General features: G+C 63.0%; 103 protein-coding genes and 2 pseudogenes. 51 read left to right on the top strand and 54 right to left on the bottom strand.

Going from position 1 to position 114,132, the window contains the following annotated elements:
- Nucleotides 1-226 precede the first annotated feature (226 nt).
- The 23 genes from AB4Y44_RS17725 to AB4Y44_RS17615 all read right to left on the bottom strand — a co-directional run bounded on the left by AB4Y44_RS17725 (nt 227) and on the right by AB4Y44_RS17615 (nt 23,489).
- Nucleotides 227-1,093 (bottom strand): alpha/beta fold hydrolase, encoded by an 867-nt coding sequence (locus AB4Y44_RS17725; protein ID WP_342924301.1) that lies wholly within the window; start codon nt 1,091-1,093, stop codon nt 227-229.
- 8 nt (nt 1,094-1,101) lie between these two features.
- Nucleotides 1,102-2,637, bottom strand: coding sequence for a methyl-accepting chemotaxis protein (locus AB4Y44_RS17720; protein ID WP_368700393.1), 1,536 nt, complete (start codon nt 2,635-2,637; stop codon nt 1,102-1,104).
- Between the two features lie 71 nt (nt 2,638-2,708).
- Nucleotides 2,709-3,452, bottom strand: coding sequence for an SDR family NAD(P)-dependent oxidoreductase (locus AB4Y44_RS17715; RefSeq protein ID WP_342924299.1), 744 nt, complete (start codon nt 3,450-3,452; stop codon nt 2,709-2,711).
- A gap of 26 nt (nt 3,453-3,478) precedes the next feature.
- A complete protein-coding gene (locus tag AB4Y44_RS17710) occupies nt 3,479-4,024 on the bottom strand; it encodes a hemerythrin domain-containing protein (RefSeq protein WP_368700392.1) in 546 nt (181 codons plus the stop codon).
- Between the two features lie 27 nt (nt 4,025-4,051).
- A complete protein-coding gene (locus AB4Y44_RS17705) occupies nt 4,052-4,585 on the bottom strand; it encodes a cupin domain-containing protein (RefSeq protein ID WP_342924297.1) in 534 nt (177 codons plus the stop codon).
- Between the two features lie 12 nt (nt 4,586-4,597).
- Nucleotides 4,598-5,731 (bottom strand): zinc-binding dehydrogenase, encoded by a 1,134-nt coding sequence (locus AB4Y44_RS17700; RefSeq protein ID WP_368700391.1) that lies wholly within the window; start codon nt 5,729-5,731, stop codon nt 4,598-4,600.
- A gap of 67 nt (nt 5,732-5,798) precedes the next feature.
- On the bottom strand, nt 5,799-6,872 hold the full coding sequence (locus tag AB4Y44_RS17695; RefSeq protein ID WP_368700390.1) for a porin: 1,074 nt from the start codon (nt 6,870-6,872) through the stop codon (nt 5,799-5,801).
- A gap of 141 nt (nt 6,873-7,013) precedes the next feature.
- Nucleotides 7,014-8,033: a 4-hydroxy-2-oxovalerate aldolase gene (mhpE, locus tag AB4Y44_RS17690; RefSeq protein WP_368700389.1), complete on the bottom strand. Its 1,020-nt coding sequence runs from the start codon at nt 8,031-8,033 to the stop codon at nt 7,014-7,016.
- An 11-nt stretch (nt 8,034-8,044) separates the two neighbouring features.
- Nucleotides 8,045-8,974 carry an acetaldehyde dehydrogenase (acetylating) gene (locus tag AB4Y44_RS17685; RefSeq protein ID WP_368700388.1) on the bottom strand — a complete coding sequence of 310 codons (930 nt, stop codon included), beginning with the start codon at nt 8,972-8,974 and terminating at the stop codon, nt 8,045-8,047.
- A gap of 5 nt (nt 8,975-8,979) precedes the next feature.
- Nucleotides 8,980-9,783, bottom strand: coding sequence for a 2-keto-4-pentenoate hydratase (gene mhpD, locus AB4Y44_RS17680; RefSeq protein ID WP_368700387.1), 804 nt, complete (start codon nt 9,781-9,783; stop codon nt 8,980-8,982).
- Nucleotides 9,780-10,739, bottom strand: coding sequence for a 3-carboxyethylcatechol 2,3-dioxygenase (locus tag AB4Y44_RS17675; RefSeq protein ID WP_368700386.1), 960 nt, complete (start codon nt 10,737-10,739; stop codon nt 9,780-9,782). Before AB4Y44_RS17675 ends, mhpD begins: the two co-directional genes overlap by 4 nt.
- A 9-nt stretch (nt 10,740-10,748) precedes the next feature.
- Nucleotides 10,749-11,177, bottom strand: a complete 429-nt coding sequence (locus tag AB4Y44_RS17670; RefSeq protein WP_342924290.1) for a lipocalin-like domain-containing protein — start codon at nt 11,175-11,177, stop codon at nt 10,749-10,751.
- Complete coding sequence (locus AB4Y44_RS17665; RefSeq protein WP_368700385.1) at nt 11,174-12,019, bottom strand: alpha/beta fold hydrolase; 846 nt, start codon at nt 12,017-12,019, stop codon at nt 11,174-11,176. The genes AB4Y44_RS17670 and AB4Y44_RS17665 overlap by 4 nt, the downstream gene beginning before the upstream one ends.
- Nucleotides 12,019-12,972 (bottom strand): VOC family protein, encoded by a 954-nt coding sequence (locus tag AB4Y44_RS17660; protein WP_342924288.1) that lies wholly within the window; start codon nt 12,970-12,972, stop codon nt 12,019-12,021. Before AB4Y44_RS17660 ends, AB4Y44_RS17665 begins: the two co-directional genes overlap by 1 nt.
- 28 nt (nt 12,973-13,000) lie before the next feature.
- Nucleotides 13,001-14,449, bottom strand: coding sequence for an indoleacetamide hydrolase (iaaH, locus tag AB4Y44_RS17655; protein ID WP_368700384.1), 1,449 nt, complete (start codon nt 14,447-14,449; stop codon nt 13,001-13,003).
- Between the two features lie 32 nt (nt 14,450-14,481).
- Nucleotides 14,482-15,222, bottom strand: a complete 741-nt coding sequence (locus tag AB4Y44_RS17650) for an aspartate/glutamate racemase family protein (RefSeq protein ID WP_368700383.1) — start codon at nt 15,220-15,222, stop codon at nt 14,482-14,484.
- Between the two features lie 49 nt (nt 15,223-15,271).
- The gene (locus AB4Y44_RS17645) at nt 15,272-16,600 is read right to left on the bottom strand and encodes a M20 family metallopeptidase (RefSeq protein ID WP_368700382.1); all 1,329 of its coding nucleotides are present in this window, start codon (nt 16,598-16,600) and stop codon (nt 15,272-15,274) included.
- A gap of 9 nt (nt 16,601-16,609) precedes the next feature.
- Complete coding sequence (locus AB4Y44_RS17640) at nt 16,610-17,635, bottom strand: FAD-binding oxidoreductase (protein WP_368700381.1); 1,026 nt, start codon at nt 17,633-17,635, stop codon at nt 16,610-16,612.
- A gap of 35 nt (nt 17,636-17,670) precedes the next feature.
- Complete coding sequence (locus tag AB4Y44_RS17635; protein WP_368700380.1) at nt 17,671-19,077, bottom strand: amidase; 1,407 nt, start codon at nt 19,075-19,077, stop codon at nt 17,671-17,673.
- 169 nt (nt 19,078-19,246) lie between these two features.
- Complete coding sequence (locus AB4Y44_RS17630) at nt 19,247-20,611, bottom strand: Rieske 2Fe-2S domain-containing protein (protein WP_342924282.1); 1,365 nt, start codon at nt 20,609-20,611, stop codon at nt 19,247-19,249.
- 474 nt (nt 20,612-21,085) lie between these two features.
- On the bottom strand, nt 21,086-22,093 hold the full coding sequence (locus AB4Y44_RS17625) for an AraC family transcriptional regulator (protein WP_368700379.1): 1,008 nt from the start codon (nt 22,091-22,093) through the stop codon (nt 21,086-21,088).
- Between the two features lie 69 nt (nt 22,094-22,162).
- Entirely contained in the window at nt 22,163-22,582 is a 420-nt protein-coding gene (locus tag AB4Y44_RS17620) for a hypothetical protein (protein WP_368700378.1), read from the bottom strand.
- A 328-nt stretch (nt 22,583-22,910) separates the two neighbouring features.
- On the bottom strand, nt 22,911-23,489 hold the full coding sequence (locus AB4Y44_RS17615; protein ID WP_342924924.1) for a helix-turn-helix domain-containing protein: 579 nt from the start codon (nt 23,487-23,489) through the stop codon (nt 22,911-22,913).
- A gap of 129 nt (nt 23,490-23,618) precedes the next feature.
- Between AB4Y44_RS17615 and AB4Y44_RS17610 the strand changes: the two genes are divergently transcribed.
- The gene (locus AB4Y44_RS17610) at nt 23,619-24,353 is read left to right on the top strand and encodes an SDR family oxidoreductase (protein WP_342924929.1); all 735 of its coding nucleotides are present in this window, start codon (nt 23,619-23,621) and stop codon (nt 24,351-24,353) included.
- Between the two features lie 355 nt (nt 24,354-24,708).
- Here AB4Y44_RS17610 and AB4Y44_RS17605 read toward each other — a convergent pair whose 3' ends face one another.
- Entirely contained in the window at nt 24,709-25,176 is a 468-nt protein-coding gene (locus AB4Y44_RS17605) for a CBS domain-containing protein (protein ID WP_368700377.1), read from the bottom strand.
- Between the two features lie 119 nt (nt 25,177-25,295).
- Complete coding sequence (gene argC, locus AB4Y44_RS17600; protein ID WP_368700376.1) at nt 25,296-26,222, bottom strand: N-acetyl-gamma-glutamyl-phosphate reductase; 927 nt, start codon at nt 26,220-26,222, stop codon at nt 25,296-25,298.
- 129 nt (nt 26,223-26,351) lie between these two features.
- On the opposite strand from argC, the gene AB4Y44_RS17595 reads away from it, so the two are divergent.
- Nucleotides 26,352-27,236 carry a LysR family transcriptional regulator gene (locus tag AB4Y44_RS17595; RefSeq protein WP_342924920.1) on the top strand — a complete coding sequence of 295 codons (885 nt, stop codon included), beginning with the start codon at nt 26,352-26,354 and terminating at the stop codon, nt 27,234-27,236.
- A gap of 58 nt (nt 27,237-27,294) precedes the next feature.
- Here AB4Y44_RS17595 and AB4Y44_RS17590 read toward each other — a convergent pair whose 3' ends face one another.
- Nucleotides 27,295-28,194: an alpha/beta hydrolase family protein gene (locus AB4Y44_RS17590; RefSeq protein ID WP_368700375.1), complete on the bottom strand. Its 900-nt coding sequence runs from the start codon at nt 28,192-28,194 to the stop codon at nt 27,295-27,297.
- Between the two features lie 668 nt (nt 28,195-28,862).
- On the opposite strand from AB4Y44_RS17590, the gene AB4Y44_RS17585 reads away from it, so the two are divergent.
- The 5 genes from AB4Y44_RS17585 to AB4Y44_RS17565 all read left to right on the top strand — a co-directional run bounded on the left by AB4Y44_RS17585 (nt 28,863) and on the right by AB4Y44_RS17565 (nt 36,153).
- Nucleotides 28,863-31,673 (top strand): bifunctional YncE family protein/alkaline phosphatase family protein, encoded by a 2,811-nt coding sequence (locus tag AB4Y44_RS17585; RefSeq protein WP_368700374.1) that lies wholly within the window; start codon nt 28,863-28,865, stop codon nt 31,671-31,673.
- 129 nt (nt 31,674-31,802) lie between these two features.
- The gene (locus AB4Y44_RS17580; RefSeq protein ID WP_368700373.1) at nt 31,803-32,618 is read left to right on the top strand and encodes an energy transducer TonB; all 816 of its coding nucleotides are present in this window, start codon (nt 31,803-31,805) and stop codon (nt 32,616-32,618) included.
- Between the two features lie 25 nt (nt 32,619-32,643).
- Nucleotides 32,644-33,375, top strand: a complete 732-nt coding sequence (locus AB4Y44_RS17575; protein WP_342924916.1) for a MotA/TolQ/ExbB proton channel family protein — start codon at nt 32,644-32,646, stop codon at nt 33,373-33,375.
- A 15-nt stretch (nt 33,376-33,390) separates the two neighbouring features.
- The gene (locus AB4Y44_RS17570) at nt 33,391-33,807 is read left to right on the top strand and encodes a biopolymer transporter ExbD (protein WP_342924915.1); all 417 of its coding nucleotides are present in this window, start codon (nt 33,391-33,393) and stop codon (nt 33,805-33,807) included.
- A gap of 348 nt (nt 33,808-34,155) precedes the next feature.
- Nucleotides 34,156-36,153, top strand: a complete 1,998-nt coding sequence (locus tag AB4Y44_RS17565; protein WP_368700372.1) for a TonB-dependent receptor — start codon at nt 34,156-34,158, stop codon at nt 36,151-36,153.
- Between the two features lie 131 nt (nt 36,154-36,284).
- Here the strand turns inward: AB4Y44_RS17565 and AB4Y44_RS17560 are convergent, their stop codons facing one another.
- The 3 genes from AB4Y44_RS17560 to AB4Y44_RS17550 form a co-directional block, all read right to left on the bottom strand.
- Nucleotides 36,285-36,599, bottom strand: a complete 315-nt coding sequence (locus AB4Y44_RS17560; RefSeq protein ID WP_342924913.1) for a DUF4148 domain-containing protein — start codon at nt 36,597-36,599, stop codon at nt 36,285-36,287.
- A 218-nt stretch (nt 36,600-36,817) separates the two neighbouring features.
- Nucleotides 36,818-37,309, bottom strand: coding sequence for an aminoacyl-tRNA deacylase (locus tag AB4Y44_RS17555; protein WP_368700371.1), 492 nt, complete (start codon nt 37,307-37,309; stop codon nt 36,818-36,820).
- Nucleotides 37,310-37,437: 128 nt separating this feature from the next.
- The gene (locus AB4Y44_RS17550; protein WP_342924911.1) at nt 37,438-37,761 is read right to left on the bottom strand and encodes a DUF4148 domain-containing protein; all 324 of its coding nucleotides are present in this window, start codon (nt 37,759-37,761) and stop codon (nt 37,438-37,440) included.
- A 197-nt stretch (nt 37,762-37,958) separates the two neighbouring features.
- Between AB4Y44_RS17550 and AB4Y44_RS17545 the strand changes: the two genes are divergently transcribed.
- From AB4Y44_RS17545 to AB4Y44_RS17515, 7 genes are all read left to right on the top strand, one after another.
- Nucleotides 37,959-38,648: a response regulator transcription factor gene (locus AB4Y44_RS17545; protein ID WP_368700370.1), complete on the top strand. Its 690-nt coding sequence runs from the start codon at nt 37,959-37,961 to the stop codon at nt 38,646-38,648.
- Nucleotides 38,638-39,918 carry a sensor histidine kinase gene (locus AB4Y44_RS17540; protein ID WP_368700408.1) on the top strand — a complete coding sequence of 427 codons (1,281 nt, stop codon included), beginning with the start codon at nt 38,638-38,640 and terminating at the stop codon, nt 39,916-39,918. The genes AB4Y44_RS17545 and AB4Y44_RS17540 overlap by 11 nt, the downstream gene beginning before the upstream one ends.
- Nucleotides 39,919-40,033: 115 nt before the next feature.
- Entirely contained in the window at nt 40,034-41,431 is a 1,398-nt protein-coding gene (locus AB4Y44_RS17535) for a TolC family protein (RefSeq protein WP_368700369.1), read from the top strand.
- The gene (locus AB4Y44_RS17530) at nt 41,428-42,495 is read left to right on the top strand and encodes a metal transporter (protein WP_368700368.1); all 1,068 of its coding nucleotides are present in this window, start codon (nt 41,428-41,430) and stop codon (nt 42,493-42,495) included. Before AB4Y44_RS17535 ends, AB4Y44_RS17530 begins: the two co-directional genes overlap by 4 nt.
- A 41-nt stretch (nt 42,496-42,536) precedes the next feature.
- The gene (locus AB4Y44_RS17525) at nt 42,537-45,650 is read left to right on the top strand and encodes an efflux RND transporter permease subunit (protein WP_368700367.1); all 3,114 of its coding nucleotides are present in this window, start codon (nt 42,537-42,539) and stop codon (nt 45,648-45,650) included.
- A complete protein-coding gene (locus AB4Y44_RS17520; RefSeq protein ID WP_368700366.1) occupies nt 45,643-46,146 on the top strand; it encodes a DUF2127 domain-containing protein in 504 nt (167 codons plus the stop codon). The genes AB4Y44_RS17525 and AB4Y44_RS17520 overlap by 8 nt, the downstream gene beginning before the upstream one ends.
- Before the next feature lie 43 nt (nt 46,147-46,189).
- Entirely contained in the window at nt 46,190-47,341 is a 1,152-nt protein-coding gene (locus tag AB4Y44_RS17515) for an MFS transporter (RefSeq protein ID WP_368700407.1), read from the top strand.
- A 56-nt stretch (nt 47,342-47,397) separates the two neighbouring features.
- Here AB4Y44_RS17515 and ccsB read toward each other — a convergent pair whose 3' ends face one another.
- The 4 genes from ccsB to AB4Y44_RS17495 all read right to left on the bottom strand — a co-directional run bounded on the left by ccsB (nt 47,398) and on the right by AB4Y44_RS17495 (nt 52,546).
- Nucleotides 47,398-48,621: a c-type cytochrome biogenesis protein CcsB gene (gene ccsB / locus AB4Y44_RS17510; protein ID WP_368700365.1), complete on the bottom strand. Its 1,224-nt coding sequence runs from the start codon at nt 48,619-48,621 to the stop codon at nt 47,398-47,400.
- Between the two features lie 55 nt (nt 48,622-48,676).
- Complete coding sequence (locus tag AB4Y44_RS17505) at nt 48,677-49,348, bottom strand: c-type cytochrome (protein WP_342924905.1); 672 nt, start codon at nt 49,346-49,348, stop codon at nt 48,677-48,679.
- Between the two features lie 51 nt (nt 49,349-49,399).
- Nucleotides 49,400-50,788 carry a cytochrome C gene (locus tag AB4Y44_RS17500; protein ID WP_368700364.1) on the bottom strand — a complete coding sequence of 463 codons (1,389 nt, stop codon included), beginning with the start codon at nt 50,786-50,788 and terminating at the stop codon, nt 49,400-49,402.
- A 690-nt stretch (nt 50,789-51,478) separates the two neighbouring features.
- A complete protein-coding gene (locus AB4Y44_RS17495) occupies nt 51,479-52,546 on the bottom strand; it encodes a purine nucleoside permease (protein ID WP_368700363.1) in 1,068 nt (355 codons plus the stop codon).
- Between the two features lie 286 nt (nt 52,547-52,832).
- Here AB4Y44_RS17495 and AB4Y44_RS17490 point away from each other — a divergent pair, with 286 nt between their 5' ends.
- The 3 genes and pseudogenes from AB4Y44_RS17490 to AB4Y44_RS17480 all read left to right on the top strand — a co-directional run.
- On the top strand, nt 52,833-54,194 hold the full coding sequence (locus AB4Y44_RS17490; protein WP_342924902.1) for a metallophosphoesterase: 1,362 nt from the start codon (nt 52,833-52,835) through the stop codon (nt 54,192-54,194).
- 522 nt (nt 54,195-54,716) lie between these two features.
- Complete coding sequence (locus tag AB4Y44_RS17485; RefSeq protein ID WP_368700362.1) at nt 54,717-55,487, top strand: hypothetical protein; 771 nt, start codon at nt 54,717-54,719, stop codon at nt 55,485-55,487.
- A 738-nt stretch (nt 55,488-56,225) separates the two neighbouring features.
- Nucleotides 56,226-56,632, top strand: a pseudogene (locus AB4Y44_RS17480) (DUF4863 family protein); the annotation flags it as partial.
- A gap of 57 nt (nt 56,633-56,689) precedes the next feature.
- Here AB4Y44_RS17480 and AB4Y44_RS17475 read toward each other — a convergent pair.
- Nucleotides 56,690-57,277: a TetR/AcrR family transcriptional regulator gene (locus tag AB4Y44_RS17475; RefSeq protein ID WP_368700361.1), complete on the bottom strand. Its 588-nt coding sequence runs from the start codon at nt 57,275-57,277 to the stop codon at nt 56,690-56,692.
- Between the two features lie 124 nt (nt 57,278-57,401).
- On the opposite strand from AB4Y44_RS17475, the gene AB4Y44_RS17470 reads away from it, so the two are divergent.
- The gene (locus tag AB4Y44_RS17470) at nt 57,402-57,827 is read left to right on the top strand and encodes a 4-oxalocrotonate tautomerase family protein (RefSeq protein ID WP_368700360.1); all 426 of its coding nucleotides are present in this window, start codon (nt 57,402-57,404) and stop codon (nt 57,825-57,827) included.
- 114 nt (nt 57,828-57,941) lie between these two features.
- A complete protein-coding gene (locus AB4Y44_RS17465) occupies nt 57,942-58,250 on the top strand; it encodes a DUF4148 domain-containing protein (RefSeq protein ID WP_342924898.1) in 309 nt (102 codons plus the stop codon).
- Between the two features lie 24 nt (nt 58,251-58,274).
- Here AB4Y44_RS17465 and AB4Y44_RS17460 read toward each other — a convergent pair whose 3' ends face one another.
- Nucleotides 58,275-59,108 (bottom strand): oxidoreductase, encoded by an 834-nt coding sequence (locus AB4Y44_RS17460; RefSeq protein ID WP_368700359.1) that lies wholly within the window; start codon nt 59,106-59,108, stop codon nt 58,275-58,277.
- Nucleotides 59,109-59,202: 94 nt separating this feature from the next.
- Between AB4Y44_RS17460 and AB4Y44_RS17455 the strand changes: the two genes are divergently transcribed.
- From AB4Y44_RS17455 to AB4Y44_RS17395, 13 genes are all read left to right on the top strand, one after another.
- Nucleotides 59,203-60,174 carry an AraC family transcriptional regulator N-terminal domain-containing protein gene (locus AB4Y44_RS17455; protein ID WP_368700358.1) on the top strand — a complete coding sequence of 324 codons (972 nt, stop codon included), beginning with the start codon at nt 59,203-59,205 and terminating at the stop codon, nt 60,172-60,174.
- A gap of 540 nt (nt 60,175-60,714) precedes the next feature.
- A complete protein-coding gene (locus AB4Y44_RS17450) occupies nt 60,715-61,803 on the top strand; it encodes an ABC transporter ATP-binding protein (RefSeq protein ID WP_368700357.1) in 1,089 nt (362 codons plus the stop codon).
- On the top strand, nt 61,793-62,719 hold the full coding sequence (locus tag AB4Y44_RS17445) for a sugar ABC transporter permease (protein ID WP_342924894.1): 927 nt from the start codon (nt 61,793-61,795) through the stop codon (nt 62,717-62,719). Before AB4Y44_RS17450 ends, AB4Y44_RS17445 begins: the two co-directional genes overlap by 11 nt.
- A complete protein-coding gene (locus tag AB4Y44_RS17440) occupies nt 62,716-63,579 on the top strand; it encodes a carbohydrate ABC transporter permease (protein ID WP_342924893.1) in 864 nt (287 codons plus the stop codon). Before AB4Y44_RS17445 ends, AB4Y44_RS17440 begins: the two co-directional genes overlap by 4 nt.
- 114 nt (nt 63,580-63,693) lie before the next feature.
- Nucleotides 63,694-65,025 carry an extracellular solute-binding protein gene (locus AB4Y44_RS17435; protein WP_368700356.1) on the top strand — a complete coding sequence of 444 codons (1,332 nt, stop codon included), beginning with the start codon at nt 63,694-63,696 and terminating at the stop codon, nt 65,023-65,025.
- Between the two features lie 74 nt (nt 65,026-65,099).
- Nucleotides 65,100-66,611 carry an alpha-N-arabinofuranosidase gene (locus AB4Y44_RS17430; RefSeq protein WP_368700355.1) on the top strand — a complete coding sequence of 504 codons (1,512 nt, stop codon included), beginning with the start codon at nt 65,100-65,102 and terminating at the stop codon, nt 66,609-66,611.
- 17 nt (nt 66,612-66,628) lie between these two features.
- Nucleotides 66,629-67,393, top strand: a complete 765-nt coding sequence (locus tag AB4Y44_RS17425) for a FadR/GntR family transcriptional regulator (protein ID WP_342924890.1) — start codon at nt 66,629-66,631, stop codon at nt 67,391-67,393.
- A 306-nt stretch (nt 67,394-67,699) separates the two neighbouring features.
- Nucleotides 67,700-68,833: a branched-chain amino acid ABC transporter substrate-binding protein gene (locus tag AB4Y44_RS17420; RefSeq protein WP_368700354.1), complete on the top strand. Its 1,134-nt coding sequence runs from the start codon at nt 67,700-67,702 to the stop codon at nt 68,831-68,833.
- Between the two features lie 173 nt (nt 68,834-69,006).
- Entirely contained in the window at nt 69,007-69,891 is an 885-nt protein-coding gene (locus tag AB4Y44_RS17415) for a hypothetical protein (protein ID WP_368700353.1), read from the top strand.
- 395 nt (nt 69,892-70,286) lie between these two features.
- On the top strand, nt 70,287-70,472 hold the full coding sequence (locus AB4Y44_RS17410; protein ID WP_342924887.1) for a hypothetical protein: 186 nt from the start codon (nt 70,287-70,289) through the stop codon (nt 70,470-70,472).
- A 59-nt stretch (nt 70,473-70,531) separates the two neighbouring features.
- Complete coding sequence (locus AB4Y44_RS17405) at nt 70,532-70,714, top strand: DUF6726 family protein (protein ID WP_342924886.1); 183 nt, start codon at nt 70,532-70,534, stop codon at nt 70,712-70,714.
- Between the two features lie 14 nt (nt 70,715-70,728).
- The gene (locus AB4Y44_RS17400) at nt 70,729-71,559 is read left to right on the top strand and encodes a hypothetical protein (RefSeq protein WP_342924885.1); all 831 of its coding nucleotides are present in this window, start codon (nt 70,729-70,731) and stop codon (nt 71,557-71,559) included.
- A 165-nt stretch (nt 71,560-71,724) separates the two neighbouring features.
- The gene (locus AB4Y44_RS17395; RefSeq protein ID WP_342924884.1) at nt 71,725-72,375 is read left to right on the top strand and encodes a flagellar basal body L-ring protein FlgH; all 651 of its coding nucleotides are present in this window, start codon (nt 71,725-71,727) and stop codon (nt 72,373-72,375) included.
- 143 nt (nt 72,376-72,518) lie between these two features.
- On the opposite strand, the gene AB4Y44_RS17390 is transcribed toward AB4Y44_RS17395, so the two are convergent.
- Complete coding sequence (locus AB4Y44_RS17390) at nt 72,519-73,337, bottom strand: response regulator (RefSeq protein ID WP_368700352.1); 819 nt, start codon at nt 73,335-73,337, stop codon at nt 72,519-72,521.
- A gap of 85 nt (nt 73,338-73,422) precedes the next feature.
- A complete protein-coding gene (locus AB4Y44_RS17385; RefSeq protein ID WP_342922732.1) occupies nt 73,423-73,974 on the bottom strand; it encodes a hypothetical protein in 552 nt (183 codons plus the stop codon).
- Nucleotides 73,975-74,454: 480 nt separating this feature from the next.
- On the opposite strand from AB4Y44_RS17385, the gene AB4Y44_RS17380 reads away from it, so the two are divergent.
- The 3 genes from AB4Y44_RS17380 (at nt 74,455) to AB4Y44_RS17370 (ending at nt 77,551) form a co-directional block, all read left to right on the top strand.
- Complete coding sequence (locus tag AB4Y44_RS17380; RefSeq protein ID WP_368700351.1) at nt 74,455-75,387, top strand: lysozyme inhibitor LprI family protein; 933 nt, start codon at nt 74,455-74,457, stop codon at nt 75,385-75,387.
- Between the two features lie 78 nt (nt 75,388-75,465).
- On the top strand, nt 75,466-76,233 hold the full coding sequence (locus tag AB4Y44_RS17375) for a response regulator (protein ID WP_342922730.1): 768 nt from the start codon (nt 75,466-75,468) through the stop codon (nt 76,231-76,233).
- Nucleotides 76,234-76,237: 4 nt separating this feature from the next.
- Complete coding sequence (locus AB4Y44_RS17370) at nt 76,238-77,551, top strand: ATP-binding protein (RefSeq protein ID WP_368700350.1); 1,314 nt, start codon at nt 76,238-76,240, stop codon at nt 77,549-77,551.
- 47 nt (nt 77,552-77,598) lie between these two features.
- Here the strand turns inward: AB4Y44_RS17370 and AB4Y44_RS17365 are convergent, their stop codons facing one another.
- Nucleotides 77,599-78,528 (bottom strand): tyrosine-protein phosphatase, encoded by a 930-nt coding sequence (locus AB4Y44_RS17365; RefSeq protein ID WP_368700349.1) that lies wholly within the window; start codon nt 78,526-78,528, stop codon nt 77,599-77,601.
- Nucleotides 78,529-78,958: 430 nt separating this feature from the next.
- On the opposite strand from AB4Y44_RS17365, the gene flhC reads away from it, so the two are divergent.
- Nucleotides 78,959-79,666 carry a flagellar transcriptional regulator FlhC gene (flhC, locus tag AB4Y44_RS17360; protein ID WP_368700348.1) on the top strand — a complete coding sequence of 236 codons (708 nt, stop codon included), beginning with the start codon at nt 78,959-78,961 and terminating at the stop codon, nt 79,664-79,666.
- Between the two features lie 18 nt (nt 79,667-79,684).
- Here the strand turns inward: flhC and AB4Y44_RS17355 are convergent, their stop codons facing one another.
- Nucleotides 79,685-80,089 (bottom strand): hypothetical protein, encoded by a 405-nt coding sequence (locus tag AB4Y44_RS17355; RefSeq protein WP_368700347.1) that lies wholly within the window; start codon nt 80,087-80,089, stop codon nt 79,685-79,687.
- A 170-nt stretch (nt 80,090-80,259) separates the two neighbouring features.
- Between AB4Y44_RS17355 and AB4Y44_RS17350 the strand changes: the two genes are divergently transcribed.
- From AB4Y44_RS17350 to AB4Y44_RS17330, 5 genes are all read left to right on the top strand, one after another.
- A complete protein-coding gene (locus tag AB4Y44_RS17350) occupies nt 80,260-80,724 on the top strand; it encodes a hypothetical protein (protein WP_368700346.1) in 465 nt (154 codons plus the stop codon).
- Between the two features lie 120 nt (nt 80,725-80,844).
- On the top strand, nt 80,845-81,825 hold the full coding sequence (locus tag AB4Y44_RS17345) for an alpha/beta hydrolase (protein ID WP_368700345.1): 981 nt from the start codon (nt 80,845-80,847) through the stop codon (nt 81,823-81,825).
- A 154-nt stretch (nt 81,826-81,979) separates the two neighbouring features.
- On the top strand, nt 81,980-82,960 hold the full coding sequence (locus AB4Y44_RS17340) for a hypothetical protein (RefSeq protein ID WP_368700344.1): 981 nt from the start codon (nt 81,980-81,982) through the stop codon (nt 82,958-82,960).
- Between the two features lie 77 nt (nt 82,961-83,037).
- On the top strand, nt 83,038-83,721 hold the full coding sequence (locus tag AB4Y44_RS17335; RefSeq protein ID WP_368700343.1) for a TetR/AcrR family transcriptional regulator: 684 nt from the start codon (nt 83,038-83,040) through the stop codon (nt 83,719-83,721).
- A complete protein-coding gene (locus tag AB4Y44_RS17330) occupies nt 83,718-84,965 on the top strand; it encodes a glycosyltransferase (RefSeq protein ID WP_368700342.1) in 1,248 nt (415 codons plus the stop codon). Before AB4Y44_RS17335 ends, AB4Y44_RS17330 begins: the two co-directional genes overlap by 4 nt.
- A 2-nt stretch (nt 84,966-84,967) precedes the next feature.
- On the opposite strand, the gene ubiM is transcribed toward AB4Y44_RS17330, so the two are convergent.
- The 3 genes from ubiM to AB4Y44_RS17315 form a co-directional block, all read right to left on the bottom strand.
- Nucleotides 84,968-86,164 (bottom strand): 5-demethoxyubiquinol-8 5-hydroxylase UbiM, encoded by a 1,197-nt coding sequence (ubiM, locus tag AB4Y44_RS17325; protein WP_368700341.1) that lies wholly within the window; start codon nt 86,162-86,164, stop codon nt 84,968-84,970.
- A 23-nt stretch (nt 86,165-86,187) separates the two neighbouring features.
- Nucleotides 86,188-86,628, bottom strand: a complete 441-nt coding sequence (locus tag AB4Y44_RS17320) for a hemerythrin domain-containing protein (protein WP_368700340.1) — start codon at nt 86,626-86,628, stop codon at nt 86,188-86,190.
- 275 nt (nt 86,629-86,903) lie between these two features.
- Nucleotides 86,904-87,113 (bottom strand): hypothetical protein, encoded by a 210-nt coding sequence (locus AB4Y44_RS17315; RefSeq protein ID WP_035514678.1) that lies wholly within the window; start codon nt 87,111-87,113, stop codon nt 86,904-86,906.
- A 220-nt stretch (nt 87,114-87,333) separates the two neighbouring features.
- On the opposite strand from AB4Y44_RS17315, the gene AB4Y44_RS17310 reads away from it, so the two are divergent.
- From AB4Y44_RS17310 to AB4Y44_RS17300, 3 genes are all read left to right on the top strand, one after another.
- On the top strand, nt 87,334-88,377 hold the full coding sequence (locus tag AB4Y44_RS17310) for a D-cysteine desulfhydrase family protein (RefSeq protein ID WP_368700339.1): 1,044 nt from the start codon (nt 87,334-87,336) through the stop codon (nt 88,375-88,377).
- Between the two features lie 54 nt (nt 88,378-88,431).
- Complete coding sequence (locus AB4Y44_RS17305; RefSeq protein WP_342922718.1) at nt 88,432-88,818, top strand: SgcJ/EcaC family oxidoreductase; 387 nt, start codon at nt 88,432-88,434, stop codon at nt 88,816-88,818.
- Nucleotides 88,819-89,064: 246 nt separating this feature from the next.
- Nucleotides 89,065-89,919 carry an alpha/beta fold hydrolase gene (locus AB4Y44_RS17300; RefSeq protein ID WP_368700338.1) on the top strand — a complete coding sequence of 285 codons (855 nt, stop codon included), beginning with the start codon at nt 89,065-89,067 and terminating at the stop codon, nt 89,917-89,919.
- 4 nt (nt 89,920-89,923) lie between these two features.
- Here AB4Y44_RS17300 and AB4Y44_RS17295 read toward each other — a convergent pair whose 3' ends face one another.
- From AB4Y44_RS17295 to AB4Y44_RS17265, 7 genes are all read right to left on the bottom strand, one after another.
- Nucleotides 89,924-91,402 carry a cytochrome P450 gene (locus AB4Y44_RS17295; protein ID WP_368700337.1) on the bottom strand — a complete coding sequence of 493 codons (1,479 nt, stop codon included), beginning with the start codon at nt 91,400-91,402 and terminating at the stop codon, nt 89,924-89,926.
- Nucleotides 91,403-91,426: 24 nt separating this feature from the next.
- Complete coding sequence (locus AB4Y44_RS17290; protein ID WP_368700336.1) at nt 91,427-92,137, bottom strand: YceH family protein; 711 nt, start codon at nt 92,135-92,137, stop codon at nt 91,427-91,429.
- 84 nt (nt 92,138-92,221) lie between these two features.
- The gene (locus tag AB4Y44_RS17285; RefSeq protein ID WP_368700335.1) at nt 92,222-95,017 is read right to left on the bottom strand and encodes an Hsp70 family protein; all 2,796 of its coding nucleotides are present in this window, start codon (nt 95,015-95,017) and stop codon (nt 92,222-92,224) included.
- Between the two features lie 5 nt (nt 95,018-95,022).
- The gene (locus AB4Y44_RS17280) at nt 95,023-96,867 is read right to left on the bottom strand and encodes an Hsp70 family protein (RefSeq protein ID WP_368700334.1); all 1,845 of its coding nucleotides are present in this window, start codon (nt 96,865-96,867) and stop codon (nt 95,023-95,025) included.
- A complete protein-coding gene (locus AB4Y44_RS17275) occupies nt 96,864-97,454 on the bottom strand; it encodes a DUF2760 domain-containing protein (protein ID WP_368700333.1) in 591 nt (196 codons plus the stop codon). The genes AB4Y44_RS17280 and AB4Y44_RS17275 overlap by 4 nt, the downstream gene beginning before the upstream one ends.
- Nucleotides 97,455-97,834: 380 nt before the next feature.
- On the bottom strand, nt 97,835-98,344 hold the full coding sequence (locus AB4Y44_RS17270) for a DUF1269 domain-containing protein (protein ID WP_368700332.1): 510 nt from the start codon (nt 98,342-98,344) through the stop codon (nt 97,835-97,837).
- Between the two features lie 138 nt (nt 98,345-98,482).
- Nucleotides 98,483-100,402 carry a potassium transporter Kup gene (locus AB4Y44_RS17265; RefSeq protein WP_368700331.1) on the bottom strand — a complete coding sequence of 640 codons (1,920 nt, stop codon included), beginning with the start codon at nt 100,400-100,402 and terminating at the stop codon, nt 98,483-98,485.
- 249 nt (nt 100,403-100,651) lie between these two features.
- Here AB4Y44_RS17265 and AB4Y44_RS17260 point away from each other — a divergent pair, with 249 nt between their 5' ends.
- The 5 genes from AB4Y44_RS17260 (at nt 100,652) to AB4Y44_RS17240 (ending at nt 107,081) form a co-directional block, all read left to right on the top strand.
- Nucleotides 100,652-101,761: a purine nucleoside permease gene (locus AB4Y44_RS17260; RefSeq protein WP_368700330.1), complete on the top strand. Its 1,110-nt coding sequence runs from the start codon at nt 100,652-100,654 to the stop codon at nt 101,759-101,761.
- Nucleotides 101,762-102,137: 376 nt separating this feature from the next.
- The gene (locus AB4Y44_RS17255; RefSeq protein WP_368700329.1) at nt 102,138-103,442 is read left to right on the top strand and encodes an NAD(P)/FAD-dependent oxidoreductase; all 1,305 of its coding nucleotides are present in this window, start codon (nt 102,138-102,140) and stop codon (nt 103,440-103,442) included.
- A 338-nt stretch (nt 103,443-103,780) separates the two neighbouring features.
- Nucleotides 103,781-104,953 (top strand): diguanylate cyclase, encoded by a 1,173-nt coding sequence (locus AB4Y44_RS17250; protein WP_368700328.1) that lies wholly within the window; start codon nt 103,781-103,783, stop codon nt 104,951-104,953.
- A gap of 127 nt (nt 104,954-105,080) precedes the next feature.
- Nucleotides 105,081-106,103, top strand: a complete 1,023-nt coding sequence (locus AB4Y44_RS17245; RefSeq protein WP_368700327.1) for an SGNH/GDSL hydrolase family protein — start codon at nt 105,081-105,083, stop codon at nt 106,101-106,103.
- A gap of 315 nt (nt 106,104-106,418) precedes the next feature.
- On the top strand, nt 106,419-107,081 hold the full coding sequence (locus AB4Y44_RS17240; RefSeq protein ID WP_133187502.1) for a gamma-glutamylcyclotransferase: 663 nt from the start codon (nt 106,419-106,421) through the stop codon (nt 107,079-107,081).
- Here the strand turns inward: AB4Y44_RS17240 and AB4Y44_RS17235 are convergent.
- Nucleotides 107,078-107,728, bottom strand: coding sequence for a LysE family transporter (locus AB4Y44_RS17235; RefSeq protein WP_342922704.1), 651 nt, complete (start codon nt 107,726-107,728; stop codon nt 107,078-107,080). The genes AB4Y44_RS17240 and AB4Y44_RS17235 overlap by 4 nt on opposite strands.
- Before the next feature lie 114 nt (nt 107,729-107,842).
- Here AB4Y44_RS17235 and AB4Y44_RS17230 point away from each other — a divergent pair, with 114 nt between their 5' ends.
- The gene (locus AB4Y44_RS17230; protein ID WP_342922703.1) at nt 107,843-108,310 is read left to right on the top strand and encodes an Lrp/AsnC family transcriptional regulator; all 468 of its coding nucleotides are present in this window, start codon (nt 107,843-107,845) and stop codon (nt 108,308-108,310) included.
- 18 nt (nt 108,311-108,328) lie between these two features.
- On the opposite strand, the gene AB4Y44_RS17225 is transcribed toward AB4Y44_RS17230, so the two are convergent.
- Nucleotides 108,329-109,630: an aspartate aminotransferase family protein gene (locus AB4Y44_RS17225; protein ID WP_342922702.1), complete on the bottom strand. Its 1,302-nt coding sequence runs from the start codon at nt 109,628-109,630 to the stop codon at nt 108,329-108,331.
- Nucleotides 109,631-109,716: 86 nt separating this feature from the next.
- On the opposite strand from AB4Y44_RS17225, the gene AB4Y44_RS17220 reads away from it, so the two are divergent.
- A complete protein-coding gene (locus AB4Y44_RS17220; RefSeq protein WP_342922701.1) occupies nt 109,717-110,625 on the top strand; it encodes a LysR family transcriptional regulator in 909 nt (302 codons plus the stop codon).
- A 65-nt stretch (nt 110,626-110,690) separates the two neighbouring features.
- On the opposite strand, the gene AB4Y44_RS17215 is transcribed toward AB4Y44_RS17220, so the two are convergent.
- The 3 genes and pseudogenes from AB4Y44_RS17215 to AB4Y44_RS17205 all read right to left on the bottom strand — a co-directional run.
- Nucleotides 110,691-112,586 carry an FAD-binding monooxygenase gene (locus AB4Y44_RS17215; protein WP_368700326.1) on the bottom strand — a complete coding sequence of 632 codons (1,896 nt, stop codon included), beginning with the start codon at nt 112,584-112,586 and terminating at the stop codon, nt 110,691-110,693.
- A 109-nt stretch (nt 112,587-112,695) separates the two neighbouring features.
- Nucleotides 112,696-113,787 (bottom strand): porin, encoded by a 1,092-nt coding sequence (locus AB4Y44_RS17210; RefSeq protein ID WP_368700325.1) that lies wholly within the window; start codon nt 113,785-113,787, stop codon nt 112,696-112,698.
- 82 nt (nt 113,788-113,869) lie between these two features.
- A pseudogene (locus AB4Y44_RS17205) lies at nt 113,870-114,132 on the bottom strand (4-hydroxy-2-oxovalerate aldolase); the annotation flags it as partial.

Genomic DNA, 114,132 nt, shown 5'->3' with positions numbered 1-114,132 from the left:
TCGTCTCTGCGGCAGGCAACTGAGACCGAGGACTTGTAACCACAATCCGGAGGGCACGCAGGATCATGACCGTTCGTACCTGGCGCCACCGACGGCGGGCCTGGGGCTTCGGTTGCGAAACTGGTGGACGCGCCTCTATCGCATCAAGCGCCACCGCCACAGCTTTAACCTGGGCGCCGACGGCGAACCCCGCTTGCAATCCTGGAGGCCTCTACACAAGCGGCGCTTAGTTGGACAGGAAACCCAGCACCATCCGATTGAACTTGTCCACGTGTTCCCACTGCACCCAGTGACCACAGCGGTTGAACATATGGAATTCGGCATTGGGGAGACCCGCCATCAGACGAAGACCCATGTCGTAGGGAAGGAAGCGATCTTCCCGCCCCCAGACGATCAGTGCAGGCGCCTTGATCTCATGGAGTTGCGTTTGATAGTCCGAGAATTGCTTCGGGTTCGCGGCCATGCTCTTCACCCAGTTATCCAGGTGGTGCTTGCTGGCCTGCATGTTGTCCACCCTCTGTTGCAGCAGATCGTCGGTCAGGGCCGAGGCATCGTAGACAAACACATTCATCATGCGCTTGACATTTTCGAGCGTGGGCTCCCTGTACACGAAGTTCAGGAGCTTGATCCCTTCAGCCGGCTGCGGAACGAACATCGAGGGCCCGGCGGTACCGCCGCCCATATAAACCAGACGGTTGACCCGCTCCGGGTTCTTCAAGGCAAACGCCGTCGCCGAGTGGGCACCCATCGAATTGCCGACCACGCTGACCTTATCGACCTGAATTTGATCCAGAACCGCGCGAACGACCTGACCGTTGAATTCGGAGCGGGAGCCTCGGTCGATGACGACCGGATCGCTCTTGCCGAAGCCCGGCATATTGATCAGTAGCAGGCGGTATCCCGCATCAGCAAACGCGTCAATGTTTCGATAGTAGTTGGCCCAGCCGGTGGCGCCGGGGCCGGAACCGTGGAGCATGACCACCACGGGATCCTCGCTGTCCCCGATGTCGTTGTAATGCACCTTGTACCTGGTGCCGTCGACCTCGACCGCTACCTCATGGCTGGTCTGCACTTCATTGAAAAGCAAGCTCATATTTGTTCTCAAACGTTGAAAATGGCTACTGTCCGTGAAAGTTGAGCCGATTCGTCTCGCAGTTGTTGCGCCGCGGCCGAAGCCTGTTCAACCATTGCCGCGTTACTCTGCACCTGCTGATCCATCTGGGTCACGGCCTGGCTGATCTGCTCGATGCCTTGAGCCTGCTCCTGACTCGCAGAACTGATTTCCCCCATGATGTCCGCTACCCGGGTGATGCTTTGCACCACCTCCTTCATGGTTGTCCCTGCTTCGTCAACCAGCCTCGTACCGGCACCGACTTTGCCAACCGAATCATCGATCAGGTCTTTGATCTCCTTTGCAGCACCCGCCGAACGTTGAGCCAGCGAACGAACCTCACCCGCAACCACGGCAAATCCACGACCTTCTTCGCCAGCTCGTGCAGCCTCGACCGCAGCATTCAGTGCCAGGATATTGGTCTGGAAGGCGATGCCTTCGATCGTCCCGATGATGTCTGAAATCGAATTAGCGCTGCGATTGATGTCCTGCATGGTCTCGACAACACGGGTCACAGCCTGGCCGCCACGGGCCGCAACTTCAGAGGCGCTGCGGGCCAACGTATCGGCCTGGATCGCGTTTTCGGCATTGAGGCGCACCGTCGAACTCAATTGTTCAACCGATGCGGCCGTTTCTTCCAGCGATGCTGCCTGCGACTCGGTACGGGAACTCAACTCCTGATTGCCCTGCGCAATTTGAACCGATGCGTTCCTGATCGAGTTCGAAGAGTTTCGCACGTCGCTCACGATGCGACTCAGGCTCTGGCTCATGTCGGCCAGGGCGCCCAGAACTCGTCCCGTCTCATCCGTAGAATGCGTGTCGATTCGTTGGGTCAGATTCCCGTTCTTCACGTTCTGCGCAACCTGCACCGCCGTATTGAGCGGAGTGGAAATCGCACGAATCATCCAGGCGGAAAATCCGAATGCCATCAGCCCACCGGCAAGCACGCCGACAATACAGAGGACTCGCACGATCTGGTAGTTTTGCTGCGAGCGCTCGTACTCGCGTTTAGCCAGTTCGCCCTCCAGATGCACCAACCGGTCCAGTCCATCCTGCACTGGCTCATAAAGGGCTTCCAACGGCCCTCGGGAGATATCGTCAATCGCTGATATGTCGTGGGCTGCCATAGCTGCCATAGCCGGCTGCACCACTCCGACAACGAACTTGCCGAATACCGGCACGAAAGCGTCAGTCTCCTCTTTTTCTTCAGGAGTCAGGTTCTTCGTGTAATCCGTCCAAGCTTGATCCCCGCTCTTCATATCGCTCTTGAAGCTCTGAAGCTTCGCATCGATATACGCTTGCTTCGTATCCAGCGCCGAGGACGCAATGGTGAATCGCAGACGATTCAGCGCTGTGTTCATTAAATCGATACGTTGAATGGAAACCAGTCTCGCCTCGTAGACTTCGTGTAGCGAATCGTTGACTCTACTTATGCTCCAGAGCCCCATCAGGCCCCCGGCTAGCAGCAGCACACTCAATGCAGTCATGACGGCGATCAGTCGCGCCTTGATCGTGAGGCTCTTCAAAGGTCAATTCCCCGATTAATACAATAGACACAAGCGTCTTTTCGCCGTCTACAAAACCCGGTCCTGCAACGTCAGATCGTCATGCCGCCGTCGACGCTCAGGGTCGTTCCCGTCACGTATCGAGATTGATCCGACAGTAGCCATATCACAGCACTCGCAACCTCGTCCGGCTGACCGATTCGATGCATCGGAATCATTGCATCCAGCAGATGGACATCGCCGCCGGTGCTGCGCATGTAGTTCGGCGTCTCGGTGGCTCCCGGACACACTGCATTCACGCGAATGTTCCGAACCGCGTATTCCTTGGCGACTGCACGTGTCAGTCCCACCACCGCGTGTTTGGCCGCCACATAGTGCGCAATGCCATCCATACCGCGCAATCCAAAGATCGAAGCGTTGTTGACGATGGCGCCCCCACCAGAACGCAGCATCGCTTCGACCTGGTACTTGACACCGTAATAGACGCCCTTGAAGTTCAGATCGATCACCCATTCCGCCTCATCGATTGGCGTTTCGTGAATGGGTTTGAAGTCCCCGTGCCCGCCGGCGTTGTTGAATGCAAAATCGAGGCGACCGAACGTCTTTTCCACGAATTCAACCAGCACTCGATTGTCTTCTCGCTTCGAAACGTCCGCCCGGAAGACTGCCGCCTGACCATCCAGGGCTTCGATTTCTTTCTGGACGGAAACCAGCTTGTCTTCGTCACGACCGGCGAGAACAACCGCGGCCCCTTCCCTGGCGAGTTCCAGTGCTGCCGCCCTGCCCATTCCGGAACCGCCGCCGGTCACCAGACCAGTCTTCCCTTTCATCAACATCTTTGTCTCCGTTTTGTCACAGCGAATTACGCGGCCTCTGCCTGTGATTCGTCAGGCACCCGCTCCTCGTGCACCAGATTGCGCCGCAATACCACAGCCTGGCCGCCGTGCGTTTTACCGTTGATCCACGCGGACAAGGACGAGTCCATATAGTCCGCGTGGCCCGGAAACCAATCCATCAGCGATTGTGCGAGCCTATGCACGGCGCCCAGCCCAATCTGACCGATAGCAGCCAGTTGGTGCACGTGAAACACTGAAGCAAGCACTTCGTCGTGTTGATCTCGATGGCACCTGGAATAGACGTCGGGAAAGCCCGTTTTGTCCATCCACGCATGTTCAAGATCGAAGTGGGCAATCAAATGTTTCTCCACTGCATCGAGAGCAGCCAAAGCGGTGTGCGCCGTACTATTGCGCAATGCAGTGACAACCTGAACAAACTCACGATGTTCATCATCCATAGGGCCATGCCCGAGTAGCAAAGCATCGCTCCATTCCAGCCTTTCGACGCGTTTGGTCTTTCGCTGTGCATGGTGTGCGTGATGGTCATTGTGACTAGTCTGTTGAGCGTTCATTTTTCATTCCCCCACTTCGGCACCTGGTCAGGCCTTCCGCTCGGCTCCAATCAGAATCGAAGCCATCACGGCAGGTGCATTGCTCTTGTTACGCCATGCATGACGCGTACCGTTCTGAACCACGATATCGCCGGTTTTCAGAACACGCGTTTCCCCGTCATCGAGTTCCAGACAGAGTTCGCCGCTGAGGACGATGTCGTAGTCAACCGAGTCGGTGATATGAAAGCCCGAGCCATCGGGTTCGAAGCATTCAGCCAGACCCGGCAGGATCGCCGCATACTCGGCGCCGGCGGCAGCGCCATCGAACGCGGGATCAGCCATCACAGCGTCAGGCGGGAACTGCACGATCATCAGACGTGTTCCGTTCAGCGCTGGCATCACTGTGGCTGCGGCGGCAACGGGGTCCCCTGCCGAATGCGGAAGCACGGTTTCGGGACTCGTTGCCCAAATCTGCGTGGTCCTGAAACCGGAAACGGCTGCGAACGCATGGCCCGGTTCTTCGGAATCGCTCAAGATAACGGACTTGCCATTGATTTGGCCGGTCACAACGCGACGTACCATTTCGTCTATCTCCTAGTCTTGAATCACTACGACGTTGACGAAGCCCGTGACGCGCTTTGCTGCGTCTTCCAGCGCTTCATTTGCTTGATCGAGCGTGTAGGTGTGGTTCTTGAAAGACGACACATCGAGCGTCCCTGCTTCGATCATCGCGACCAGATCCTGGCCTTCGCCGACCGTGAACCAGAGTGAGCCGATCACCGACAACGCCGAACACATCATTTCGTGCATGTTTACCGGCACTTCGTTGATCTGGGCACCGATCTCCACGAGCTTGCCGCCGCGACGCAGAGCACCGAATGCATCTTTGGTGGCTTGCATGTTCGGACCCGGAGCGATAGCGTCCACCACCGAATCGACGCCCACGCCGTCCGTCTGCTCTTTGGCCCATGCAGCCAGGCCCGACGAACCGTTGGCGACCGAGTACGTCAGGATACGGGCCGGGTCGATTGCCTTGACCTGGGCCAGCGTCTGCTCGTTGCGAGCCACGACCAGGATCTTCGTCGCGCCCATGGCACGTGCGATCAGCGTGGCGCACAGGCCCAGCGTGCCCGTTCCGCCGATGATCATCACCGACTTGCCGGCGGCGACTTGTGCCTTGCGCAGACCCGAATAGGCCGTGCCGAGATAGCCCATGCGCGCGCCGATTTCGAACGAAACCTTGTCGCCGAGTTTCACCAGTCCGTCTGCGGGCGCCGTAGCGTATTCGCTGAGGCCACCGTACGGGTACTCTTCATACAGGAACTGCGATTTCGGTCCGAAGCCGAAGTAGCCCTGGAATGCGTAGGCTTCGCAGTTGATGGGCTCGCCTACGCGGCAGGCGTGGCACGAACCGCACGAACGGCCCGGATTGATGTACACGCGGTCGCCGACCTTGAGGCCCGTCACCGCCGGACCGACTTCAGCCACGACACCGGCTGCGTCCAGGCCGTAGATGGCGGGCAGTGCCGCATGCGCCAGATACGGCTTTTCCGAACGGTAGTTGGTGATCACATTGCCCAGATTCGGAACGATGCCGGAAGCTTTTAGCTTGACGACGACGTCGGTCGGGCGCTTGAGCGTCGGATACGGAATCGTATCGATGCTGAACTTGCCCGACGTGTTGTCGTGGAGGCGCGCAGCGCGCATGTATCGGCCTTCATTGCCCATTCGTGTCTCCTTAAAATGTTCCTGACGCACAGTGCGTCAGGAACCGTCTCTATGTGTCCGCTCTGGATCAGAAAGAATGAATCAGACCGAGGCTGAATGTAGTTTGACGGCCGCCCGAAGCCGGACCTGCAGCCATCAGGATCCATGCCGGCCCACCGGACGATTGCTGGAACGCCAGCGTGGAATACAGGCTCGTGCGCTTCGACAGCAGATAGACCAGCGAAAGCGTTTCCTGATTCACGTGCTGCTCGTTCAGCACGTCGTTGCCCTTTTGGTACTGGTACGAGAAGTGAGCGTGCAGCGGAGTGGACAGTTCATACGTCAAATCCCCTTCGTAGACGTCGATGCGTGCGCTATTTTGCGTATTCGCCGTATTGGTATACAGCGCAGCGAATTCAGCAGCGCCCAGGATGTACGAAGCGCCAACGCCGAAGTTGCGAATACCGTCATTACCGTCGTTCAGCGACGGATACTTGATATACGTGTATGCGCCATTCAGCGAGAAGCCACCATTGCGGTAGTTCACACCGAAGCTCTGCGCCGAGTTCGAACCGAAGTTGCCTGCGACGCCGCCGAAGCTGTACAGACCACCGAAAGAGAAGCCGTTATACGTCGGGCTCGTGTACTTGATGGCGTTCGGGATTGCCGAGCCCAGGAGACGGTCGAAGTCGAACGAGCCGTTGCCGGGACCGCCGCGCGGGCTATTGAGCCCCTGGAACGAGCTTTGGCGCAAGTTCATTGCGTTGACAACGGGGAATGCGGGACCCCAGCGCTGTGCAACCAGCGAATCGAACATAAAGTCGATTTGGTTACCGGCGGTCAGCGTCCCCCACTTTTCGTCCTTGAGGCCAACGTATGCCGTATGGCCAAACAGACCGTTGATCATGGCACCGTTGTTCATGTTGAACTGGCCTTCCAGTTTGAAGATCGCCTTGGTGCCGCCGCCAAGATCTTCACCGCCCACCAAACCGAACAGGTCCGGTGCTTGTGTATCCGGGTCGATGGACACCAATTTCTTGCCGCCGACGTTCGACGTGTACATGACACCCGAGTCTATAAGACCGTAGATCTGAACGGATTGAGCATTGGCGTTAGCTGCCGCCATCACACCGATAAGTAGTGCATATTGTTTTATCTTCACTTCAGACTTCTCCTCGCCCGTCAGCACCCGCCTGCTTTGTGGGCACTGTGTTTTGCGCTATGTCCTTGGGGACCGCGATATATGACTCCCTCTGCAATGGAGGGAGCCGCCTCCGTGAGTGACGGCTAACCGTCACTGGTTTTATTTTTGTGCTTTGAGCAGATCCAAAGCCACGTCAACGATCATGTCTTCCTGGCCGCCGACCATACGGCGCTTGCCCAGTTCGACCAGGATGTCCACGGTGTTCAGACCGTACTTGCTGGCCGCGACTTCCGAGTGACGCAGGAACGACGAATACACGCCTGCATAGCCCAGAGCCAGTGTTTCACGGTCCACACGAACCGGGCGATCCTGGAGCGGGCGCACGATGTCATCGGCTGCATCCATCAACGCCATCAGATCCGTCCCGTGATTCCAGCCCATGCGTTCTGCTGCGGCGATGAATACCTCCAACGGTGCATTGCCGGCGCCAGCGCCCATGCCGGCGAGCGATGCATCGATACGGTCACAACCTTCTTCCACGGCAACGATGGAGTTTGCGACACCCAGTGAGAGGTTGTGGTGGGCATGCATGCCAGTCTGCGTTGCGGGATCGAGGACCGCCTTCAGCGCACGGAAGCGATCACGGACGTCTTGCATCGACAGAGCACCGCCCGAGTCCACGACGTAGATCGTGGTGGCGCCGTAGCCTTCCATGAGCTTCGCCTGCCCGGCCAGTGCTTCTGGTGTAGTCATGTGGCTCATCATCAAAAAGCCCACGGTATCCATGCCGAGTTCACGTGCGTATTCGATGTGCTGTTTCGAAACGTCGGCTTCCGTGCAGTGGGTAGCAACACGAACTACGCGCGCACCCGCCTGGTAGGCAGCCTTCAGATCGTGAATGGTGCCGATGCCGGGCAGCAGCAGGGTCGCGATCGTCGAATGCGTCACCACGTCGGCAACCGCCTCGATCCACTCCAGGTCCGAGTGTGCGCCAAAGCCGTAGTTGAAGCTCGAGCCTTGCAGACCATCACCGTGTGCGACTTCGATAGAGTCGACTTTCGCCTTATCCAGTGCACGTGCGATCTCCTGCACGTTCTGGATCGAGTACTGATGGCGAATCGCGTGCGAACCGTCGCGCAGCGTAACGTCCGAGATGTAGAGTTTCTTGCCCTGAGTCATTTGCAGTCCCCTTATGCGCCGATCATGGATTGAGCCATGCGCTCTGCGGTACGCATACCGGCGCTGGTCATGATGTCGAGGTTGCCTGCATAAGCCGGCAGGTAGTGTGCAGCCCCTTCCACTTCGAGGAAGATCGAGGTCTTCAGACCGCTCAACTTGCCGAGTCCGGGGATGTTCAGGTTCCGAACCTCATCGAACTGCACCTTCTGCTTCAGACGATAGCCCGGAACATAAGCGTTCACGGCCTTGGCCATCTCTTCAATGGATGCCTCAACGGCATCACGATCTGCGAGTTCCGACAGGGTGTAAACCGTGTCACGCATGATGACCGGAGGCTCAGCCGGGTTCAGAACAATGATGGCCTTGCCCTTCGATGCCCCACCCACGACTTCGATTGCCTTCGAGGTGGTTTCCGTGAACTCGTCGATGTTGGCCCGGGTGCCTGGACCTGCCGACTTGCTGGAGATCGAGGCGATGATTTCGCCGTAGTGGACCTTTGCCACGCGCGAGACCGCCGCAACCATCGGAATCGTGGCCTGACCACCGCACGTCACCATATTGACGTTGAGTGCATCGACGTTCGCTTCACCGTTCACGACAGGAATGCAGTACGGCCCGATTGCAGCGGGTGTCAGATCGATCATGCGGATGCCGGGCTTCAGCGTGCGAAGGAAGGCGTCGTTCTTCACGTGAGCGCCAGCCGACGTGGCATCGAACACGAAATCGATGTCCTTGAACACGGGCAAGCAGGTCAGGCCTTCAACGCCCTCATGGGTGACCGCGACACCCAGACGCTGCGCACGAGCCAGCCCATCCGATTTCGGATCAATACCGACCATTGCACCCATTTCCAGCACCTGGCTATTGCGCATGATCTTGATCATCAGGTCGGTGCCGATGTTGCCCGACCCGATGATTGCTACTTTGAGTTTCTTCGCCATATTCGTTACTCGATGAAAGTTGCGCGGACCGAGCCCAGTCCTTCGATTACCGCCGTGTAGGTGCCGGGCGTGGTCACGGCAACCATGGGTCCCAGCGCACCGGTAAGAACCACATCGCCCGCACGCAGCGGCGTACCCAGCGCAGCCATACGATCTGCTAGCCATACCGCGGCATTCAGCGGATTACCCAGACACGCAGCGCCGTTGCCTGTGGAGAGCACTTCCCCATTTGATTCAAGCCTCATCGCGCACGCGGTGAGATCGAGTTGCGAGAGCGGGACCGGACGCGAGCCCAAAACGAACGCGGCACTCGATGCGTTGTCGGCAACCGTGTCCACGAACTTGATGTCCCAGTTGCGGATTCGACTGTCCACGACTTCGATGGCCGCCACTGCGTAGTCCGTCGCTCCGATCAGATCGGCGAAGGTATGACGCTCGTGCGTCAGATCGTGCGTCAGCACCAATGCGATTTCGGCCTCGACCTTCGGTTGGATGAGTTTCGAAAGCGGGATCGGCTGACTGTCGCCGTACGCCATGGACGCGAACAGTGCACCGAAGTCCGGTTGATCGACGCCCAATTGCTTCTGTACCGCCAACGAAGTCAGACCGATCTTGCGACCCACGATGCGCTCGCCGCGAGCGACACGCGCCTCGACATTGATCTGCTGCACCGCATAGGCCGTTGCCATATCGTCAAGCGCGATTTCCGGATGAACCGCAGGGACCGTCACTCCCGCCCGTACCGGAGCGATAGTTTGGCGGGTCGCTTCTGCAATCCGCAGTCGTTCCGCGATAGCTTGCTTGCTCATCTGTTCTCTCCTTGCGCCTTGGGTGCCGCATGCATGTAGGCGAACCCGGCGATCCACTCAGGTATGGCCCGATAGAAGTCGATTTCCGCCGCATACTCGCCAAACGCGGAAAGTGCGCCAAACGCTGCGACCCATGCCCGGATCTCGTGCGCGCTCTTGCCCGCGTCACGCGAAACGTCCTCATTGCTCAGACGATCCACCGCAAGCAGATCGCTTTGCATCATCTTCAGGAATGCCATGTCCCATTCTGGGTTCAGCGCACGCATGCCCGGCGCCTCACCTGCTGTGAACGCCTTGGCCGCATGGATAACGCGTTCCTGACGCGCATTCCGATCTTCCGGGCTGAGATTGCGACCCGTGTGGATCAGACGCTCCGAGATCTCGTGCGTGGCATTCTTCAGCTCGGGAATCGGCGGCTCGTGGGAGATTCCGCCTGACCCGAGAATCAACACACGCTTGCCCGTCGATTTCAGGTACTCGCCAATCACCTGGCCCATCATGCGCGAGCGACGCAGCGGCGACATCGGCGGCGCAACCGAGTTGACGAAAACAGGAATGACCGGGTAGTTGTCGAGGCCGCACGTCACTTCTTCGAGAGCTTGTGCCGCACCGTGGTCCACGGACATGCGATACGAAATCGCCATATCGATATCACGGTTCAGCACGTACTCGACCATCGCCCTCGCCTCTTCAGCCGGAACCGGTAGATCCCCGGCCAGGCTCTTATAGTCGCCAATAGCACGGGCTTTGGCCCCGACACAGAAGCTGGGCATCAATTCGTAGAAGAAGCCGTTGTAATGATCGGGCGCGAACACGACCACGAGTTCAGGATCGAACTGGCGAACGCGTTCCCGTGCGGCGGCGCTCATTCTGGCCACTTCGGCAACGACTTCGGGCTTCGGATCGAAATACCCGTGCAGCGGCGTATGGGAAAGGCATTCCAGAATCACTGACATGCAAAGGCCTTAAACGCGTTCGAATGTGAGACGAGCGACCCGGGCTTCCGACGTACCCGCTTCCAGCGTATGCGTGGTCAGCGACAACAGATCGCCCTTCAGCTCCGCATAGCGCTTCTGTTCGCCACCTACCCAGTTCGGGAACAGGCAATGCTTGACCGCGTGCGTGACCACGTTACCTTCGATGCGCCAATCGCCGGCGTAGGTCAGGTAAGTGTTGTATGCCAGGGCCTTCTCTGCGTCCGATGCATTCCACTGACCACCAGTCGTGAACTGTGCGCGATCCTTTTTGGTAATGGCACAGAACATGCCATTCGGCCCGTATTCCATGAACCCTTCGAGCTCCGTACCCATCGGGTAGGTCACTCGACCATCCTCAAATATTTGTTCCCATGCCTGAATTGCCCAGCGGCCTTTGATATCGAGATTTTCCATCATTGTCCCGTTGATTGATTGAGCAGGAAGTCCGAAACAGCGTGCGTGAACTGCGCAGCCTTTTCGATCTGCACCCAGTGTCCGCACTGATCAAACTCTTGCAGCGTCGAGTTCGGGAGCAACGTCTTCATGTGTCGCGACCATTCGACCGGGATCACCTGATCGTTCAGGCCATGGATGAGCAACGTCTCGTGCGCGATCGCCGCCAGATCCGATTCAGCAAGGGCCAGCATTTCCACGCCCTGCTGACGCGGCGCCGGGAACAGGCGAGCAAATCGTTCCTGCACGTCCGCGCGGATCGATGCCTCGTAACGCATACGCACCAGATCGTCGGTGATGATCGAGTGATCGTGGGCGAACACTTCCATGAGCCCCTTCATGGCTTCCAGGCTGGGCGTGTAACCCCATACCTTTTCAAGGCCCTCGCTGATCGGCGCATTGATGCCCGCCGCACCCATCAGTACCAGACGATTCACACGCTCGGGATGTGCCGTGGCGAGTGCCAACGCGATGGCGCCACCAAACGAGTTGCCGACCACCGACACTTTCTCGATCTCCAGCGCGTCGAGCAACGCGATCAACGATTCCACCCAGACAGCGGGAGTCAGCTTGAGTTGCTCGGGGCACCGGGTATATCCAAATCCCAGCATGTCCGGTGCGATGACTCGAGCCTTCTGGCTCAGTACCGGGATAATGCCGCGCCAGTTAGCCCAGGCGGTGACGCCGGGGCCTGAACCGTGAATCAGCAGGATCGGTTCGCCCGCGCCCTCACCAACGTCGTGATAGTTCAGCGTGACGTCACCCAGTGTGAGTGAACTCGCGATTTCGGGACTTGCGTTGCTCATCACTTTGCCTTCTGTGTTTCAGGGATCACAACTGGTGCACGCATGCCTTCGGCCGCCAGTTGCTTGAGAATTTGTCGCGCTTCTTCGCGCTTGTGGTCCGGAAGCCATGTCCGGTCATGCCCCCAGAGGCTCATGCCTTTCAGTTCCTCGACTTCCCAGTCAGGTCCAACCGTGCGTGTCGCCCAACCCAGTTCGAACATCCAGCCATCGGGGTTCTTGAGATAGAACGAGGTCGCGTGGTCGTTGATGTGACGACCCAGCGTCACGCCAATCGAATCGGGATTCAGGAGCGCGGTATCATACGCACGACCGACGTCATCGAAATCGTTGTACTCGAGCATCAGGTGATAGATACCGGCCTTGCCACCCGTATGCGCGATGCCAATCGTATGGTGACGTGGGTTGCAGTGCAGGAATTCGACCTTGAACGGCTTATAGGTGTAGTCCGTGAGGTGCATGCCCAGCACGTTGCGATACAGGTTCGAGAGTCTTTCGAAGTGCCCGGTAATGAGCGCCACGTGACCGAGGCCCATGTTGCCGGTACGGAAACCGCCAATCGGTCGGCCGGGCACGAATTCCGTATTTGCATCGGCCAGACCATAGGCGATCTCCAGACGTACACCATCATCGTCACGGAAATGCACCATGCTCTTGACGCCCCGGAATTCGATTTCCTGAGCCGTACCGGGCGTCGTTTTATAGCCTGCGGCCTCCAATGCCATCGTGCATGCCGTCAGGGTCGGGGCGTCGGGAACTTCGAAGCCCATACCCATCGTGGACTCGCCATCGGTAGCGGTGACGACAAACCGCTGAATCTTTTCGTCCGCGCGAATGCGTATGGTCTTTCCAGCTTCGGTCACTTCGATCTGCATACCGATGTGGTTCGTCACCTGGTCGATCCATTCCTGCATACGGGGGGTCTCGACCACGATGTAGCTCAGCGCATTAATCATCTCTGTTCAATCCTTGCAGAACCAACGGTCAGGGGCGCGCAATTCCGCCCAAAACGCCTTCCAGCAAAATGCAAATGGAGAGCAGTCGACGATCCGAACCTTGCGGACCGTCGAATTCCATGCCAACCGGGAGCCCCGTTCGGGATCCCAGTCCTGCCGGAAGATTCAGGCCCGGAAGCCCGGCGCTCGCCATCGGCTCGGTGTTCTGGATCAGGCGCCGGAAGTTCTCTTCCTCATAAATGCTGTCGTCCGCATTGGGCGCCACGCACGCGGTAGTCGGGAAGATCAGCGCATCCAACTGATGCCGGGCAAACAGTTCCGCATACCTGGCCCGCAACTGATCACGTCCACCGCCGGACTTTTGTGCCTGTTCGTACAGGCGTGTCACATCCATGAGTTCACCTGCGGCATTCGGGAACTTGTTGGGCAGCACCCAGTTTTCATAAATCCACTTCACGTCTGGACTGTCGATCTTCCTGGCCAGTTGCTCGACCGTCATCGAATGACCGTTGCCCTTCAGGTACTGCTCCATACTGGATCTGGACTCGCCAACGACCGCCTGGAAGCCAACTGCATCATTCAGTTCCATCAATCCGGTTTTGCCCAGATCGATGATGGTCACGCCCAACTGTGTGAGACGCGTAACCACAGAGCCCGCGACCTCGCGCGTGTCCGGATCGAGATTCGCCCAAAACTCGGCGGGAAGACCTAGCCGTAGCTTCCTGAGTTCCACGTGGGGCAACGCGTACTCGTCGGAGATCACGCTGTCGAGGAGCGCCACGTCGTGCATGTTCAATGCCATGGGGCCCACGGTATCGCGCGTCCTCGCAATGGGGATCACGCCCAGCCCCGAGTAGCGACCCCACGTCGGACGCAGCGAAGCCACGCCATTGAGTGCGGGGGGAATGCGCATCGAGCCGCCTGTATCGGTTCCCAATGCCCCGAGTGCCATCCGCGCACCCAGCGCAGCGGCCGAGCCCGAGGACGAACCGCCGGCAATCCTGGTCTGGTCGTATGCGTTACGAACCCCACGGCCCGCGCCCGTATTGAAGGCGCCGTTGTAGCCCGTCGCCCCGTAGGCCAGTTCATGCATGTTGGTCTTGCCCAGCACGATGGCCCCTGCATCCCGGAGCTTGCGCAAGGTCGGTGCATCCGTGACCGGCACGAAGTCTGCGAAAGCGGGACTGCCTGCGGTGCAGCGGATGCCCGCGCTATGAATGTTGTCCTTGACCACGATAGGGATGCCTGCCAAAGGCCCCAACGGAATCCCTGTCTGCCGTGCGTGATCAATAGCGGCCGCAGCCTTCAAAGCGCCCTCTGCATCCACGGTAACGAATGCATTCAGGGCTTTTCCTGCGTTGATACGTTCCAGACAGGCCAGTACCAACTGGGTACTCGTCACCGATCCGTCGCGAAACGCCTGAGCGGCGTCGGCCATCGTGAAATCGATGAGCGGTTGATGTTTATCGTGGGTCATATCTAACCTTAACGCAGCCATCCTTGACAGCTTTAGAAGCCGAACGCGGCATCCTTGTTCGTTTCCGGGCTCGGAAACGCGGTCTTGCTGTGGCACAGACCGAGATCGAGCAGCAATTCGCAATACTTGTATGCGACCACGCCCGGATTCAGAACCGGTACGTTCAGGTGCCTGGCCAGGTATTGGTGCGACTGATGCATCGTGGTGGAACCCAGGACCAGCACGTCCGCACCATCTTCTTCGACTGCCTTCCTGCCCGCCTCGACCAGGGCCGCGAATACGATGTCTTCCTTGCCCTGCAGCAGTTCCTGTGTATCGGGGCGAACGCCGATGTCACGAATCGAGGCGAGACGATGCTCCAGGCCGTATTCCTTCGTCGTCTTTTTGTACAGCGCGTGCCACTGCGGCCACATCGTCAGGACGCTGAACTTGTGACCCAGCGAGCACGCGAGGTGGAACGACGTGATAGCGGGGGCCATCACCGGAATCGACAGACGCGAGCGGAGCGCGTAAAGGCCCGAATCCGAAACCGTGTTGATACACACGGCATCGAAGCCCTGCTCCTCAGCTTTGATGCCCGCCTGAATCACAGCCATCTCCATGACTGCCATGTCGAGGTACGAATCCGCGAGCGTCATGACCTGACCGGCGCCTACGAATTCGACTTCGATGTCCGCGCGCTGCATCGAAGGCGGCAGTTGCGATTCCACCAGCGGACGAGTCGCCTCGCTCATCGGCACCGGGAAAATCATCTTGATGCGCTTCTTGCTCATGTCTGCCTCCTTCCTTGCTTTCTGGTTATGGAACTACGACCACAGAAACTCAAAGGCCAAGCTCGCTCCGGTCGCGGGTAAGCGTGTCGATCACCGCGTACAGGATTTTCTCGGCGCAGGGCATCAGGTCCGGAACGTAGGTGGCGCCCATGCCGCCCAGACCCTCGGCGACCGGCACCGGAGCGCCCTGAGCCGGCCACGGCCAACCGATGCGAGCAGTCGGCACACCGTAACGACGCAGCGCCGCACCGTCGGTTTGACCGGCCAGCAAGTCGGGTACGCCATGCGGACGTCCCTCGATGTGCTCCCAGCCGCGCTTCGCCGACTGGATAATCCAGTTCTCCGGATCCGTGGTGCCGCCCGGGACCGAGCCGTACATCTCCCAGTCCATCGTGATTTCCGGATGGCGAGTCTTTACGTCCTCGACAAAGTTCGCGAACTGTGCCTTGACATCAGCGGGGCTCGTCCGGGGATTCACGCGAACGTCGAAGAAAATCTCCGTGACTGCGGACGGGAACGCAGGCCTTTCGATCTGACCGCCACGAACGCCCGCAATCCAGCCATGGGGCTCGATAACGCCCGACGTATTGCGTTTCGTATATTCGGGAAGCCAGGCTTGCAGCGCCTGGATCACCGTGGCAGCGGGAACCACCGACGAACGGAAACCCGGCACGTCGTGCGGGATACCCGCATAGCCCATCGTGCCCTTGACCGTGATCTTGAACCACGCCATACCCGGTTCTTCGTGGTAGACCCAGTTCCACGGCTTCATGATGATTGCGAAATCGGGGTACATGCCACGATTCAGCAAATTGATCACGCCATTCGACATGCCCGAATGACGCTCCTTGATGTCAACGGGCATTCCGCCGTCGGCCATACCGACAAGCAGATTGCCCTTCAGCGGAATACCCGTTTCCAGCACCGCCGTTGCCACTTCAACGTGCGTGGCGATCATGCCCTTCGGATTCGAAGCGCCGAGCCCGAACACCCAGTCTTCGATTTGCCTGGCGTGCGGCTGCAAATCCGCTTCTTGACCGGGGCCCGCAAGTATCTCTTCTTCCTTGGTGCGATCCAGGTGAGTGTCGATAGGCGCATAAAGCAGCAACGACGCGCCGCCACCGGTGCCCCGGTGTTCACCCATAACCGAACGACTGATGGCCGAGTTGTCATGCGTTTTCGTACGCAGCCCGATCAACTCCATATGACGCTGCATATAGTCAGCAGCTTCACGCGTGGAACCCGTAGGACTGTGTATGTCCGTCAGCTCGAACAGCAGTTTTTGAAGACGCTTCGAACTCAGGTTGGCCTTGGCCTTTTCGTACCATTCGGTCTGCTGAGCCGAAAACGGCATTTGCTTCGTAGGATTGAATTGCATGCCCATTCCTCAATTCGATGCAACAAACTGCTCTGCGAAAATCAATTCCGGCTTCATGCCCAACTCGATCAGACGCCTCGTTGCCGCGTCGATCATCGGCTGCGGACCGCACAGATAAGCCACCGTGTTCGGATCCGTCACATCGCCTTCCTTGAGGGCCGAGACCGGCGATCCTTCATGCAGGCCTTCCGTGGCGTGGCGATCCACGCAGATGCGGGTCTTCAACGTCGGCAGCCAGTGCTGACGCAGTTCCATGTCATCCAGCGCAAACAGCGCTTCAGGGACCGCGCAACCAAACGAGAGCAGCATCGGCGGCTTCTTGCCAGACGCCTGCCGGAGGCCGTCGATCATCGACAGGATCGGAGCCAGACCCGTCCCACCGGCAACGAAGATGTGCGGCGCACGACGATGCTCTTCACGCAGGAAGAACGCGCCATAGGGGCCTTTCATCGTCAGAACCTGGTCCACTTGCGCCTCGTTTTCGAGGAACGTGGACATCGCGCCATTGGGTAGCAGTCGGACCAGAAATTCCATCTTCGGCAGAGTCAGCGACGTAGACGACGGGCTGTAGCTGCGGAGAACACCCAGACCCGGTACCGTGATCTGCATGAACTGCCCGGACCTGAATTCGAGCCAGTTGCCTTCGGCCAACTCGACAGTCAAACGCATGACGTTGGGCGCGATACGCTCCACGGAGTCGATGAAGACCTTCACCTCCTGGGCGACCGACGAGCCGACTTCCGAACCGTATGCGACGTTGAATGAACAATCCGATTCGGCATTCGTCACGCAGAGCAGCCGGTTTCCTTCCGCGTATTCCGAAGCCAGGAGCGTCGAACTGGCACCGGGGATCGTCACGGCCTCTCCTTCCGCGAGCTTGCACGTGCACGACGCGCAGGCCCCGGCCTTGCACTGATACAGCACGGGCACTTCGGCCTTGATTGCGGCTTCGAGAATGTTTTCACCCGACCCGGCGGCAAATGTACGGCTCACGCCATCTGCGAAGTGAATGGTTACCTGATGAGCTTGGGTCATGACTTAATCCGCAAAATAAACACTTTCAATATCCATCAAGCCAACCCAGGCGGGACCTGACGATGCCAATCACTATGGCGCTGCAATATCATGCCGACCATACACAGCAGATCGTCTTGATACTTGCGGCCAATGAGTTGCCCACCGACGGGCAATCCTTGGCCGGTAAATCCGATGGGTACCGACAATGCGGGGTGTCCCGAGGCGTTGAACGGCGACGTGAACTGAATCAGGCGCCGGTTAGCCTCAGGATCCGAAGCCAAACCTGCCAACTGTTCATACGTCGGTGCCGCGTAGGGCTGCACCGGAGCCAATACAGCATCCACTTCTGTGAATACCGCATCCATCTCGCGGGTAAACTGCTGGGCATCACGAATGATGCGCTCGTAGTCCACAGCCTTCAGTTCCCGCCCTTGATCGATCAAACGGGCCAGTGCGGGACCGTATTCACCGGCCTTGTCGGGATACGTCGCTTGATGAGCAACAGCCGTTTGAACCCCGCAGTGATGCTCCCAGTTGGAACTGGTCGCCCTTGTATCCGGAACCTTGATGCTCTTGATTTCGCCACCGGCCTCAGCAAGGATGACCTTGACGTGCTGAATCGCGCGCTGAATCACGGGATCGACGCCGTCCGAAATCCACGCTTCGTCCAGGCCGATTCGCAATCCCTTGAAGCCCTTCAGGAAGTTATCGAATCGTTGCTCGTCGATGGTGGCAAGCAGTCGTTGCGTATCGTGACCACCAATGATTGCGAGAAGGAGCAGCACGTCACGGGCAGAGCGAGCCATGGGGCCCACGTGATCCAGCGATGCAGCCAGTTCCATCGTACCCTTACGGCTGATCGTGCCGTATGTGGTTTTCAATCCAGTCAGATTGTTCGCTGCACTGGGGAAACGCACCGAGCCACCCGTATCGGAACCGAGCGTGCCGTAGCACAGACGGGCCGCAGTAGCGACACCGCAACCCGAGGAGCTCGCACCACACCAGTGCGCGGCGCCCCACGGATTAACGGGATCAGGAATCGTCGGATGGTGGATGGCAAAGGCACCTTCCGTCATTTGCAGCTTGCCCAGCATCACCGACCCTGCATCTTGCAGGCGCTGCACGACCGTCGCGTTTTCCGTGGGTACGCGCTGTGCATGGATCGGCATACCACCGGCAGTCACGATGCCCTTGGTATCGAACAAATCTTTGACTGCAAGCGGAATACCGTGCAGGGGACTCCTTACGTCCCCAGCCTGAATCTCCTTCTCTGCTTGCTCAGCCTGCTTCAATGCCAGCTCAGGGGTGACACGGGCATAGCTATGCAATTTCGCGTCCAGTGCTTCCACGCGGGTCAGAATCGCCCTGGTGACTTCTACCGGACTGATCTTGCCGCTGCGAATCTGCAACGACAGGTCGTAGATTTCGAAATCAGGCAGGTCGCGTGGAAGGCTGCTCATGACGGATATGGGTAATAGATTTAGTTAGGTCCATGGCCTGATGGCACACGGAGACGAGAATGGAGACCGAGAGGACAACGAATCGACCTCCCTCCTCGCAACTGGGCATCAGGGTGCTGCAAGGTGCCAAGGGGAACTGACAGGCGCCCTGGCGAGTGCCGATCAAGCTTTAGAACCAGACTTGATCCACAAAGTACGCCGGGCGCTTGCCATCCGCGAGATCCTTGAGGCGCGTGCTATGAGTCTTCACTGCACCGTAGACGCCCTTGCCAGGCTTCGCGATACCCCGGTTGTGGCGCGAAGCGAGCTTGCGCCACGTGACCGGAGAGATGTCGGTCGACACCAGTTGCTCGTCGTCCCAGCCCGTGCCGTCCGCGTAGAAGTGCTGCATACCTTCGCGGGCGTAGAGGTCGCAGTCGTTGAAGCCGTGCAGGCACAGTTCCTTGTATACGCGGTCAAAGCGGTACTTGAACTTCTTGCGATCCTCTTCGGTCGGGCAGATGCGGACCAACACTTCCCAGTACTCGTGCAGATCGTCCGTGATCGGGACGTACCATTCGTACTGGACGACGTGCTCTTCCGGCCAGTTTTCGACCATGAGCACACCCGGGAGGACCACCGACGTGCGATAGAAGCGACCGTTCAGGTTGTCGATCTTGAGGCCCAGTTCCTTGTTTTCCAGCACCGGTTGCCACTTGTCCGTGAACAGCCATTGCATCATGCCCTTCGGACCATTTTCGTCTTCAATGACCTGAATGCAGTCGTCCGAGACCGGCAGAATGCCCAGCGGGAGCACCCAGTCGTTCACGTGAACGATGGAGTTGTCCTTGTGAACCAGGATGTGTGCGTTGTCGAAGCCGTTTTCGCACGCGATACGCCAGTTGCCGAAGCCCGTGCGGTGCATTCCGTGCGCGACTGCGTTGTCGTCCAGGATCGATGGCGTGTCCGGCCACAGCGGGTGCGGGAAGCGCTCGTTGTTTTCCGGGAAGCGGAACGGCAGGTCTTCCGACAGCGGGGGAACGTCTTCGAGCGGGAAGTCGTCTTCACGAACGAACACGAAGATCATGCCCGCGACTTCCTGAACCGGGTACGTCGTGATACCGGTCGTGCCGATCAGCTTGTCCTCGGGATTGGCAACGATGGTCGAGAGCTTGCCGTCGTCCAGATTGAACGTGAAGCCGTGGTACCAGCACGTGATCGTTTCCTTGTTGAAGCACATCGGCTTCTCGGAAAGACGAATGCCACGGTGAACGCACTGATCCTTGACTGCGTAGACCTTGCCGTCGACGCGTCGCAGCACGATGGGCACGCCGGCGATCATGATGCCCTTGATGCCCGTCTGGAGTTCTTCTTCGTTCTCGGTCGTGGTTTCCACCAGTTCCTTGCTGAACATCGCCGGATACCAGTGGTTGATGAAGCCCCAAGCTGCGTCCTTGTAGGGCTGGTATTGCGATTGCGACTTTGCATCGTTGTAGCGCGAATCGCTGATCGAATGTTGCGCTACGCGACGACGAACAACAGTTTGGTCCGACATCTGTCTGTCTCCTCAGAGGGGGCTGGCCCTTGTAAAGGGGGTAATTTTTTTGCGCACCAGGTAAGGCAGTGACCGCAGGACAAATCGTATTACCCGACCGCGTACTCGACACTCCAATGACTACGAGCCCTATCCCGTCTGTGCATTCAATATGCGTTTCGAGGGTTTATCCCTACAAACACAAACGGGGCTCCTGAGAGCCCCGTCTGGGTTAGCGCTTGATTTGATCAGCTATTAAATTCGTAGTCCTTTTCGTCTACGACGTGGCGAAATTCCCACGGTGAAGGACCAGCGGGGTCGCTCCATTCTCAGTTCAGCATTGTCGAAGTAACAAGGGGCAAGCGTTCGGATCATCGAAAGCGTTGGCGAGCCGGCGCACGATTGCCTGATTCTGGCCGCACTCGGTGAAGATCTTCAGTTGCCGCTCAGGCGGAGGGCCAGGTGCGAGTTCGCGACGCTCCCCTGCTTACCGGCTTAACGAGCTAGTGTTTCGCTAGGGGTCTCGCCAAACCAACGTTTGTAATAGGTGGTGAAGTGACCGAGATGGGCAAAACCCCACTGATACGCTACTGCCGTCACCGTTGTATTTCTTGGATCTGACTTCAACAACTGCTCACGCACCCGATTGAGCCGGATGCTCTTCAGCAGATGCATGGGTGATGTATTCCGGTACTTTCTAAAGCCTGTGTATAACGAACTGGTGCTGACCCCTACGTGCTCCGCAATGGTCCCCACCGTAATAGGCTCGTGCGCCCGCTCCTCGATGAAAATCTCTGCTTTCCTGATAAACGCCGGAGTCACGGAGCGCGACCGATCTTCGTTAAGTGCCAGACTATGATTGCTTGCTTGACTGATGAGCAGCAGCGAGCCGATCATGTGCTCGATTTGCGCCGCCAACAGTGGCGATGACGAAGGCGTACCGTCCAGGTAATCGAAGAGCCACTGCATGGTGGAAGCCCACCGTCTGCCGGCAGCGGAATCGAGCGGCATTGCAGTATCGAATTCCACCCGGGTTTGCGCATCATTGCCGAGATGCTGCCCACACAGGCGCTCCACCAAACCGCGATCAATACGGAGAATCAGCTTTTCGGTACCCGTCGTGTGAACGATTTCATGTTGTTGCCCGGCATTAAGAATCGAACCCACCGTAGGCGATGAACTGACGGACTGGTTGCCATTGGTGATATGCTCACCACCACTGAGTGGCACCTGTACTAAATAAAAATCATCAAATGTAGTCGGTCGAATCCTGAGTTCGCCGCCATAACTCATTCGTCCAATGCCGATTGATCCGTACTTTCGATACATTAGACGCGCATCGAGCTCACCACGCACGTCAATATTTCGAAGTTCGTTTTCGCAGAATGTACGCGTGCCCCAATCTCTGGCCTGTTCTATATCCCGGGTCCGAAATAACTCGGCATCGGCTGAGGGACTAGAGTCGTCGTTAGCCTCAGAATGCAACTCCTCTTTTAGTTTCATTGGCTTTATAACTCAGAAGTATTCAGCTACCGGGGATCAGGACTAGATTGCTGGAGAAGTATACATTCCTTAAAACAATCCACCCATACGTGTCTCCCCTACCGGCAACGCGAACTGGCCCTGATCAATTGCGGAGATCGAATTCGGCTGCTTACGCAATGTTAATTTCTGAATTTTCTGTCGAGGAATTGTGTACTTTACAAAGGCGAACCGCCCTGGGAATCTTGATCGAAGCCAGCAGTGAGCGGCCGTGAGCGACGATTTCGTCGGGCATGCGTTCCACGTGGGGTCGGAGTTCAATAAGGGCACAAGGAAACCCACCCCACTTCGGACATCGGCAGAGAACCATCCGCCAGCGACCGCCTCTTCTGGCGCCTTTTTATTCTTGTGGCCATAGACGTTGGACGTGCGAACCTGGAGGTCCACCGGGGTCAGCGGGGTGTAGTTGTTGGCAATGCAACGTTGCAATCCATCTTCATACATGTGCATTCGCACCGTCTCCGTCTACTTTTGACTGCTCTCTTGAATGCCTTGATCGCGCTCAAGATTGTTGCACGCAGACTATTCCAACCCCACCTGGTGAACTATCCAATTCGTGCGCAGACTATCCCGATACTGCAAGAACCGTTGCCCCCGACTGAGTCAACGCTGTGCAAGAAGGGGCAAGGGTGAAGACTTGAATTCACAACTCGACCTATTTCGGCTCGCCGGCGCGATAACGGTCGGCTGCCGGCGCACGAGACGGTGGGCCGGCACTGACGCCGTTAGCCGCAAATCTGCGACGTCTCGGGCCCGCGCATCCGATCGCCGATCCGACTCAACACCTTGCCTTCCTGACATCGTTGCTCGTCCGCTCAGACAGAATGGCGCTCGCGATGACCTGAAAGAGATGATCGGCCCGTGGCGCGAATGAGGGTTGGTCACCGAGCCAGCCGAGCGCCGACATCAGGGCGAACAGGTCGTCGCCATTCACATCGGCACGCGCGGATCCCTCGGCCTGAGCACGGCGCAGCAGCCGCTCGCCCGCTGAGTGCACCGCTGCGCATGAGGCATAAAGCGCGGAGTCCGGGGTCGCGTGGGCGCTCGCCATCAACGCGACAACGCCGCTATAGGTATGAACGAATGCCACCCCTTCGCGAAACCAGGACACGAGCGCTTCATCAGGTGGATTCGACGTTTCGAGTTCAACTGCTTTCTGCGTCAGTGCGTCCAGATTCTCTCGCAGCAACGCTTCGAACAAGGCTTCGCGAGTCGGGAAATGACGAAACAGCGTGGCCAACCCGACGTCGGCCCGGCGGGCGATATCTCGCATGGACGCATCGGCACCATGCTCGGTGACGACGTCCCGCGCGACTGCTAATAGATGGTCGTAATTTTTTCTGGCGTCGGCCCGCATAGTTTTCTTGACAAGTGGATCAGCGATCCGTATCTTCGGAATCGGGATGTGGATCAGTGATCCACAAGATACAGCGGATTTGTGCAAATGGGAACAGAGACGCTGTCCGACACCACGAAAGGAGCGATTATGGGAAAGCTCGAGGGTAAGGTTGCAGTCATCACCGGTGGTTCGAGCGGCATGGCGCTGGCAAGCGCCAAGCGGTTCGTTGAAGAAGGCGCCTATGTTTTCATCACGGGCCGGAGGCAGGAAACGCTGGACGAAGCCGTCAAGTTGATTGGCCGGAACGTCACCGGCGTGCGCGGCGACGCCGCCAATCTCGACGACCTCGACCGCTTGTTCGATACCGTCAAGCGGGAAAAGGGCAAGATCGACGTCCTGTACGCGAGCGCCGGCTGGGGCGAAGCCGTCCCGCTGGGCGAGATTACCGAGCAGCACTTCGATGCGATCTTCGACCTGAACGCGCGCGGCACGCTGTTTACGGTTCAGAAGGCGTTGCCGCTGTTCAATGATGGCGGATCGATCTTCATGACCGGGTCAGTGGCTTCGGTAAAAGGCTTTCCTGGCTACGGCGTGTATGCGGCGAGCAAGGCGGCGTTGCACTCATTCGCGCGCACGTGGCTCAACGAGCTGAAAGGCAGGAATATCCGCGTGAACGTGCTGAGCCCGGGGCCGATAGCCACACCGATGCAGGACCAGGTTCTCGACGAGGCGGCGAAGCGGATGTTCGAATCCGTGATTCCGCGGGGAAAGATGGGGCGTCCCGAGGAAATTGCGACGGTCGCGCTGTTTCTTGCTTCAGACGATTCGAGCTTCGTGAATGGGGTGGAGTTGTCCGTCGACGGCGGCTTGTCGGCCATCTGAAATCGTGCCGTAAAGCCAGGAGTGAGTGATCGAGATTGCGTAGATAAATCTGGATTCCTGATCAATAAGCGGAATTGGATTTGGTGATTGTGCAGCGGCTATTGTCACGCCTGCTTGCGCTGCCGTCGCTGCAAACGGCGGTGAGCGCACCCGGCTCCGCGCGTCTGGTATGGCCCGCGTCGCGCATCGCGCGCAGCGGGCCACCAAACGCGGATAACAGTCCCGCTCCGGATCTCGTCAAGTTCAAATAGCGGCGCGCGTCACGACAAAGTCACATCGACCACGCGCATCGCCAAACGCGTGCTGGTGATCTGACCGGGATTCAGTTGGCGCCTCTCTGGCCGCCCGCGAGTGCTTAATAGGCGCCGCCCGTGTCGATGGTCAGATAAAGCATGTCATGCTCGAGAATGCTGATGAAATGTTCGTCTTCCTGGATCAGTTCCTCGAGGACATCGCTATTCGATAGCACGCCGATTACCTGTCCTGAATCGATGACCGGCAGATGCCGGATCCGCCTCGTATGCATCAACGCCAGGCACTGGTCACAGGTGTGCTCGGGCGTGACGTAAAGCACCTCGGTAGTCATGATCTCGCCGACCTTCGTCTCGGTCGCGTTGCGCCCGACCAGTTCGACCTTGCGCGCGTAGTCGCGCTGAGACAGGATGCCGACAAGATTGCTGCCCTGCAACACCAGCAAGGTGGTGACATCCTTGTCAGCCATCAGACGCAGCGCCGTCAGCACTGCGTCCGCGGGGCCGACCGAGATCACCTCGCGGGGATTCCCGGACAGAATTTGCCGGGCTGTTTTTCTCTCCTTTTTCATGGTCGTCTCCTATAGAAGACTGGCAGTGGCGCGCCGACGCCATCAGTCGGCTCACAACGAAAGGGTACGCTCCTTCGCGGCGCTACAGGAATGTCTGCTGCCGGGAAAACCAGAGACACTCAGCGTCGAAGCATGAGGTTCAGGTTCTGAACCGCCGCTCCGGATGCACCTTTGCCAAGATTATCGAAAACCGCGGACAGCAGGACGTGCCCGTGTTCCTCGTCATGAAATACGCTGAAGTGCATGTCGTTCGTACCGTTCAGCACTTGCGGATCCAGCTGTTTTAAGGCGCTCGATTCGTGCAGCGGCAAGACTCGTACGTGAGTCGCCTCGGCATAGTGGCGTGCGAGGCATGCGTGTAGCGTGGCGCCATCCACGCCGGGTGCCAGCAGCCGCAACGCCAGCGGAACCGTCAGCACGATGCCCTGGCGGAACGCTCCGTACGCAGGGACGAAAATGGGACGCTGCGCAAGCGTGGCGTGCTGCTGGATCTCCGGCGTGTGCTTGTGCGCGAGTTCCAGGCCATAGACCTGGTATGAAGACGCGTTGGCGGCGCCCGCCCCCTCATATTCCTCCACGCCGGCTCGTCCGCGTCCGGAGTAGCCGGATACCGCATGAATGCTGATCGGGTAATCGCCTGGTATGAGTCCGGCCTGCACCAACGGACGCAGCAGGCCGACTGCACCGGTCGGATAGCAACCAGGATTGGTGACCCGACTTGCGTTCGCAATCTGCTCAGCCTGCCCCGGCGTCATTTCTGGAAAACCGTAAGTCCAGTCCGGCTGGGTGCGGTGGGCGGAGCTAGCGTCGATCACCCGGACGTCAGGATTGACAATGACGCCCACTGCCTCACGCGCGGCGGCATCCGGCAAACAGAGGATGGCGATGTCGCAGGCGTTGATGGCTTCTGCGCGACGCCGCGAATCTTTGCGCTCCGCAGCGGCAAGTGTGAACAGTCTGATGTCGGTCCGGTTGCGCAGCCGGTCGTGGATTTGCAGACCGGTGGTGCCTTGGTCGCCGTCGATGAAAACTACGGGAGAGCTCATACGTGGATGACTCCGCTGACTGTGGGTTGGAACAGGAAAAACGAACCCGTATGTTGCGCGGACGGCTAGAATAGAGAAAGTTGAATTTCATAACGTAATAATTCAGTCTTTCTGAATCTGGACGCCGTCATGCGAGAGATCAGTCTGGACCGCTTGCGCACTCTGGTCGCCGTTGCCGACCGAGGTTCATTTGCCGATGCGGCGCGTGCATTGCACCTGGCGCCGCCAACGGTCAGCCTCCACATCGCCGAACTCGAAGACCGCATTGGGGCTCCACTCCTGTTACGCAAGCGCGGGCATGTGGGGCCGACGTCTATCGGCGAGGTGCTGGTGGAGCGCGCGCGCCGACTGCTGGCCGACGCGGAGCAGGCGTTAGACGATATTCAACGCCAGGTAGAGGGGCTCGAAGGGCGTGCGCGTCTCGGCGCGTCCACAGGCGTGATCGCGCACCTGCTGCCCCAAGCGCTCGAAGTCCTGCGCGAGCACCATCCCGCCATCGACATTCAGATTGCAGTGCTGACGTCGCAGGAAACCTTGTCCAGGCTGGTGGATGGAACGCTGGATATCGGGCTGGTCGCGCTGCCCCAGCCCCCGGTGGCCGGACTCGTGATAAAGCCCTGGCGCCGCGACCCTGTGATGGCCTTTGTGCCGGCGCATTGGCGGTCGCCGGCCCGCGTTACCCCTGAATGGCTCGCCGCCCAGCCTCTCATTCTCAATGACGCGACCACGCGTCTCTCGCGTCTGACTACGGAGTGGTTCGCGAACGGCGGGCAGCATCCCGAGTCGCGCATTCAGCTGAACTACAACGACGCGATCAAGAGTCTGGTAGCGGCAGGTTACGGCGCAGCGCTGTTGCCCCATGAGGCCACTACGCCATTACCGGACAGTCGCATAGTCATGCGTCCGCTGCGCCCGGCGTTGTGGCGACGGCTCGGGATTGCACATCGTGCGGGGTACGTCGAGCGTGCCACGCAACACGTACTGGATGTGTTGTGGGATTTGCGATTGGCGTAGGCGTTGCCATTTGTCGCTCAGATTCCTTTTTCGCTGAAAATGCTGCTGAATGTGCGGACTACCTGCCGGCCCATACAACATCACCGTCCACCGAATAAATGCGGCATTCCTCGTGGCCGTTTGCACACTGCACCAAAGCTGCGTTGATCGAATCGATCCCGGACGCCTGCCCCCACCCGCCATCGCGCGCGATCGCAAATGCCCGCGGTCGTGTCGCCGCCAGATAGCTCGCAAAGAGTGCGGTCTTCTGCCGTGCGTTGAGATAGGGAACTGCGCTGAAGTCGTTGATGCTCGCATAGCCGCTGGCCTTCGGCTCAGGACGAGGAAGGTACTCTGGATTGACTTCGTTGCCAGGCATGCCGATGCTCTGCAGGAAGGCCTCGGCCTTCGCGATCCATAGCGGAAGCCCCGCACCTGAGGCCGTCATGGCGTGGGCGTCCTTCTGGAAGTCGGCATAGTCCACCAGTTGCGCGCGGCCGCCAGCGGCCGTGTAGTGGGCATACATGCCTTTCCACGTCGCAGTAGAGAAAGTCTGGTCGTTGTCGCCGTAGAACCAGATCGATGCCAAGCGCGTGCGCGAGCCGAGGTCTCCGGCAGCCGTAATCAGACTTTCGTCGGGCTTGCCGCAATCGCCCTCTTTCACGCCACCAGCGAAATTGAGCAGCCCCTTCACGTCCGCAGGATTCTGTGCGCCGAATACGAGCGTACTCCAGCCCCCCATGCTCTTGCCCGCGACGACGATCTGGCTGGCGTCGATGCCCGGGATGTCCTTCACATCATCGAGCACCTTGCGAATGTCCTTGGCGGCATCGTTGCCGATGGCAAGTACGTCGCAACCGTGCGGTGTCAGATGGCCCCACGAATGGGCGTAGCCGCGTTGCACCGGCATGGCGACGGCGTAGCCGCGCGAGAGGAAGTACCACGTTATGAATTGATCGCCCACGCGCGGCGCGTTCATGGGGAGCGCGAGCGGAAAGGGACCGCCGCCCGCCGAGTGCGCGGGCATATACACCGTCACTTCCAGTGTGACTAGCGGCGACGATTGAACGGGGACACGAACAATTTTCTCGTTGAGCGGCGCCTCGGGTTCAACCGCGCCGTGGTCCGCCGACCACGCGGCCTGCGGCAGCGCGGCAAGCAAAACGAAAGCACTATGAAGAAAGGAAAGCGAAAGCTTTAGCGCATGCAAGCAGACAGCTATCCCATGCATCAAGCATCCGCGCACCTTGCTTGCGAACGCAACGAGATGGTGACGGCCCTTTACAACCTTCACCTATCTGTCATCGAGCCTGGTAAATAACTGACGAAGCAATAAAGAACGATTCGCATTCTGAATATCCACGCTCGAATCATGTCATTCGATTGACATTCGAAACTGACTAAATGTTACCGGGCTGAAAGCGCCGGGATGGCGCCACTGCAATACATCCCACCTGGTCCAATCGCTGGCACGTCTCCGCAATCAGGGGCAACAGACCTGACAAATGATTCCGCTTGAATCGAATTTGGCGTTTCTGTTTTGATTATCTGGAGAGAACCAAAATGAATCGTAACGTCGTTCAATCTGCCTTAGCATTAGGATTACTGACTAGCTGTATTGCATTTGCAGCACCGCCGCAGGGCAACATGGAACTTCTGCCGACGGGCCAGTTCATCTCCCCGAGAGCCATTCCGGGCGCTGTGCAGCAGCTGCTCAACCCGCAACTCGCGGCAAAGCCGACCCAGGTCGTCAGCGGCGCCATCCGGTCGCAACTCAGCCCGGACGGTAACACGCTGGCCGTGATTACGGCGGGCTACAACACCGTCTACACGGGCGCCAGCAACAGCACGCTCGACAAGACCGACTCGACCCAGTACATATTCATCTACGACGTGTCGGGCGCCAACAAGGCCAATCCGAAGTTCGTCCAGGCCATCCACCAGAACAACGCGTTCGATGGCCTCGTCTGGAATGGAAACCAGACCCTGTACGGCACCGGCGGCGCTGATGACGCGGTCTACGTGTACAGCCGCCCGTCGGCACTTCCGTCGGCACAATGGTCACAGACCGCAGCCATCGCCCTGAATCACAGCAAGGGGATCGGCAACGGTGTGAAGCCGAACGCCGGTGGTCTCGCGCTCTCCGGCAATGGCCGGATCCTCGTCGTTGCCAACAACTACAACGACTCGATCACCATCATCGACACGACGACGAACACGGTCACGTCGGAATATGATCTGCGCCCGTTCAACACATCGGGCACGCAAGGCGCCGCAGGTGGCGAATACCCGTGGGCCGTTTCGCTGAAATCCGACGACACCGCGTTCATCTCGTCGGTGCGTGACCGTGAAGTCGTGGTGCTGAACCTGTCGAACCCGGCCGCACCGCAATTCATCACGCGCATCCCGGTGAAAGGCAATGCCTACGGCATGACCCTCTCGCCGGATCAGTCGAAGCTCTACGTCGCGGTGGCGAACACCGACCAGGTAGCGGTCATCAATACCGCCAGCCACCGGGTCGAGAGGACGATCGACATCGCCAGCCAGTCCGGCGACGGCGATGGCGACGATCAGGGCCACGGCAACAACAAGAAGTACAGCGGCCGCGACACGGTGAACGTGACCGTGTCACGCGACGGCAGAACCCTGTATGCGGTCAACAACGGCGACAACTCGATCGCCGTGATCTCGCTCGATGGCGACGAAGGCTACCACGTCACCGGCCTGATCCCGACCGCCTATGCGCCCAAGGACATCACGCTGAGCGCCGACGGGTCGCAGATGTACATCATCAACGGCAAGTCGAACACCGGCCCGAACCCGCTGTACACCTCGGGGACCTCGGCCCAGTACCAGTTCGGTCTCGAGCAGAGCAGCCTCGTGAGCGCGCCGGTCCCGCGGGGCGATGTGCTTGCCCGGCTGACCAGCCAGGTCGCCGAGAACAATCACTACTCGGTGAGAGAGTCGGAAAGCGATCGCCAGACGATGCATTTCCTGCGTAATCACATCAAGCATGTGATCTACGTCGTCAAGGAAAATCGCACCTTCGACCAGATTCTCGGCGACCTCGGCAACGGCTCGAACGGCGATCCCTCGCTGACGATGTACGGCAAGTCCACCACGCCGAACTTCCACAATATCGCCGGCAACTTCGTCACGATCGACAACTTCACCGATCCGGGCGATGGCTCCATGGACGGCTGGTCGTGGGTGCAGCATGCGCACGTCACGCCGACCGAGGAGGTTTCGCAGCAGGAGAACTACGCTGGCGTGAGCCGCGGCATGTCGTATGAGTCCGAAGGCGCCAACCGCGGTCTGCCGGTTGGCCTCGCCACGACTGCCATGCGCGACACCGCCTCGGGCGGCGCCTATTCCACGGTTACGTCGTCGCTGCCGGGCGGCACGGCCAACGCGCTGCCGGGAATCGCCGATATCTCGGTGCCGGATGCCCCGTTCGGCTATCAGAAAGCGAGCATCTACGACGCGGTGCTGCAAGCCGGCGGTACGGTTCGCAACTACGGCGGCATGGTCAACAACACCGGCTCGATCGGCACGATCGCCAGCCCCCTCCTCACCCCGTTTGCCTCCGGCAACATTCAGGTCTACCCGCTCAAGCCGTCGCTCGTCACCCTGACGGACCCGTACTATCGCGGCTTCGATCAGGCCTATCCGGACACGTTCCGCGAACTCGAATGGAACCGCGAGTTCCAGCAGTACGTCGCGAACGGCCATCTCCCGTCGTTTGAATTCGTCCGCATGGGTTCCGATCACACCGGCAGCTACGCGCAGAACGTCGGCCAGATGGGCACCGCTGAGCAGGAGCAGGCGGACAACGACTTCGCGGTGGGCAAGCTGATCGAGACGGTCGCGCACAGCCCGTACGCGAAGAGCACGCTGATCGTGGTGGTCGAGGACGACTCGCAGGCCGGCTCCGATCACGTCGATTCGCACCGTGCTCCGGCCTATGTCGTTGGCGCGTATGTGAAGAAGAACGCCGTGGTCAGCACCGCCTACAGCCAGGTCAACGCGGTCCGTACCATGGAAGACGTGCTCGGCACCCAGCACATCGACCTGAACACGGCGTATGCGCAACCGATGGCCGACGTCTTCGACACCGGCTCGGACGGTTCGTGGACCTACACCGCCGTTGCGTCGACGATCCTGAAGGGCACGAACGTGGGCAACGTGGCGACCGGCCCAACCTCGGGCGGCAACGACGGCAACCAGTATGCACAGGGGCCGGACATTCATCCGCTGCATGACGCGACCTACTGGGCGAACGCGACAAAGGGCTTCGACTTCTCCAGGGAAGATCGCGTTCCGCCGGAGGTGTTCAACCGCGTACTGTGGGCGGGCGTGATGGGCAACAAGCCGTATCCGGAGCCGCACTCGGTCTATACGAAGCCCACGACCGATGGCGCGAAGACGGTCGCTGCCGCTGACGACGATGACGATTGAGCGAATCACGTCGTCCGGACGTTGCGTTGATGGGGTCGTGACGTCCGCTGCGCCAGGCGCGCGGTAGCTGGCATCGATGGGCGGCTGTCCCTGGGGGCAGCCGCCCACTGGCATCGACGCTCTACGCAGATGTTCGATAAAGCGAACCGCTTGAACCGGATCTACCGCATGCAGATTTCGCTTCCTTCTATTGCCGATCGCGAGCCGGCATCGCCCAACAGACTGAATGTCCGCGCAACAAGCGCCATCGTTGTCGTCGCTGCCATTCACGTGGCGCTATTCGCGGTGGTGCGGAGCGCTCGCAACGACCCTGTGCCGCTGGCCGCCAAGCCGCGCACGATCACGGCCGAACTGCTGAGTCCCGCGCCGGTTACGGCATCCGCCGCCGTCCAGTCGCCTCCTTCCCGGATCGAGCACCGTGCGACATCCTCCGACATTGCGAAGCCAAAGGCGCATCCGCAAAATATCAGGAAAACGAATCATGTGACGACGCTGCATGAAACCATGGCCCCATCACCGCGCAGGCTCGCTGCAACCGAACCCGTGGCGGCACAGTCGAGCGCCACCGCCTCCCCGACACCGGCAGCACCTGTGGCCGCCGCACCGGAAGCCGCCGCATCGTCGCCCGATGCCGACTCCGCCCGCCCAACAATCGCACTGGCCGCTCCGCAGGACATCTCGCATCTGCATTGCAGCATCGCACAGCCGCCCTACCCGACGCTCTCGCAACGACGAGGCGAAACAGGCTCTGTGATGGTGAAATTCATCGTGGGACTGACGGGCCAGCCCGAATCCGTGGAACTGAAAAGCGGCAGTGGACACAGCCGACTCGACGAAGCGGCGCTTGCCGCCGTGCGCGACAGCATGTGCAAGCCGTATCTCGAGAACGGTACGCCGCGCCGTGTGCCGACGTCTGTTCCTTTCGTATTCGCCCTGAACAACTAGCGCGGACGTTTATAGGGAACCTGCCATGCAAAACTATGGTATTTCGCACTTCCTGGCAGCCGGAGACTTCCTGTCGCGCGGCATCGCGCTCGCACTGCTGGTCATGTCGGTGCTCTCATGGAGCGTGATCATCGTCAAGGGCTGGAATGTCATCCGACTCAATAGACTGGCCCGGGACATCGATCAGTCAATCGCACAACTCGACGATTTCCCGGACAGTGCATTGCATTCGGAAAGCCGCGCAAGCACGGCGCGGGAAAACCCGTTTCACGCGCTCGCGCTGGCCGGCAAGGAGGCCGCCGATCATCATCGCAGCGCGCAGCCGCTTTTGCGCGAACGCATGGACGTGTCGGACTGGATAACGCGCTGCCTGAAAGACACGATGGACGAGAGTGTCGCCCAAATGCAGGGCGGTCTTTCGATCCTGGCATCGATCGGCAGCACCGCGCCGTTCGTCGGGTTGCTGGGTACGGTGTGGGGCATCTATCACGCCATGCTGGCAATTGGCGCGACAGGCGAGTCGTCGATCGACCAGGTCGCGGGCCCCGTCGGCGAAGCGTTGATCATGACGGCGTTCGGCCTCTTCGTCGCCATTCCCGCTGTGCTGGGCTACAACGCGCTGACGCGCGCCAACAGGTCGCTAGCCGGAAAGCTGAGGCGGTTCGCGCATCGGCTGCACGCGTACTTCATGACAGGTTCGAGCCTCTCGCCGTCGGTCCACGACAGCGGCCTGCGGCTCGCGACCGGTAGCGACTGACCTCGAGATACGGCAATGGCCATAACCCCATTTAGTGACGACGAAGACGATGGGCTGATGGGCGAAATCAATATGACGCCGCTCGTCGACGTCATGCTGGTTTTGCTGATCGTCTTCATGGTGACGATCCCTGCGCTGCGCCATGCGGTAAAAGTGGAATTACCACATGCAAGCAGCCAGAAGGAGGACGCGAAGGCCGCGCAGGTCAATGTGTCGATTGAGGCCAATGGCACCGTGCTATGGGACGGGGAGCCAGTAGCACCCAACGCGTTGCGCGCGAAGATCGCCGCGGCGGCACACGAGAATCCTCTGCCGGAAATGCGGCTTGGCGCAGATCGCAAGGTGGCCTACGAAGCGGTGGCACAAGTGATGTCCGCTGCCTATGCAGGCGGCTTGACGAAGATCGGATTCGTCACCGATCCCAAACCATAGACCATTGCTTCGCCAACCTGCTTCGAGGTAGCGGGCGGGCCGTTCGTAAAACGGCTCTCCCGTTGTCTATTTGCAGCTTACATATGCAAGTCATTTGCATTCAAGAATATAGGGGGCGACGAACTATCAGAAATCCCCAAAAACAGGATGACGTTAATGAAATCGTCCCCGTCTCGCATCGCAATCGCCGTATCGGTTGCGTTTTCAACGCTGTCTTTTTCCAGTGCAGCGAAAGCTCAACAGGCCCAGCAAACGCAAACGCCATCGACACTGGATGCGGTCGTTGTTCGCGCAACCAGACCGACGACCGCGCCCGATAACGTCAACGATCCTGACCAGACCGCAGACGTGAGCAAGACCGGAACCCCGATCGGCGACCTGCCCATGACGGTGCAGGAAATCCCCAGCGGGCTGCTCAAGGAGCAAGGCGCCACGAAGCTTCAGCAGAGCCTCAGCAACGCCACCGGGGTGAACTCCGGCGGACCGGATGCCAAGGGCTTCTTCGATCACTTCATGATCCGCGGCCTCCAGGCCCAGATCTACACCGACGGGTTTTCCGACGGCGATCAGGTCAACGGCGTTTCGCATTCGCTGAACGGCGTCGAACGCATCGAGGTTCTCGAAGGACCGGGTTCGTCACTCTTCGGCAGTGGCCCGCCGGGCGGCACGATCAATATCGTCCATTACACGCCGTCTCCCACGCTTCAGTATGGCGGCAGCGTCCAGGCCGGTTCATTCGGCACGGTCTGGGGCAGCGCGTATGTCGCGGGGCCGACCGGCCTCTCCGGTTTGAACTATCGCGTCGACGCGACGGGTGCAAGGTCGGACGGCTACCGCAGCTTGTCGTACTGGGACAAGGAAATCCGTCCTGCAGTCGAATGGAAAGTCGGCAACCACAAGATCGACTTTTCGCTCGAGGCGCAGGACTCCCGCTCGACGCCAGATTCGTACGGCATCATCTATTACAACGGCACCCCCATCCGGAACGTTCCGTTCGACGCGAAGTATTCGACGCCGTTCGCCTATGCGCGCGCAAGCTACGTTCGCCCGACTCTCACCGACGAGTGGAGGGTCAACGACATGCTGACGATCAACAACCGGCTGTCGTTCCTGCACCGCTCGCTGGAATTCTTTGGCAATGGGGATAGTTCGAAAACGAAGGTGGTCGGCAACGAGGTCGTCAACCGTCAATTGCGCCAGCAAAACGATTCGGACAATACGCTCGACTATCAGCTCGAACCGGTGTGGAAGTTCGCAACGGGCAGCGTCAAGCACACGCTGCTGACGGGGTTCGAGTACCAGCGTCAGACCATCAATACCGATCGCTCCACGGCGGACCTTCCGAATATCGAAGATGTGTTCGCGCCGGTGCCGCCCGAAACGTCGCTTGCGAGCCTGCATTTCCTTTGCGATGCGAAGCATTCGTGCGACAACGATCATCTGGTTGCAAACTTCTACAGCCTGTACGCCACCGATCAGGTGGATGCGACCAACAAGCTGAAGATACGCGTCGGTATGCGAAAGGACTGGTGGCAAACTTCGCTGACACCGAATATCACCGTGCCCGGCCGGGTGGACAACGAAGGCGTACCGATACTGGCGGGCAATACTTACTCGCGCAACGATGCGCCGGTGAGCTGGAATATCGGCGCGCTTTACAAGCTCACGCCGTGGATGTCGCCGTATTTCGGACTATCGAAAAGCTATCTGACGAACTTCAATTCGGAGAATACGCAGACGGGCATCGGCGCGCCTGAATCGGCGCTGCAGTACGAGGTAGGCGTCAAGTTTTCATTCCTCGACGGCCAATACGTGCTGAACACGGCACTCTTCGACGTATCGCGCGACAACGTGGCGACGCCGACGACCGTCAACAACATCGAAACCGTCGTGTACGACAGCCAGCGCACACGAGGCGGCGAGGCGTCTCTCGACGCGGGCATCACGGATCACTGGCACGTGATCGCCAATTTCACGGCTCAACACGCCTATGTCACGAGCAATCCCCAAGGGATAACGGCGGTCGGCCACCGTCCGCAGGACGTGCCCGCGTTCATGGCGAATCTGTGGTCTACCTACACGTTCGCGATCGCGGGACATCCCGGGTTTCACGTCGGAGCGGGCATCAATTACATGAGCAAGGTGTACAGCGATATCTCGAACATCAATTCGGTGCCGTCCTATGTCATCGCCAATGCGGCGTTCGGCTATCAGGCGAACCACTGGGGCGTGGATCTCAATGTCCACAATCTGACTAACCGCCGCTACTTCATCGCCGCCAATGAGGCCGGCGCCTATCTCGGTGAACCCCTTAGCGCGTACGTTACCCTGCATGCCGATTTTTGAGGGAGATCTACGCCACGGGCGGAGACCCATCTCGATCGACTGCTCGTACGATGGGTTGGCCTTTCAGCCGAAAACCAGCGCGCCGCCGGCGCAGTTCACAGCGCAATTGGCACGCACACGGCGTTCGGCCGCTACTGACTGGCGCCCTGCCCAATCCCCGCCTTTTTCTCCGCGTTCTGGAGATCCTGCGGATAGTTCTGATCATTGGCGCGCCCGGGTTGATAGCCCGCAGCTTCAAGCTTCTTCAATTCGGCGTTCTTTTTCGCCCGGGCTTCCTTTCGGGCCTGCTTGCGCTCCGCCTTGGTTGGCTTCGCAGACGACGCGCCCCCCGGCACTACGGCAGTGGCTGCACCCGAAGCGTCGTCCTGCGCGAAGGTTGGTGTGACTGTGCCAATCCCGAGCGAAGCCGCGACGAGCAGGGCCGATATTTGTCTGGCGATAGGCATTTTCTCTCTCCTGTTTTCGAACTGGCACCTCGAGTATAGCGAGGATGGCGCCGTGAACCGTTGCTTGCGCAACCAGCCGGCGGAGGTCGTCTCCGCCGCCACCGCCGCTTTCACGAAGCGCTTGCGCCCGATGCGCGCGAAGCGGGCATGCGTTTGCCCGGCGCGATGGGGTTAATCGGCACCGCGCCTGCCTGAACGCACGCCGTTCGACTACTCACTCACGCACGTCCACCCATGCCTCGCATGCGCCTTGCGAAATGGGCTCGCTCCGCGTCGTCCATCAGCGCCAGAAACTGGTCCCCTTCCATATGAACCAGTTCCTCGTGATCGCCCGCCTCGAAGTAGACGTCCGGCTGGCCGGCCAGGTTCGTCTCGAGGTAGGTTTTCATTCCATACGCTGCGCAGATCGGCGGCAGCGCCCCCGCATCGCAGTCCTTGAACAGCTCGCGCAGTTCGTCCTCCGTGGCAAGGGCGAGCCTGCGCCCTGTCTTGTTCCAAAGCTCGGACAATTGCACGGCATAGGTTGAGGGCAGCACGACGGCCACATAGCCGTGCTCGTCCTCGAGCAGCACCGTTTTTGCAAGGCGGTCGCCGGGAATGTGCGCCGCAGCAGCACTCTCCATGCTCGAATGACTGTATGGGTGGCGCACGATTTCGTAGCGCGAGCCCTTGCTGCGCAGGCGCTCCTGCAAAGTGATCGACATCGACATGGCACACCTCCTGTCGAATGCGTAGAAGAAAACCAGCCTCCAGTAATCTTTTCAGAATAGGTCACTCGCGAGAGACCCGGTAGCAGAACTCGACGTTGTCGGCGGGGAGTGGACCGAATTCCCCTTTCTCACCGGGGTGGAGACGGGTGACACTCCGTGTTGAACCAATAGTCGACCAGACGCTGCGCCGCCTGCAGATCGTCCGGGTAGTATGGGTCGTCGTACCAGGGTGACGGGTCGTAGCCCGCTTTCCTCAGGGCCGCCAGTTCGCTCTGGTGCTGCGCCATCGTGGGAGGCGCGTTGCTTCTGAGCGCGGCCAGGTCACGGCACTCCGTCGGGCTCAGATGTGGCCCGCTTTGTGGCGCGCTTTGTGGCACGCCGCCGACGACACATCCCGCCAGCAGGAGCGCCAACGCAGTCAGCGTCGGGCGGATATTCGGGAGGCTCTTCATGGCGCATCTCCACGCGTCTGATGGGCGCAGCGCAACCCGTGTTTCCATCGCGCCGCACCGCCATGGTACGTCCATGCGGGCCACCGGGCAGGCGAAGCGGAAACACGAATCAATCGCGACCTACGCAGCCGCAACGTATGGAAGAACTGCGGTAGCATCAGCTTTCCCGATACCCCGAGGGTGACGAACTGATGTCCATGAAGGTGCTCATTGTCGAAGACGATTCTTCGATTGCCGCAAACCTGTATGACTATCTCGAGGCAGGCGGTTACGACGTCGACGTGGCCTCCAGTGGCAACGCGGGGCTGCAGATGGCGCTCGCCGACACATGGGACGCCATTTTGCTCGATCTGTCACTGCCCGGCATGGACGGGCTCACGCTCTGTCGCAGGCTGCGAGCGGAGGCGGGCCGGGACACACCAGTGCTCATGCTGACCGCGCGCGACGCGCTCGACGACAAGCTCGCGGGATTCGTGCATGGCGCCGATGATTACCTGGTCAAGCCGTTCTCCCTGAAGGAAGTAGGCGCACGGCTTGGCGCCATGATCAGGCGCTATCGCGGTCAGGTCGCCACCATGGATCTCCGGTTTGCGGATGTGCGCTTCGACCTTTCGACGATGACCGTCGGACGCGCCGGACGTCCGGTCAAGCTACCACCCAAATGCCTGCACCTGCTGCGTATCCTGATGCAGGCGCCCCATCGCACCTTCACGCGCGCCGAGCTCGAGTCCGAAGTCTGGGGAGAAGAGCTGCCGGACAGCGACACGCTGCGCACGCACATCTATACGCTGCGCCGGGCGCTGTGCGGGCCCGGTGAAGCGGATGTGATTGAAACGCTGCATGGCGTCGGTTACCGGCTCGTGGCGAGTGGTGATGATGCGAAATAGCCTGCGATTCAAGGTCGCGCTGTTCTTTTCGGTGCTGACCATTGCACTGCTGGTCGCCCAGGCGCTGGGCGTGCGAGCACTGGCCGAAGCGCAGGAGGAGAGACTGATCGCGGCGCTCATCCGCGACGACATGGCGAGTGTGATCAAGAGCTACCAGGCCAATCCCGCGCTGCTGCCACCGTTCGACGTACGACTGAATGGCTACGTTTCGAGTGCGGACCGCGTGCCCATTGCCCTGCCCGAAACCGTCAGGACTTTGCCTTTCGGTACGCACGAGATCATTATCGACGACCGGGAGATCCACGTCGCCATTGCGTCCATGGGCACAGCACGCCTGTACCGGGTCTATAACTTCAACATCTACGAAAAGCACTTCAAGGAAATCATCAACGCCCTGATGGGTGGCACCGGCATCTTTGCACTCCTGACGATCTGGCTATCCTTTGGTCTTTCCGCACTGCTGGTGCGCCAGGTCGCGGGACTCGCCCGGCAGGTCAAGACATTGCGGCTGGGTGAATCGGCTGCGATCCATCCCGGCAAATACGACGAAACGGAACTCGTCGGTCTCGTTGAGGCGTTCAACGACTACCACCAGCGCATGGCCGACATGATGGCGCGCGAGACGGAGTTCACGGGCAATGTCAGCCACGAACTGCGCACGCCGCTCACGGCCATCAAGACAAGCTGCGAACTGCTCGAGCAGGATACGGCGATCCAGGGCAAATCGCGCGCACGTCTGCAGCAGATCGAGCGGGCAGCAGACAACATGCGCGAACTCGCCAACGCGCTGCTCATGCTCGCGCGGGAGGACTCTGCACGCGAAGTCGAGCCGGTGGCCATGGCGAAGATGATCGAAACCGCGTTGGCACCGTTTGCCGCACGGCTCGAGCAAAAGGGACTCGATTCCATCATCGATATCGACGGCGAACTTCGTGTCGTGGCGAACCGCCCTGCGCTTGCGATCGTGCTATCCAACCTGATCGACAATGCCGTGCGGCATACCGACCACGGAAGGCTGCACTTTCGCTACGCCAACGGCTGGCTTTACATCGAGGACACCGGACCCGGCATTCCGGCGCATGCGATCCCGCATGTCTTTGACCGGTTCTACCAGGCACCATCGCCCGATACCCCGACGCCTGGGGTCGGGATCGGCCTGTCTATCGTCAGGAAGCTGTGCGAGCGCTACGGGTGGTCAATCGAGATCGGCAGTGAGCCCGGCAGAGGAACCAGTGTCTCGCTTCGGCTACCGGCTGTGAGCCGGACCTGAGCCCGTCTCCCCCGGATCGGGCGGGCTCTTGACGAAAACTTCACAACCGCTGGCGTAGCCTCCAACCCGAAAGCCGCCCGCGTGGGTGGCACATCGTCCGGGATGGAATGCCAGAATGCGCCGCGCGCGATCGATTGTCTTCATTGTATTGACCGGCGTGGCCGGTTGTGCAACCTATCATCCCCAGCCGATCGCCCCCGACCAGATTGCCCGGCAATTCGAGCAGCGCTCGCTTGCGGGCGAGGAACTGCATGCCTGGATCGCGCGCGAAGCCGGCCGTGATGTCCGCCCGTGGCCGCCGGCCGCCTGGAACCGCGAGTTGCTGACCCTCGCGGCCTTCTACTACAGCCCCGCGCTCGACCTGGCCCGTGCGCAATGGGCTACGGCCAAGGCCGGCATCGATGTCGCCAATGCGATCCCCAACCCTGTCCTGCAGTTGCCGTTCCAGTTCAATACGCCCAACCCAGGGCCCGGGGCGCCCTTCACATGGGGTCCTTCGCTCGATATTCCCATCGAGACCGCCCACAAGCGCGGCTATCGCGTCGACCAGGCGAGCCACCTTTCTGAGGCTGCCGGGCTGAATGTCATCACTGCAGCATGGACGGTCAGTGCTCAGGTCAGGGACGCCATGCTCGCCCTGTACGCCGCGCGTACACGCATCGCCTTGCTGTCTACGAAGGCGGAAGCCCAGCGGCAGATCACAACCATGAGCCGCCACCGACTCGCAGCCGGCCAGTATTCGCAGCCCGATGTCGATGCGGCGGTGCTTGCCGACACCCAGGTCCAGAGCGATCTGGCCGCCGCGCGAACTGCCGAAGCAGACGCGCGCGCGCAACTGGCCGCCGCCATCGGCGTACCGGTCACCGCGCTCGACGGCGTGACGCTCGACCTGAGCGACTTCGGCACGACCGCCCCTGCGCCACCGGCGGCGGACGCGCAGCGCGCGGCGATCTTCCATCGCGCCGATCTGCGCGCCTCGCTGGCCGACTACGCCGCGGCCGAATCGGCGCTTCAGCTCGAGGTCGCAAAACAGTATCCGGACATCCATCTCGGTCCCGGCTACACCTACGACACCGGCACCAACAAGATCGCCTTCGGACTGGCCGGCATCACGTTGCCGATCTTCGACCAGAACCAGGGGGGCATCGAACAGGCCGAGGCGAAGCGCAAGGAAGCAGCGGTCCGCACCGGCGCGCTGCAGGACAGGATCATCGGCGACCTCGCGCACGCACTGGCGCGCTACCAGGCGAGCGGCGAAGCGCTGCAGATCTCCGACGCCCATCTGGCGAGCGCGCGTCGCCAGCTCGACAGCCAGGCGGCCGCATTCGCGAGCGGCAATGCGGACCGGCTGACCTACACGCAGGCGAAAGCCGACTATCAAACGAGTGAAACCACCCGTCTAGACGCCGAAGTCGCGCTGCAGCAGGCCGCCGGCGCACTCGAAGATGCGATGCAGTTGCCCCTCGTCCACGAAGCAAGGAGCCCTACCCTCAGTGAGGGCGCAACGCGATGAAATACCGGTTGATCTTCCTGATCGTTCTTTCGCTGGCCCTCTGCGCCGGCGCAGGCTGGTACATCATCAACCAGGCGTTCGACGACTCCGGTGCATCGGCTGCCAAAGCAGCGCCATCTGCACCCCAGGCCGCGGTGCAGACGGTCAACGGCGAGACGGTCGTGGTCGTGAGCCCCGAAGCGCAGCGCGCCGGCCACATCGAAGTCGCGCCGCTCGCGGCCGTCACGAGCCAGCCCGGCATCAGCGCGGACGCAACGGTCATCGATCTGCAACCGCTTTTCGATCTGCGCAACCGCCTCGCCAGCGCACGCGCCGACGTCGACACGTTCGCCGCGCAGGCAGCCAGTTCACGCACGCAGTACGAAGGCAGCCGTACGCTCTTCGCCGACGACCGCAATGTTTCGCAGAAGACGCTCCAGGCCGCGCAGGCGACGATGCAGGGCGACGCGGCCAAACTGCAATCCGCCCGGGTCACGCTGAACGGTCTTGACGGCACGATGCGGCAGCAGTTCGGCGATGCACTCGCGAACGCGGCAACGGCCCCGGCCTCGACGCTGTTTCAGCGCCTCGAGGCGGGTCAGTCCGTTGTGCTGCGCGTGACGTTGCCATCCAGCTTCGGGAAGACGCCGCCCGAGCGCATTGCGGTCGATACGCCCAGCGGCGGCACAGTGCCCGCCCAGAGGCTATCTGCGTCACCCCTCGCCGATCCAGCCGTACAGGGCATGCCATGGTTTTACGTCGCCGGCACTGCGCTGCCCGCGAACCTGCGCACGAGCGCGCGCGTGCCCACATCGAACGAAGCCGTTGCGGGGCTGCTGATCCCCGGGCAGGCAGTGGTGTGGTACGGCGGCGAGACCTGGGCATACGTGCGTACGGCGCACGACCGCTTCACGCGGCGCTACGTGCCGGCGGCCAACGAAGGCGATCACGGTTTCATGGTGACGACTGGCTTCAGGGCTGGCGACCAGATCGTGACGCAGGGCGCGCAACTGCTGCTCTCCGAAGAGACCAGGCCACAGGGCATCGGCACCGCCTGCAAGGATCCGCCCGAGTGTGACGACTGAGCCTCGCACGCCCTGCCCGGAACAACGCCACACGCCGCCCCATGCTTGACGCAATCATCCGCTTTTCGCTGCGCTTTCGCGGCGTCATCTTCTCGCTGGCCGTCATGGTGGCTGGCTACGGGCTCTTTTCCCTCACGCGCGCCAGGCTCGACGTCTTTCCCGAGTTCGCACCGCCGATGAGCATCGTGCAGACCGCCGCGCCGGGCATGACGAGCGAACAGGTGGAGACCCTCGTGACGCAGCCGGTTGAAAACGCCCTCGGCGGCATGACCGGCCTGCAGTCGATCCGCTCGCGGTCCATGCAGGGTCTCTCCTCGGTCACGCTCGTGTTCGACGACCATGCCAACGTGATGCAGGTCCGGCAGCTCGTCATCGAGCGCATCGCCGGACTCGCAGGCACGCTGCCGGCCGGTGTCTCGGCACCCCAGCTCCTGCCGCTCACGACGACGACGAGCGTCGTGCGCACCATCGGCCTGACGTCGAAGACGCGCTCGCTCGCGGACCTCTACGACATCGCGCAGTGGACCGTCAAACCGCCGTTGCTGGGTACGCGAGGCGTGGCCGATGTAATCGTGTTCGGCGGTCAGACGCGCCAGATGCAGATCCAGGTCGATCCCGCGAAGCTGATGCGCCACGGCCTGTCGGTCCAGGATGTCATTGCCGCGGCGCGCCAGGCCACAGGCGTGCGCGGCGCCGGGTTCATCGAGAACAGCAATCAGCGCATCGCCGTCAACGCCGACGGCCAGATCGCGACGCCACAGAAACTCGCCGGTGTCGTGCTGCGTTCCGGCAACGGCGCAACCGTGCGCCTTGGCGACGTTGCCAGCGTGACGTGGGCTCACGCACCTGCCGTTGGCGCAGCATCGATCATGGGCAAGCCCGGCGTGATGGTCGTGATGGAAAGCCAGTACGGGACCAACACGATGGCCGTGACACGCGACATCGAAAAGACGCTCGCCGGGCTTGCGCCGGTGCTCGCCCGTCAGGGCGTGGACATGAACACGAACGTCTTCCGGCCCGCCAACTTCATCGAGGCCTCCGTCGGTCACCTGCGCATGGCGCTTATCGTCGGCGCCTTGCTGGTCGTCGCGGTGCTGTTCCTGTTTCTGCTCAACGTGCGCACCGCTGTGATCTCTGCCGTGGCGATTCCCATGTCGCTGCTGGTCGCGATCATCGTACTCGCGTCGTTCGGGGTCAGCCTCAACACGATGACCCTGGGCGGCCTCGCCATCGCCTTGGGCGAAGTGGTCGACGACGCGATCATCGACGTCGAGAACATCTACCGCCGCCTGCGTGAGAACCGCATGCTGGCCCAGCCGCTTCCCGCCTTTCGCGTCGTGCTGCGCGCCTCGCTCGAAGTGCGCAGTGCCGTGGTCTTCGCCACCTTCATCGTGATGCTGATCTTCCTGCCCGTGCTCACGCTCTCGGGTATCGGTGGACGGCTCTTTGCCCCGCTGGGCATCGCCTACATTCTCGCCGTGCTCGCGTCGCTGGGCGTCGCGCTCACGCTCACGCCGGCGATGGCGCTCGCGCTACTGGCGAAGGGACCGTTGCCCGAGCGGGAGCCGCGCCTGATCGGGCGCCTCAAAACACGTTATATCGCGTTGCTGACAAAGGTCGAGCAACACGTGAAGGGCGTCATGGTGATCGTCGCGGTGATGTGCGCCGCAGCGCTCGCATCACTGCCCTTCATGAGCGGGAGTTTCATTCCGCAACTGCGGGAAGGCCATTACACCGTTCACATGGGGCTCGCGCCAGGCACCTCGCTTGCCGAATCGATGCGCATCGGCACCCAGGTCTCGCAGGCGCTGCTGCAGGTGCCGGGCGTGCGGCTCGTGGCGCAGCGCGCCGGCCGCGCGAACGGCGTGGTCGACCCGACCGGCGTGCAGCTCTCGGAATTCGAAGTCGACCTCAAACCGATGGGGGCATCGGGCCAAAGCTGGGCGCTCTACCGGATTCGCCAGGCGCTGGCGCGCTTTCCGGGCCTCTCGACCTCGGTCAACACGTTTCTCGAGGAACGCATCGACGAAACCATTTCGGGAACGACAGCCCCCGTGGTGGTGAATGTCTTCGGCAACAATCTCGACATCATCGATCGCACAGCGCAGCAAATCGCTCAGCTCATCGGTACGATTCACGGTGTCGCCAGCGTGCGGGTGGATTCTCCCCCCGGGATTCCCGAGCTCGATGTGAGGCTCGATCCCGACGCACTGAGCCGCTGGGGCTTTCGCCCCGTCGAAGTGCTCGATGCGATTCAGGCCGCCTATGCCGGCGTGACCGTCTCGCAGATTTACGAGGGCAGCCGCACCTACGACGTCGCCGTCGTGCTCGACCCGGCACAGCGCAGGTCGATCGGCGACGTGGGCAAGCTCATGGTGCGCAACGCCGACGGCTTTGCCGTGCCGCTCTCCACGCTCGCGACGATCCGGCAGGTCGCCGGCCGCTACCAGATCACGCACGACGGCGGCCAGCGCGTGCAGACGGTATCGGTCAATCTCGGCAGCCGGCCGGTCAGCGACTTCGTGAAGGAAGCACAGGCGCGTGTGAATCGCGAGATCAGTATGCCGTCGGGTACCTATGCCGTTTTCAGCGGCGAGAGCGAAGCGCGCGCGCAATCGCAGCGAGACCTGCTCGCGTACGGCGGGATTGCGCTGATGGGTATCGCATTGCTGCTGTTCATGGCGTTGAAGAACGGGCGCGCCGTGCTGCTGGTGCTGGTCAACCTGCCCTTCGCGCTGGTGGGCGGAGTCCTGGGCGTGGTCCTCAGCGGCGGGAACCTGTCACTTGGCAGCATGGTGGGATTCGTCACACTGCTCGGCATTTCGCTGCGCAATTCGATCATGCTGATCAGCCACTACGAGCATCTGGTGTACACCGACGGACTCACCTGGGACATGAACACCGCCGTGCGTGGCGCATCAGAACGGCTGGTGCCGATCCTGATGACTGCGCTGGTCACCGCGCTCGCGCTGGCGCCGCTCGCTGCGACAAGTGGCGCGCCCGGCAATGAAATCGAAGGGCCGATGGCGATCGTCATTCTTGGCGGGCTCATCACCTCGACCGCACTGAACCTGATCGTGCTGCCCACCCTGGCGTTGCGTTACGGGCGCTTCACGCGCGAGGAAGTCGCCGAACCGGGGGCAACAAATGGGTGAGGCGGGTAAAGTGAGGCTACTGGGCGAGAAGAATCTGCACCTGCTGTTCGAGTTGACCCTCGGGTTCAAGGCCGTCTTCGCGCTTGCCGAAATTGTCGCCGGCGTCGCTACATACCTTGTGCCGCAGCGGTATTTTCTGGCGCTTGTGGTGTGGGTCACCCGGGATGAGTTCGCCGAAGATCCGCACGATCTGTTAGCAAATTTTCTCCTTCACACCGTGCAACACCTGTCCGTCGATGCCCAGAGATTCGCCGGGCTCTATCTGCTTGGTCATGGAGTGGTAAAGTTGTGGCTCGTGGCCGGTTTGCTGCGCGAGCGACTCTGGTACTTTCCTGTGTCGATCGTCGTCTTCGCGCTGTTCATCGCCTACCAGGCCTACCGCTTCACGTATACCCATTCGGTCTGGTTGCTGCTGGTGACCGCATTGGACATTGTCGTCATCGCCCTAACGTGGCACGAGTACACGTATCTCCGGAGCAAGCACAGTGCTGCCTGAGACGCCCGCTACCTCACGCATCCCCATTCCCCGCGCGGTACGCATGCTGGGATACGTGAGCCTGTTCATGGACCTTTCCTCCGAACTCATTCACGCGCTGCTACCCATCTTCCTCGTTACCACGATGGGCATGAGCGTGAGCGCGCTGGGCTTGCTCGAAGGCGCCGCCGAAGCGACGGCGATGATCGTCAGGATCTTCTCGGGTCCCGTGAGCGACTGGCTTGGCAAGCGCAAGGCGCTGTTGCTGCTCGGCTACGGGCTGGGTACGCTGTCCAAGCCGCTTTTTCCGCTGGCGCACACGCCCGCGCTTGTCGCGGCGGCGCGTCTCATCGATCGTACCGGCAAGGGAATTCGCGGTGCGCCGCGTGACGCGCTCCTCGCAGATGTCGCGCCACCGGAGATTCGCGGCGCGTGTTATGGGCTCAGACAGTCGATGGATACGATCGGCGCGTTCGCCGGGCCGCTCGTGGCCATCGTGCTGATGCTCCAGTTCTCGGATCACATCCGTGCCGTGCTCTGGTTCGCCGTCGTGCCAGCCGTCATTGCGCTCGCCCTGATCGTGTTCGGCATCGAGGAGCCTGCCCATGAACAGGCGCCCCGCAGCTTCCGGTCACCGCTGCGCTGGGAGGCGTTGCGGGAATTTCCGGGGCGCTACTGGTTCGTAGTCGCGATTGGCGCGACCTTCACCCTCACGCGCTTCAGCGAAGCATTCCTCGTGCTGCGCGCGCAGCAGACGGGAATCAATATCGCGTGGATTCCCGGCGTCATGGTGGTGATGAGTCTCGCCTATGCGCTCAGTGCGTACCCCGCGGGCGCGCTGTCCGATCGAACCGACCGCCGTGTCCTGCTTGCGCTCGGCATCGTCACACTAATCGCGGCGGATCTGGTGCTCGGCGCGCGTGTATCGATCATCACCGTGCTCATCGGCGTCGCACTGTGGGGCCTGCATATGGGGCTCACGCAAGGCATTCTCGCCGCGATGGTCGCCGAAACCGCGCCGCAGTCGCTCAGGGGCACGGCGTTCGGCGTCTTCAATCTCGCCAGCGGCATCTGCATGCTGATTGCGAGCGTCATTGCCGGCTGGTTGTGGGACCGGCACGGCGCGCCCACCACATTCTTTGCCGGCGCCGTCCTGGCGCTCCTTCCCCTCGCCATGTGCCGCTTCGCCCCGCGCCTCGCGAAGCTCAAACCCTGATGGGGCCTTGCGGCGAGCACGGAAGCTTCATGCGTCGTCGCATTCTTTCGCTATCCTCACAGGCGGCCGTAGCTGTGCAACCCGGACAGGAACATGTTCACCCCCAGGAATGCGAAGGTGGTGACCAGCAGACCCGTGAGCGCCCACCACGCGGCAGCATGGCCCCGCAACCCCTTCATCAGCCGCATATGCAGCCAGGCCGCATAGTTCAGCCAGACGATCAGCGCCCACGTTTCCTTCGGATCCCAGCTCCAGTAACCGCCCCACGCCTCGGCGGCCCACAGCGCGCCGAGAATCGTCGCAATGGTGAAGAACCCAAAGCCGACAGCGGTCGACTTGTACATCACGTCGTCGAGCACGTCGAGCGTCGGCAGCCGGTCCGCCAGCACGCCCCGCTCCTTCAGCAGGTATGCCACGCCAACCATCGCCGACAGCGCAAAACTGCCGTAGCCGATGAAGTTGGCCGGAACGTGAATCTTCATCCACCAGCTCTGCAGCGCCGGCACCAGCGGCTGGATCTGCTGCGCGTCGCGCGCGATCGAGTACCACATCAGGAACCCGACCGCCGCGCTGATCACGAGTGACACGAAGGCGCCGAGCGAGCGCGTCTCGTAGTGCTCCTCGTAGTACAGGTAGAAAAGTGCCGTGATCAGGCTGAACAGCACGAACACTTCATATAGATTCGAAATCGGAATATGGCCGACATCCGCACCGATCAGGTACGACTCATACCAGCGCACCATCATCCCGACGAAACCCATCAGCACCGCGGTCCACGTCAGCTTCGAGCCAATTGCGCCGCCCGACGGCGAACGCGACAGCATGCCCAGCCAGTAGAACAGCGTGGCCAGTAAGAAGAACACGCTCATCCAGAGAATGGCCGACTGGCTGGACAGGCAATACTTGAGGAAGAACGTGCTGTCGGCGCGCCCCAGGTCGCCCCGGTAAAGCTGGATCGCGAACAGCGACAGCGCTGCGATTGCAGCGATCAGCAGCCGCACGGGCTTCCAGCGCCAGCCGATCATGACGAAAGCCGGCACCGAGCACACCAGCACCAGCCGGTCATAGGCGCTCATGTACGCCTGGTAGCGTGACAAGGCGAAGCCTGCGCCTGCAAGCATCGCGAGGGCAAACAGCCAGTCGAATGCGCCGAGGCGCCTCGCAAAGGAGCGCTCGTCGGACAGCAGGCTCGTTTGATCCGCGCGCCACGTGGGTCGAGGCCGATGTCGTGCCGCTGGAGTCGCCACCGCAGCATCGGAAGACGGTGAGGATGTTTTCATGGCATTCGCTGTTCAAAGACGACGCCGAAGGATCGGAGTCTGCGCGCCTGCTGGCTCATCGATCGTCTGGCGCACCAGCGGACGCCTCCCCTTCCGGCGGAAACACCTCGACGTACGCCGCGACGGCACGCATGTCCCGATCCGACATGTTGGCGCACACCGCCTTCATCGCCGCGCCACGAGGCCGGGTATCCGTTTGCTGGAAGACCTTGAGTTGCTTCACGACGTAGTCCGCGTGCTGGCCCGCAAGCCGGGGAAACTGATTTATCCCTTCGCCATGCTGTCCATGGCAAGCCACGCACGCCGAGACGCCCTTGTCCGGCAGGCCCGAATGATAGATTGCGCTGCCTTCGTTGATGAGCGCGAGATCGCTCGCTTCACCGAGGACCGCAGGTTGACTCGAGAAGTACGTCGCGAGCTCGTCGATCTGCGCGTCGGTCAAATGGGTGAATCCCCACATAAAGCGCTGCGCGTTCGGGTCGGCGCGCGAATGACTCTTGAAGTCCGTCAGTTGATCGACCAGGTATTCCTTGCGCTGCCCGGCGAGCTTCGGAAACGTAGGCGATACCGAAACGCCGTTCACACCATGGCAGTTCGAACACACCTGCAAGGCGATGGTCTTTCCGCGCACCTGCGGGTTGTCGACCTGCCGCGAATGCTCGAGGTCCTGACACGCCGACCCGCACAGCAGCATCCCAATTGAGACGATATGCGTCACTTTGTTCATGGCAACAACCTCCGTGCTGCAGCCTTTGCGGTGCTCTGTAACCACAGGACATCACCATGAAGCAGCCCACACATAGATGAAAAGCGTGTCGTTGTCTCTGGCGTTGCGTCCGGCGCCGTCGTAGTTCGACGTCGCTCCGAGAAACTTGGTGTAGTGCGTGTACTGAATACCTATCCGGATGCGTTGATTCGGTATCCAGAATATTTCCGGCATCCATCCCTGCGTATTCGGGTGGAAGTTCGCGCTGGCCGCGTAGGCCGTGCTGTCTGGACTGCCCGTCGTATTGAAGAACGACAGACTGAACCCGTACCTGGCCTGATACACATACGATGCCTTGATCCTCAACGAGTCGAGATTCCCCGACGCGCTGTCGCTCAGGACCAGATTGTTCGGATCGTGGACGTTCTCACGCACATAGCGGGCTTGCGCGGTGATCGTGTGCGGTTCGAGCAGGTACTCGTACTGCGCGTCCACGCCGTAATCGCGGAAGCGCGTCACGCCCTGCGTAAAGATCGGGAACTGGTTGGAATCGTTCGGATAGATGTTCACGTTCAAGAGGAACGCGCCAACCATTGCGCTATGGGGTCCCCAGTCCCGCGTCAGGGCGATGCGCGCATACGGGTTGTAACCGCGCAGATAAATTTGCGGGTGAGCCGCGTTGCCTTCCCGGTTACCGTGACTCATGAACGACCAGATGCCATCGGCCGTGCTGTACGCGGTCAGTTCGGCGTAGACCATCTTGTTCCAGTACAGGTAGCCGCCGATGCCTGCCACCTGCGACGCCAGACTGCCTTCGATAACGGGAAGATTGGGGATCCTGGCAACCGGACTGATCGTCGATGAAATGTACGGATAACCCCATGCCGGCGCGGAGTTCCAGACATCCTGCACGGTTGGGTTGTTGTGCAGCGTGACGCCGAGGATCAGGTCGTTCGCTTCGCCCATGATCCGGTCCACGAACCGGAAGTCTGTATTGTCGGATGCCCAGTGGCCTTCCCATTTGTTCGTTGTGCCATTCTGATGGTCGTAGTTCGTGTAGGTGAACTGCGTAAAGGCACCAATCTTGTCGGTGATCTTTCCGGCAAGGAAGATGCTCGCAAAGTCGAAAATCGGCAGACCGTTCTTGGTGTTGATGGTGTTGCCGCTCGCATCCGTATTGACTCGCGTCTGACTCAGATCGCCGATTGCCATTGCGGCAATCGGGATCGTGCGTTCACCCAGCGTATAGCCGGTGAGCTTGAACATTCGCCCATAAGGCGTGAGCTCGGGAAATTGTCCCCCGGCGTGGCAAGCCACACAACTCTGGCCAGTTTGGCGCGCGAAGATCGGCAGCGCGTGTGCGATGGTCGCCGGCAACAACGTCAGCAATACGAATGCGAGTGCCCTGCCACAGAACAGCCAGTGATGACATGCTGCTTGGCTGACGAGTAACTTTGTCATGGCTGTCACTCCTGCGCCGCGTCGAGAAAATGCGTCGCATCGGCGGTGAGCGCTGAAGTCCGTATTCCGTGTGCCGCGGCGATCAAGGAGCGACAGGCTCCAGCTGGTGAAACCGTTCACGATGAACCCTTTTCACGCACGCGACGTCTTCATTGTGCAAACGCGCAATCAGAATCGCGATGGGTCAACCTCCTCTATTTTCGGTAGGGGGCTCGCTAGCGACGTGAGCGGTTCCACACGCAGTTCGACGCCCAAAACGGGATGCACGTGGCGCTTTCGCCAGCCCGTCGAAGCCAGTGGATGAACTGAACGCGGAGAACGAATACAAGTTTCCATTTGACACCTCCTGCGCGCACGATCGACCGGATCGATCATGACGGGTCGCGCAGCGGTGCTTCGCGCGACTCGCGTCCTGCGTAAACGAGAAGGCACTTCGAATATTCCCGGCGGCCTGCGACGCGACAATAGAAAGGCATCCGAAAGAACGCCGGGAGAAGATGAACAAAGTGGGAAACTGGGAGGGATCGGACAGATCCCGTGACACGGCACGCCGGCACCGCAAGACCACCATCCGCCTGTGCTGGCTCACACGCGACCAGCGCCTACGAGGCCGCACATGAACTCAATGGTGCACACACTCGACGCGTGTGCGGGCCGGCACCCGGCCCGCCTCACCGCACCGCAAATGCGTTACCGCTGCGGTACGCCGTTGCGCCACTCGCCCCAATGCGTGACGATGTCCTGCACCAGCGGATTGCCCGCGAGGAACAGATTGTCGATCGCGATCGTGAAGCCGCCTTGCGACGCGTAGTTAAGCAGATTATCCGCGCTCGACTGGCCCGCATACGGCCGGTCGAAGTCCGAGCCGGCGCGCAGCACCGCGACACGGTTCAGGTCGACGCGATGCACGTTCGCCGCACGTGTCAGCGCCTCGAAAGTGGCGTTGTCTTCCTGCTGCGTCGTGCAATAGGTGCCCTTGCCGTCGGTCAGGATCTTCGTCCATTGCCGCGCTCGCTCGCCGAGGTCGGTGCCCGACCACCAGGTATCGCCCGCCAGCGTGTCGCACTGGATCACGGTCGGCGGACGGTTTGCGGGCGCATAGCTGTATTTCGCGCGAGCAGCCTGCGCCTGGGCGTCGTCGGTCAGCGTCACGTTGCGTGACAGTGCGAATGCCGCGTTCGTGAGCGCGGGGTTCAGCTGGAACACTTCGGTGCGATAGTCGAGCGGCGGCTTCTGCGTCGGGCCCGTCGTGTTGATGCCGAGATAGCCGGTGTTCCAGCCCGCCGGAATTTCGCGTCCGTCGATCTCCCACTGAATGCCGAAATCGACGAGCCAGTTCGCCCACGCAGCGGAACCGACGGTCCCCTGAAGCGGATCGATACCGGCGATGCCTGCCACCATGAAGTACGTATGACGCAGATCGAAACGCGGCGAGAACGTGAGCGCCATGATCGACGCGGCGGCGTTCGCGTGCCCCATGCCTGTCGTCATCACGCAGACATCCTGGCGGTTGCAGTGCACCGCCGGGTAATCGGGGGACAGACCGGCGACGGTGACGTCCTGCCACGGGCCGAGATGGTCCAGCCACACCTGGCCTTCCGGACCGAACATCGAAATGATCATCACCTTGACCGCACGGCCATGCGACGCGCCGTCGTCCTGCGCGAAGCTGTCGTCGGCGTGCGCGATGGCAGGTGCAGCGGCCGCGCCGGCCACGAGCAACGATGAAATCACTGCGCCAAAAGCACGATTTAGCATAATAGGTCCCACCTGTTATGTAAGAACCGCGGTTGCGAAACGTAAATCGCGTGCCGTGTTGTCGACTGATGTCGTGGTTTTATTCTCGGCGTGCAGCGTGGGACCTGGGCGTGAGCCTTTCAGGCGAAAGTGAGTATAAACGGAGAAAAAAAAAGCCTGTTACGACCTGCAACGACTGCGACTGAACCTCTCCCGCAAGCCACCGTCTCACCCGGTGCATTCGGCAAGGGATCGCGTCGGTCAAACGCGGTCCTGCTTTTTTGACCGCGATTGGAGGAAATGGAACATGCCAAAGAAGCGCTCAGTTCGAACGTCGGCCAGCAATGGCAGCGGCAGCGGCCGCGTTCTCGCCGCCCCCGTCTTCTCGCAGCCGCAACCTACGCCAGATCCGCAAACCTTCATCGTCAGGCACGCATCCGACGTGGCGGCCTACAGGATGATCGACGAACTCAACCGCGAGCACAAACTCAAGGCCCTTCCGTTTCCTGCGCCGCGCGGCGGCGTCGAGCCCCGCCTGACACTCGCGGACGTGATCGACAACGATCAGACCATCCTCAACCAGATCGACACGAACGGACAGATCGTTTTTCACTCGACGGGCGACTGCGGCAGCACCCGCGGCCCGAAAACGCAGAACGAAGTCTCCGACAAGATGGTCAGCGACTTCGACGAAACCGATCCTGCCGAAGTGCCGCAATTCAACTTTCTGCTGGGCGACATCGTCTACAGCTTCGGCGAAGCGCAGTACTACTACGACCAGTTCTACGAGCCCTATCGCGACTATCACGCGCCGATCCTCGCCGTCGCCGGCAATCATGACGGAATGATCTCGCCTTTGCAGCATGAAAAGAGTCTGCAGGCGTTTCTGCGAAACTTCTGCTCCGACTGCTTTCAGGTCTCGCCCGATGCCGGCAACCTTTCACGTACTGCGCAAATTCAACCGGGCGTATTCTTTACATTCGAAGCGCCGTTCGTGCGCATCATCGCGTTGTACAGCAATACGCTCGAAGATCCTGGCGTGATCTCGAACAGCGACATCGGCAACAGCCAGCTGAAGTTTCTCAAGGCGGCGTTGACGCGGGTGAAAAAGGAAGGCTACACGGGCGCATTGCTGTTCGCGCATCATCATCCGCCCTATGTCGCGCGCGGACGTCACGGCTGGAGTGTCGAGATGCAGCAGCAGATCGATGCGATCTGCGCAGAGGTGGGCGTATGGCCCCATGCCGATCTCGCGGGGCACGCGCACAACTATCAGCGCTTTACGCGCACACGTCCGGACGGCACCCACATTCCGTACATCGTGTGCGGCAACGGCGGACACAACGTGCAGCGACTGACCACCAACGGACAGCCGCCGCTTCGTGCGCCGCAGTTGATCCAGGCCGCAACGAACAGCACCGATGCCGTGGTCATCGAGAACTACGACGACCAGAACTACGGGTATTTGCGCATCGTCGCGGACGACACCCAGTTGCGCATCGAATATCACGCTGCCGTCGACGGACCGTATACCAAGGCGCCCGACGATCAGGTGACCGTCGATCTGGCCACACGCCAGCTTTCCCACTACGTGGCCCGCAATGCTGGCATACCGGCGCTGGCCACGCGCATCCGCGAATTTGCGCAAAGCGGGAAAGCCAGGCGCTGATCGGGACGGCAGTACCGGTACGGTATGCATCAGCTGACGCGATGAATCCCGAGGAATTCGGTGGCTCGCATCCACGAGTTCCTCTTCTCCGCTCTCTGGATTGTGCGCACGGATCATGCTTACCCGGCGGTTGATAAAGACTCTTATTCAAGTCCGGCGCTCGACATGGATTCCACGCATGACGTATGGCCGGATGCGTACATGACGCCTGGAGACCTTGCCGGTGCCAATTCTTCAAAATGCCGTCGGCGAAATCGCGCAACCGTACAGGGAACGCCAGGGTGATCCCGGCTGCATCGGGCGATGCAACGCATTGTTCATAGTTCTCCTTACTAGAATCGATTCCCCTGCTCATCGTGGCACATCGTATGCGCGAGGCGGCTGTTGGCGTACGCGCAGAATCTGAGCGCTGCACCGGCGCACTTTCGAAGCGGTTTGTACGAGGAAAGGGGCGGACGATGAACCGAGCGACGAAACACACGGCGACATGGGTGGTGGTTTTAGCGCTGTCCGGTGCGGCTTATGGAGCGGCGGGCGGCAACGGTGGCGGTGGCGGTGGCGGTGGCGGCCACGGTGGGGGTGGGGGCGCAGGTGGCAACGGCGGCGGCCACGGTGCGGATGCGGGTGCGGGTGCGGGTGCGGGTGCGGGTGCGGGTGCGGGTGCGGGTGCGGGTGCGGGTGCGGGTGCGGGTGGCAATGGCAATGGCAATGGCAATGGCAACGGCAATGGCAACGGCGGCCACGGTGCGGGCGTCGGTGCCGGCGTCGGCGCAGGTGTGGGTGGCGGCGCAGGCGTCGGTGCGGGCGTCGGCGCGGGTGTGGGTGGCAACGGTGCAGGTGCAGGAGCGGGCTCCGGGGGCAATGGTGCCGGGTCAGGGGGCAACGGTGCGGGCTCGGGGGGCAGCGGTTCCGGCTCCGGTGGTGCCGGTGCGGGTGCCGGTGCCGGTGCCGGTGCCGGTGCGGGTGCGGGTGGCGGTGCGGGTGCTGGTGCCGGTTCCGGTGGCGGCGCTGGTGCCGGTTCCGGTGGCGGCGCTGGTGCCGGTTCCGGTGGCGGCGCTGGTTCCGGTGGCGGTGCCGGTTCCGGTGGCGGTGCCGGTTCCGGTGGCAGCGGCTCAGGTTCCGGGGGCAGCGGTGCCGGCAGTGGTGCGGGTTCGGGAAGTGGCGGTCACGGCGCGGGAAGCTCCGGCGCAGGTAGCGCAGGTGGAGGCGCCGGCGGCGGTAACGCGAGTGCTGGCGGCCCCGGCGTGGCATCGGCCAGCGTCCTGGGAAGCAGGTTCGCCCAGTTGCGCATGAGGCAGAACGTGGTCGCGGCAGTGCCTCGGACCGCGCCAGGCGCAAATTCCATAGCGCGCGCTGCGCCGGCCACTTACAGCCAACCCAGGGTAACGGGTGCGAGCGGCAGTACCAACGCCTCGGCGACGGCTACCTCGGATACCGGCTACGGCCCGCCAGGCGTCAATGGCACGGGGACCGGCTCTCGCGCTACGGCAGCCGCCATACCGGTCAGTAGCGAGTACAGCCCGCCGGGTGACATCGGCACGAGACCCGGTTCGGGTCCCTGGGGCGGGTTCGCCGTGGATACGGGCGGTATCGAACCACCGATCCTGACCCCCAACGGGCCGGTCAAATGACCGAGGGCGGTTGCCACACCGAACCATCATAGCGACGCGTTGGCATCCGTCCAGGCGATGAGTGTGCGAACCGTTTGCCCTGGTTCCTCGTCATGATCGACAGCCGCGTGCACGACGGACGTCACACGCGAATCCTTTCATGATCGCAAGACACTCCTCGCTGGCGGGTGCGGATCCCCCGAGTCCAGCGGCACACGATTTGCGCGCATGCGTGGAACGATGCCGGGACCGGACAGGTTTGGATATGCGAGCAAAGATCCCGCAAGCGCACCCGTATCCCGAGCAATCCCACGAGGTCTTTGAAGCGCTCGATGGTGCGATCGATTGAATGTGGATTGAACACACGCCGTGGGCAACAATGGCGGCTCCCCCGCCGCCGCATACAGGAGCAAGGTCCCAAATATCTCTGACCCGATTCGCAACCACCCGGGATAACCTTGTCGCGCGCTTGATCCCCTTGCTGCAGGAGATCAAGGACATGACCGCAGGCACTGCGGTCGAACAATGGCTGAATACGAAATATGGCGTTGACAGCGCGTTGTACGGAGACGTGTCGCGACTGATCACAGCCGGCGTGAAGGAGGGCTGGGCGGCCGACACCGAGATCGCCGGTCCGCGCTATCGTCGCTCACGCGTCGTCGCGCCGAGCGCGGAGAAGCTCTTCTTCAGCGCCACGGCGGTGCTGCTGGGCAGCACGGACAACACCCAGAACACCCCCAGAAGGCAGCTTGCGCACCGACTATCATTTGCACCCCTATTGGCGAGATCAATCTGGTGGTGCCGCTCAATGAAGGCGCTGCACTCGCCTCATGGAACAACGTGTCGACCCGTGTCTGCAATAACCGTTTCCGCGCCCCCTCACCCTTACCTGCGCGGCACCGAAGTCAGCGCAACCGCCGAGCGCTCGACAGCGTCGGCGATCCGCTTCGACAGCGCCGGATCCGGCACCGCCCGCGCCAGCGTGACTGCGCCCGACAACATCGCAAGCAGCGCGATCGCCTTGTCGTCACGCGCCGCCCCGGCTTCGTCGGGCAGCCCCGCCGAGACCTCTTCGATCAAGCGGCGCAGCTCCGCCTCATAGGCTTCGCGAGTCTCGCCATCGGCTCGCACCATCTCGGGCGAAAAGCTCGGCAGCGCGCAGCTTTCGCCGATGTCGCATGTGCGCTTCGGGCCCAGATAGAAGCCGATGAACGTCTTGGGCCAGCGCTTGCCGTGGCTCGCTTTCAGATCGGCGACAGCGAGCCGCAACTGTTCCATGCCAGCCAGCACCACCGTGCGGAACGCCTCGCCCTTCGATTTGAAGTGTCCGTAGAACGCGCCGTTGGTGACGCCCGCCTCCTTCGTCAGGCCGTCGATGCCGGAGCCGCCATAGCCGTCGCGCCGGAACAGGCGGCTCGCCGCATCGACGATGCGTTTGCGCGTTTCGATCTTGTGCTCGGCGGTGTAACGCATCGGAATCTCGCATTCGGAGCGATTGCTCTTTTTTCTTGCTTAAAGAGCGATCAGTGTCTATACATAGAGAGCAGTCGCTACATATATACCACTAACTGCAGTCACTGACACATGAGGATCTGACATGCCTATCACGCTGACCGTATCCGAAGGAGTGCTGTCCACCGAGGCCGAAGCCCATACGTTCGCCGCCTTGACGCAGGCGCTGTTGAGCGTCGCGCAGCTGGAAGGCAACGCGTTCATGACGCCCAATGTGATCGGAACGCTGAACGTCATACCGGCCGCACGCGTGTTTTCGGCCGGCAAGCCCGCCGCCGCCGCGTTCGTCGAACTCACGCTGCCGCAGATCGCGCTGGCGACGCCGGAGGCCAAACGGGCTTTCACCGAAAAGGCGACCGCGATCCTCGAACAGGCGGCCGGCGGGCGCCTGAGGCGGGATCACATCTGGACCAACATCGTCTATGCGGCGGACGGCTCCTGGGGCATCGCGGGCCGCGCCCACAGCAACGCGGAGCTCGTCGAGGCGATCCAGGGAGCGACGATCGCGTGAATCAGGCGCCTCGCGTTCCACTGGTTCCCGACCTTCTTCGATTTCTACTGCGCCTCTCCCGGCGACTGGTCTAAGGCAAAATGAACGCGGAAATCACGCGCGTGGAGATCCGCTATGGAAAGCCTGCCGAAAAGCCGCCTGACGCTGACTGCGCTGGCGCTCCTGCTGGCTGGATGCGCCGCCGGCGGCCTGCCACAAGGCGGGCCACATCTGAGCGCAACGGAGTGCCGCGACCTCGCCACGCTCAGGAGCAACGCGCCACCGACGATGGCGCAACACCAAAGCGAGGTGGCGGCGTTGAGGAAGGCGGGCTACGACCCGTCACCATGGAACGACCCGTACTACCCCGAGGATCTTCAGGCGGCGCAGCACCGCGTCGACCATTGGTTTGCAACGGAGTGCCAGCAGTCTCATGCAGGGTGAGAAGATCGGACACGCCCGCGATCCTCAGCCGTCAGTCGAGACCGTCACGCTCTCCCAGGCACGGAATTCGTCTCGCAACGCCGACAGCTTGTCCCGCACGAGCCCGAGTGCATCGCTACCGAGCAAAAGATGCGCGGGCGGGTGGTCCGCGGCAATAGCGGCGAGCATCGCACGCGCTGCCTTTTGGGGATCGCCCAATTGTTTGCCGCTCTTCTCCTCACGCGCTTTGCGGATGGGGTCGAAAATCGCGTCATAATCCGGGATCGAACGCGGCGTTCGTTGCATCGATCGACCGGCCCAGTCGGTGCGGAAGGAGCCAGGCGCAACGGCTGTCACGGCGATACCCAAAGCCTTGACCTCTTTTCCAAGCGCCTCGGAGATACCCTCCAGGGCGAACTTGCTCCCGCAGTAGTAACTGATGCCGGGCATGGTGATATAGCCGCCCATCGACGTAATGTTCAGAATGTGGCCACGCCTGCGCGCGCGCATGAAAGGCAGAACGGCCTTCATCATGGCGACAGCGCCAAACACGTTGACGTCGAACTGTCTGCGCATTTCGGCGAGGGGCGATTCTTCCATGACGCCTTCGTGCCCGTAGCCAGCGTTGTTGACCAACACGTCGATCGGTCCGACGCTCGCCTCGATTTCCTCGACGATGCCGTCGATCGCATCGAAGTCGGTCACATCGAGCACGCGTGCGAATGCGCAATCCGCAGAGAGAGACTCGAACTCGCGCTTCGCCTCGACACTCCTCACGGTACCGACGACTTTATGACCTGCCGCCAGCGCCTCTTGCGCAAGCGCGCGACCAAAGCCGCTGCTCACGCCGGTGATGAGCAGAATTTTGCTGGACTCCATTGAAGCTTCTCCCGAACGTTGTCTGGTGAATGCATACTAATCTTAAGCGCGGAGCGAACCAAGCGAAATTCCGCTATTTTTCTTGCCTAAAACTATGAGCACGAACCGGACCTCTACCCACAATCCTTACTCCTCGTCGCGAAGCCGCAAGCGCATCGTCGCGTTGCTTCGCGCGTTGGCGCCCGAGGAGGGCTACAACCTGACCGGGCTGCCGGGCGTGCGTATCCTGCGCTCGAACCGGCCGCTGTCACGCACGCCGGTGCTCTACGACCCCGGCATCGTGATCGTTTGTCAGGGGCGCAAGCGAGGCTATTTCGGCGACCATCTCTACCTGTACGATGAACATCACTACCTCGCCGTGTCCGTGCCCGTTCCGTTCAGCATGGAAACCGATGCGACCGAAGAGCATCCATTGCTTGCGCTTTACCTGCACCTCGATTTTGCATTGGCCGCCGAACTGGCGGTACAGATTGATCGCGAAGGCGTAACGGAGCGCGTGCAAGCGCCTCAGAGCATGATGTCGACGCCGATGGATGACGCGATGCAGGCCTCCGTGCTGCGCTTGCTAGAAGCGATGCATCGGCCTCTCGAAGCCGCAGTATTGGGCCCGTGCCTGCTGCGCGAACTCTATTTCCGCGTGCTCACAGGCGCACAAGGCAGTTCGATGCGCGAGGCTTTGGCGATGCGCGGTCAGTTCGGCCGAATTGGCAGATCGCTACGGTTGATCCATGCCGGCTATGCACAACCGCTGGACGTGATGCAGTTGGCGCAGGAAGCGGGCATGAGCGTTCCGAGCTTCCACAGCCACTTCAAGGCGATCACTCAGGTTTCGCCGATGCAGTACGTCAAGTCGACGCGTTTGCATCAGGCTCGCCTGTTGATGGTCCGCCAGGACCTGACCGCCGAGGCGGCGAGCCACGCGGTGGGTTACACAAGCGCGTCCCAGTTCAGCAGGGAGTTCAAAAGACTTTTTGGCCTGACGCCTGCGGCGGAAACGAAGCGTATGCGCGCAAGCTTTGCCATTCCGGAGCCGTTTGCAGATGCGGTATATGTTTCCTCGCACTGAGTACGGCGCACTTTTGTCTTAATGGGTGAAAACGCTGCAAAAACGATGTCAGCGGGGAGAGCCCGCGCCGCGCTCATAGATAGCCGCAAATATCCCGCTTCAGGATCAATGATCTCAGTATTCCCAAATAATCGTCGCGCGATTTTCATTTCCGCGTTGCCTTGCCACGCACGCCGACATTTCGCTAGCCCTCCCCGTTCTGATAGGTGTGGGCTGCCGCGGCAAGCGCTACAGTTTGCGTCGAGGGTGCCCCCGCGTCCTCTCTTAGTGTCTCCTCAAACCTCTTGCCCGCCTCGTGCGGGTATTTTTTTGCCTCGCCAACGCATTGTGCATTCCACGCGCACGCGATACGCGAGCGCCAGGCATTCCTTTTCATTACGCCCCGCGCAATTGCCATCCCCGTTTGACGCAATACGCATAAAACCCATTATTTGGGATATCGAATGATTAAGTGTTTACACGAATGGGTTAGGACGTCACTCTTTTCATAATATCAACGCACTAAAAGCGGCGGTACGAGACTACTCCACAGGAGGCACCGTGACGGGCATCCGACTGAGCGGCGTAACGAAGCGGTATGGCGAAACCGAGGTGATCACCGGCCTCGACCTCGACCTTCAATCCGGTGAGTTCCTCGTCTTCCTTGGCCCTTCGGGCTGCGGGAAATCCACCTTGCTGCGCATGATCGCCGGGCTCGAAACCGTGAGCGACGGCCAGATCAGCATTGGCGAGCGGCGCGTGAACGATCAGCCGCCCGGCAAGCGCGGCGTGGCGATGGTGTTTCAGCACTACGCGCTCTACCCGCACATGACCGTGTACGACAACATGGCGTTCGGCCTGCGCAATACGGGCGTGAGCGCGGGCGAAGCCGACCAGCGCATCAACGAGGCCGCGCGCATGCTCGAACTCGGCCCGCTGCTGCAGCGCCGCCCTGCCCAGCTTTCGGGCGGCCAGCGCCAGCGCGTCGCCATCGGCCGCGCCGTCGTCAAGGAGCCCGAAGCATTTCTCTTTGACGAGCCGCTCTCCAACCTCGACGCCGCGTTGCGCACCCGCACGCGCCTCGAGCTTGCGCGCATCCATCAGCGCCTGCACTCCACCATGGTGTTCGTCACGCACGATCAGGTGGAAGCCATGACGCTCGCCACGCGCATCGTCGTCATGAACCGCGGGCGCATCGAGCAGATCGGCGCGCCGCTCGACATCTACAAGCGGCCCGCCACGCGCTTCGTCGCGGGCTTCATCGGCACGCCTGCGATGAACTTTATCGATGTCGAGCGTGTTGGCGACAACGGTGGGCGGTTGATCGTCGCCCTGCCGTTCGACGGCGTAGAGGCGCCCACCGCGATCGCCGCGGCGAGCTTGCCGGCGGGCAAGCTCACGCTGGGCGTGCGCGCCGAACACGTGCTGCTGGACCCGCAAGGGCCGCTGGTCGGCCGCGCCGAAGTCATCGAACGGCTGGGCGACCGCTCGCTCGCGCATGTGAGCATGCCCAACGGTCAATTGCTCGTGGCCGAGTTGCCGCGCGCACGCGAGCTCGAAATCGAGACGGGCGACACCATCCGCATGAGTCTCGACGCAGCCCACCTGCATGTATTCGATGAAACCGGCAAGGCGTGGCATGGCCTCTAACCGCTCGCTCGCCATGCCGCTTCCGGAAGCGCGCGAGGACCGGCGGCGCAACCTGCGCGCGCCGTGGTCCAACGCGCTGTTCGTGCTGCCCTTCGTGATCGTCTACGTGCTGTTGCTGATCGTTCCGTTGTGCTTTGGCTGGTGGTTGAGCCTGCAGCGCGTGGACCTGCTCGCCGGCACGAGCGAGTTCATCGGCATTCGCAACTATCTCGATCTCACCCTCGACCCGATCTTCCGCGGCGCCCTGCGCAACACGTTCTACTTCGTCATCCTCACGGTTCCTGTGTTCGTTCTGCTCGGCCTCGCGCTCGCGCTGGTGCTGAACCGGCCGGGACGCTTCGGCGCCGCGCTGCGCGCACTCTTTTTCGGCTCCTCCGTGTTATCGGTCACAATCGTCACGCTGGTCTGGAAGCTCGTGATGATGCCCGGCAACGGCCTGCTCGCCGACCTGAGCCACGCGCTCCATTTGCCGGAATTCATTCCGCTGATGCACGAGGCCACCGCGCTGCCCGCCATCGCCGTCGTCACGGTCTGGTGGATCATGGGCCTGCCGATGATGCTGTTCCTCGCCGCGCTCCAGCAGATTCCGCAGGAGCTTTACGAAGCCGCGGCGCTCGACAGCGCCTCGCGCTGGCGCACGTTCACGAAGATCACGCTGCCTTCCATCTGGCGCACCGTCGCGCTCGTGGCGGTGATCGAAGCGGTGCTGCAGTTTCAGTTGTTCGGCCAGGCCCAGTTGCTCACGGACGGCGGCCCGAACAATTCCACGCGCCCGCTCGTGCAATTCATCTACGAAACCGGCTTCCGCCAATGGTCGTTCGGCTATTCCGCAGCGGCGGCGCAAGTGCTGTTCGCGCTGATGCTGATCGGCGTGGTCGCGCAGGCCTGGCTTCTGCGCAAGAAGGAGAAGGCATGAGCACGCTCGCTTTCGATACGCGCTCGCGCGGCTCGCTGACAGGACGCATGGGCGACCGCCTGATGCTGGGCGCCGTGGTCGTACTCGCGCTCTTCTGGATCACGCCGCTCGTCTGGGTGCTGTGCCTCTCGTTCAAGCCGAATGCGTTTCTCGAACGGCACACCGACGTGCTCTTTTCGCCACCCTTCACGCTGCAGAATTACACGAACATCCTCAACACGTCGGCGGTGGGCGGGTGGCTCGTCAACAGCCTCATCGTATCGATCGGGCAAACGCTGCTCACGCTCGTGATCGCCTCGCTCGCGGGCTATGGCTTCGCGCGCACCGAGTTTCCCGGCAAGCGCTATATCTATGTGCTTTGCCTGTGCGGACTCGCCGTGCCCGAGCAGGCGCTCGTGATTCCGCTGCACCATATCTTCGCCACACTCGACTGGCACAACACCTACGGCGCGCTGATCCTGCCGCGCCTTGCCTCGCCGTTCGGCGTGTATCTCATGACGCAGTACTTCAAGGCCGTGCCCATCGAAATCGAGGAGGCCGCCTTGCTCGACAATGCCTCGCGCTTCAAGGTGTTCTGGCGCGTCGTACTGCCGCTTTCGCTGCCGGCACAGGCAACGCTCGCCATCTTCACGTTTCTCAGTGCGTGGAACGACTACCTCTGGCCGCTCGTCTCCGCATCGAAGCCGGAGATGTACACGCTGACGATCGGTCTCGCCTCGACGCAAGGCAATTTCGCGCAGTCCGAGGGCATCGGCTACCTCATGGCGCAAGCCGTCTTCGCCGGCTTGCCCATCTTCGTGCTGTATTTGTTCTTCCAGAAGTACATCGTGGCGGCCGTAGCCGGCACCGCAGTTCGATAGGCGGCGACCCCGCATCACACGTCGACCGGTCGCCCTTTATTCGCAGTACAAACAAAGTGATCCACTGGGAGCGCGTGAACAGCGTGCCAGCTGGGTCTCGCACAGGAGAGAGACATGAGAAGATCGTTGATGCGCAGCGTCCTCACGCTGGCTGCGCTCGGCCTCGCGGCGACCTTGACGGCGCCGGCCCAGGCCAAAACGGAAATCACGCTGTCACGCTTTTTCGGCGCCTGCGACGCCGAATACGGCAAGGTCAACGACGTGAGCCAGGCCTCGGGCGAGTGCGGCATCATCACGACGCTCGTCAACCAGTTCAACGCGACGAACAAGGAAGACATCGTCGTCAAGCCGCAGATCATCGAGTGGACCCCCTACTACACGCAGATCGACGCGCGCATTCTGAGCCGCGACGTGCCGACCATCTCGGTCATGCACGAGGCGGTCCTGGGCGACTACGTGAAGCGCAATCTGGTCGAGCCGCTCGACGACGGCTTCAAGTCGGTCGGCGTGGACACCCACGATTTCACGCCCCAGGCCCACCGCGCCGTGACGTTCGGCGACAAGACCTATGCGCTGCCGTTCGACACCCATTCGTGGCTCTGGCACATCAACGTCAACCTGTTCAAGAAGGCGGGACTCGTCGACGCGAGCGGCAAGCCCATCCTGCCGAAAACGCCCGACGAACTGCTTGCGCAGGCGAAGCAGTTCAAGGACAAGACGGGTCTGCCCTACTTCGCCGTACCGATCGCCAATGAATCGGCCGCGCAAACGCGCACGTTCGACACCTGGGTCTATCAACAAAACGGCACGCTGTTCCCCGCCGGCCCGACGAAGATCGACATGCACACGCCGGCCGCCGCCAACGCGCTCACGCTCTACGACAAGCTCATGAAGGCGGGCGACGTCACGCCGGGGCTCGACTATGGCGCGGCCAACCAGGCGTTCGAGAACGGCAAGGCCGGCGTGCTCATGGTCGGCACGTGGATGATCGAGGACTTCACGAATCTCGCGAAGAAGCCCGATTCCCCGCTCGCCAACGGCTACGACGTGGTGCCGTTCCCGAATCTGTATCAGAAGAAGGCGGTGTGGGCCGACGGCCACTCGTGGGTCATGCTCAAGGGCGGCGCGAAAGACGAAAAGACGCGCCACGCCGCGCTCGTGTTCCTCAAGTTCCTTTACGACCACGACGGCGACTGGGCGCGCACCGGCCATCTGCCCGCGCGCCAGTCGATCATCACGAGCGCCACGTTCAACGCGCTGCCGCATCGCGCGGAAATCAAGGAGATCTCGACCACCGGTTACGCGCTACCGAACACGGTGCCGCGCCAGTTCGCGATCCAGCAGATCGTGGGCGAAGAGATCAGCAACATGCTCTCGACAGGCAAGTCGGTCACCGACGTACAGAAGGAAGCCGAACAACGCACCAACGCCCTGCTCGCGCGATAACGCCACCGGAGGTCCGCGCCCGCCCGGCGCGGCCGCCTCACTTCATATAGCTACAGGATGGATAGAGGAACACCATGATCGCTTCCCGCCTCATCGTCGATCGCGACTTCGTCATTTCCGAGCTCGACCGGCGCCTTTTCGGCGTCTTCGTCGAGCACATGGGCCGCTGCGTCTACACCGGCATTTTCGAGCCGGGCCATCCGGACGCCGATGAGCGCGGTTACCGCAAGGACGTGATGGCGCTCACGCGCGAACTCGGCCCGACGATCGTGCGGTACCCAGGCGGCAATTTTCTCTCGGGCTACAACTGGGAAGACGGCGTGGGCCCGCGCGAAAAGCGTCCGCGCCGCCTCGATCTTGCATGGTACTCAACCGAAACCAATCAGTTCGGCACGAACGAATTCATCGAATGGTGCCGTTCGCTCGACATCGAACCCATGTACGGCGTGAACCTCGGCACGCGCGGCCCCGACGAGGCGCGCCGCTTCGTCGAATACTGCAATCATCCGGGCGGCACGGCGCTCTCCGACCTGCGCCGCGAGCACGGCTATGAACAGCCTCACGACATCAAGTTCTGGTGTCTCGGCAATGAAATGGACGGCCCGTGGCAGATCTGCCGCAAGACTGCCGAAGAATACGGACGCGCCGCGCTCGAAACGGCCAAGCTCATGCGCTCGGTCGACCCCACCATTCAACTCGCCGCGTGCGGCTCCTCCACGCACGAAATGCCTACCTATGGCACGTGGGAGGACCGCGTGCTCGATCATTGCTTCGAGCAGGTCGATTTCATTTCGCTACATACTTACTTCGAAAACCGGCGGGACTCGACTGCAGAGTTCTTCGGCAACATCGAAGTGATGGATCTGTTCATCAAGGAAATCGTCTCGGTGGCGGACAGCGTGGCCGCGCGCAAGCATTCCTCCAAACGCATCATGCTTTCATTCGACGAATGGAATGTCTGGTACAAGGCGCGCACCATCAACGACCTGCGCAAGCCGGGCTGGCCCGAGGCGCCGCGACTCATCGAGGAGGTCTACAACCACGAGGACGCGCTCGTGGTGGGTGGCGCGCTCATCACCATGATGAACAATTCGGACCGCGTGAAAACCGCCTGTCTCGCGCAACTCGTCAACGTGATCGGGCCGATCATGACGGAGCCCGGCGGCCGCGCGTGGCGCCAGACCATCTTCCATCCCTTCGCGCAGGCCTCGAAATTCGGCCATGGCCGCGTGCTCAAGCCGGTGATCGATTCACCCACTTACGAAGCCGAAACTTTTCCGGAGATCCCCTATCTCTGCGCAGCGGTGGTGGACGATCGCGCCACGGGCACGACGACCCTCTTCGCGCTCAACCGCCACCTGAGCGACGAAATGGAACTCGATGTCGAGCTGCGCGGACTCGGCAAGGAACGTACGCTCGATCACGCACTCGAGTTGTATCATGCCAACATGAAAGCGGTGAACACGGTGGAGGCGCCGACGACGGTGGCGCCTGCAGTCAACAGCGCCGTGTCGGTCGAGGGGGAACGCGTGCGCGCGAAGCTCAAACCGGGCTCGTGGAACGTGATTGTGACGACCGCCCGATAACACAGCACGGACACGCTGTGCACGACGTCCATGAAGGGGAAGTGATGTTCGAGCGCGAACCGATCGTTGGCAATATAACAACGCAGATCGCCAAGATTATCGGCATGCGCGTGGTCTCGGGCGAGTTTGCGCCCGGCGACGCGCTACCGGTCGAAAGCGAACTGTGCAGCGCATACGGCGTGAGCCGCACCACGCTGCGCGAAGCGATCAAGCAGTTGGCGGGCAAACGGCTGATTGCCGTTTCGCCCAAGATCGGCACACGTGTCCTGCCCTTCTCCGACTGGAACCTGCTCGACCGCGATGTGCTCGCGTGGCGCCTCAATGCGCAGTTCGACTCGAAGATCGTCGAAGACATCTTCGAAATGCGCATCTGCTTCGAGCCGCGCGCGAGCTTTCTCGCCGCGCGCCACGGCAAGGAAGAGACCTTCCAGATCATCGAGCGCCGCTACCTGGAACTGGCAAGCGCTTACAGCCAGTCTGCCCAGCATGGCGCCTCGGACATACGCGCGGCCGCCGACGCGAATCTCGAGTTCCATCTCGCCATCATCACGGCCTCGCAGAACGGCATGTTCATCACGATCGGCAACGCCATCAAGGCCGCGCTGCGCGTGTCGTCGGAAATGATGCAGCGCCAGGCCGCGAAGCCCAGCGAAGATCTCGAACTGCACGATGCCGTGCGCCGGCACATCGTCGCGCGCGAAGCCGACGCTGCGGCGGCAGCGATGACGCGCCTGCTCGAGCAGTCGCGCGACCGGATCCTGCGTTATACGATCGCACCTTGACGAGCGCGGGCGCGCTGCCGCGCTGTGCCGATTGCACCACCCGCTACTACGCACGGCTTGCGCGCGGCCGCTACCCGTGCGCACCCTGGTCTGCGCTCCCTTCCGGCCACTATGCAGAAATCGTCACGAGTCGCACGCCAATCGAGCAAGACGCGCTGATTTTCGCTACCTAGACTGCAATCGCCGATCCCGCCACGTTACGCGGCAACGCGAAACCCACAGGCATGCTCCGCAACAACTCCATATCGCACTCGCCGGCACGGAGCGTCCGGCATTGCCCAAATTGCACCTGAGGGGAAGTGAAAAGTGAAAATGAAGGTAACGCACTCCGCACTTGTAGTCGCCTGGGCATTTTCATGTGCCGCAGCGCACGCCGACGTCGTCAAGATTGGCTTTGCGGCGCCGCTCACGGGCGCGCAGTCGAACTATGGCACAGACATGCAGAAAGGCGTGCAGTTGGCCATCAACGATTTCAACGCCACCCATCCCACCATCGGCGGCAAGCCCGTCTCGTTCGAACTCGACTCGCAGGACGACCAGGCTGACCCGCACACGGGAACCGTGGTGGCGCAACGTCTGATCGACGACGGCGTCAGCGGCATCATCGGCCACTTCAACTCGGGCACCAGCATTCCCGCCTCGGATCTGTACAACCGCGCCGGCCTGCCGCAAATCTCGATGGCGACCTCGCCGGTGTATACGGCACGCGGCTACAAGACGACGTTTCGCCTGCTGACGAGCGACGCGCAAGCTGGCCGCATCGTCGGCTCCTATGTCGTGAAGACGCTGCACTACAAGCGCATTGCGATCATCGACGACCGCACCGCATACGGCCAGGGCATTGCCGACGAGTTCGCGAAAGCCGTCGAGGCCGCCGGCGGCACGCTGGTCAAGCGCGACTATACGAACGACAAGGCGCTGGACTTCTCTGCAATCCTGACCAACCTGAAGGGCCTCAATCCGGATGCCGTGTTCTATGGCGGCGGCGACGCGCAATCGTCGCCGATGATCCGCAAGATGCGCCAGCTCGGCATCAAGTCGGCGTTCGTGACCGGCGAAATGTCGCGCTCGCCCACCTTCCTCAAGATTGGCGGCAGCGCGGCCGAAGGCGCGATCGTATACATGGGCGGCCTGCCTAAGGAGAAGATGCCCGGCTTCGCCAGCTACGCCACGCGCTACAAGGCGCGTTTCCGTGAAGACCCGATCACGTACTCGCCGTACTCGTACGACGGTACGATGGCGCTTCTCACCGCGATGAAGGACGCGAACTCGACCGATCCGAAGGTCTATGGGCCGTACCTCGACAAGCTTTCGATCAAGGGCGTGTCGGCTGCAACCATTTCGTATGATTCGACCGGCGACCTCAAGGATGCGCCCGTGACCATCTACAAGGTCCAGCACGGCGATTTCAAACCGGTCGACACGATCGCGGGTAGTTGATGCCGTTCGCGGGTCCATCATGGACCCGCTGAATCTGAACACTTGCCCCCGGGTGCCAGATCGCCCATATCGTCTGCTCCCGCAATCGGGCATGACCGTTGCGCCCACGCCTCGTACGCGGCGGCACCGCCGCCCGTCGAAAGCGAAGGGAGACAGTCATGAGGCAAACCGTATTGGGCGTCTACGACAGCTATGGGAGCGCGCGTTCCGCGCAAAAGGCGCTTGGCGACGCAGGCGTCGCGCAAGCCGACATCGCCATTTACTCGATGTCGGTCGAGGCCCCAGTGGAAAAAGGGCCGCGTGTTTATGCATCCGGCGCGAGCAGTGCGGAACAACCCACGCCAGTATTCGATCAACTCGAACGCCTGTTTGCGCGGCTCTTCACGCACGGCGCGTATCCGCCGGTGACCGAGGACTACCGCGAGTTCATCCGGCGCGGCGGAGCCGTGGTTAGTGCGGACGTGTCTGAAATGCAGGTGAATCTGGCACGCGAAGTGATGCGCAGTGCGGGTGCAGCGGACATCGAGGAGCGCAGCCGTGCCTGGCACAACGCTTCGTCGGGCATCGCACCCTCTGCGAGCACGGCTCGAGCGCGCGACAATTTGCACGAGACATCGCCCGAAGCGGCAGCCGAAAAACGGCATGCGGCATTTTCCTCTGCAGTACCAACCGTTGTCAGCGGCATGCAGCAGGTCACGACGCACGCAGCGACGGAACCCGAACGAGCCTCGAATGCGGCCAAAGCGCAGCAGACGTCGGCTAGAGGCCTGGTGGGCGATCCTGTCATGGGCACCCCGCTCGACGACACGTCCTACGAGACGGAAGCCCGCAAAGACTATGACGAAGATTACGCGAACTCCGGCTTGTCCTATGAAGAATATTGCGCAGCTTACGAGCACGGCGCAACGCTAAGCCAAAACGAACGGTATCGCGAACACGACTGGCAAGGCATCGAGCCCAGTGCTCGCGAGATTTGGGAGTCGCGCTACCCGGAAAACGGCTGGGAAAAGTTCAAGGCCGCCGTGCGCCATGGCTGGGAGCGCATGAAGCGGGTTTGAGGCGACCTCCTTCCCTCTTCTTTTATTTGTTCCCAGGCTGCTGACCCAGGCAGCCTGGGAACGCGCGCTCGATTCACCTTCCTTGCCCTCCCCATCCCTTACACGGCGCGCGCCAATCGCGTTTGCGGATTTCCTTCCGTTCCAGCCCGGTTCAGCGCCTCGTCAGCGGTTCCCCCGCCGAATTCCCGCCTTTCAAACTTGCACATTCGTATACCCCTGGAAGGACTCGTAAGCGATTGGCCAAAGGCCACGCTGATTCCTGCTTCATGCAAACGCTCTGGAAGCGAAGATTTGCCTCGCCGCACGTCGATTGCCCCCGATCGGCGTAAGGCGGGGCGCGCTTCCCCCTTCTCGGCGCGCCCCTTTTTTGTTCCATTGCGCCAAGGAGGCCCTTCATGACCAGCCCTATCGGTTCGAGCAGTATCGCGCACACGTCCTCGTTGACGACGCTGGGCGAAAACCGCAACACCAAAAACTCCAGCACGGGAGGCACCGCCGGTAACCCCTTTCCGCAGCAGGAAACCGTGAATCCGGCGATGCCCGTCGGTCCGCTCGGCCACAACATCAACACTTCGGCATGACCACTTCGCCGTCACGGGAGCCGTCGACGCGGCGCTCGCCCCTGTGCCTGACATCCCGCATGTCAACGCATCTGGTGCGTGCCGCGTCGGCCGTCGCCCTCGCCTGCCTCGCGCTGCCGCTCGACGGCTGTGCCGTGGTGGCCTTTCCATGCCGGGTCGCATCGGCCACGCTGAAGATCGTGCCGCTGGTCGGCCACCCTGCAGCCGTGCCGTTCGACGCGTGCGCGGCGGCGGTCGACTGATCGAGGTCCAGCCGATGAAACGGGCGTCATTGATCGCTTTCGTTTTGAGCGCGGCGAGCCTCACGGCGCCGCTCTCGCCCGCGCATGCGGACACGCATTACGAAGGACGCGTGCAAACGTACGTCGCGCCGGCCCCCCCCGCGCCGGCGACACCGCCTGGCGAAGCGAGCGCCGTGATGGCTGCGAACGCGGCGCATGCGGCAAGCGCAGCAAAACCGCCCACACCGCCAGCGAAAAAACGAAGGACGGCGCCCGTTGCGCCGCCCGCCCGTCCGCGCGTTCCGGCGCCGGATGACACGCCCTTTGCGTTTCGCGGCATTGTGCTCGGCACGCCGCTGAGCGCGCTGCGGCAGTCGGACATGGTGCGCGCGACGCCGCACGAAAGCGAGCTGCTTTGCGAGACCGACATCGCGGGCAGCGACATCGGCATGATGGTCAAGAGCTACACGAGCCAGACGGTCGCTTGCCGGTGGGCACACCACACGGCGCAAGGCTGGACGCCCTCGCGCGCGGTCGTGGACGGCGTGCCCGCGGTGGACCATATCCTGCGCTTTGCGCACGCATCGGCCGGCGACCCGCTGCGGCTTTATGAAATGTCGTTCGTCGTGGACTCGACAACGGCATTCGACCTGCGCAACCTGCTCGCCTCGCGCTACGGCGCGCCGCGCGTGCTTGGTGCGGCTTCGCTGCCGCTGCTCGTGTGGGAGAACGCGTCGAGCACGATCACCATCTGCCTGTTGCCCGACAGCCAGCGCGCGACGCTCACCTACCTGCTCAAGCCCGCCACGCTGCGCGGCAAAGGCAGCGAGAAGACGCTCAAGCTGAGCCAGTTCGACGAAGGCTGAAACGATGCACGCCAACCCGTCGCCGGGACGAACTCGACGAATCCGCTGAATTCGCTAAATCCGATGAATCACTCTTGCACCCGCCCCATCGCCATGCCATTCGGTCAATCGGAATCCTCACTTTCCAGCGCACGCCGCACGACTCATTCGAAAGGCCTGCCGTACGTGTTGCTGTGCGCGTCGCTCGCCACGGCGCTCGCTGGCTGCGCGACGCCGGAGTCGATCGTCAACACGCCCATGACGCCGCCGCTCGCGGAACCGCTGCTGAACGTCAATACCAGTGGCGCGATCTATCAGTCGGGCACCGCCATCTCGCTGTACGAAACACCGCGTGCGCAGCGAATCGGCGATGTGCTCACGATCCGGCTCTCCGAAACCTATAGCGGCAACGATGTCGCCAGTGCCGCCGCGAAGCGCGACAGCAACATCACGGCCACCGCTGCTGACCAGTCGACCGGTGCGGCGGCGCGGCTCGCGCGCCTGTTCAATATCGGCTCGGCTTCGACCTCGTTCAACGGCAGCGGCAATCACTCGCTTTCGAGCGACATGACCGGCACGCTGGCCGTCACGGTCATCAGCAAAACGCCTACGGGCAATCTGGTGGTCTCCGGGGAGAAGATCATCGCGATGAGCGGCGAGCATCAACGGCTGCGGCTCTCCGGGATCGTTAATCCTAATGATGTGGAAGCCGATAATTACGTTGAGTCAGGGAAGATTGCTAATGCCCGGATCGAGCAGGTGGGGCGAGGGTTGCTCAATGATGCGACTACCGTCGGGTGGTTGCAGCGGATGTTTCTTAGTGTTCTTACGTTTTGAGTTTTTTGTTTGCTTTCGCGTTTTCTTGTTTTCTTGTTTTCGCGGTGGTATGCCAGTGTTGCCCCTGTGCGGGGCGCTAGCATACCGCCGCGAAAACAAGAAAATGCCAATGGTTCAAAAAGCCGAGCACAAAACAATTTCGCTCAGTCATCCTCATCATTAGGAATTTCACCTTCAAACTCATCCCCATACACACTGCCGCCCTCACCGCCCGGCTCCCGAACAGCATGTTCACCAAACCGCTCGGCAAACCCCACCTCGCCGTCCGGCACGAACACATACCCATGGCCCCAAACGGTCTGGAGATACCGCGGCTCAGAAGGATCGGTTTCAATGAGCCGCCGCAAACGCCAGATCGCGACATCGAGACTGCGGTTCCGATACCGCCCAGCCTCTCCATATACGATCTCGATAATGCGCTCGCGCGAAAGAATCGTCATCGAGTGATTGACGAACAGCTTGAGAAACGCGAATTCGCTGGAACGCAGCGGCATGCGGACTTCGTCGCGATACAGCTCCCGCGAACGGAAATCGAGTTCGAAAGGGCCAAAGCGAAACGACTCCCGGCTCTCCGGCGCGCCCGTGAGGTTCGAAATACTGCGCCGGCGCATGACTGAACGAATGCGCGCCACCAGCTCGCCCGGATCAAACGGCTTGCCCACGTAGTCGTCGGCGCCGAATTCGAGGCCCAGCACGCGGTCGATCACTTCGTTACGCGCGGTGAGCATGATGACCGGCAAGTCGTCGCCGCTTTCGCGCAAGGCGCGCAGCGCGCTGATGCCATCCACTTCCGGCATCATGATATCGAGCACGACAACCTGCGGCCGCTCGGAACGCAGCCGCTCCTGCATCGCACGCACGGAAGGCAGCGTCGTGACCGTAAAGCCACGCATCTGCAGATATTCGGCCGTGACGTCGCGCACGACCGGATCGTCGTCGACGAGAAAGATATTATTTGCCATGCGTAAATCGTAAGGGACGAGAACGAGCCGGTACAGGCCCGCAGCCTTACCAATCCTTTCCCGCGCATAGCGCGGGATACCCGTTTTACTGGTCGCTCGAGGCGGACTGGAATGAATTGCTCAATTGCGTCTGGTCGACCACCATGCTGTCCAACAGCCCCTTGAGCTTCACCGCCGCGCTCGAATAGCGGTCGGTGCCGAGACCGCGCACTTCGTAACGCCCCGTAACGGCAATATGGTTATGCATGAAGATCGTCAGATTGATCGTCGAAAGATAGGCCCGGCTTTCGTCGCTGAACGTCGGCTTGCCGAATTCGATCGATGCGTTGTACACGAGGCGTCCTTCACAACTGACCGGCTCGGTGCCGGCGCCGTAGACATCCGAAGTCACGCCGCGCTGCGCGAGCACGAGCTGCAGCGATGGCACGAAGTCTCCCGACGTGACCATGGGATTGTTCTCGATGCAGATCGAACTGAGATTGACCGGCCGCCCCGACACGAATTTAGGCGAGGAGTAATTCGACGCGACCGCGTAACCCGCCTGAATCACAGAGCCGGTCGCATCGGCCGCGGTGATGAGCGTCCATGCGCAGCCGTTGAGCGCGAGCGCCGCGGCGCACGCGGCGCCGAGTTTCACCGTGCGCGCCCTCGCACGGCTGACGGATGACACGATTTCATGTGGCATGGGAGGGGATACCCGATGCGTTGATGGGCTGCGCGGAACATGACACGTTCCCGGCAGGACTCGCCACGCATGATCGGTGCAAAGCAATGCGCGCGATGGCCCGGACATCGGTCAATGTTGAATGTCACTTTCCACTTCTTCGAATACCTCCCGTTCGGTAAGGGGTTGAACGGGCATCGTGCGCGCCTTTTCAACGCAGAGGCGCGCGCCACAAGCGCTCGACGAGCTTCGCTCATTACCGCGTGCGGCTGCGCGTGTAATGTTTCGTAAGCGCTCCTGCATTCTCCCCGCTGAATGAGACATTGCCGATTCATCGCCGCGCTATCGTTCTCACTGCGGTTCTCACTGCGGCGCCTCGCGCCTTTGCGACGCCGGACGAGCCCCACGCTGTTCCTGTCTTTCTCCTGCTATTTCAACATCATCATGGCTGCCATGAACCGAGAACCGAAAATCCGTCGCGCCCCCTTCTTCAAGCCCGGCCTGAACGCTGCCGCGATCGCGTTGTTCGCGTCGCTCGCTGGCTCGCCGTTCGCGCACGCTGCAAGCTTTCACTGCCCGCATAACGCGTCCGCTTCCGAGCGGCTCGTGTGCAACGATCCGACGCTCTCCGCGCTCGACGACAAACTGGCCGCGCTCTATCGCAGCGCCTTCGACGCGAGCACCGACACGACCGCGCTCGAAGCCGACCGCGTGAGCCAGTGGCAATGGCGTCAGCACAACTGCAAGGACAAGGCGTGCGTGACGGACTGGTACGACCGCCGCATCGCCGAACTCGAAGGCGATCTCAAGCACGGTAAACAGGCCGCCGTGCGCCGCGTGAAGGAAGGCGTCGTCGACCAGCACCTGGCCCCGTCCGCGCAGGACGCCGTGCTCGAAATGCACGGCATCCCGCCCGCGCCGAAGGAAGTTGGCGCAGCGGCCGCCCCCTCTGCGGACAGCGCGAAAAGTGTGAAGAAAGCGGGCGTGAAAGTCGTGGCTGCCGAAGCCGATGCGCCGCTGCATCTGCAAAAGATGCCGAGCGGCGTCGCCGCCGACGCGCGCCAGACGCGGCTCGCACAAGCGCAGGCACACGCGCACGGCCTGCCCCAGAAGGATGCCGCACCGTCCGGCGACGTCTCGGCAATAACCGCGAAGATGGCTGGCGCGAACTCGGCATTCGCCAAAGCGGCAGGCATGGCGTCCATCGACGCGCCGGCCGCGCAGCCCGCGAGCCCCGCGGCCACCGAAGCCGCCGCGAAGCCGGCGGCGGACCAGGCGAGTGCACAGCAGGGCGTGAGCGCACTTAACTGCGCATCCGTCGCGTCGACGGAATCCGCGCACGCTACGCAGGCATCCATCGAGCAAGGCGCCGTCGCCATGAAGTAAGAGGCCATGTAAGCTACGGCAAGAAATCTGCGGTCGCGCGCTGTTCTGCCGGTTGTCGATATCAAATAAAATACGGCGATGAGTCCACACGTTCTCATCGTCGACGACGATCCGGTCGTGCGCGATCTCCTCTCCAGCTTTCTTCGGGCCAACGGTTTCGAGGCCTCCGTCCTCCACGACGGCACGCATCTCGGTGCCCGGCTGGAACGCGAGCGGCCTTCGGTCGTCGTGCTCGACGTCATGATGCCGCGCACCGACGGCTTGCGCGCCCTCGCCGCCTTGCGCGCGCAGGGTGACGACATTCCGGTGATCTTCGCCTCCGCGCGCGGCGCAGTGGGCGATCGCATTGCGGGTCTCACGCTGGGCGCGGACGACTACGTTGCCAAGCCCTTCGATCCCCAGGAATTGCTGCTGCGTATCCAGACCGTGCTGCGCAGGCGCGGCAACGGCCCCGCGGGCGCACCCGTCGCGCGCGAACGCTACCGCTTTGGCGCCTTCGAGCTCGACTTCATGGCGCGCACGCTCGAACGTGACGGCAAGCGCGTACCGTTGCGCAGCAGTGAGTTCGTGCTCCTGAAGATTTTCACGGAGCATCCGTACCGCGTGCTTTCACGCGTGCTGATTCACGACCTGCTCCACGCAGACGGCCTCGAATTCAACGAGCGCAGCCTCGACGTACCGGTCTGGCGCCTGCGCCGCGTGATCGAAGACAATCCAGCGCAGCCGCGCTACGTGCAGACCCTGCGAGGCAAAGGCTACGTGTTCGTGCCGCAGAGCGGGGTCGGCATCGAAGGCGACATCGACCTTCCCCCAGCAGACGACAGCGGTCCCAGCCTGAACGCGTAATGGCATGAACAATCCGTTGAATACGCTGTTCGGGCGCATGGCGCTGATGTCCGCGCTCCTGCTGTTCGCCATTCAGGCATGCTGGTTCATCGTGTTCGCGCCACAGCCGCGCCGCCACGAAGTGGAAGGCTTCGAGCGCGGCCTGCTGCTCATGCTCCACGCGGCAACCAGCGCGGCGCCCGGTACGGCAACGAGCGCGGCACCCAGCACGTCTCCCAACGAGATGGACCTCGCACCGGCGCTGCGCGTGCATCTCGTGCCCACCTGGAACATGCCCGTCGACGTGCGGCTCGAAGTGCCCAGGCGCGAGCCGCTTGCCGACTTGCGCAAGCAACTCCTGCGCGACCTGCCGCCCGGCACCGAGATTCTCGCCGACCTGCACCATCGCGAAGCCCTGTGGGTGCGTTTTGCGGGCCAGCCCACGTGGATCGTCGCGCCGGTCGATCTGCCGCCGCCGCGCAACCTGCTGCCGCTGTTCGGCTCGATGCTCGCCATCTCGCTACTGCTCGCGCTGCTCGCCATGTGGCAGATGCAGCGGCCGCTCTCGCTCGTGGCCCACGCCGCGCGCGCGTTCGGCACCGGCCACCGTCCCGCGCCCGTCAAGCAGCACGGGCCGCGCGAATTGCGCGAACTGATCGGCTCGTTCAACGGCATGATGAAGCAGCTCAACGAAGCCGACGACGATCAGGCCATCATGCTCGCGGGCGTCGCCCACGATCTGAAGTCGCCGCTCACGCGACTGAAGCTGCGTGCGAGCATGATGGGCTCGGAGCGCGAGCGCGAACAGCTGATCCGCGAAGTCGATTCGCTGAACGATATCGTCCAGCAGTTTCTGGAATTCGCCCGCCAGCGGCCCGAATCGGGTCCCGAGGTGGAAGTCGATGCGCTGCTGCGCGAGCAGTTTTTTTCCGATGCCGGCGACGACGAGGATGCGCTCTTCAGGCTCGACCTGCGCGCGGGCTCGGCGTTCCGGCTGCCGCGCACGCTGCTCGACCGGCTCGTGTCGAATCTCGTCGACAATGCGCTCGAACACGGCGTGCCGCCCGTGGAAATCGCCACGCGCCGCGAAGGCGCGCAGTGGATCGTCGAAGTGCGCGATCATGGCCCCGGCATCCCGCCCGAGCGCGTGGCCGCGGCGCTCAAACCCTTCGTACGCCTTGACGAAGCACGCGGTGGCGACGGCCATTGCGGGCTGGGGCTCGCCATCGTGACGCGCCTCACGCGCAATCAGGGTGGCCACTGTGAGTTGTCCAATCACCCCGAAGGCGGGCTGCGCGTGCGTATCGCGCTGCCCGCGGATGCACGGGCCGCTGTGTAAGACCCTATTGGCCTCTGCTGACCCGCTGATTCATCGCTGTGCGCCGCTCAGACCACGAGCCGGCCGCGCAGACGATTCACCGTGTCGGACACAAGGCCGAGCCCTGTGGTGAGATAGCGGTTGAGGTCGCCGTAGCTGCCCTGCACCGCGTCGAACGCGGCCTGCAGGTAGCTGGCCTGCACGGGCTGTGTCAGATTGGTGGCATCCGCGCCCGTCGAGCGCCACGCATCGGTCAGCATGAAATCCTTCACGATGATTTCGAGCGGCACGTTGGCGATCAGCAGCAACAGCGCGCAAGCCCAGCCCACCACGTCCACGCCGGTGCCACCCGTGATCAGCAGCGGCCCCGGCGCGTCCGCGATATGTTCGAGCAGCGCGCCGTAGATCGAGCATTGCGTGCGGCCCGTCACGAGCGTGCGCCAATGCATTTGCATCGCCGCATCGAGTTCACCCGCCAGCATGCCCGCGAACGACGGCGGCTCGAGCGTGCCCAACACATTGAGCGCGAGGTAACTGGCGGTGCTGGGCGTCACGTCGGGCGCCGCGTCGATTTCCGCAGGCGTGCGCAGATCGTAGATGTTGGACAGCGCCATGCGCTCGAGCGTCGCGGCGTCGGCTGCGTTCGGCGTGAGCGCGTCGGAGCGGTAAATCAAGGCGCGGCGCACGTGCGCGCCGTCGCTCGTCGAGTAGCCCGGCGCGGCGCCGCCCAGATCGCGGAAGTTCGCGACGGAACCGATGACGGGCGTCGGCGCATCCTGCGCGCCGTCGCCTCCCGTATATTCGCCGCCACACGCACTCAGCAACGTGCTCGCGCAACCGCTCAGCGCCAGCAGGCTCACCGTGCCCTTGAGCAGCGCGCGGCGCGGCGGGTTGGCGAGCGCGCCGCCACTGCGGTTGAAGTTGCCGGTCGCGGCCACAGGCAAACGCTTACGCGCCTGCGCGAACGAAGAAGTGTAGGCGGAGAAAGACAAATTCATCGGTTGGCAGCTTATGTAGGGAACCCACAGTGTGCGCGGGCCGCTGCAACGTCGCACGTCGCATGCGTTCGGAAAGGCCGCAGTTTACCGGCAGATGCGCCTGAAAAGGTCAAAGCGCAAAACGCCGTAATAATTCTTTCCGCTTTACGGGGCATTGCGCACCGATATTTTCCGCCGGTTTGTACTTATATTCTTACCGGACCTTTCCATTTACACAAAACAGGTAATTCCCGTGCTAATGCGCAGTCATTTCCGGTTTCAAGCCATGCCTGAATATCGGCTGCGCGGGGTATTTTCTTTATGGATATTTCAAGTCCTTTCCAAATATTATTCTTGACGCTCTTAGTCGCGCTTTTATAATCGCCCGTGAATTCAGGCATTCGCCTGGGCCACCGTGGCGGTCGTCGGCTGCCTCTCGGAGTACCACGTCATGTACAAAGGCAGTGTGACCGAAGAAGCGCGTGAAGTGCTGCGCGCAATCGAGCTGATCCAGCTGGGCGCACGCATGCCTGTGCTCGAAAAAGAACTGACGCTTTCGCGCAATCGTTTGATCAGGCTTTATCGGGAACTCAAGAACGCTTCGCCGCCCAAGGGCATGTTGCCGTTTTCGGCGGACTGGTATTTCACTTGGCTGCCGAACATTCATGCGTCGCTCTTCTACAACATCTATCTGTTCCTGACCGATAGAGCGAAATGCAGCCGGCTCGACGCCCTCACGCGTGCATACCGCCTTTATCTCGAGCACTGTGAGAGCGCCGAAACCGAACGTGTGCTGAGCTTCACACGGGCGTGGACGCTGCTGCGCTTCTTCGAAGGCGGCCTGCTCACGCTGTCGAGCTGCACCGTTTGCTCCGGCCGTTTCGTGCGCCACGTGCGCGACGCACACAAGCCCACCGCCTGCTGCATTTGCATGCCGCCCGCGCGCGCCGGCATGACGCGCGCCGCACGCGCGAGTCGCACGGAAACCGACACCCCGGCAGCCACCTCCGCCACGCGAGGCCGCGCAGCAGCAGCGCTGGGCGAACTTTCGGGCACCATGCGCGAAACCATGCGCGACACGCTCGCCGAAGTCACGCGCGCCCTCGATCCAAAGCGTTCCGCGAACCGCCTGCGCCTCGTCGCTTCGGTCCCCGTCTAGGTTAAAACGGCACGTTCCTTACGCCACATCTTCATCGCGCTCTGCATCCGCCTGCAGAGCGCGAATATCGCACGCGCAAATCCGGCAGATTGCTTTGTGATCCTGATGAACGTGCTGATTCTGGCGCAGTTCGCATTGCTGCGCCGCAAGCTCGATGGCGTGCGAGTGGGCGGCCTGCCAGATCTCCCAGGCGATCTGCGCGCCGCTTTGCGAATAGTCGTCGTTGCGATCGCGCTCGAGCGCATCGGGCAGGCGCGTGTGGACTTGCAGATAGTGCGTGCGATAAAGCGCCTCGAATATCTCGCGGCGTGACGGGCGCTTCAAGCTCGCCTCTTCGCGAACGTGAGCGGATCGGTGAGGCGCAGAGACTTCATCCACATGCGGCGTCGAGGCGTGCTTCTTCTTGCGGGTGGGGAGGATCACGCGGTCGTCGTGCGGTCATACGCGCACGACGTTACGGATACCGATATTGTCGCAGGCTGTGCAAAAGAATTGGCCGGGGAATATCGCGAATTTTTCTGCGTTATTCGTGAGTCGTTTCAGCGCTGGACCTGCGATTATTGTAGACATAAGAAAGTCGAAAGGAGTCGACCATGCAAATCGGGGCGGCGACACAGTTCGCCAACGGCAGCGCCAACACGAACACGCTCCGCGCGGGCGCGGCTTCAGACCAGGCAGAACAGGAAGACGCGCAGTCGGGCGACGTGTCGACGACCGTCGCGCCGTCCACATCGCAGGACGATGCCGTGCAGATTTCGCCGCAAGGCTATGCGGCCGCATCGACCAACGATACCGCGGACAGCGACGACGCTGCGGCCGACGCGAGCGATGCTGCCGGCACGAACGACACGAGCGATACCAGCGATGCCACCGACACGAGCGACGCATCCGGCGCGACAGCGACGTCGACCAACGCGCAGCCCATGAAATCGCTCGTTTATGGCGCGCTGGGGCTCGAGCGTCCCGACGCGCCAGCCGACCCGAACCACACCTATACGCTTGGGCGCTGGATCGCGGCAGGCATTACGCTCGGCGGCATCATTTCGCTGTTCATCTGAGCGGCACGGCGCCGCAATCCGGCGCGCATAATGTTTCGGAGACCAGATGATATGGGTGGCAAGTCGGCTATCATCACTGCCGGCAAGTCCATCAACCCATAACGTACACGAGGTCCGCCCGTGGCTCTCAGCGCCGTTGCCGCTTCGCAAGCCGTTCCGCTCGCCGCCATCGCTGGCGCGGCCATCGCGCTCGTCAAGGGCGGCCCGAGGCAGCCCGAGCCGCTCGAATCGATCAACGCGCCGTTCAAGGAGGTCGACCTTTCCGACCTTCCTGCGTTGCGCCGTTATATGGCGCGAGACGGTGCATCGCTCGCCTGGCGTGCCTACCTGCCGCAAGCGGGCGCGCCGCACGCGTGTGTCGTGCTCATCCACGGATCCTCGGCAAGCAGCGCGAGCCTCCACCCGCTCGCGCGCCAGTTCGCCGCCGCGGGCTACGCGGCCTGCGTGCCCGATATACGCGGTCACGGCGAATCGGGACGCAAGGGCACGATCGCCTACATCGGCCAGCTGGAAGACGACCTCGAAGATCTGCTCGCCGCACTGCCGGGCGAACTGGCCGCACTGCCCAGAACGCTGATCGGTTTTTCGTCGGGCGGCGGCTTTGCGCTGCGCTTCGCAGGCGACGCACGTCAGCGCCTGTTCGGGCGTTACGTGCTGCTCGCACCCTTCCTGCACCATAAGGCGCGCACCGCGCGCAATGAAGTCGGCGGCTGGGCGTCGGTCGGCATACCGCGCCTCATCGTCATCGTCATGCTCAACGGTCTGCGCATCCGCGTCTTCAATCATCTGCCGACGATCGCCTATGCGCTCGCGCCCGAGGTCCGCGACGAGCTCACGCCGCAGTATTCGTTCAACTTGATGCAGAATTTCCGCCCGCACGACGACTACCGCGCGGACATACGCGGCGCGCGGCAGCCGCTGCACGTGCTGGCCGGCGCCGACGACGAGGTTTTTCACGCGCGTGAGTACGCGGCGGCGTTCGAGGAAGCGGGCGCACACGTGCCGGTCACGATCGTGCCCGGCGTGGGGCACATCGGCTTGACGCTGGATGCCACTGCAATCGGCACGATCATCGGCAGCGTGAAGCCATCAGGCGCATAAGGCAGGCGCCGCTCGCCGGCGCGTCGACTGTCCAGATCCGCCAGACTGGCGGAATCCGCCGATTGATCTTCGCGGCGAACTGGCCCATATTTAAATAAGTGCAGGCACCGGTTTTGCGGCAATTCGTCAATCGAAGCGAAAGCGCGCTCCTCCCATGCTCAACGCCCCTGGTCACGACGATTACGATCCGTCGGAGTGCCCCTACTGCGGGACCAGGTTCAATGCGCCGCTCGCACTCTGCCCCCAATGCGGAGCGAATCAAGTCGCCGCGGCCGCCCGCATCGCAGCCGCGAGCGCAGGCCTGCCGGACGAACGCGCGCGCGGGGTAGCCGAGCGCCTGCGCGCGAACCTGGCGCTTGGCGCCAATCGGCCCTACGACGGCGAGTACCCTTCGATCGACGAGGAACACGTCGCCGAGCGCAAGCGGCTACCGCGCTATGCCTGGGCAGGTCTCGGCGCGCTCGCGATCGCGCTCACCGGCTATGCGTTCGTGCATCGCAGCGAATGGGAGCCGAAGCTCGGCGCACAGGTGATCGTGGGGTCCGTGAGCGGGTTGAAGGGCACACAAGGCACGCAGGGCAATCGCACTAGTGGCACCGTCACCGCGCTGACTAACCGGCCGGCCACCGTCCTGCCGCGCGCCAACGCGACGCAGCGCCGCGTCGCCCAGGCGAATGCGCCGGCCGTCTCACACCCGGCCGCCCCGCCGCGCTATGCAAGCGCGCATCCCGAGGTCGCGAGCAATCTCGCCAGCGCGCGTCTGAATCTCGACAAGAACAACCTCTGGCCCGCACGCAGGGCGCTCACGAGTGCGCTCGCCGTCGAGCCCGGCAACGCCGAAGCGCAGCAGATGCAGGCCGACCTCGTCACGCGCGAGCAGCAGCGCGACGCATTGATCGGCGAAGCGCGGCAATGCGCGCACGAGCGCCAATGGGCTTGCGTGCGCCAAGACGCGGAGCATGCGGTGGAAGTCGACGCATCGAGCCGCGAAGCGAGGCACCTGCTCACGCTCGCCAGCACCGAGCGCCGGCCGGGCGCCACCAAGCGCAATGGCCGCACGTGGCCATGGGAAAGCCAGTATGCGCAGGCAGGCGACAGCCGCTCGCGTCAGGATTCCCTCTTCTGGCATCACTGATCCACCCCTCGGGCAGTACTTGCAGACGATTTGTGAACGGTGAATAATATTAGACGTCGTTCAATATTTCCGTCCACATGTCCACGCCCACGCCCGCTTTGCCAGGCCGCCGCGACCGCAAACGACTGCAGACCCTGGAACATCTCGCGCGCACCGCCGCCGCGCTGTTCGAAGCTCACGGTTACGAACCGGTGACCATGGAGCAAATCGCCGCCGCAGCGGACGTGGCCAAGGGCACGCTGTACAACCATTTCCCGGTGAAAGAGGCGGTACTCGCGCATTGGCTGCATCTCGAACTGGCGGCGAATCTCGCGACGCTGCACGCCCGGCTCGAACACACACCGGGCTTCGCCGCGGGCGCGCGGCTCGTGCTCGATCATTGCGCGAGCTGGTGCGAGGCGCACCCGGACTACCTCGCGCCTTACCTGCGGTTTCGCTTCCTCGGCATCGGCACGGAGCCTTCGCCGTCGCGGGACAGCGAGCAGCTCAGCGACATCGCCGATACCTTTGGTTGGCTCGTCCGGCGCGCGCAAGCGCAAGGCGAACTGCGCGACGATCTCGACGCGGCGCGGCTTGCGCTTGCGTTCCACCACCTCTACCTCGGCGCCATGCTGCGCTGGCTCGCCGAACCGCGCCTGAAACTGCGCAAGGAGTTTGCCGCTGCGGTCGATTTGTTCCTGCATGGCGTGGCCCTGCCCATGCAGGCGGCCCGGCAAGCGCCCCGAAAAGCCGTGCCGAAATCGAGGAAAAAGGCCCCATGAAGCTGCTGATCGCGACCTACGGTACCGAGGGCGATGTGCGCCCGTTCGCCGCGCTGTGCCGCGGCTTGATGGACGCCGGGCACGAAGCGCGCGTGCTCGCCGACGCCGCCACGCTTGGCAGCGCCCATGCGCTCGGCGTGCCGGCCACGGCGCTGGCCGGCGACATTCGCGGCATGCTGCGCCCGGACCACGCGATCGCGGGCGTCGTCGCCAAGGGCGGCGGCTTCAACGAGACCGCACGCGCGCTCGCGAAGATCGCCAACGAAAATGCGCAGTCGTGGATGCGCACCATCGTCGAGGCAGGCGAGGGTTGCGATGCGATTCTGGTTGCCGGGCTGGCCGCGTTCGTGGCGCTTTCCGCAGCGGAGTATCTGGGCGCGAAAGGCATCGGCTCGGGCATGATCCCGCTCACGCCGACGGCGGCCTTCCCCTCGCCGTTCTTGCCGCCCAGGTGGGTGCCGCGCGTGCTCAACCGCGCCAGCCATGGTCTCGTGAACGGCCTGCTCTGGAAGGCGTTCCGCGACAGGACCAACGCCGCGCGCGCGATGTTCGGCCTGCCGCCGCGCAAGACGGTATGGAAGGACCATCCGATGGTGTATGGCGTGTCGCCAAACCTGTTGGGCGCGCCCGCCGACTGGCCTGCCAACGCCCATCTTTGCGGACAGTGGCTGGCGCCGAGTCCGGCATGGACGCCGCCGGTCGCGCTGGCGCGCTTTCTCGCTGCGGGAGACGCGCCCATCTATATCGGCTTTGGCAGCATGACGGGCTTCGACAATGCGCGGCTGCTCGATGCCCTGATCGAAGCGATGCAGGGCCGGCGCGCACTCTTTTACCCGGGCTGGAGCGGCATCGATCCGAAGGTGCTACCCGAAAACTTTTTCGTCGTCGGCGATACGCCGCACGACTGGCTGCTCCCGCGTACCGCTGCCGTCATTCACCACGGCGGCTCCGGTACTTCGCACTCCGCAGCACGCGCCGGGGTGCCTTCCATTGTTACGCCGTTTGCGGGCGACCAGTTCTTCTGGGCGGAGCGCCTGCGCCAGGCGGGCGTCGCCCCGCCGGCGGTCGACGGACGCCGGCCCAATGCCCGAGCGTTCGCGAGCGCACTCGACTTTGTCGCCAGCGAAACGATGCGAAGCCGCGCCCGCGCACTAGGCGAAACGATGCGGGCGGAGAACGGTGTGGCGAACGCGGTGGCCGCCCTCGAGCGCATCGTTGCGGTCGACGTGCGCGAGGGCGCCTGAAGTCAGCCGGTCAGTGAAGCTGCGATGGCCTTCCTGAACGGCATCAGTTTCGAAGCCGCGCGCAGCATGAAGTCGCGCGCCAGTTTCGCGGGCGCGCTGTTGTTCGTGTAGACGTCGGTGATGAACCGGGTCGCGAGATAAAGCGGTTTGGTCGCGCGGCGGTGCTGGGTTTCATAGCGCTGCAAAACCGGGGCAGCCCCGATATCGAAGCCGCTCTTGTGCGCTTCGATGATTCGGTTACCTAAGGTTTCCACGCCGAGCAGCCCGAAATTGAAACCATGCGCGGTCACCGGATGCATGCCGACTGCGGCGTCGCCCACGGCCGCGAAGCGTTTGCCGACGAAACGCTCCGGATAAACGGCCACGAGCGGATACACATGCCGCGTACTCGCCAGCTTCATCGCGCCCAGCCTGTGCATGAAGCGATCCTCGATATGCCGCGCGAATGCGTCGGGCGCAAGCGCCGCGATCTGGCTGACCTGGCCCACGGGCAGCGTGAGCACGACGGACGACTGATGCGCGTTCGTCGAGCGCTCCGCGTTCATGGGCAGCAACGCGAGCGTCTGACCGTAGCCGAACCATTCCCACGCGGCGTGCTCGTGAGGCGCTTCGTGCGTCATGCGGCAAACCAGCATCGCTTTGCCGAAATCGTGCATGTTGGCAGCAATGCCCATCATCTTGCGCGTGGACGAGAAGCGGCTGTCCGCCGCGACGATCAACTTCGCCGAGAGCGTTTCGCCGCTCTCCAATGTCACGCTCGCCTGATCCTCACCGGCGTTCACCGCGCTGACCTGTTGCGCCGCCAGCAGCGTCACGTCGCCATGCTCCGCCGTGCTTTGCCGCAGCGCCTCGTACGCGGCCTTACGAATCAGGTGATTGGAAACGAGCCAGCCCAGCTCCGTGTGGCCGCTCAGGTCGTGTCCGATCTCGAGCGCCCCCGGCGAGAGACCATTGAACACCCTTGCGCTGCGAAGCGGGGCTCGCGCGTGCGGGTCGATGAGATCCCAAAGCCCGAACCTGCGCATCGCGCGCACCGACTTCTGGGTCAACGCGATCTCGCGCCCGTCGAACTGCGGCTCGTTGATGTCGGCGAGGCGCTGCTGCTCGACGACGACGATCTTGAGGCCAACACCACTGAGCGAGCGCGCGAGACACAGCCCCACCGGCCCGGCGCCCACGATTACGATATCTGCTTGCATGAATCGAACGATTGGAATGTGACTCAGACGGCCTGATCGGCCTGATCGATCTTCGCGATGCCGCGTTCGCGCAGGGCTTCGACCATGAGCGCGTCCATCGACTTCACGTGCCAGGCGAACCATTCGCGCAGTTCGCCCACCAGTTGCCGCCCCGTGTCGAAGCGCCCCTCGTCGGCAACTTGCCTGCGCACCTCGCCTGCCACGTTCAGGACGTGCCGATGCTGGCCCGCATGGCAATGGCGCGGACCGAAGTTCATTTCCGCCATCCACGCTTCTTCCTGCGCGAAATGCTGCTTCGTATGCGCCGCCCACGCGTCGAACGCGCCGAGCCAGGTTTCGTCGCTCGCGCGCGCGAGCGCGTCGAGCAGCGCGACGAACCCGGCATGCATCGTATCGGTCATGGGTTCGCCCAGCTGCAGATCGGGCGCAAGTGTCGGCGAGGGGCGCGGCGCGGGTGAGGTCATGAGGGGAAGTGACGGCGTACACGAACGGTCTGAAAAGCCCTCTCGGGCAATTTTTCAAGATACCGAGGCATATGAGAATGCGCGCTGATTTTTAGCAAACGTCGCACGATTGGTCACTGAGGCCGATGGACGCGGCCTGGGCGCATGCAGAAGAAGCGATCAGACGAAAAGAAACATCGATGCCGGCGCAGCGCGGGGGGCGCGGACCGCAAACGTGGAAGGATGCGAGGAAAGGTGCCGCAGACGCGAAAACACGCAGCCGCGCGGCGCGCGGCTCAAACCAGTTCGGCGAGATTGACGAGGGCGCGGTCGCCGTCGGATTGTGCTTCGTTTTCGGCGCGGAACGTCTTCTCGCTGTACGCGATGACCTTGAACCCGCCGCCTGCCGAACGCTCTATGGTGATACCCCAATGCCAGCCGCCTTCCTGTTCGAATACGTGCAGCCTCGGACTCGATGGTTGGCTCGGCGATTGAAAAATATTCATTTAAAGCCTCCCGTGGTGGGAATATCGTCTCGGACGATTGCCTGGATAAGAATCAGTTTAAAAACCTCCTTGCTGCGACGCAATACGGAATTACGTGGACCTGAGAACCCTGAGGCGTTGCGCATTATTCGAGAATTACCCTGGTTATTATTCGACGCTCGGCAAACATAAATGCCGCCAGCTACGTTCCCATTCCAGACTGCCAGACAGCGAGAGCCCGATGACTACCGTAACGAATGCCACGACGCATGCCACGTCCCCGTATCAGCTCGATCTTTCGCGGCATGCTCGCCGCGCGCTGCTGGAAGGACCCACGCCGATCCAGCCATTGCCGCGGCTAAGCCACGAACTTGGGGGCGTGAATGTCTATGTCAAGCGCGACGATCTCACTGGCCTCGGCGGCGGCGGCAACAAGCTGCGCAAGCTGGAGTTCCTGGTGGGCGAAGCGCTGGCTGCGGGCGCGGACACCATCGTCACCGTGGGCGCGCGCCAGTCGAACCATGCGCGCTTGACGGCAGCTGCGGCGGCGCAAGCGGGCCTGCAGTGCGAACTCGTGCTCACGCGGGCCGTGCCGCGCGACGACTTCGAGTATCTGGAGAACGGCAACATCCTGCTCGACGACCTGCTCGGCGCACGCGTGCACGACCTGCCCGGCACGGCCAATGCCCTGGAGTTCGCCGAGGCGCGCGCCGACGAGCTGCGCGCCCAGGGCCGCAAGGTCTATGTGTGCCCGCTGGGCGGGTCGAGCCCGGTGGGATGTCTGGGGTACGCGGCGTGCGCCGCCGAAATCATGACGCAGGCCCATGCACAGGGCTTGCGCTTCGCGCGCATCGTCGTGCCCAACGGCAGCGGCGGCATGCACGCGGGGCTCGCCGCCGGCTTCGCGGCGCTGGGCCTCGACCCGGGCCTCGTGCTTGCGTACACCGTGCTGGCGAAGGCCGGGCAGGCCCACGCCGCCACGCTCGAAAAGGCCGGCAAGACGCTCGAACTGATCGATCCGGCGCGGCGCATCGAGGGCCGCTCGATCGTGATCGACGAAGCCCAGCTCGGCGACGGCTACGGCATTCCAACCGATGCGATGCGTGAGGCCGTGCGGCTCGTCGCTTCGAAAGAAGGCCTGCTGATCGACCCCGTGTACGGCGGCAAGGCGTTCGCCGGTCTCGTGCAAGCCGCACGATCGGGAGGCTTCGCGCGCGGCGAGAACGTCCTCTTCGTCATGACCGGCGGCTTGCCGGGCCTGTTCGCGTATCGCAGTGCGTTTTGAGGCGCCGCGCGGCACATTCCAGAACCGTTGAAATGAAACACGAGGGAGTCCACGATGACCGATGACGAACGCGCCATTCGCGAGATGGTGCAAACCTGGATGGAAGCCAGCCGCGCCGGCGACACCGCCAAAGTGCTGAGCCTGATGACCGACGACGTGGTGTTCACCGTGCCCGGCCAGGAGCCGTTCGGCAAGGCCGAGTTCGCCGCGGCTTCGCAAGCGCAGCAGGACATGCGCATAGAAGGCACGGCCGAGATCGTGGAACTGCAGGTTCTGGGCAATTGGGCCTTTCTACGCAATCGCATCGACATTTCCGTTAAGCCGCCGGGCGCGGCCCAGCCCATGCGGCGTGCGGGCTACACGCTCACGCTGGTGCGCAAGGATGCGAGCGGACGCTGGCTGCTCGCACGCGACGCCAATCTGGTCGCGCCGAAGACGTAAATCCTCCGCCGCGAACGCGGCCGGCGCCGCGACAACCCACGATTCAGCCGCCGCGCCCCAGGCCGCCAGCGGCGTGGGCGCGCCCGCTTGCTTTCACCACTGAAAGAGAACAGCCCCGCGCGACGGGCCTCGCCGCGTTACGCCCCTTTTTCGAATCAGAAATCCTTATCGATTCCTTCAGTTTATTGAGTTTCCCTTAATCGTTCGGTTGCGGCAAAGTGACGCTCATACGCTCGGAGCCACTCCTTGAACCAACGCATCGACCCCTCCCTACTTGCTGCGCCCGACCTGTCGTACGCGACGTTGCACTCGGGCATTGCCCTGCCGTTCCTCGAGCGCGGCGATGGCGAGCCGCTGCTGTTCGTCCACGGATCGCTCTGCGATTACCGCTACTGGATGCCGCAGCTCAACGGGCTGTCGGAGCATTTCCGCTGCATCGCGCCGAGCCTGAGCCACTACTGGCCCGCGGCCGACGCCTGCATCCAGGGCGATTTCGGCTGGGAGAGCCACGTCACCGAGCTGGCCGATTTCATCGCCGCGCTCGGTCTCGAATCGGTGCACCTCGTAGGCCATTCGCGTGGCGGCTGTGTGGCGTGGCATCTGGCGCGCCGCTATCCGCGCCTCGTGCGCACGCTGGTGCTCGCCGACCCGGGCGGCCCGCTCTCTCGCGTGGACGACGACGAAGCCGCGCTGCCTCCGGCGACCAACGCGCTGCGCACGCGCGCGGCCGACCTCATCCATGCCGGCGAAGTCGAAGCGGGGCTCGAGTTGTTCGTCGACTCCGTGAGCGTGCCGGGCGCCTGGAAGAAGGGTTCGGCGGCGTTTCGCCAGATGGCCATCGCCAACGCCACGACGCTGCCCAAGCAGCTGCAGGACCCGCTGCCGCCTTACGCGCCGCGCGCCGCCGGCGAGATCAAGTGTCGCACGCTGCTGATCGACGGCCAGCGCAGCCCGCTCATGTTCCGCAACAACGTCGAAGCGCTGGACGAGTGGATCGAATTCGCGCGACGCGTCACGATCAAGGGCGCCACGCACGGCATGAACGGCACGCATCCCGACCTCTTCAACACCCACGTCCATACCTTCATCACGCAAGGTTGACACTTCAGTCACGGCCCGGTTGATTCGTTTGTGATCCAGGCGACTCAACCGTTGGCCGCCATTCCAACCGCACCGGCATGCGGTTCGGCACCATCGCGAAGGCCGTGATTTCCTCGATCGTCGTGGGATCGACGGCCAGCGTCACCTTGAAGCGGTTCATCAGCGTGGAAAGCACGAGGCGCATTTCCACGGCCGCCAGATGCCGCCCCGGACACGCGCGCGGCCCCGCGCCAAACTGCACCCACGCGCGCGGATCGTGCACGCGCGCGGCAGGCGCGCAAGCCGCGTTGCCGCGCAGCCAGCGCTCCGGATCGAAGCGCCCGGGCTGCGAGTAGTGGCGCGCGTCGAGCATGGGCGGGCGCGTGAGGAAGAACATCTTCGAGCCGGCGGGCAACGCGACGTCGCCCACCTGCACAGGCTCGACGGGCTCGAACGCCATGATCGCGGCCACCGGACGAAAGCGCAGCGTTTCGCTGCAGACGGCTTCGAACAGGTCGAGGTCCTTCACGAGGCCGTAGTCCGGACACACCGCGTGTGCACCCAGCACCGCGTGCGCTTCGCTGGCGAGGCGCTGCTGCAGCGGTTCGTCGGCGCAGAGATAGTAGAGCGACCACGCCAGCGCGTTGGCCGTAGTGTCCTCGCCCGCCAGCAGCAGCGTGAGCACGTTGGCGGCGATGATGTCGTCGGTCACGTCGGAGCCCGGCGCATCGCGCAGCGCGAGCATTGCTTCTAGCAAATGGCGCGGCGCATCGGACGGCTCGTCGCGCATGCGCTCGCGCGAGCGCGCCATCATGCCGCGTATCGTGCGATGCACTTCGGCGAGCGCCCGGTCCGTGCGGCGGTCGCGCGGCAAACGCACATAGCGCCAGTACGGGAACGGCGCGTTCACGCGATGCATGAGCGTCGGGAAGATCTGCGCGAGCTGCTCCTGAATGACGCCGCGCTCCTGCTCGAGCGTGCGCGGGTCCTCGCCGAAGGCGAGCGCGCTCGTCACATCGACCGTGTAACGCTTGAGGTCGTCGGTCATCTCGACCACCTCGCCGCGCTCGGCCGCGCATTGCCAGCGGTCGTGCAGACGCGCCGTGATCGCCTGCAGCGTGGGATAGAACGCCCGGATGTGCGGGATGGAAAGCGCCTGCATGACGAGCCGGCGCTGCGGCTCCCACGCCGCGCCTTCAGCGGAAAACACGCCGTTGCAGCCAATTTCGGCGAGCACGGGTTCGAGCGACGCGTAACGCCGGTAGCGATGCGGACGCTCTCGCAATACGCTTTGGCTCAGCTCCGCGTCGCTCCAGACCGTGACCGGCATGCCGCAGATCTGGAAGCGATACGGCGTGCCGAGTTCCTGGGCCCACTGTTCGAGCACGCGATGCAGTTTGGGCGCATTCAGCTGATGCAGATTGCCGATGAACGCCAAGCCGCGCGGGCATGGCAGGTCGCGCACCTGGCGCAGGCGCTGGGTGGAGGATGCGGTGGCGTCCATGGCGCGACGGCGGGGTGGCGATGCTCAGTCGAGCGACATGCCCAGTTCGGCTGCCATGCGCGCGACGAGCGTTTGCAGGCGTGCGACTTCGTCGGCGAGACGCTGCTGTTCGGCGCGCACCGCCTCGAAATCCGCGAGCGAAACATTCTCGCCGGCCTCCTCGCGCGCCCCGGGCGCGATGGCCCCCGCGGCAACGAAACTCGCCGTGTTGACCTCGCCGCACAGCAGATGCATCCAGCGGCTTTCGCGCTCGCCCGGCGCGCGCGGCAGCTTCACGACGAGCGGCGGCTCGCGTTCGGCCAGCTCTTCGAGGAAGCCTTCGACCGACGAGACATCGGCGAATCCGTGCAGGCGCGACGAGTTCAGGCGCAATTCCGCCGCCGTCTGCGCGCCGCGCAGCAGCAGCACGGTGAGCAGCGCCACGGCTTGGCTCGGCACGCCGAGCACACGGTTCAGGTTGTGCTCGAAGCGCGGCACGCGGCTGCTGCTGCCTTCGAACACGAGGCTCAGCAGCTTGAGGTCTTCGATGGCGGCCAGCACTTCGGCTTCGCTCACGTTCATGACCGGCGTGCGCGCGGTCTTCTGGTTGCAGCCGAGCGTGAGCGCGTTGAGCGAGAGCGGATAGGTGTCGGGCACCGTGTGCTGCTTTTCGACCAGCACGCCGACGATACGCGCCTCGATCGGCGAGAGTGCGCGCAAGGCGCGCGGCGAGGAAGCATCGGCAGGAGAATTCATGGGCAGATCGGTCCGCTGTGTTTCAGTTGGAATCAGGCGTTCGATCATACGCGCGCCAGGCTTCCTGCAGAAGTCACCTGCCGTTCAGCCCGCGATCAGCTTGAGCCCCGCCGGCAGCGCCTCGCCGAACACCCGGCCCGTGTCCGCCGTGTCGAGCGCGACGACTTCGCGCACCATCGTGACCCACCCAGGCGGCGCGTTCGCCGACTCCATGCGGCGCACCACGGTCTCGCGCAACTCGGGGGGCAGGTCGCGCGAACGGTCGCCCGTCATGCGCGCGATTTGCGCGGCGGCGAACATCGCCGGTTCGATCTTCTTCCAGTCGAGCGCGAGAATCGCGTCGAGCCAGAGCGCGGCGGTTTGCGGCGGCACCACGCCGTGCGCGCTGCCGTAGAACGGCTGGCGCGCGCCGATGCGGCCCACGGCCCACCACGTCTGATGATTCTCGGAAGGCTTCTGGAGCCGCTGCAACAGCCGCTCGCCGATCTCGATCTTGCGCTCGGCCGCAATCTGTTCGAGCGACGCATAGAGCCGGATCATGTCCGGCACGCCCAGCTTCGCGGCGTCGAAGGGCAGCTTGTGGCGCTTCGAGCCGGCCGCCTCTTCGAGGTACGTCATCGCCGCCAGCACCTCGTCCTGCTGCGCCTCGTTCAGGCCGCCTGCCGCGCGCCGCCAGAGCGTCCACCACTCCGACCACACCTGGCCTTCGCCCACGAACTGGATGCCGTCGTCGAAGAGCGACCAGAGCTGCTCGACGCGCCATTCGTCCAGCGGATAGCCGAACCCCGGACGCAGGCAGAAGCCGGCGAGGTTCAGCCACAGGCGTTCGTGATCGGCGGAGCGCCGGCGCTTGCCCGCGCGTTCCCAGAGCGCGCCGAACAGCTCGCGCAGGAGCGGGCCGTCCCAGTTCTGGCGCGGCCCGAGCCGCTCTTCGAGATGCCCGCGCAAGCGTTTCACTTCCTTCGCGTCGACCTTGGCGGAGCGCGCGCCGAACACGCGCTCGATCGCCTCGATCGCTTCGTCGAGGCCCGCATGGCGCGACTCGCCACTTGCCGCGCCCACACCGCCCTCGTGCTCCGCGCGGCGCAGCGCGAATTCGAGCAGCCAGCGCTGCGAGGCGTCGTCGGTGGCGATGCAGTGCATCTCCAGCGTGCCGACCTCGGTGAGCGCGGTCGTGAGCTTGACGGGGCGCTCGCGCGCCGTCTTCGCATCGCCGCCTGCGGGCACCACGGTCGCGAGCGGCGGCAGGCGCACGAAGTCGCCCGCCGCGAGGTCGGCCAGTTCGCCGGGTTGCCACGCGGTGTCGGCCACCGTCGATGCGAGGTGGAACTGCACCGGCTGGCCCAGCTGCAACGCGAACGTGCGGTCGTCCAGATGCAGCTCGTGGCCCTCCTCCGTGCCGCGCGGCAGGACGCACACGCCGCGCGGCGCGGCATCGGCTGCCGCGCCTTCGTCGAGCACGAGAAAGTAGCTGCGCGGCGAGCCGCCGCCGATACGCGGCGCGTTGCCCGCGCGCGCGAGCGCATAGGCGACCGCGCCGCGCGCGACGGCCACGTCGGGCTGATCGTTCTGCAGTACGTTGAGCGGCACGCCGCGCCACGTGCCGAGCGTATCGGCCAGACGCTGCGCGAGCGAGCGGGCGCGGAACACGCCGCCGTTGAGCAGCAGCGCGTCGGGCATGGGCAGCGCGGTTTCCGGTTCAACGGCCGCGCCCGAAGAACCCAGCGCCTCGCGCGCCTGCGCCGCGAAGCGCTGCAAGAATGCCGCGATATGGCGCGTGATGGCCGGATCGGCGGCATAGGGCAAGCCGAACTCGACGATCGCCGCACGCGAGCGGCGCGGCTGGTCGCTGGCCGTGCCCATGGGGAAGAAACCGTCCACCACGATCTGCGCGACTTCCTCGCGGCCGAGCTGCGTGGTGCGCGCGCCGCCCACGAGCCGCGCGCCCGCGCCGAGCAGCGTGATCGGCACGGACTCGGGCGCGCTCGCATCGAGCAACTGCTCTTTCGCGACGCGGCAGCGCTCCACGAGCTGCGAAAGGCTCGCCGCGCTCAGGCGCGTTTGCGCGTTCGCGAGCCGGCTTTCGGCCAGATGCGCGAGCGCGAGATCCATGTTGTCGCCGCCGAGCATCAGATGATTGCCCACGCCAATGCGCGTGAGCTGCGGCTCGCCGCCCTCGAACTGCACCTTGATGAGCGTGAGGTCGGTCGTGCCGCCGCCCACGTCGCACACGAGCACGAGGCGCGACGCGCCCAGCTCCGCGTCGAGCGTCGCGCGATGGTGATACAGCCAGTCGTAGAACGCGGCCTGCGGTTCTTCGAGCAGGCGCAGCGCGGGCAATTTCGCCATGCGCGCCGCTTCGAGCGTGAGCGCGCGCGCGCCGTCGTCGAACGAGGCGGGCACGGTAAGCACCACGTCCTGATCTTCGAGCGGCGCGTGCGGGAAACGATGGTTCCATGCGGCGCGCACGTGCGCGAGATAGCTCGCGCTCGCGGTCACTGGCGAAACCTTGGCGACGTCGTCGGGCGCGCCCCACGGCAGGATCGGCGCGAGGCGGTCCACTGCCGCATGCGAGAGCCAGCTTTTCGCGCTCGCTACGAGCCGGCCGGGCACCTGCGCGCCGAGCGTGCGCGCGAGTCGGCCGATGACGGCGTCGTCACCGGGCGTCGGCGCGCGCCACGGCAAGCGCAGATCGCCTGCCGCAAGCTCGCCCGCCGCCGGGTGATAACGCGCGGAAGGCAGCATCTTTTCCGCGCCCACTTCGCCGAGGCCGGTGAGCTGCTCGACGTCGAACACGCGGACGGCGTCGCCGCCTGCCTCCACGTACGCCACGACGGTATTGCTCGTCCCCAGGTCGATGCCGACGACGTATGGCTTCATCGGGCTCAGTCGCCTGCTCCGCCACGCACGTCGAACTCGACCTTCCAGCGCTCGTTCGTGCCGCTCGGCATGGCTTCGAGCTCGAGCGTGCCCGCCTCCGTCACGCGCGCGTGCAGCTTCACGGGCACGACTTCGCCGGGCGTGCGGCCTTCGGTCGGCAGCGTGGCCTGGATTTCCTCCAGTTCCTGCAGCTCTTCGGGCGACCAGTAGTCGAGCATCGTGCCGACCTGATCCAGGCGCCGCACCGACGAGCCGAAGAAACGGAAGTGCACCGGCTCGCCCACGACGAGGCCGAACTCCTGCGGCGGCAGCGCCGCCTCCGTGCCCTCTTCCATGCCGAACGGCGCGACGCAGAGCGCCGACACGGGCGGCTCGAGCCCCGGCACCGCCGGCATCGCCGATTCGACGGCCACGTAGTACGCGCGCGCCGTGCCGCCGCGAATGCGCACGCCCTTGCCGCGCTTCACGTAGCCGTAATAGGCCGCGCCGCGTGCCACCGCGAGGTCGAGATCGGCGCCGCCGAGCAGGCGTGCGGGCGCCGCGCCCTCGGCCGCGAGCCAGCCGTCGAGGATATCGAGCACGCGTTGCGAGAGCAGCGCCGACTTGAACACGCCGCCGTTGAAAAGCACCGCCGTGGGATGGAGGAAGGTCGCGCCTGGGGGCGGCGCGCCAAAGCCTTCGAGTTCCGCGAGCGCCTGCACCTGGCGGCCGAGGAAGGCCGCGAGATGGCGCGTGACGCCCGCGTCCTGCGCATACGGCAGGCCAAGCTGCGTGAGGCCCACGCGCGTACGCACGGCGGGGCGCGCGGCGGCGTCCACCTGCGGGAAGAAGCCTTCGAGAATGATCTGCGTGAGTTCGGCGCGCGTGAGTTCCGTGCGGATCGAACCGCCGATCAGCTTCGAGCCGCGGCTCGGCACGACGATCGGCACCGTATCGACAGAGGCGTCGCTGAGCAGCGTTTCCTTGGCCGACCGGCACGCATAGGTCAGCGCGCGCAGCTGCCACGGATCGGCCTGCGTGCCCTGGGTCGCGAGCTTGCGCGCAACCACGTGCGCGAGCGCGAGGTCCATGTTGTCGCCGCCGAGCAGAATGTGCTCGCCCACGGCCACGCGGTGCAGTTCGAGATTGCCTTCGCGCTCGACCACGGCGATCAGCGAAAGGTCGGTCGTGCCGCCGCCCACGTCCACGACGAGGATGATGTCGCCGACCTTCACGTCCTTGCGCCACGCGCCGCCACAGGTCTGGATCCAGCTATAGAGGGCCGCCTGCGGCGCTTCCAGCTGGGTCATGTTGGCGTAGGCCGCCGCCTGCGCGGCCTCGGCCGTCAGCTCGCGCGCGGCCGGGTCGAACGAGGCCGGAATCGTGACGGTGATCTCCTGCTCGCCGAACGGCGCCTCGGGGTGCGCGTGGTCCCAGGCCTCGCGCAGGTGCGCGAGATAGCGCACCGAGCTTTCGAGCGGCGACACGCGCGCGACTTCGGGCGGCGCGTCGTTGGGCAGAATGGCCGCGCGGCGATCCACGCCGGGGTGGCACAACCAGCTCTTCGCGCTCGACACGAGGCGGATCGGCGTGCCCGCGCCACGGCTGCGCGCAAGCTCGCCGACGGCGTACTCGCGCGTGGTCGTCCACGGCAGCGTGAGGTCGCCCGGCGTCAGCTCGCCTTCATGCGGCAAATAGAGAAACGAGGGCAGCAGGTCGGGCGATTCCAGCGTGCCCGGCGCCGTCAGCTGGGTCACGTTGAGCACGCCCTGCTGGGTCTTTTCGCCATCGCTGGCGCTGAGGTCGACGTAGGACAGCGCGCAATGCGTCGTGCCCAGGTCGACGCCAATCGAATAACGCGGATCGCTCACAGCTCCACCTCCGCCGGCGCGATGATGCGCGCGTCGTGCGTCTTGACGAGTTGCGGCAGCTTGACCTCCTCGACGCGCCAGCCGCGATGCGTGAGGCTGCCGCTGAACGGCGCCTCGCCCACCACGTTGCCGGTGAGGCGTACGGCGGCGGCGTCGAAGCCGGCCGGCAGCGTCACGCGCGAGCCTTCGGACTCGCTGCGCACCGGGCGGATCGAGAAGTGGTCGCGCAGCGTGGCGCGGCAGCCTTCGTGGACGATGCGGGCGGCGGCGCCGATATCCGCATCGGCATAGCCGGCAATGTCTTCCTCGACGAAATCGACGAAGCGCGCGTTGCGTTGAAGCAGGCCGAGCAGCTGGAGCGCGGCGTCGGGCGTGGCTTCCTTGATGACGGTGGGCGCAGATGCGGGCGCAGGTGCCGGCTTCGCGACCGGCGCCGCGGCGGGCGCGGGCGCAGCGGCGGCGGGTGCAAGCCCGCCTTCACGCAGACGGCGCACGTTGGCGGCGAGCTCGCCGTCGCCGAGGATCGCGAAAAACGATCCCAGCGCGACCGAAAGGCGGCCGAAGAAAGACAGATTCGATTCGGGCATGTAGACGACTCCAATATCGCTTGAGGGCTCGCAGACAAGGCGAGCCGACCTGCCGGGCTCGCAGCGAGGCCCGATCGATGCCTGGAAGGAGGCGGCCGGCAGGGGAAACTCGAGCCCGGCATGGGCTCAAAACCCGTATTTTGCCTTGTCGCGGGCGCAAGCCGGTCAAAATGCGGATTTGGCGAGGGATTGGCGGGCCCGGCGGCGGGCGCGGGGCGTTGTCGGGCGCGGCCGAGCCTCGGCGGTTAGCGGTTGAGCGCTGCGGCCCTAAAAAGGCATACCAAGGCAGTTGAAATGGGGAGCGAATTCGACGACAGGCGGCGTGGCAAACGCTCAAGGCCTGCGCCGCCGCCGTGATTCGCCATCAAGCCCCGGCGCGTTCAGGGGAAGATGGGCGTCGTCGCTTCCGCGCCTTCCACGTCGGCGCGCGGCACATGCTGCGCGATGTTCGCCTCGATCTCCGCTTCGCGCGAGCCGGGGACATCGGCCATGACCAGCAACTGGCCGTCCTCGATCGGCCCGTTAAAGCGCGTGAGCCGCGTGTTCGGTTCGTCCACGCCGATCATGCCGGCCACCCACGCGCCGAATATCGCGCCCGCGAGGGTCAGTGCGACGACCACGCCGCCCGTGATATCGAAGTTCTCAGGCGGAAACATCAGCGCGACGAGACCGACGATCGCGCCGGTCGCCGCGCCGAACATCACGCCGCGCTCCAGTGCATGCACGACGTCGCTGCGCTGCAGCAGCGAGGCCTCTGGCAAGCGTTCGAGCCCCACGCTGTGATTGGCGAGCACATGGATATGACGCCACGTGATGCGCGCGCGCAGCAGATCGTCGACGATCGCCTGCGCCGTGGTGGTGTCGGGAGCGAGGAAATAGAGGCGTCTCATGATGCCCTCCTTCCGTCATGCGGCGAGCCGCTTGCAACCGGCCCGCTGCCGCATGACTACGATGCGATTCCGATCATCCTACGCCTGAGTTCCCGTCAGCGCGACAGCTGGCAAGAGCTTGCGCCACAACCGGGACGCCTAGATCTCGACGCGCGCTCCGACCTCGATCACACGATTGGCCGGTAGCTTGAAGAACGCGGCGATATTCCCGACGTTGTGCAGCATCACCGCGAACAGACGTTCACGCCAGAGCGACATGCCGTGGCCGCGCTTCGGCACCACCACGGCGCGGCTGAGGAACCACGACGTCTCGTCGAGATCGAACGTCAGATCCGCAGACTTGTAGGCGGCGAGCGTGCAAGGCAAGTCCACCTCGTCCTTGAATCCGTAATTGACGGCGACGCAGTAGCAGCCCGGGCAGAGCAGTTCGACCATCACGCGCTCGCTCTCGGCCACCCATGGCACGCTCTTCGTCTTCACGCTCAGGAATACTACGCGTTCGTGCAGCACCCGGTTGTGCCGCAGGTTGTTGACGAGCGCGTGCGGTACGGCGTCGGCGTTCGGCGTGAGGAAGATCGCCGTGCCGCCCACGCGCACCGGCGAGCTCTCTAGCAGCGTCGTGAGATAGGGCTTGAGGGGCTTCTTCCCGGCGCGCACGCGCGCTTCGGCCGCCATCATTTCCCAGCCCTTGCCCCATGTCGCCATGACCGTGAACATCAGTGCGCCGATCACGAGCGGGAACCAGCCGCCATCCACGATCTTGAGCAGGTTGGCCGAGAAGAACATGGCATCGATCACGAAAAAGAACGCCGTGGCGAACACGCACAGCAGCCAGTTGTAGTGCCACGCGTAACGCACGACGAAGAACGTGAGGAACGTCGTGATGAGCATCGTGCCGGTCACGGCGATGCCGTAAGCGGAGCCGAGCGCCGTCGACGAACGGAAGCCCACCACCGCCGCGACCACGGCGACGAGCAGGATCCAGTTGATGCCGGGCACGTAGATCTGCCCGATTTCGCGCTCCGAGGTATGCACGATATTCATGCGCGGCAGGAAGGAGAGCTGCATGGCCTGCATCGCCATGGAATACGTGCCCGAAATCACGGCCTGCGAGGCGATGACGGTGGCGACGGTCGCAAGCACGATCATCGGCACGATGGACCATTGCGGGAAGAGCCGGTAGAACGGGTTCTGCACGGCGCCCGGGTTGGCCAGCAGCAGCGCGCCCTGCCCGAGGTAGTTGAGTGCGAGCGCGGGAAACACCATGCCGAACCACGTCAGGCGAATAGGCCGCTTGCCGAAGTGGCCCATGTCGGCATAGAGCGCTTCGGCGCCCGTAAGCGAGAGCACGACCGCACCCAGCGCGACGAAGGCGAGCCAGCGGTGATGCAGGCAAAACGCGATGCCCTCGCGCGGATCGAGCGCGAACAGCACGGCCGGCGCGGAGGCGATGTTGGCCACGCCCGCCACGGCGATCACGACGAACCACAGCACCATCACCGGACCGAACACGGCGCCGATGCCGCCCGTGCCGTGCTTTTGCGTGACGAACAGCACGATGAGCGCCGTAAGCGTCACCGGAATCACATAGGTTTTGAGGGCAGGCTCGGCCACTTCGAGACCTTCCACGGCGCTCAGCACCGAGATGGCCGGCGTAATCACGCTGTCACCGAAGAAGAGCGCCGCGCCCATCACGCCGATCACGAGCAGCGCGGCACGCAGATGCGGCCGCGACGCCACCGAGGAAGCCGCGAGCGCGAGCAACGCCATGATGCCGCCCTCGCCGTGATTGTTCGCGCGCAGGATGAGCGCGACGTACTTGAGCGAGACGACGATCATGAGCGACCAGAAGATCAGCGAGACGATACCTACGATATTGAAAGCATTGACCGCAAGGCCGTTGCTGGGATCGAACACCGTGGCGAGCGTGTAGAGCGGGCTCGTGCCGATGTCCCCGTAGACCACGCCGAGCGCGGCCAGCGCGAGCGCGGGAAGCGCCGGGCGATGCGGGCCGGAGTCGCCAAGGTGCCCGTGCGCCGCGGATGCGGATTGTCCCATGTCTCCCTCCTGGTGCTGCCGCATGCGGGCCGGGGGGCCGCGCGGCCTTGTCGCTTCGTGTTGGCGAGGCTGCCTCGTTGGGCGCATTAGTCGAAGTATAGGAACTTGGCGCGAAAATGCGCCTGGCGTGGCACGCGACGGCAACAGCGCCGTGCCTTCGCAAAACTGTCATAGTCGAACGTATTTTTCTGAACATTCGCCCGATCAATCATGCCGCCTGTTCCGCGTACAAGGACATGGAGTTGCACAATGCGAACCCGCCTCACGTTCCTCTGCGCCGCGCTGGCGCTCGCTGCCTGCGCGACGCAGCCCCATTCAGCGCAACAGGACGCCGGAACGCTTTCTGCGCAACCCGCGGCCTTCGCGCAAGCGGGCGCCGCCGCACAAGGACGTCCGGTGAAAGTCATGATCGTGACGATGTTCGCGCCTGAAGCGAAGACGTGGCTCGAGCGCCTCGGTCCCTGGGAGTCCGTGACAATTGCGGGCCTCGCGCCCGACTACCCCAAAGTGCAATGCAATGCCGACGACGTCTGCGTGATGACGACCGGCATGGGCCACGCGAACGCCGCCGCCTCGACCATGGCTCTCGCCTTCGCGCCGCAATTCGACCTGCGCAAGACCTACTTTCTGATCGCAGGCATCGCGGGTGTGAACCCCGGGCATGGCACGATTGGCTCGGCGGCCTGGTCGGACTGGCTCGTCGATTTCGGCCTGCAGTGGGAGATCGACAGCGATGGCCGCCCGCGCGGCTGGCGCACCGGCTATCTCGGCATCAATACGAAAAACCCCAGCGACAAGCCCGCGCTCGACTACCACACCGAAGTGTTCCGCCTGAATCCGAGGCTCACCTCTGCCGCCTGGGCGATCTCGCGCGACGTGAAGCTCGCCGATAGCCCGCAGGCCCAGGCCGCGCGCGCGAAATATGCTTACGCTCCCGCCAACCGGCCGCCCACGGTGATCCGCTGCGATTCGGTCGCCGACGATACCTGGTGGTCGGGCAAGGCGCTCGGCGCGAGGGCGAGCGAGTTCACGCGCCAACTGACCGGCGGGCAAGGCGTGTACTGCATGACGCAGCAGGAGGACAACGCCACGTTCGAAGCACTCAGCCGCGCGGCGCGTGCGCAGCGCGTGGACCTCGATCGCGTGGCCGTGCTGCGCGCGGGCTCGGACTTCGATCGTCCGTATGCGGGCGAATCGAACGCGGCGAATCTGCTGAATTATGCGGGCCAGGGTGGCTTCGCGCCCGCATTGGAGAACCTCTATCGCGCGGGTCGCCCGCTCGTGCAGACCATCGTCTCGCACTGGAGCGAATGGCAGAACGGCATTCCTGAAAATGCGTCTGCAGCATCGCCTCGCTAGCCGCATCACACCCTGTCCCCGCTTTGTCCAGATGCGGCGAAGCATCCTTGTGAGGAATACAGACGATCGGTGCGTGCCGCTACCCGGCATGCATCGCCAATTCGCAAAGCAATTACAGCGCACGATCGTTCATACGCATTGCGCATCGGAACGCGCGATTTCCGCTACTGAAATCCTCCTTTGACCGGATAGCTTTATCGCGGCATCTATGCCAGATTAGGTCTCACTCGTTTCGAGCGCAGCGCAGGGGTCGCAAGGCGATGCGCCATGATTCCACGGGGGACAGCATGCACGGTTACTTCCCTCTGCTTCATGCCGTCACGCACATCATGTTCGCGAGCGTGCACGCGTGTGCGCCTTCGCGAGTGCGCGCGTCATGAATGCCGCCAGCATCGTCGTGCTTGGCGCGGGGCCAGCGGGCGCAGCCGTTGCGCGCGCGCTCGCGGGGCTCGATTATCGCGTGCAGGTGGTGAGCGACTGGCGCCGCTTCGACGCTGCCGAAGCCTTATCGGCACGCGCGATCGAAGCGCTGCGCCGCGCGGGCCTGCATCGCGCAGCCAGTTGCGGCGAAGGACCGTGCGTGCGCACCACGCTCTGGAACGGCGCGCTGCAAACGCTCGACGCAGAATTTCTCGTGGACCGGCGCGTGTTCGATGCGGCCCTGCGCGAGGACCTGTGCAGCGCGGGCGTGGACATGATCGAAGCGAACGTGCGCTCGCTGCATTCCTCGTCCGCGGGCCACGATCTCATGATCGAAACCGCCGACGGACCGCTCACGTTACGCGCGGACTTTCTGGTCGAAGCGCGCGGGCGGCTCGCGCCGCTCTTGCGCGACGCCACGCGCGGCCCGCAAACCGTGAGCCTGCTGAACGTCTGGAAGGGCCGTGCCGGCGCAGCAGCCACGGCGGTAGAAAGCCTGCCTGGCGGATGGGCATGGATGGCGCGCCTGGGTGACGGGCGCTGCTACTGGCAATTGACGCTGGACGTCACAAACCCCGAACTGCCGCAGCGCGATGAACTGCTCGCGTTTTGCGAGCGCATGCGGCGTTCGCCGCTTGCCAGCGACTTCTTCGCGGGCGACGCCGCGACCGACGCGCGCCTCTACGCGCGCAGCAGCACTGCCACGCTATGCGGCCGTACGGGCGGGCACAACTGGCTGCGCGTGGGCGACGCCGCCATGGCCGTCGATCCGCTCGCGGGCAATGGCGTGTTCCAGTCGCTCACCTCCGCGTTGCAGGCACCGGCGGTGATCCATACGCTGCTCGCGCGGCCCGAGCGTGCGCCGCTCGCGCTGCGCTTTCATCAGCAGCGCATCGAGCAGTTGTTCATGCGCTTCGCGCGCACCGGGCGCGATGTCTATGCGCTCGAACAGCGGTGGACGACGCAGTCATTCTGGCAAACGCGTGGTGCGTGGCCCGACGACCGGCCCGCTCATGTGAGTGCCGATTTCAACGAGTTGAATGTGGGGCGTGCGCCCGTGATCGATGGCGGCATGATTGCCGAAGTGGATGTGGTTGCTAGCCCGGACCAGCCGCTTGGGATCTGGCATCTTTGTGATGCTGCGCTTGCGCCTGTGGTTGAAGCGCTGCGGCGCGAGCCCGCTGAGCAGGTGCTCAAGTCGCTTGATGCCGATCAGGCCAGGATGATTCGGCATTGGCTTGCCATGCAGGATTATCCTTAGCTTTTTTGGTTTTTTCGCCTTTTTCTGTTTTGTCTTTCCTTGTTTTCGCGTCGGTATGCTAGCGTTGCCCAGGCATACCGACGCGAAAACAAGAAAAGGCCAAAACACTCAGAGCACAACAAAAAAACTCCATCGCACTCCTGCGCAAGTGAGCCGTGCGCACGACCAGTTCGGGCTCGATACAAAACGCATCCAGGCGTGGCGCGACGCGTGAAGCCGCTGAGGCACGCTGGGAGGCGTACGCGCCGGACAATCAGCGAACGACCATCGCGGTATCAAGTTTCGGCGTAAAATGCGCGTTCGCCGCGAGGTACCGGCGTAGAAGCCTCACGCCAGCGATGCACGTCGATCTACTTACCATCTACTTCCTCCTGATCGGGACCCTGCTAGCCAGCTCCCTGATGACGCTCTGGGAGCATCGTACGCATCCCGCGCGCAGCAAGGCATTGCGGATACTGGCCGGGGGCTACGCCACCCTCGCGGCCGGCTGCGCCGCGGTGCTCGTGCGCGCCGATCTGCCCGGCGTATGGGGCGCCGCCCTGAGCAACCTCGTCATGATGGCCGGCTATCTGCTGGTCCTGCATGGCGTCGCGACGCTGAACGGGCGGCACTACCGGGCGGCCTCGTTCGCCCTGCTCGCGTTGATCGCGCTGACATGGGCCACATGGGGCGCACGGCATCCGCAGGCCATGTGGTACTACGCGAGCGCGTTTCCCATTGCGCTGGTGAGCGCCATGACCTCGCGCGAGCTGCTGCGCGGCGACGGCATGAAAGGCGGGCAATCGCGCCACGTCGCGACGTTCGTCACGGGAGTCCACGCGCTCTTCTACGTGTTCAGGAGCTTTGTTCTGCCGTTGCTGGGCAGCCGCTATGGGGACGGCTTCGTCGCGCTCGTCAGCAAGATCACGATGTACGAAGGCGTGCTGTATTCGATCATTCTGCCCATGGCCCTGATCAAGCTGGTACGCGAGGAAACGCATGGGCAGCTGTTGCGCGAGTCCCGGACGGACTACCTGACCCGCCTTGGCAACCGCCGCTGGTTCTTCGAAGAAGGCGAGCGCGTGATGAGCGAGGTCGGGACGCGTCAGCCGCCCGCGGCACGCCAGCCGGTTTCGCTGCTCGCCTTCGATCTCGACCACTTCAAGACCATCAACGATCGCTACGGCCACAAGGCCGGCGACGAAGTCCTCAAGACGTTCGCGGACATTGCCCGCAGCGCCATGGGACCCGAGGCGACCCTCGCGCGCATAGGCGGCGAAGAGTTCGCCGCCCTGTTGCCGGGCCATGACCGCGTGCGCGCCAAAGCGGTGGGCGAAGCGATCGCGAGTCGTTTCGCTCAAACTCCCTTGAACAAGGTCGATGGCGTCGCCATACGCGCCACGGTGAGCATCGGCCTCGCGCAGCACGGTCACGAAGCGTCCACGCTCTCCGACCTGCTGGCCGCCGCCGACGCCGCGCTCTACAGCGCGAAAGCGCTGGGCGGCAACCGGCTCGAAACGCTGGCTCTTTAACGCTTCACGCCACGTCCGGCCTTCCAGTCAGCTATTTGTAGGCTACGCGCATTCTTTTTGCTACCCCCTCTTGGGCCCGCCCTATCCGGTCGCGGGTGCAATCGCGTCAAGCGGTAAGGGGGGCACAATGGCAACGATCGATATCCGGATCCGGGTGGCAATTTCCGCCGGACTGATTTTCCTGCTCGCGGCTTGCGGCGGCGGAGGAGGCGGCGGCGGCTCGAGCACCACCACGAGCACGCCGGCGGGCGGCGTCAAGCTGCAGGTCGTCTCGTTCGGCGATAGCCTTTCTGACGTCGGGACCTACGCGCCGCTTGCGGGCGCCGTGGGCGGCGGGCGCTTCACGACCAACCCCGGTCAGGTCTGGTCCCAGGACGTCGCGCAATATTATGGGGACACCCTGAACGCCGCGTACACGGTCGGCCTCGATCACAAGCTGAGTGCGCAAGGCGGCTTCGGCTACGCAGAGGGCGGCTCGACGGTCGCCACGCCGGCCAACCAGTACGACTTCCTCTCGAACGTGATCGGCAACATCGAGATGCCGCTCAATCAGCAGGTGTCGAGCTATCTCTCCGCTCACGGCACCTTCAACTCGGGCCAGCTCGTGCTGGTCTGGGCAGGCGCGAACGACGTCTTGCGCGCCGGCAACCCGCCGACGGCCAACACGGTCGTGCAGACTGCCGCCACGACGCTCGCACAAATCGTCGGGCAGATCGTGCAGGCCGGCGCCACACATGTCGTGGTGATCAACGTGCCGAACGTCGGTCTCTCGCCCAAGGGCATCACCTCGGCCGACGGCGGCGCGAACCTGACCCAGCTCTCGCAGCTCTTCAACTCGACATTGAACGGCGCGTTGCAGACGGATGGCCTGCAAGGCAAGGTCATCGAAGTCGATTCCTATACCTGGATCACGCAGCTCGTCGCGAACTTCCAGGCGAGCGGATTTACCGTGTCCAACACGGCCCAGGCGTGCGACCCTTCGAGAACGCCGGACAACACCTCGCTGCTCTGCTCGCCCGCCACCTACGTCTCGGCCAATGCCGACCAGACCTATATGTTCGCCGACGACCTCCACCCGACCACGCACACGCATGCGCTGTTCGCGCAGTTCGTCGAGCATCAGATCGCGGCGAGCGGTCTGGGTCATTGACTGCTGTGCTGAAGCGGCCGCGCCGGCTGGCAATCGAGGCTGGCGTCCCCGGTTTCCGCGAATATGTGCTGCGACCGCACGTGATCCTGTATGCCCACTCCGAGACGCGCGCCGTGGTCCTCTCGATTCGTCACCAGCGCGAACTTGGCTGTGCACCGCCGAGTGATTGATGGCGCTCGCATCCCTGCGGGACAAAGACAAAACCCACCCCGATTGTCGCCCCCAGTTGAACGCAGCATCGCGTTCCAGCCACTTTATCCACGCACGCGCCGACCGCATACTTCGTGACGTAGCCTCCACCGACCCGTCAACGCCATGCTAAACAGGGACGCCATTCGCTCCGGTGCGTTTCTCGAGAGTTTCAGCCATCTCCCGCCGGAAATTCTCTGGACGCAAGCCCAGATCGCCCAGTCGCTCGCCGATACGATGGCGAAGCGCCCTGCCGGCGAGGAGGTCTGGGTGTTCGGCTACGGTTCGCTCATGTGGAATCCGCTCTCGCACTTCGACCGGCGCGCGAGCGCCACGCTGCACGGCTGGCGCCGGAGCTTTTGCATACGTCTGTTCGGCGGGCGCGGCACGCCGCAGTGCCCCGGCCGCATGCTCGCGCTGGAGCGCGGCGGCCATACGCAAGGCGTGGTGCTGCGGCTCGATGCCGCCACGCTCGACGAAGAGCTGCACATTCTCTGGACCCGCGAGATGCTGACGGGCGCCTACACGCCCGCCTGGACCGCGGTGACGCTCACGACGGGCGAGACGCGGCACGCCCTCGCCTTCGTGGCGAACACCTGCCCGCGACAATACGAAGCTGATTCGAGCCCCGCGACCGTCGCGCGAGCGATTGCCCAAGCACATGGGCCGCTCGGCAGCAACGCGGAATATGTGTTTCAGCTCAGGCGGGCGCTCGCGGATTGCGCGATGACGGACGCCTACGTCGAGGAAGTGGCGCAAGCCCTCGAACGTTTCGAAACGACGTCTTAAGCGAGCCGCGCGAGACCGGTCACCATCTGAACGACGCCCAACGCGGCAATCGCCACGGCGGAAAAAAGGGAGATGCCTCGCGTGAACGCGAGCGGCAGCTTCGTACGCAACGCAGATGTCACGCCGCTCAGGAACAGCCACCACACGGCCGAACCCGCGAACACGCCCGTCACCATAGTCACCATCAGCGCCACTGAAAACCCTCCCGGCGCGCCCTGCTCGCCTGGCATGGCCGGCAAGGGCCCGAGCGCGGCAAACGCGGCGATGAATGAAAAGATGGTCAGGGGGTTCGAGAGCGTCAGGGCAAAGGTCGTGAGGAAATCCCGCGTGACGGGCCTGCGCTGCGTCTCCTGTACCGCAGCCGGTGCGGTGGGCGACTCGCGCGCGATGGTCCACGCCATCCACACCAGAAATGCCCCGCCCGCCGCCTTCAACACCACCGTCAGCATCGGCAGCGCCGTTACGATGCCGGCCACGCCGAGCGCGCCGAGCAATCCATAAAACGCATCGGCGCACGCAGCGCCGATGCCCGTTGCGAAGCCGGAGTAAAAACCGCGGCTCAAGCTGCGCTGGATGCACAGCATGCCGATGGCGCCGACGGGTGCGGCGATGCAAAAACCCATCGCCACGGCTTTGACGAACAACATGTCCCCTCTCCCGCAATGCGTGTTCTACAGGGAGCTATCGTAGACGGCGCAGAGTATCCGCAGAAGTCGGGATTTAAGGGAAAATTGGCCTTTCACCTTAAACATTTCGCCATCATGGACGATCTGGACTGGAAAGTACTGGCGCTGCTGCAGGAAAACGGCCGCATGACCTACACCGAGGTTGCGCGCCAGGTGCATCTCTCCGTGCCGGCAGTCACGGAGCGCGTGAGACGTCTCGAAGAGGCCGGCGTGATCGAAGGCTACACGGCGCGCGTGAATCCGGCCGCCGCCGGCTATCCGATCTCGGCCCTGATCGGCATTACCGTGCCCCAATCCGCGAAAACGAAGTTTCTCAAGCTGCTGGGCACGATTGCCGAAGTGCTCGAATGCCATCACGTGACTGGCGCGGACTCCTATGTCATTCGCCTCGTTGCGACGAGCGTGGCCGATCTGGAACGTCTGATCCAGCGCATCAACCTCTACGGCGAGACGCGCACGTCCATAGTCATGTCCACGCCCCTCGCCGCGCGTGCGCTCGCGAAGCCTCAGGTCAGCGCGGCCGGGTCGCGCGGCAAGGTCTAGCCGCGACGACCCGGGTCGTCAGAGCGAACGCTCGATCGCCTGCCCCAGCAACTCCACGCCGAGATCGATCTCCTGCTCGCTCACGGTCAGCGGCGGTGCAATGCGGAACACGCCGCCCATGCCCGGCAACTGCACGATGTTCATGCTGAGCCCGAGCTTCATGCACTCGCGCGTGATCTTCGCGCCAAGGCCATCGGCGGGCTCCTTCGTGCGGCGGTCCTTGACGATCTCGAGGCCGAGCAGCAGCCCGCGCCCGCGAATGTCGCCGATGCATTCGAAGCGCTCCATCAGGTCCAGCAGCCCGCGCCGCAAGCGCTCGCCCATGATGTTTGCGCGCGCAACGAGTCCGTCGCGCGCCACCACGTCCAGCACCCGCAGGCCGACTGCAGCGGGAAGCGGATCGGACACATGCGTCGTGTAGAACAGGAAGCCCCGTTCGTGCGCGGCTTCCTCGATCTGTGCGGACGTGACCACGGCCGCGAGCGGCAGGCCGGCGCCCAGCGTTTTCGACAGCGTGAGAATGTCGGGCGTCACGCCGTCGTGCTCGCACGCGAACATCATCCCGGTGCGCCCAACGCCCGTTTGCGCCTCGTCCAGAATCAGCAGCATGCCGCGCTCTTCGCATTTGCGCTTGAGCGCCGCCATATAGCCGGGCGGCAGTTCGATGATGCCGCCCGAACTGAGGATCGGCTCTGCGATGAAGGCGGCGAGATTGCCGCTCGACTGGCGGTCGATAAGATCGAACGCGTAGTCGAGTTCCGCGAGGTAATCGTATTGGCCGTTGCGCTCGAAGCGCGGCCGGTAGGTGAACGGCGCGGGAATCGCATACGAGCCCACCGCGGCGGGACCCACGCCCTTGCGCCCTGCGCTATAGGTGGCCGACGCCGCGCCGCCCGTCATGCCGTGCCACGACTGCGCAAAGCCCACGATTTCGAATTTGCCCGTGACGAGCTTCGCCATGCGGATGGCGGCCTCGTTCGACTCCGCGCCCGTGCTCAGCAGCAGCGCCCGGTCGAGCCCTGCGGGCGTGACGTCGGCGAGACGCGTAGCCAGTTCGACCACGGGCCGCGAGAGCATGCCGCTGAACAAGTGGTCCAGTTTGCCCGCGTATTCGTTGATGACCGCAACGATCTCGGGGTGGCTGTGACCGAGCACAGCGCTCATCTGCCCCGAAGTGAAGTCGAGGATCGGGCGGTCGTCGGCGTCGTAGACGAAGCTGCCCTGGGCGCGTTCGATGATCATCGGCTCGAACGTGCCGCCATAGCGGATCAGGTGCTGCCTCGCGTTGCGCCAAAACTGTTCGTCGTCGTTCCTGGACACGGGCTTCTCCTCGTCGGGTTGCGGGTTTTGCGGGTTTTCCTTGCAGTCTAGTCGCCACTCTGGTTTTATAGAATCGAATAGTTCTTATGCGAGCTAGAAGAGAGGCTAATATCGTGAGCCGTCCGCTGGAAATCGATCTGCTGCGTTCGTTCGCGGTCATTGCCGAGGTGCGCTCGCTAAGCCGCGCGGCCGAACGCGTGGGCCGCACCCAGTCGGCGCTGAGCCAGCAGATCAAGCGGCTCGAGGAGATCGTCGATCAGCCGCTGTTTCAGCGCACCGGCCGCGGCGTCGCGCTGACGAGCCCCGGCGAGCGCCTGCTCGTGCACGCCCAGCGCATCCTGCGCCTGCATGACGAGGCCATGGCCGACCTGTGCGGCACGGGCTTGTCGGGCACCCTGCGCTTCGGTTGCCCGGACGACTATGCCGCCGTGTTCCTGCCCTCGTTGCTGCGCCGGTTTTCGGGCCAGCATCCGAATGCGCTCGTGGAAGTCGTGTGCGTGCCGACACCGCGCCTTCTCGAACGACTCGACAAGCGTGCGGTCGATCTCGCCATGGTGTCGCTGCCTTTGTCCGCCGCTGGGTCTGCAAACGCAAGCGGCCCGCACGACGAGATCATTCGCCGCGAGCAACTGGTCTGGATCGGCTCGCCCGGACTCGAGTCCGCGCACTTCGATCCGTTGCCGCTCGCGCTCTCCGATCCGGACACGCTCGACCACATTGCGGCCTGCGAAGCATTGGAGCGCATGGGCAGAGCCTACCGCGTCGCGTATGCGAGCAGCAGCCTCGCCGGTCTCACCGCGCTGGTGCGTTCGGGCCAGGCCTTCGCCGTCATGACGCAAACGGCCGTACCGGCGGACCTGGCGATTCTCAATGGCGATCCCGCGCTGCCGCCCTTGCCGGCCGTGGGCATCACGATCAAGTTCGGGCGCAAGCGGCCATCGCTCCTCACGGCGGCGTTCGCCGAGCACATTCGGCTCACGTTACCGCTGTTGTGAGCGCACGGCGGCGCGTCACAGCAACGCTCATGGCGATCTCGGCCGATTTGCGATGTCATGAAGGTTCACTGCATGCGGAGTATCGGCCTGAAAAAGGCATGCAGTTCCGCGTAAGCGTCCAGCGGCAGAACCTGTGCGACGTATTGGTCCGGACGGACGATCACGAGCGCGCCACGCCCGCGGTCAATGCCGCGCGCGTCGAAAATATCGGCCGACGTGTCGCTCGTAAATGCTTTCTCGTAATCGACGAGACCGTAGCGCCCCTTTTTCGGCCGCAGGAGATCGGGCAGCGACTCCATGCGCACTTCGCGATGTGGCTGCTGCAATACGGCGCGCAGATCGAGCACGCTGTCGATATCGGCGCCCTCGGGGGTCACGAGCCGGAGCACCGAATCGGGCGCCGAGAACAGATGCTCGCACAGCGCATCAAGCGCTTTCCCCTGTGCGTCCGCGAACGCGTAGAGTCGCCAGCGGCCGTCGGCGCGCGCGGCATGGCCGAGATGGACAGGCTTCGCGTCCGCTAGGCGAATCACGGGTGCCGAGTGAAAGCGCGTGCCGATCACGAAGCCGCTGGCGAGCGCTTGATGCGTGGCCTCGCCCGTGAGCGTGCCGGCGCGGTAGCGCGTCGCGACGCCCGCCGTATATCGGCCCGCGCGCACGAAATACGCCTGCAATTCGGCGGGATCGACGCCTCCCGCTTCCGGCCGGTTCGGGTCCTTCGGCGGCGCGGCCATCATCGTCGACCACTCCTTGTCGAAATCGATCAGCTCCTGCGCGATGGGCTGGCGCTCGGCGGAATAGGTGCGCAGCAGATCCGCGTCGCTGCGCCCTTCCAGTACCGCGCCGAGCTTCCAGCCAAGATTGAAGCCGTCCTGCATCGACACATTCATGCCCTGACCGGCCTTCGCGCTATGCGTGTGACAGGCGTCGCCGGCGATGAACACACGCGGCTCGCGTGACGTTGCGTCGGCCGCGACCGCGTCGTCGAAGCGGTCGGTCAAGCGCTGCCCCACTTCATACACCGAGAACCATGCGACCTCCTTCACCTCCAGCGTGTAGGGCTGCAGAATCCGTTGCGCGGTTTCGATGATGCGATCGACCGAGGTCTGCTTGATGCTATCGCGATTCTCCGGCGTCACCTCGCCGAGATCGACATAAAAGCGCACGAGATAGCCACCCTCGCGCGGAATGATGAGCAGATTGCCCTCGCTCGCCGACTGAATGGCGGCTTTGAGCCGGATGTCCGGAAAGTCGGTGACAGCGAGCGCGTCCATCACGCCCCACGCATGATTGGCGGCGTCGCCGCGCAGCGTTTGCCCGATGGCCGCACGCACGCGGCTGCGCGCGCCGTCGCAGCCCACCACGTAGCGAGCGCGCATGACGATTGTCTCGCCCTCCCGCGCTTCGTCCGTGCAGCGTAGCGTGACGCGCACGGGATAGTCGCCCTCGTCTTCGCGCACGAGATCGACAACTTCGAGCCCATAGTCGGGTTCGAGTCGATGCGAGGAGCACCGCATCACATCGAGCAGATAGTCCTGAATGCGCGCCTGATTCACGATGACGTGCGGAAACTCAGACAACCCGGTTTCGGTATCCTGCACACGTCCGGTACGCTTGATCGCACCCCGTTCAAGCGCGTCCGGCCGCCAGAACACCGTTTCATTGACCCAGTAGGCCTCGCGCAGCAGGCGATCGCTGAGCCCGAACGCTTCGAACATTTCGACGGTCCGACACGCTACGCCGTCTGCCTGCCCCATCTGCAACGGCCCGTTGCGGCGCTCGACCACGCGCGTCCTGATCGTCGGGAATTGCGAAAGCTGCGCCGCGAGCACGAGTCCCGCGGGACCGCTACCGACAATCAGCACGTCGACCGCCTCGGGTGACTGGCTGTAAGGGGCGCCTTCGGCGGCTGGTTCGATCGTCGGGTCGCCAGCGCGGAAACCGTTAAGATGGAACTGCATGTTGTCTTCCTCTATTCGGTGCGTATCGTTGTGACGGAAAATATGGTCCGTACGCCAACTGTTTGAAACTGATTCGGGAAGCGGGCACGTATCAAACGGCCCGGCCGAATTAAAAAGTGGTACGGAGGCCGACTCGGGCAATCGCCTGAGAGGCGCTGCTCGAGGAACCGGTCGGGTCCATGATGCCGTTGATGGCCGCCTGGGCGCCCGAGTTCGCACGCTGGTAGACGCCTTCGGCGTACACCATCGTTCGCTTCGACAACGAGTAGTTCAGCGTTGCGCCAAGCTGGCTGGCATGGTTGTTGTCGAGAACATCGTTGCCCTTCATGTACATGTAGCTCGCCCCGAAAGACCAGGCGGGCGTGATCTGCCAGTTCGCGGCGACCTGCCCCGCGTAGGCCCCGGCACCCGTGAACGAATTGCGCACGGTCACGAAATCCGCAGCGGTATAGACCGGGCCGAAAGCGTAGTGAGCGCCGACGCCCCAGTTCCAGACCGGGATTTGCGGCGAACCACTGGCCGACCCCGGATACTTCTTCTGTGTGTACGCCGCTCCGACGCCAAACGGTCCATTCGCGTAGTTGAGGCCAAAGCTCATCGCGGAGTTGGATCCGAACGAACCTGCAACCCCACCCGGCGAGTAGAGTGCGCCAACCGACAAGCCGGCGAATATGGGCGACTCGTATTTGATGGAGTTCGAAGTGGGAATGCCGCTGGTTCTGCTCCAGTCGAACCAGCCCGTCGGGTTTTGGGGAATACCGAGCTTCTGGAACGGGCCAGCGGCGAAGTTGTACAGTCCACCGGAGAACACGGGCGGTGCATTCCCTGCCTCTGTCAGCGACGTGTACATGAAATCGTAGACGTTACCGAGAGTCAGCTTGCCGAGCTGTGCGTTGTCGAGCCCGACCCAGGCATTCCGGCCAAACAGACCCTGCTGCAGCATTGCACCCGTCCCGAGCTGAAACTGGTTTTCCAGCTTGAAGATCACTTTCGTACCGCCACCCAGGTCTTCGGCGCCCGTGATCCCGAAGAGATTGGGGTTGAATATCCCGTCATCGAACCTGGTCACTGAGTGACCGCCCTGGTTCGACACGTACGAGATGCCGCCGTCGATCAGGCCGTACATCGTGACGTTGCTTTGTGCAAAGGCCCCCTCGACAGGAAGGACTGCCAACATGATGGCAATGGAACATTTCCGCATTCAAGTCTCCAATCGTCTTCTAATAGGTTCACAATTCCTGCTGACCACCACCCGACTGACGCGCGAGGTTTCACCTGCCGAATCAAGGCTGAGCCAATCTACCTTTCAGATCGAGCGCCACGTCGACGATCATGTCTTCCTGGCCGCCCACCATCCGGCGCTTGCCCAGTTCGACGAGAATGTCGACCGTCTTCAGGTCGTACTTCTTCGCAGCAACTTCCGAGTGGCGCAGGAAGCTCGAATACACCCCCGCATAGCCGAGCGCGAGCGTTTCGCGGTCCACGCGAACCGGGCGGTCCTGCAGCGGGCGCACGATGTCGTCGGCGGCGTCCATCAGCGTGTAGA

The organism is Paraburkholderia sp. BR10937 (assembly GCF_040965695.1).
GTDB lineage: Bacteria > Pseudomonadota > Gammaproteobacteria > Burkholderiales > Burkholderiaceae > Paraburkholderia.
The sequence above is the reverse complement of the archived record's forward strand: the minus strand, read 5'-3'. Positions and strand labels throughout refer to the sequence as shown.

Excerpts from the sequence above, each read along its gene's own strand:
- AB4Y44_RS17725 (WP_342924301.1), bottom strand. The coding sequence starts at position 1,093 with ATGAGCTTGCTTTTCAATGAAGTGCAGACCAGCCATGAGGTAGCGGTC.
- AB4Y44_RS17715 (WP_342924299.1), bottom strand. The coding sequence starts at position 3,452 with ATGTTGATGAAAGGGAAGACTGGTCTGGTGACCGGCGGCGGTTCCGGA.
- AB4Y44_RS17710 (WP_368700392.1), bottom strand. The coding sequence starts at position 4,024 with ATGAACGCTCAACAGACTAGTCACAATGACCATCACGCACACCATGCA.
- AB4Y44_RS17705 (WP_342924297.1), bottom strand. The coding sequence starts at position 4,585 with ATGGTACGTCGCGTTGTGACCGGCCAAATCAATGGCAAGTCCGTTATC.
- AB4Y44_RS17700 (WP_368700391.1), bottom strand. The coding sequence starts at position 5,731 with ATGGGCAATGAAGGCCGATACATGCGCGCTGCGCGCCTCCACGACAAC.
- mhpE (WP_368700389.1), bottom strand. The coding sequence starts at position 8,033 with ATGACTCAGGGCAAGAAACTCTACATCTCGGACGTTACGCTGCGCGAC.
- AB4Y44_RS17685 (WP_368700388.1), bottom strand. The coding sequence starts at position 8,974 with ATGGCGAAGAAACTCAAAGTAGCAATCATCGGGTCGGGCAACATCGGC.
- mhpD (WP_368700387.1), bottom strand. The coding sequence starts at position 9,783 with ATGAGCAAGCAAGCTATCGCGGAACGACTGCGGATTGCAGAAGCGACC.
- AB4Y44_RS17675 (WP_368700386.1), bottom strand. The coding sequence starts at position 10,739 with ATGTCAGTGATTCTGGAATGCCTTTCCCATACGCCGCTGCACGGGTAT.
- AB4Y44_RS17670 (WP_342924290.1), bottom strand. The coding sequence starts at position 11,177 with ATGATGGAAAATCTCGATATCAAAGGCCGCTGGGCAATTCAGGCATGG.
- AB4Y44_RS17665 (WP_368700385.1), bottom strand. The coding sequence starts at position 12,019 with ATGAGCAACGCAAGTCCCGAAATCGCGAGTTCACTCACACTGGGTGAC.
- AB4Y44_RS17660 (WP_342924288.1), bottom strand. The coding sequence starts at position 12,972 with ATGATTAATGCGCTGAGCTACATCGTGGTCGAGACCCCCCGTATGCAG.
- iaaH (WP_368700384.1), bottom strand. The coding sequence starts at position 14,449 with ATGACCCACGATAAACATCAACCGCTCATCGATTTCACGATGGCCGAC.
- AB4Y44_RS17650 (WP_368700383.1), bottom strand. The coding sequence starts at position 15,222 with ATGAGCAAGAAGCGCATCAAGATGATTTTCCCGGTGCCGATGAGCGAG.
- AB4Y44_RS17645 (WP_368700382.1), bottom strand. The coding sequence starts at position 16,600 with ATGCAATTCAATCCTACGAAGCAAATGCCGTTTTCGGCTCAGCAGACC.
- AB4Y44_RS17640 (WP_368700381.1), bottom strand. The coding sequence starts at position 17,635 with ATGACCCAAGCTCATCAGGTAACCATTCACTTCGCAGATGGCGTGAGC.
- AB4Y44_RS17635 (WP_368700380.1), bottom strand. The coding sequence starts at position 19,077 with ATGAGCAGCCTTCCACGCGACCTGCCTGATTTCGAAATCTACGACCTG.
- AB4Y44_RS17630 (WP_342924282.1), bottom strand. The coding sequence starts at position 20,611 with ATGTCGGACCAAACTGTTGTTCGTCGTCGCGTAGCGCAACATTCGATC.
- AB4Y44_RS17625 (WP_368700379.1), bottom strand. The coding sequence starts at position 22,093 with ATGAAACTAAAAGAGGAGTTGCATTCTGAGGCTAACGACGACTCTAGT.
- AB4Y44_RS17620 (WP_368700378.1), bottom strand. The coding sequence starts at position 22,582 with ATGCACATGTATGAAGATGGATTGCAACGTTGCATTGCCAACAACTAC.
- AB4Y44_RS17615 (WP_342924924.1), bottom strand. The coding sequence starts at position 23,489 with ATGCGGGCCGACGCCAGAAAAAATTACGACCATCTATTAGCAGTCGCG.
- AB4Y44_RS17610 (WP_342924929.1), top strand. The coding sequence starts at position 23,619 with ATGGGAAAGCTCGAGGGTAAGGTTGCAGTCATCACCGGTGGTTCGAGC.
- AB4Y44_RS17605 (WP_368700377.1), bottom strand. The coding sequence starts at position 25,176 with ATGAAAAAGGAGAGAAAAACAGCCCGGCAAATTCTGTCCGGGAATCCC.
- argC (WP_368700376.1), bottom strand. The coding sequence starts at position 26,222 with ATGAGCTCTCCCGTAGTTTTCATCGACGGCGACCAAGGCACCACCGGT.
- AB4Y44_RS17595 (WP_342924920.1), top strand. The coding sequence starts at position 26,352 with ATGCGAGAGATCAGTCTGGACCGCTTGCGCACTCTGGTCGCCGTTGCC.
- AB4Y44_RS17590 (WP_368700375.1), bottom strand. The coding sequence starts at position 28,194 with ATGAACGCGCCGCGCGTGGGCGATCAATTCATAACGTGGTACTTCCTC.
- AB4Y44_RS17585 (WP_368700374.1), top strand. The coding sequence starts at position 28,863 with ATGGAACTTCTGCCGACGGGCCAGTTCATCTCCCCGAGAGCCATTCCG.
- AB4Y44_RS17580 (WP_368700373.1), top strand. The coding sequence starts at position 31,803 with ATGTTCGATAAAGCGAACCGCTTGAACCGGATCTACCGCATGCAGATT.
- AB4Y44_RS17575 (WP_342924916.1), top strand. The coding sequence starts at position 32,644 with ATGCAAAACTATGGTATTTCGCACTTCCTGGCAGCCGGAGACTTCCTG.
- AB4Y44_RS17570 (WP_342924915.1), top strand. The coding sequence starts at position 33,391 with ATGGCCATAACCCCATTTAGTGACGACGAAGACGATGGGCTGATGGGC.
- AB4Y44_RS17560 (WP_342924913.1), bottom strand. The coding sequence starts at position 36,599 with ATGCCTATCGCCAGACAAATATCGGCCCTGCTCGTCGCGGCTTCGCTC.
- AB4Y44_RS17555 (WP_368700371.1), bottom strand. The coding sequence starts at position 37,309 with ATGTCGATGTCGATCACTTTGCAGGAGCGCCTGCGCAGCAAGGGCTCG.
- AB4Y44_RS17550 (WP_342924911.1), bottom strand. The coding sequence starts at position 37,761 with ATGAAGAGCCTCCCGAATATCCGCCCGACGCTGACTGCGTTGGCGCTC.
- AB4Y44_RS17545 (WP_368700370.1), top strand. The coding sequence starts at position 37,959 with ATGAAGGTGCTCATTGTCGAAGACGATTCTTCGATTGCCGCAAACCTG.
- AB4Y44_RS17540 (WP_368700408.1), top strand. The coding sequence starts at position 38,638 with ATGCGAAATAGCCTGCGATTCAAGGTCGCGCTGTTCTTTTCGGTGCTG.
- AB4Y44_RS17535 (WP_368700369.1), top strand. The coding sequence starts at position 40,034 with ATGCGCCGCGCGCGATCGATTGTCTTCATTGTATTGACCGGCGTGGCC.
- AB4Y44_RS17530 (WP_368700368.1), top strand. The coding sequence starts at position 41,428 with ATGAAATACCGGTTGATCTTCCTGATCGTTCTTTCGCTGGCCCTCTGC.
- AB4Y44_RS17525 (WP_368700367.1), top strand. The coding sequence starts at position 42,537 with ATGCTTGACGCAATCATCCGCTTTTCGCTGCGCTTTCGCGGCGTCATC.
- AB4Y44_RS17520 (WP_368700366.1), top strand. The coding sequence starts at position 45,643 with ATGGGTGAGGCGGGTAAAGTGAGGCTACTGGGCGAGAAGAATCTGCAC.
- AB4Y44_RS17515 (WP_368700407.1), top strand. The coding sequence starts at position 46,190 with ATGCTGGGATACGTGAGCCTGTTCATGGACCTTTCCTCCGAACTCATT.
- ccsB (WP_368700365.1), bottom strand. The coding sequence starts at position 48,621 with ATGAAAACATCCTCACCGTCTTCCGATGCTGCGGTGGCGACTCCAGCG.
- AB4Y44_RS17505 (WP_342924905.1), bottom strand. The coding sequence starts at position 49,348 with ATGAACAAAGTGACGCATATCGTCTCAATTGGGATGCTGCTGTGCGGG.
- AB4Y44_RS17500 (WP_368700364.1), bottom strand. The coding sequence starts at position 50,788 with ATGACAAAGTTACTCGTCAGCCAAGCAGCATGTCATCACTGGCTGTTC.
- AB4Y44_RS17495 (WP_368700363.1), bottom strand. The coding sequence starts at position 52,546 with ATGCTAAATCGTGCTTTTGGCGCAGTGATTTCATCGTTGCTCGTGGCC.
- AB4Y44_RS17490 (WP_342924902.1), top strand. The coding sequence starts at position 52,833 with ATGCCAAAGAAGCGCTCAGTTCGAACGTCGGCCAGCAATGGCAGCGGC.
- AB4Y44_RS17485 (WP_368700362.1), top strand. The coding sequence starts at position 54,717 with ATGGAGCGGCGGGCGGCAACGGTGGCGGTGGCGGTGGCGGTGGCGGCC.
- AB4Y44_RS17475 (WP_368700361.1), bottom strand. The coding sequence starts at position 57,277 with ATGCGTTACACCGCCGAGCACAAGATCGAAACGCGCAAACGCATCGTC.
- AB4Y44_RS17470 (WP_368700360.1), top strand. The coding sequence starts at position 57,402 with ATGCCTATCACGCTGACCGTATCCGAAGGAGTGCTGTCCACCGAGGCC.
- AB4Y44_RS17465 (WP_342924898.1), top strand. The coding sequence starts at position 57,942 with ATGGAAAGCCTGCCGAAAAGCCGCCTGACGCTGACTGCGCTGGCGCTC.
- AB4Y44_RS17460 (WP_368700359.1), bottom strand. The coding sequence starts at position 59,108 with ATGGAGTCCAGCAAAATTCTGCTCATCACCGGCGTGAGCAGCGGCTTT.
- AB4Y44_RS17455 (WP_368700358.1), top strand. The coding sequence starts at position 59,203 with ATGAGCACGAACCGGACCTCTACCCACAATCCTTACTCCTCGTCGCGA.
- AB4Y44_RS17445 (WP_342924894.1), top strand. The coding sequence starts at position 61,793 with ATGGCCTCTAACCGCTCGCTCGCCATGCCGCTTCCGGAAGCGCGCGAG.
- AB4Y44_RS17440 (WP_342924893.1), top strand. The coding sequence starts at position 62,716 with ATGAGCACGCTCGCTTTCGATACGCGCTCGCGCGGCTCGCTGACAGGA.
- AB4Y44_RS17435 (WP_368700356.1), top strand. The coding sequence starts at position 63,694 with ATGAGAAGATCGTTGATGCGCAGCGTCCTCACGCTGGCTGCGCTCGGC.
- AB4Y44_RS17430 (WP_368700355.1), top strand. The coding sequence starts at position 65,100 with ATGATCGCTTCCCGCCTCATCGTCGATCGCGACTTCGTCATTTCCGAG.
- AB4Y44_RS17410 (WP_342924887.1), top strand. The coding sequence starts at position 70,287 with ATGACCAGCCCTATCGGTTCGAGCAGTATCGCGCACACGTCCTCGTTG.
- AB4Y44_RS17405 (WP_342924886.1), top strand. The coding sequence starts at position 70,532 with ATGTCAACGCATCTGGTGCGTGCCGCGTCGGCCGTCGCCCTCGCCTGC.
- AB4Y44_RS17400 (WP_342924885.1), top strand. The coding sequence starts at position 70,729 with ATGAAACGGGCGTCATTGATCGCTTTCGTTTTGAGCGCGGCGAGCCTC.
- AB4Y44_RS17390 (WP_368700352.1), bottom strand. The coding sequence starts at position 73,337 with ATGGCAAATAATATCTTTCTCGTCGACGACGATCCGGTCGTGCGCGAC.
- AB4Y44_RS17380 (WP_368700351.1), top strand. The coding sequence starts at position 74,455 with ATGAACCGAGAACCGAAAATCCGTCGCGCCCCCTTCTTCAAGCCCGGC.
- AB4Y44_RS17375 (WP_342922730.1), top strand. The coding sequence starts at position 75,466 with ATGAGTCCACACGTTCTCATCGTCGACGACGATCCGGTCGTGCGCGAT.
- AB4Y44_RS17370 (WP_368700350.1), top strand. The coding sequence starts at position 76,238 with ATGAACAATCCGTTGAATACGCTGTTCGGGCGCATGGCGCTGATGTCC.
- AB4Y44_RS17365 (WP_368700349.1), bottom strand. The coding sequence starts at position 78,528 with ATGAATTTGTCTTTCTCCGCCTACACTTCTTCGTTCGCGCAGGCGCGT.
- flhC (WP_368700348.1), top strand. The coding sequence starts at position 78,959 with ATGTACAAAGGCAGTGTGACCGAAGAAGCGCGTGAAGTGCTGCGCGCA.
- AB4Y44_RS17350 (WP_368700346.1), top strand. The coding sequence starts at position 80,260 with ATGCAAATCGGGGCGGCGACACAGTTCGCCAACGGCAGCGCCAACACG.
- AB4Y44_RS17340 (WP_368700344.1), top strand. The coding sequence starts at position 81,980 with ATGCTCAACGCCCCTGGTCACGACGATTACGATCCGTCGGAGTGCCCC.
- AB4Y44_RS17335 (WP_368700343.1), top strand. The coding sequence starts at position 83,038 with ATGTCCACGCCCACGCCCGCTTTGCCAGGCCGCCGCGACCGCAAACGA.
- AB4Y44_RS17330 (WP_368700342.1), top strand. The coding sequence starts at position 83,718 with ATGAAGCTGCTGATCGCGACCTACGGTACCGAGGGCGATGTGCGCCCG.
- ubiM (WP_368700341.1), bottom strand. The coding sequence starts at position 86,164 with ATGCAAGCAGATATCGTAATCGTGGGCGCCGGGCCGGTGGGGCTGTGT.
- AB4Y44_RS17320 (WP_368700340.1), bottom strand. The coding sequence starts at position 86,628 with ATGACCTCACCCGCGCCGCGCCCCTCGCCGACACTTGCGCCCGATCTG.
- AB4Y44_RS17315 (WP_035514678.1), bottom strand. The coding sequence starts at position 87,113 with ATGAATATTTTTCAATCGCCGAGCCAACCATCGAGTCCGAGGCTGCAC.
- AB4Y44_RS17310 (WP_368700339.1), top strand. The coding sequence starts at position 87,334 with ATGACTACCGTAACGAATGCCACGACGCATGCCACGTCCCCGTATCAG.
- AB4Y44_RS17305 (WP_342922718.1), top strand. The coding sequence starts at position 88,432 with ATGACCGATGACGAACGCGCCATTCGCGAGATGGTGCAAACCTGGATG.
- AB4Y44_RS17295 (WP_368700337.1), bottom strand. The coding sequence starts at position 91,402 with ATGGACGCCACCGCATCCTCCACCCAGCGCCTGCGCCAGGTGCGCGAC.
- AB4Y44_RS17290 (WP_368700336.1), bottom strand. The coding sequence starts at position 92,137 with ATGAATTCTCCTGCCGATGCTTCCTCGCCGCGCGCCTTGCGCGCACTC.
- AB4Y44_RS17285 (WP_368700335.1), bottom strand. The coding sequence starts at position 95,017 with ATGAAGCCATACGTCGTCGGCATCGACCTGGGGACGAGCAATACCGTC.
- AB4Y44_RS17275 (WP_368700333.1), bottom strand. The coding sequence starts at position 97,454 with ATGCCCGAATCGAATCTGTCTTTCTTCGGCCGCCTTTCGGTCGCGCTG.
- AB4Y44_RS17270 (WP_368700332.1), bottom strand. The coding sequence starts at position 98,344 with ATGAGACGCCTCTATTTCCTCGCTCCCGACACCACCACGGCGCAGGCG.
- AB4Y44_RS17265 (WP_368700331.1), bottom strand. The coding sequence starts at position 100,402 with ATGGGACAATCCGCATCCGCGGCGCACGGGCACCTTGGCGACTCCGGC.
- AB4Y44_RS17260 (WP_368700330.1), top strand. The coding sequence starts at position 100,652 with ATGCGAACCCGCCTCACGTTCCTCTGCGCCGCGCTGGCGCTCGCTGCC.
- AB4Y44_RS17255 (WP_368700329.1), top strand. The coding sequence starts at position 102,138 with ATGAATGCCGCCAGCATCGTCGTGCTTGGCGCGGGGCCAGCGGGCGCA.
- AB4Y44_RS17250 (WP_368700328.1), top strand. The coding sequence starts at position 103,781 with ATGCACGTCGATCTACTTACCATCTACTTCCTCCTGATCGGGACCCTG.
- AB4Y44_RS17245 (WP_368700327.1), top strand. The coding sequence starts at position 105,081 with ATGGCAACGATCGATATCCGGATCCGGGTGGCAATTTCCGCCGGACTG.
- AB4Y44_RS17240 (WP_133187502.1), top strand. The coding sequence starts at position 106,419 with ATGCTAAACAGGGACGCCATTCGCTCCGGTGCGTTTCTCGAGAGTTTC.
- AB4Y44_RS17235 (WP_342922704.1), bottom strand. The coding sequence starts at position 107,728 with ATGTTGTTCGTCAAAGCCGTGGCGATGGGTTTTTGCATCGCCGCACCC.
- AB4Y44_RS17230 (WP_342922703.1), top strand. The coding sequence starts at position 107,843 with ATGGACGATCTGGACTGGAAAGTACTGGCGCTGCTGCAGGAAAACGGC.
- AB4Y44_RS17220 (WP_342922701.1), top strand. The coding sequence starts at position 109,717 with ATGCGAGCTAGAAGAGAGGCTAATATCGTGAGCCGTCCGCTGGAAATC.
- AB4Y44_RS17215 (WP_368700326.1), bottom strand. The coding sequence starts at position 112,586 with ATGCAGTTCCATCTTAACGGTTTCCGCGCTGGCGACCCGACGATCGAA.
- AB4Y44_RS17210 (WP_368700325.1), bottom strand. The coding sequence starts at position 113,787 with ATGCGGAAATGTTCCATTGCCATCATGTTGGCAGTCCTTCCTGTCGAG.